Origin of the sequence: Microbacterium deferens, assembly GCF_045517775.1 — a bacterium.
Lineage (GTDB): Bacteria > Actinomycetota > Actinomycetes > Actinomycetales > Microbacteriaceae > Microbacterium.
This window is the reverse complement of record NZ_JBEUWT010000001.1, coordinates 1272520-1384980: the sequence shown is the minus strand read 5'-3', so window position 1 is coordinate 1384980 and position 112461 is coordinate 1272520. Positions and strand designations below refer to the sequence as shown.

Sequence of the window (112461 nt, the reverse complement as noted above, 5' to 3'; positions counted from 1 at the left end):
CGGTGATCGCGGCGGGCCGTGAGTGCATCCGGACCATCCATCACCTCGACGCGTTCACCACACCGAGACTCGTCGAGTGTCACGAACTCGCCATCCATCGACCGGCGGCCCGCATCTGCGTCTCGCGTGCCGTCGCCGCCGAAGTCGAGGCCGAGTACGGGTACGCGCCCACCGTGATCTCGAACGGCGTCGACGCCGAACGTTTCGCGGATGCTGCGGGGCCGGCCGGAGAAGCGCTGCGCGCGCGCTGGCGCGCCGATCTGGGGGACTACGTGCTCGCTCTGGGCGGGATCGAGCCGCGCAAGGGTTCGCTCGATCTGCTCGAGGCTTTCGCGATGCTGCGGAGCAGGAGGCCGGAACTGCGTCTCGTCTTCGGGGGTGGGGAGACTCTCTTCGACTACCGCTCCTACCGCCGGGAATTCGAGCGGCGCGCGGTCGAGCTCGGGATCGAGCCGACCATCCTCGGCACGCTTGCCGATGGCGACGTGCCGTCTCTCGTGGCGGGGGCCACCGTGCTGGGCTTCGTCTCGACGAAAGAGGGCTTCGGCCTCGCCGCGATGGAGGCGCTCGCCGCGGGCGTGCCGGTCGTTGCTCGCGATCTGCCGGTGACGCGCGAGGTCTTCGGCGACGCGGTCACCTACGCGACCGATGTGAGGCAGATCTCCGACGCACTGGAGCGGGTCCTCGGCGGCGGCGCGGTCGACCCGGCCGCAGGAAGGCGGCTCGCTCGCTCTTTCACCTGGTCTGCGGCAGCTCGCGCCCACGAGGACTTCTACCGCGCCGTGCTGCGTGAGGAAGGCGGCGACGATGCTCAGGTCCCTGTCGTCGATCATCGCTGACCGCGCGCGGTCGCAGCCCGACGAGGTCGTCGTCGTCGACCAGCGGGGCGAACTCACCGCTGCGGAACTCGACGACGCGGCGACGCGATTGGCCCACGTGCTGATCTCGCGAGGGGTGGTCCAGAACGACCTGGTGACGGTGTCCCTTCCGAACGGGCGGGACATCGTCATCGCCTGCGTCGCTGTCTGGAGGGCAGGAGCGACACCGCAGCCGGTCGCCCTCGCTCTCACCGATGAGGAGCGGGCAGCCGTCGAAGATGTGGCGCGTCCGAGCGCGTCGATCGGTGCGCGCCCGCGGTCGGCGCGGATCGCGTGGATCGTTTCTGTCGATGCGCCACCCGCCACCGGCGCCCTCCCCGATCTGATCGCGGCCTCATGGAAAGCACCGACGACGTCGGGGTCGACCGGGCGACCGAAGGTCGTGAAGGCCCATGCGCCGGCCTCGATGGATCCGTCGGAGCCCGTCGCGCCGTTCCTGCCGCTCCGCGGCGTTCACCTGGTCGCGGGTCCGCTGACGCACTCTGCGACGTTCACGTACGCGTTTCGAGGGCTGCTGACCGGACACAGGCTGATCATCCTTCCCCGCTTCGACGAGCGCGCCTGGCTCGCGGCCGTAGAGATGCACGCCGTCACCTGGGCGCTGCTGGTGCCGACGATGATGCACCGGCTGCTGCGGCTCCCCGAGGAGGAGCGGGATCCGGCGCGGATCCGGTCGATCGAGACCCTGCTGCACATGGGCGCGCCCTGCGGCGTCGAGCTCAAGGGCGCGTTCCTGAACTGGGCGGGGGCCGAGCGTGTGGTCGAGGTCTACGCGGGTTCGGAGTCCAACGGGCTCACGATGATCCGAGGCGATGAATGGCTCCGTCACGTCGGCAGCGTCGGAAGGGCCATCGGGGGGACGGAGGTTCAGATCCGCTCCGCCGACGGTGCTGAGCTCGCCACGGGCGAGGCGGGAGTGGTGTGGATGCGCCGGGGCGAGCGCCCCGCCTATGAATACCTCGGTGCGTCGTCCCGGCGAGACCCGCTCGGGTGGGACACGCTCGGCGACGTCGGCCGGGTCGACGAGGAGGGATTCCTCTACCTTCTGGACAGGCAGGACGACGTCATCAATCGCGGTGGCGAGAAGGTGTATCCCGTCGAGATCGAGCGGGTGCTCGAGCAGCATCCCGCGGTTCGCAGCGCGGTCGCGTTCGGTGTGCCCGACGATGCCCTGGGACACGGCATCCACGCTGTCGCCGACGTCGCAGGGGCGGGCGTGGGCGAGCCCGAATTGCTGGCGTGGGCTCGGGAGCGACTCGGATCGCGCACACCTGCATCGATCCGGATCGTCCACGAACCGGTGCGCAACGACGCCGGGAAGACGTCTCGTCGGCGGTGGGCGCAAGCCCGTCATTCCGAGTGAACCGCGCTGCTCGTCGCGGCGCTACCACGTCCAGTCTGCGACGACCGGGATGTCCACGCCGAACTCGCGCGTATGGGCGCGAGCCAGGATGCGGGCATCCTGCATCTCCTGGCGAAGAGTCCCCTGTCGGGCATCGAGTCCGGGGACCCGGTCGAGCACGTCGATCACCAGCCGGTACCGGTCGAGGTCGTTGAGCATCACCATGTCGAAGGGCGTCGTGGTCGTTCCCTCTTCGATGAAGCCCCTCACGTGCAGGTTCGCGTGGCCTCGACGGCGGTACGTCAGCCGGTGGATCAGCCAGGGGTAGCCGTGGTAAGCGAAGATCACCGGTTTGTCGGTGGTGAAGATCGCGTCGTACTCGGCGTCGCTCAACCCGTGGGGATGCTGATCCTCGCTTTGCAGGCGCATGAGGTCGACGACATTCACCACGCGCACCTTGAGAGTCGGCACGGACGCGCGAAGCAGGCTCGCCGCCGCGAGCACCTCGAGCGTCGGCACATCTCCGGCGCAGGCGAGCACGACGTCGGGTTCTTCGCCGCGCCGCTCCGTTCCCGCCCACTCGAAGATCCCGAGCCCGCGCGTGCAGTGGAGCACCGCGTCGGGCATCGACAGCCAGTTCGCCTGGGGCTGTTTGCCCGCGACGACCACGTTCACGTAGTCGACCGACCGCAGGCAGTGGTCGTAGGTCGACAGGAGCGTATTGGCGTCGAACGGCAGATAGACGCGGACGACGTCGGCCTTCTTGTTCACCACATGGTCGATGAACCCGGGGTCCTGATGCGATGCGCCGTTGTGATCCTGACGCCAGACGTGCGAGCTCAACAGATAGTTCAGCGACGAGATGGGTCGCCTCCAGGCGATCGCCCGCGATGTCTTCAGCCATTTGGCGTGCTGGTTGAACATCGAGTCGACGATGTGGATGAAGGCCTCGTAGGAGGTGATCAGACCGTGCCTGCCCGTGAGCAGGTATCCCTCGAGCCAGCCTTCGCACTGGTGCTCGGACAGCATCTCCATCACCCGGCCGGATCGGGCGAGATGATTGTCGAGGTCCGCGTCGATGACCTCGGCGTCCCACTGCTTATCGGTCGCCTCGAAGACGGATTGCAGCCGGTTCGAGGCGGTCTCGTCGGGTCCGAAGATGCGGAAGTTGTCGGGGTTGGCGACGATGACGTCTCGGAGCCAGGTGCCGAGCACCGCGGTGGCCGAGCTGGTGGTCTCACCGGGGGTCGGCACCTCGACGGCGTAGTCCCGGAAGTTCGGCAGCCGCAAGGGGACGCGCAGCAGCCCGCCGTTGGCGACGGGGTTGGCGCTCATCCGGCGATCCCCGTCGGGGGCGAGAGCCGTTGCCAGCGGGACGACGGCACCGGCGTCGTCGAAGAGCTCCTCCGGACGGTAGGAGCGAAGCCAGTCCTCCAGGACGGTGACGTGGGCGGGCGTGTCGCGAGCGTCGGGGAGCGGCACCTGGTGGGAGCGCCAGCTGTTCTCGGCCGGTTTCCCGTCGATGAAGGCCGGACAGGTCCATCCCTTCGGGGTGCGCAGGATGATCATGGGCCAGGAGGGCCGGGCGTCGAGGCGTCCGGCTCGCGCATCGGCTTTGATCTGCGCGATCTGATCCATCGCTTCGTCGAGGACGGCGGCGAAACGGCGGTGCACCTCGCGAGGATCTTCGTGGTCGAAGCCGCCAGAAACGAGATACGGGGTATGGCCATAGCCGCGCATCAACTGGTCGAGCTCGAGGTCGGGTATGCGGGCGAGGAGCGTCGGGTTGGCGATCTTGTAGCCGTTGAGATGCAGGATCGGCAGAACGACCCCGTCGTGAAGCGGATCGATGAACTTGTTCGAGTGCCAACTCGTCGCCAGCGGCCCGGTCTCCGCTTCGCCGTCGCCCACGACGGCGGCGACGAGAAGATCGGGATTGTCGAAGACGGCGCCGTACGCGTGGGAGAGCGAGTAACCGAGCTCGCCGCCCTCGTGGATCGAGCCGGGGGTTTCCGGGGCGACGTGGCTGGGGATCCCGCCGGGGAAGGAGAACTGCCGGAAGAGCTTCCTGACCCCGTCGGTCGTGTGGTCGATGTCGTCGTAGATCTCGCTATAGGTCCCGTCGAGATAGGTGTTCGCGACCATCCCGGGCCCGCCGTGGCCGGGTCCGGCGATGAAGATCGTGTTGAGGTCCCGGTCGCGGATGACCCTGTTGAGGTGGGCGTAGACGAAGTTCAGCCCCGGCGTGGTGCCCCAGTGCCCGAGCAGTCTCGACTTGATGTGCGCGGGGGCGAGCGGCTCGCGCAGCAGCGGATTGTCGAGCAGATAGATCTGTCCGATGGAGAGGTAGTTCGCCGCTCGCCACCATGCGTCCAGTTCGTCGAGCGTCCGGTCGGTGACGCTGTCGGTGCGGAACGCGAACCCCGTGGATCCGCCTCCTCCTGCTACGGTTTCCGCTGTCATGGCGTGATCCCTTCTCGACGGTGCGTGCGCCGGCTTCGGCGGTCTCCCCGGGGGATGTCCTCGGCGCCTGACCCCACCCCAGCACACGGGCCGCTCCGCCGGTAGGGGCCTAGGTCCCCCGAGGCGGCGGCGCGGCGGTGCGGCGCCGGTGCCTCCGGACGGCGGCGCGGTTCGCGCAGCGGACGGAGCAGTAGCGCTGGCGGCCGTTGCGGGTCACGTCGACGACGACGTTGACGCACGCGTCGCCGGGTTCGGCGCCGGCCTCGCACCGACGAAGACGGCTCATGCCTCGGGTCGTCAGGTGCATCGCCGTGCCCACCGAGATCACGGCGTCGAGCACGGGGGCGAGCGACTGCTCCTCATCGCGGTAGTGGAGGTGCCATCCCTCGCCGTCATGGTCGGTCAGGCGCGGGTAGGCGGCGATCGCCGCCATCCGGGCGTTGAGCAGAGCCGCTCTCGCGGTCGGTGTGGGAGCGTCGACCACGGTGAGCCACGCGTCGATCACCGCTCGGGTCCGGGCATGATCGTCGGCGGCGACGCGGAAGGCCATCGTCATGCCGTGGTCGCGGGTGCGCTCCTCGATCTCCGACCGGTTGTGGGGCCAGTCGTTGGCGAGGGATGCGGCGAGCAACACCGCGTACTCCCCGTAAGGGTTGAGATGCATAAGACCATGACATCACAGTGGAGGCATGGATGCCCCGCCGCTCGATTCTGACCGTCAGCCGCCCTCACCCGCACCCTCGCCCGTCGCCGCGCACGAGCACGGCTGGGCGACGGAGTCCGCGCACCGCACCAGCGAGGGGCGGCTGCTCTACGTGCGCTGCCTCGGCTGCGGCGCGAGACGTGTCGACCTGCAGTCGAGCCCGTGCGTCCCGCCCGGAGCGGTCAGCGTGCCGACCGCTCCCGCCTCAGCCCGCGAGCTCCTGCAGGTGCCGGTATCCGCCCTTGAAGTAGAGCAGGGGTGACCCGGTGTGCCACTCGGGTGCGCTCATCTCGACCACGCGGCCGATGATCACGAGGTGGTCGCCCGCCTCGTACTCCGCCCAGGCCTCGCAGTCGACCCACATGAGCGTGGCGTCGATGACCGGGTTGCCCGACCGGGCCGGGTGCCATGCGATGCCCGCCCACTTATCGGTGCCCTTTCGTGCGAACTGGGTGGAGATGTGGTGCTGGTCGTGCGCGAGCACGTTGACCGTGAAACGGCCGCCGGCGGCGATGCGCGGGTACGTCGTCGAGGTGCGCATCACGCTGAACGAGACCAGTGGCGGGTCGACCGAGACGCTGTAGAACGACTGGCACGTGAAGCCGACGGGTTCGCCGTCGGCGATCGCGCTGACCACGGTGATCCCGGATGCGTAGTGCCCGAGGGTGTCGCGGAAGACGCGGGCGTCGATGGCGGGGGGAGCGATGAGCGAATCGGACATGGTGTTTCCTCCTATCGATGAGCGCAATCGACGCCGGCGAGAGGGGGCGCGGCTCGTGCGCGCCGGTCTCGTCCGGTCCGAGTGCCAGGAATAACGGAGACGGGATGCGGCGCGGTCGCTGCCGAGCGCTTGTCCAGGTCTCCCACACCACCGAGATCTTTTGGCCCGGCGGCCCGCAACGGCTTACGTTGCGAGATCGAGTCTGCACGGGCGGTGTTACGCGCGCGTTGCGCGGTCGAAGCTGGCGGGTTTCCGGGTGTCGGGCCGTGGCTCCGCGGTGTCGCCTTTCCGTGTGCCGGAAGGACGCGGGCGGGCCGCCGTGACGCGGCGCCATGATTCTTCCCCCGGGTCGCCCGTGTGGCTTCGGTCGAAGTTCCGCGATTCGCAACCAGAGCCGGCCGCTCTTTTGTCTGCTCTTTGCGCAAAACTCCCCGAAGAAGGTGCGCCCTGTTCCGCTCAGCGGAAGTCCGGGCGTTCCAGAGCGAGAGTTTCTCTCTTCCAGGGGCTGGTTCGTCGTGCGGGTCCGGCATAAGAGCACTCACGCGTGGCATCCGATTCATTGACGGTCCACAGAAACCCGGATAGCCTCACCTCGATATGTCGGGACGGACAACATTTATGCCCGGCCGTTCCAGCCACGCACTCAAGGGAGATTGCACATGAAGCAACCCGTCTACCGGTGGGGGGCCGTGGCAGCCGCCGCCGGCGTCGCCATCAGCCTCGGCGTCACGCCGACCGCCGCCTTCGCGGAACCGGAGGAAGAGGACTACAAGGTTCTCGTCGTCGGGAAGACCCTCGGGTTCCGGCACTCGCACATCGACGACACGACCAATGCGCTCATCCTGCTCGGGGAGCAGAACGGCTTCACGGTCGATGTGTGGGATCCGGCGATCGGGAACTCGCCCGGCCAGCCGGCACTGACCATGGCGTCGACGCCGTTCACCAGCACCGCCGACCTCGACCAGTACGCCACGATCGTCTTCGCGTCGCCCGTCGACGGCACCAACCGCCAGGACCCCGCGACCCCGCGCCTGCTCGACGACACCGAGCTGGCCGCCTTCCAGGGTTACATCCGCGGCGGCGGCGGCTACGTCGGCCTGCACGCCGCGACCGACGCGATGCACACCGTGCCCTGGTACAGCGAGCTGACCGGCGGTGGGGCGCGCTTCCGCAACCACCCCGCGCAGCAGCAGGCCACGATGCGGGTCGAGAACCCGGGCCACCCGTCGACGACGATGCTTCCCGAGGCGTGGTCGCGCTACGACGAGTGGTACAACTTCACCACCAACCCGCGTGAAGACGTGCACGTGCTCATCACGCTCGATGAGACGACGTACAACCCGGGCAACGGCCGCATGGGCGAAGACCACCCGCTCGCGTGGTGCCAGAACTTCGAGGGCGGACGCTCCTGGTACGAGGGTGCCGGCCACACGGATGCTTCGTGGACCGACCCCGTCTTCCTCGAGCACATCCTGCGCGGGCTGGAATGGACCGCGGGGCTCGTCTCGGGCGGCGGCGACTGCGTCACCTTCCCCGAGGTCGCCGGAGTGCTGGCGGCCGCGACCGGTGACGAGGCGGTCAAGGCCACGGTGCAGGGACACCTCGCCGGGGCCAAGACGGCAGACGCCGCCGACGCTCACGCCGACGCGATCGCGTCGCTGCTGCAGGCGCAGCGCGCCGCGGGCGCTCTCGACGACGACGTGCTCGACGCGAAGATCGCCGACCTCCTCGAGTGGCAGCGCGGTCTGACCGCCGACGGCCCGACCGACGCCGACGGCGTTCCGATCGACGTGTCGATCGTCGACGCACCGGGCGCTCTCGCGCTCACCGTCGCCGATTTCGGCGAGTCGGTGCGCCTCAACCAGGAGTCGGGCTTCACCGACCGCTGGCGCTTCACCGCGGGGCTCCCGACGGTCAAGGTCTCTGATTCGCGCAACGCGACGCAGGCCGGCACCAGCGGGTGGGCGGCCTCCGGCCAGTCGTCGGCGTTCGTCTCCGGCGACTCCACGATCGGCGCCGAGAACCTCGGGTGGGCCCCGAACCTCGTCACCCCGCGCGACGGGGTGTCGGCGGGGCCGCAGGTCGCGACCGCCGTCGACGGCGGCACGGGTCTCGCGGTCGCTTCGGTGCTCGCCTCGGCGACGCCCGACGGACGCCGCGGGGTGACCGACGTGAACGCGTGGTTGTACCTCGACGCGCCGCTCGGAACCCCCGAGGGCGACTACTCGGCGCGACTGACGCTGTCGCTGTTCCCGACCGACTGATCGACCGACGCGGGGGTGGGGCTTCGGCCTCACCCCCGCACAGACAGGAGAACCGCGGATGCTGCGGACCCGCCCGATGATCGTCGCGTCGCTCGCTCTCGCGACCCTGCTCGGGGGCGCGCCGGCGGCGGTCGCGCTCGATGCACCCGCGAGTGCGACCGCCGAGACCAGCACGACCTGGGCGGTGGCCCCGGCGTCGGCGGAGGGCCCGGACGGGCGGGTGTCGTTCCGGCACACGATCGACCCCGGCGGATCGGTGGAGGAGTTCATCGCGGTGACCAACTTCAGCGCCGCCGCCGCCCCGTTCGCGATCTACGCGAGCGACGGTGTGGTCACCGAGGCCGGGAACTTCGACCTGCTGCCGTCGGGCGAGACCCCTGTCGACAGCGGCACGTGGGTGAGCATCGGGGAGGTGGAGGGGGCGACCCCTCGCGATGGTGGCGGAATCGTCATCGACGTGCCGGCCGGTGCGACCACGCTCGTTCCTCTTCGCGTCGACGTCCCCGACGAGGCGACGCCCGGCGACCATCCGGCCGGTGTCGTGGCCGAACTCGCCCGCGGCGACGACGAGTCGGTGCAGGTCGCCTCGCGCGTCGGGGTGCGCCTGCACCTGCGCGTGGCGGGCGACGTCGTCGCATCCGTCGTTCCCGGTTCGATCACGACCTCGTATTCGCCGTCGTGGAACCCCTTCGCCCCCGGCACGCTGACGGTCGACTACGTCATCTCCAACGAGGGCAACGTGCGCCTGGGTGCGACCACGACGACGCAGGCCGCGGGCCTGTTCGGCATCGGCGGCGCGAGCGCGGCGGGTGAGCAGCGCGAGATCCTGCCTCGCCAGCAGACGGCCGCCTCGGCGACGGTCGCGGTGTGGCCGGTCTTCTTCGCCTGGGGCGAGGTGGCCGCCGTGCCGACGATCGTGGGTGAGGACGCCGTGCAGGCCTCCCTCGCGGCGGCGGCGACGCCGTTCACGGTGTGGACGATCCCGTGGTCGCAGCTCGCCCTGCTGGCGGTGGCCGCCGTCATCATCGTGCTGATCGTGCGCGCTCGTGCACGGTCGGAGGCGCGCGTGCAGGCCCGCATCGCCGCCGCCGTCTCCGCTGCCGCTGCGCAGCCGAACGATGCGGGGCTGGTGGACGAGCCCGCGAGCGCACGGGCTGTGCCCGAACGCACGGTCTGAGTCCGCGCGCAGCCCGTGCGTTCGGGCGCACCCCGTGTGCTCGGCGTCAGAGCGGGATCGAGCGCGCGGCCCCGCTTCGCTCGAAGACGTGCACCGCGTTGTCGGCGAGGAGTTGCCAGCCGGTGGTGTCGACGCCGGATGTCGCCACCACCCTGGCGCCGGTGGGGAGCACCGTCGTCGCGAGAGCGTTGTAGTCGTCGCCGTGTCCGGGCGGCAGGTCGTCCGCGGCGACCCCGCGCCGCGCGAAGGCGGCGAGCGGCGGCTCGACGGTGCCCCGGGAGTGCACCACGACGAGCGCCCCGTCGACGATGAGCATCGCGTTCAGGCACGCGGAGGGGTAGAGCGCCCGCACGTCGGCCGCCGCGGCCGCGACACCCGCCTCGATCGGCGAGGGTGAGCGCAGCGCTCACCGCACGAGAGCGAAGTACACCTCGCTGTCGGTCGTGCCCCGCAGCCCCGCTCGTTCGCGGTCGGTGAGGGCGTCGAGCGCGAGCGTGCGGGGTGTGAGTGCTCCGTTGTGCGCGAACACGATGCCGTCCGCGACGAAGGGCTGCAGGTTCTCCGGGGCGACAGCGGCGCCGGCGCTGGCGAAGCGCAGATAGAGCAGTGAGACCGCGGAGGGTTCGGCCAGCGGAGCGTCGCGAGCGGGGGTGAGACCGGTGAGCAGGTGGGGAGGGTGATCGGATGCGTCGGCCCGGGCGTACCCCCACCCGTCGGAGTGCAGTGTCGCGAGGTCGAGGAAGGCGCTGAGAAGCGTCGCGCCGAGGGCGTCGTGGGGCGTCATCGCCCGCGGAGCGATCGTCCCCAGCATCCTCGACATCCGCCCGCCTCACATTGGATCCAGTTATGTTACGTTTGGATCCTACTGCTCCCCTGGGAAGGTCCATGAACTCGATGCCCGTGGCGAATTCGCCGTCGACGACCTCCGCCGAGCCCCCTGCCCCGCAGCCGATCGATGTGGCGCGGGAGCGGGCTCGAACGGCCGGCTCGTGGAACGCACGGCACTTCAACGCCGCGGGCGCCGCCCTCCCGTCGCTGCAGGTCGTGACGACCACGGTCGAACACCTGCGGCTCGAGGAGGCGATCGGCGGCTATGAGGCGGCGATCGAGGTCAAGCCCCGCATCGAGGCGGTCTACGACTCCGCGGCGCGCCTCGTCGGCGCCGAACGCCACGAGATCGCCCTCCTCGACAGCGCGTCGACGGGTCTGCGGGTCGTGCTCGACGCCCTCCGCCCCCGCGCGGGATCCCGCATCATCGCCTCGCGCAGCACCTACGTCAGCCACGCCCTGCACCTCATGACCCTCGCCCGCGAAGACGGCGTCGACCTCGAGATCGTGCCGGCCGGAGCCGACCGCCTCCTCGACCTCGATGCGCTCGAGAGGATGCTGGCCGAGGGGCCGCCGGCGATCGTCACGGCAGCGCACGTGCCCACCTCGTCGGGGCTGGTCGAGCCCGTCGCCGCGATCGGCGCGCTCGTGCGCTCGTACGGCGGCTTCTTCCTGCTCGACGCCACCCAGTCGGTCGGCCACCTCGACTCCGATGTGCGGGAGATCGGGTGCGACGTGCTCGTGACGACCGGTCGCAAGTTCCTGCGGGCGCCCCGGGGGACGGGGTTCGCCTACGTCGGGGCGAGCGCCTTCGAACGCCTCCTCCCCACGGCACCCGACGTGCGCGGTGCGCAATGGACGTCGGCGTCCGACTGGCACGTCGACGAGTCCGCCCGGCGCTTCGAGACCTGGGAGGCGTCGATCGCCGGTCGTCTGGGGCTCGGCGTCGCCATCGACGAAGCGTTGGAACGCGGCATCCCGCAGACCCAGGAGTGGCTCACCGCGACCGGGCGCACCGTCCGTGCGGCGCTCGCCGAGATCGACGGCGTCGCGCTCGGCGAGGCGATCGACACCTCGTCGGCGATCGTGACCTTCGTCGTCGAGGGTGTGCCCTCTGCGACCGTCGTGACCGAGCTCGCCCGCGACCGCGTCCGCGTGGTGTCGGTACCGGCGACCCACGGCCAGTGGGATCTCGGCGACCGCGGCCTCTCGGCGGTCGTGCGTGCGTCGGTCCACGTCTACAACGACGAGAATGACCTCGCGGCCCTGATCGACCGGGTCGCGCACATCGCTCGAACGCATCGGTCGGGAGGGGCATGAGCGTGGTGGAGGCCGACGTCGTCGTGCTCGGACTCGGGGTGCACGGCTCCGCGGCGGTCGCGAGCCTCGCGCGGCGGGGGCACCGGGTCGTCGGACTGGAGCGGTTCGCGGCGGGCCACGCGCGCGGGTCGTCGCACGGCCGCACCCGCATGATCCGACGCGCGTACCCGAACCCCGTCTGGAACGGCTTCGTGGCCGAGGCCTACGAGGCGTGGGCGGCGCTCGAGCGCGAGAGCGGTCGCACACTGATCCACCGCACCGGCGGGGTGTACGCCCACGAGGGCGCCTCGCAGCTTCAGGGCCCCGACTGCGTCGCCCTGGCCGACGCGGCGGCTGTCGCCGGGGTCTTCCCGGGCCTGCGGATCCCCGAGGGCTACGGCGCCGTCTACGACCCGAACGCCGGGGTGCTGGAGGCCGAGGCCGCGCTCGACGCGCTCCGGGCGAGCGCCACACGCAACGGCGCCGACCTGCGCTTCGGCGCGCGCGTCGACGGCTGGGACACGACGTCGTCCGGGATCGTCGTGCGCGCGGGCGACGATGAGATCCGCGCCGGACGCCTGGTCGTCGCGCCGGGCTCGTGGGCGGCACGGATGCTGCCGGCCCTCGCGCCGATCGTTGAGGTCTGGCGCATCCTCACCCTCACCGTCGCCGCGGGTCAGCCCGTCGCGATGCCGCCGCAGCTCGGCGCCTTCTCGATCGACCGCCCGGAGGGGCTCGTCTTCGGCATCCCCGACGCGGCCGGGAACGGATTGAAGATCGGCGTCGACGCCGGAGCGGTGTGGGACCCCGAAGAGCCCGTCGCTCCCGCGACCCCCACCGAGGTCGACGAACTGCGCGCGCTGATGTCGGACTACGTGCCGGGCATCGACACCACTGTCGTCGAGGCCGCCGCGTGCCTGTACACGATGACCGAAGACAAGAGGTTCGTGCTCGGGCCGCTCGCCGACGGTCCCGAGGTCATCGCCGTCTCCGCGTGCTCGGGACACGGGTTCAAGTTCGGTGCCGCCGTGGGCGACGCCGTCGCCGACCTCCACGAAGGACGCTCGCGCGATGACCTCTCCTTCATCTCGACCGCGAGACGAGGACTCTGAGATGGCCGTCGCCCTCGCCGCCCCCCATCGCGCCGCCGTCACCGCCGGTGAGCGCGCGGTCGCCGCTGGCGGCAACGCGCTCGACGCGGCGCTCGCCGCCGCCGCGATGCTGACGGTGGTCTATCCGCACCAGTGCGCGATCGGCGGCGACCTCATCGCGCTCGTCCGAGACCCCGCGGGCGCCACGACCGCCGTGATCGCGGCGGGCACCGCACCCGCCGCCATCGAGACCGTGTCGGGGGAGTGGGCGGCGGTGCCGCGTCAGGGAGCGCACTCCGTGACGGTGCCCGGGATGGTCGCGGGCTGGGAGGCCATCGCCGCGCTCGGCGGTGCGCTCGGTCTCGCGCCGGCCCTCCGCGGCGCCGCAGACGTGGCGCGGGGCGGCGTCACGGTCAGCGCGGGGCTCGCGCGCGCCATCGCGTCGAGGGCGGAGGGGATTCTCGCCGACCCCGGGCTGTCGGCCGTGTTCGCGCCGAGGGGCGACCTGCTGGCGGAGGGCGACACGTACCTGCAGCCGGCTCTCGCCGACACGTTCGGCCGCCTCGCCGACGACCCGACCGACTTCTATTCCGGTGCGACCGCCGACCTGCTCGTCGCCGCCCTCCGCGGCGCGGGCGGCGTGCACACCCTCGACGACTTCGCCGGCTACGCCCCCGAGATGACCCCCGCGCTGTCGACCGACCTCGGCGGTCGCACCTGGTCGGTCGCGCCTCCGCCGTCGGCGGGCGCCCTCGTGCCGGGTGTGGTGGCGGGCGGTCTCGACGCGGAAGGCAACGCGGATGCTGCGGCCCTCGTGGCCGCGAGCGTGCGCGGCGTCGCTGCCCGCGGGGCACACCTCGGCGATCCGCGAATGGGTCCGATCGACGTGGATTCCCTGCTCGATCTCGCCGCGGGTGCCGGTTCGACGATCGGCGAGTCTCGGGCGAGCGGCGACACGGCCTCGGTGGTCGCGATCGACGACGACGGGTGGGCGATCACGATCGTGCAGAGCGTCTACTTCACCTTCGGCGCGGGGTTCCTCGACCCCGCGACGGGCGTGCTGTTCCACAACCGCGGGAGTGCGTTCAGCACCGACCCGGCATCGCCGGCCCTTCTGCGCGCCGGTGCCCGCCCGCCCCACACCCTGTGCCCCCTGATCGTGGAAGACGCCGCGAACCTCGTGATCGCCGGCTGCCAGGGCGGTCGCGCGCAGCCCTGGATTCTCGCGCAGCTCTTCGCCGCCCGATCATCGATGCGGGAGCCGCTCGACGCGATCCTCGCGCGGCCTCGCTGGATCGTCGGAGACGTCGACCTCGGATTCGATCGGCTCACCCTGGCCGCCGAGCCCGGTGTCGCGCCCGAGGCGCTCGCCGGCGCGAGAGCCGCGGGCGTTCCCGTGGCCGACCTTCCCGCTCGCGCGGACGTCGCCGGACACGTGCAGCTCGTGCGGCGACGCGACGACCACCTACTCGACGCCGCGAGCGATCCCCGAGCCGACGGTGTCGGCGTCGTCACCCTTTGACACTGGAGGAGAACCCCATGACCTCACGCATCTGGAGCGACCCGCTCACGCCCACCGAGATCGACGAGATCACCGCCCTGGTGCGCGCCGACGCGCGTATCGGCGAGCGACCGCGGTTCTGGGGCATCGCCGTGGAGGAAGGACTCGCCCGCGCTCTCGCGCCGGGTCAGGGCCGCCCGGTGCGACTGGTGGTCATGAACCCCGACGCCCACGCCGCGTGGGAGGTCACCGGCTGGACGTCGGGTACCGACCGCGACGCGGTGCTCTCGGGCTGGGCCGACGTCGACGCCAAGCGTCCGGGCGTCTCCTCCGACGAGGCGCGGGCGATCGCCCAGGCGGCGCGCAACCACCCGCTCATCGTCGAAGCACTCGCCAAACGCGGCATCCATGACACCTCGCTGGTGTGGGTCGACCCCGAGTCGATCACCGGCTTCGAGCCCGAGGACCTCGCAGACTGCCGACTGTCGTGGGGAACGGTCTGGTACCGCGAGAGCGTGGACGACAACGGCTACGCGCGGCCCGTGGCGGGCCTCGTGCCGATTCTCGATCTCGAGACCCTCGACGTCATCCGCATCGAAGATCACGGCGTGATCCCGATGGCCAGCGAGTCGGGCAACTACCGCTCGGGCACCTGGGGCCCCGACCGCGAGGTCGCGCCGCTGGAGATCACCCAACCGCAGGGGCCCGGATTCGACGTCGACGGGCACCGCGTCACCTGGCAGAACTGGTCGTTCAACATCGGTTTCACCCACCGCGAGGGGCTCGTGCTGCACGACATCTCGTACCGGGACGGCGACGTCGACCGTTCGGTCATGCGCCGGGCGTCGATCAACGAGATGTACGTGCCCTACCTCGACTCCGACCCGACCGCGTACCGCAAGAACTTCTTCGACTGGGGCGAGTACGGCGCGGGGCCGCTCACCGCCTCCCTCGAACTCGGGTGCGACTGCCTCGGCGAGATCCGCTACTTCGACGCGCACGTGCTCGACGGCAACGGCGAGGCGATGACGATCTCCAACGGCATCTGTCTGCACGAGGAGGACCACTCGATCCTCTGGAAGCACGTGAACACCCGCACCGGCGAGGCCGACGTGCGTCGCTCGCGCCGGCTGGTGATCTCGTTCTTCGCGACGGTGGCGAACTACGACTACGGCTTCTACTGGTCGCTCTACCAGGACGGCAACATCGAGCTGGAGATCAAGCTCACCGGCATCCTGTCGGTCTCGGGCATCGACGACGGCAAGATGCCCCCGTTCGGACGCATGGTGAGTCCGAACGTGCAGGCTCCGACCCACCAGCATTACTTCGCCATCCGTCTCGACACCGCCGTCGACGGTCCGCTGAACCGCCTCGTCGAGGTGCACGCCGAGGTCGAGGAGGACGACGAGCTGAACCCGTGGGGGAACGCGGTGAAGATGGTGTCGGAGACCATCTCGTCGGAGAAGGATGCGGCGCGCCTGGCGGATGCGTCGCGCGCCCTGCACTGGCGGATCGAGAACACGGAGAACATCAACCGCTTCGGCGAGTCGACGGCGTACCGCCTGTCGGTGCTCAACACCACGCGCCTGTTCGCCAAGCCCGGGAGCGTCGTGGCGCGCAAGGCGCCGTTCGTCGGCAAGCACCTGTGGGCCACCGCGTACGACGCCTCGGAGCGGTTCATCGCGGGGGAGTACCCGAACCAGGCCCCGCTCGAGGCCGAGGGCATCACGGCCTGGCAGCAGGCCGACCGCCCGCTCGACGGGGCTGAGCTCGTGGTGTGGCCGATCGTCGGTGTGCACCACTACCCGAAGCCCGAGGAGTGGCCGATCATGCCGGCTCACAAGATCGGCCTGCGCCTGGAGCCCGACGGCTTCTTCGTGCGCAACCCGTCGCTCGACGTTCCGCCGTCCGAGGAGGCCGCCTGTCACGCGCCCTCGGGTGGGCACGGTCACGATGGGCACGGTCACGACCATGACGGTCACGCCCACGTGCATCACGGCAGCGACGACCCGCACGCAGACCACCACGATCACCACTGATGCCGGCGGAACTGCTGCACGCGGGAGCGTTGGGGGCCGCCGGCCTCGGAACCTGCTGCGTCGCCCTCGACCGCCCGCGACCGCGGCTGCGAGAGCTGTCGCTGTCGATCGTGATGTTCCTCGCGATGCTCGACGTCGTCACCGCCGCGCACCTCGTGCCGGTGGTCGGGTGGAGTGCGCTGACGGTCGCCCTGGCGATGGCGCTCGGGGCGAGGCGGCGACGTTCGGCCGAGCCCTCGGCGGTCGTGGGGATGCGCGTGCACTCCGCGATCGGTGCCATCCTCATGGCGGGGCTCATGCTCGCGATGTCGGGTGGGCCGGTCGCGACCAGCGGGTCGCACCACGGCGGTTCGGCGGTCTCGCTCGTGCTGCCGCTGGTCGCCGCGACCGCCGTGTACGCGGCGTGGTCGGCGACGCGTCTGCATCACGCCCATCTGCTCGAGCGGGTGCAGTACGTCAGCATGGCGATCTCGCTCCTCCTCCTCGCGGGCGCGGCCGTCGGCTGAGCCGGGAGTTCGCGCGTTTCGCTGCGCGATGCGCCGGGCGAGGGCGCATGCCCGGCGTCGGCCTTGGGCCGTCGCCCCGCCCGCTCGACGCATCGCCCCGCTCGACGCATCGCTCCGCTCGCGCTCGAGGCGCGGTCCGCCCCGGGGTTGTCGAAGGGTCGCGGGGGCGCGGGTCAGGAGGGCGCGGGTCAGAAGGGTGCGGTGTCTTCGGGTGAGCGGTCGTCGTCGGGTGCGGGTCTGAAGACCGGGACTTTCCGTTCGGGTCGCACCACGAATCGTCTCCCGCCGGGGGATTTCCATTCGAGTGCTCCGCCGCTGTCGGGGATCTGTCTCACGCACCACCCGCCGTGATGCTTGATCGTGTGATGCCCGACGCAGAGGGGGCCGAGGTTCGTGAGTTCGGTGGTGCCGCCGTGTTCCCAGGCGAGTTGGTGGTCGATCTGACACCTTCGGGCAGGGGTTCCGCATCCGGGGGCCATACAGGTCGCCGCCCGCCATTCCACGAGTCGTCGTAACGCCGCCGGGGTGCGGTACTGGTCACGCCCGACGGAGAGCACCATCCCCGTCTCGGGGTGGGTGAGCACCCGCATCCACCCATCCGCGCCACCGCAGAGTTCCCGGGCCTGCTCGATGGGGATCGGCCCCACCCCCTCCACCACCGCCGGGGCCGTGTTCGCGTGCTCGTCATCGAGCAGCGACAACACCGGCACGGTCACCGCAACCGTCGCGCGGATCCCTCGCGCCGCATCGGGGTGGGCGGGCACGTCCCCATCGACAAGAAGATCGACCATGACGTCCGCACGCAACTCGTCGAGAGAACGCTCCTCGCCCTCCTGGGCGCCGAGGGCGTGTGCGATCGCCGTTGCGCGGTGCTGAATTGCGTGGGCCTTCACGGCGGAGGTGTAGAGCATCACCCAACTCATCCCGTCCTCCGCCGGCTGCACCACCACCCGCCGCTCCCGCACCGCTTCCGCGTGCCGCTCGCTGAGCGTCGCGGCCCGCACCGTGTCGACGAGCTTCCGCAGCAACCGGCGGAACGACCCCAACGCGTGCGACGTGGCGAGGTCGACGGCCAGCGGCACCACCTGATCCCGCAACTCCGGCTCGACAGTGTCGACCAGCTCGACGAACACATCCGCGTGCCGCTCCGTCGTCCGCGCATGCGAAAGCGCGTCGAGCATCGCCGGGTATCGGTTGACGAGACCATCCGCGGTAGCCAGCATCCGTTCCGCGATGTGCTCGGTCACCTGCAGCACCGTCGCAAGCTCGAGCCGCAGGGACCGCATCACGATCTCCGTCGTCTTCCCCCGGAACACCGCCGCCTCGGCCACCGCCTCCCGCCGCAACCCCTCGACCCGCTCGAACCGTTGCGCGGCGAACACCGACATCAACGTCGACACATCCGCCACCGCATCCAACCCATCACGACCCGCCGCGACCGGATCACCGTCCGCATCGAACCATTCCAGCTCCTCGAACCACTCGCGCTCGTCGGGCCACTCCGAGCCCGCAACGTCCGCCGGAAAAGCAACGGCATCACGCCGCGCCTCACCGCCAGTCGGGGTGCCGTCGTTCTCGAGCATGCCTACATGTTAGAACAAACGTACGACACTGGACGGAAGTCGTGCCGCACTGTGGAAAACTCCCGCGCGCCCGCCGTCGTTGGCCCCACACGCGCGGAGCGGCAGGCGGTGTCAGCCGGTGAAGACGGTCGAGCTGCGGCGCTCGTACCAGCGCGCGAGCTGCTCTCCGGCGCCGTGCACGTGGGCGCGCATCTGTGCGCCGGCGGCCTCGGCGTCGCCGCGCTCGATGGCCTCGATGATGCGCAGGTGCTCCTGGTAGTTCTCCTCGCGATGGCGCTCGTCGTTGACGAGCAGCTGTGCGGAGACGTTGCGGGGGAAGGTCTCGTTGATCTCGGCGATCGCGCGTCCGAGCCGCGCGTTGGCCGACGCGAGCACGATCGTGTTGTGGAAGACGTCGTTCTCCTGCCGACTGTCCAGGGCGCGCGCCGGGGCGCCGCCCTCGACCGAGCGGTCGTACATCTCCTGGTTCGCGACGCGGAGTCTGTCGAGGTCGGCGTGCGAGATGCGGCTGACGGCGCGCGCGGCGGCGAGGGCTTCGAGCTCGGCGCGCACCTCGTAGGCCTCGCGCACCTCCCACGGGGCGGGGACCCGAACGACAGCGCCGCGGTTGGGGACCACATCGATCAGTCCGCCGGTCTGCAGCTGGCGGAGCGCCTCGCGCACCGGGGTGCGGCTGACGCCGAAATCGCTCGCGAGCTCGGCCTGCCGCAGCTGCGCTCCGATGGGGATGTCGCCGTTCATGATGCGCGCTCGGATCTTCGCCGCGATCTCGTCGACGAGAGCGTGAGCGGAAGACGCTTCGATCGTCTCATCAGCCATTCAGGTGTGTCTCCTCACCGACGCAGATGGTGCTGCGGCACCCCGGAACGATAACAGAACTCCTCTATATGGACCCCGATCCGAACGGAACGTCGCCCAGGCAAGTAATATTGGATCCATACTCATGATGTTAGGATCCACGTATGTCAGGGCTGGAAGTGATGACGGACATCCGCGTCCGGGTGCGCGGGCTCGCCCGTGAGGCCGAGGGTGTGCTGTCGGTGGAGCTCGAACCCCTCGGCGAAGCGCTCCCTTCCTGGACCCCCGGCGCACACATCGACCTCGTCGTACCCGGCGCGCCCGTGCGGCAGTACTCGCTCTGCGGCGACCCGTCCGCGCCGCGCTACCGCATCGCCGTGTTGCGTGAGAGCGATAGTCGCGGCGGATCCCGAGCCGTCCACGAACGACTGCGGCCGGGGGATGAGATCGTCGTCCGCGAGCCGCGCAACCATTTCGTGCTGGAGCCCGCCGCGCAGTACCTCTTCATCGCCGGCGGCATCGGCATCACGCCCCTGCTGCCCATGGTGCGTCAGGCCCAGGCGGCGGGAGCCCGCTGGCGGCTGCTCTACCTCGGCGGTTCGCGCGAGCGCATGCCGTTCCTCGACGAGCTCTCGGGCCTCGGCGGAGACGTCACCGTCGTCGCCCGCGACGAGGGGACCCGGGCCGACCTGATCGCCGAGGTCGCCGCATCCCCCGACGCGCTCGTGTACGCCTGCGGTCCGGAACGGATGCTGACGGCCCTGGCCGATGCGGTGCCGGACGCCGACGCCCGGCTCCGGCTCGAGTACTTCTCAGCTCCCGAGATCGCGTACGAGCCTGGTGGGCCGTTCCGCATCCGCCTCGATCGCAGCGGTCTCGAGCTCGAGGTGACCCCGGAGGAGTCCATCCTCGAGGTCATGCGCGGCGCCGGCGTGGAGGTGCTGTCCGACTGCGAGGAGGGCATCTGCGGCAGCTGCGAGACCCGCGTCGTCGAGGGGGAGCCCGAGCACCGCGACTTCGTCCTCACCGCGCAGGAGAAGGCGAACGGCGACTGCCTGATGGTCTGCGTCTCCCGCGCCTCGTGTCCACTGCTCGTCCTCGACGCCTGATACTCACCGACCGAAACGCACTGAAGGAGCGCACCGCATGCTCAAGCAGGAAGACAACGAGAAGATCACTCGATCGGGGCCCGGCACTCCGCTCGGCAACCTGCTGCGTTCGTACTGGCAGCCGGCCGCCCTGGTGTCGGAGATGCCGGGCGAACGTCCGGTGAAGCAGGTGCGCATCATGAGCGAAGACCTCGTGCTGTTCAAGAAGCGGGAGGGGTGGGGGCTGATCAGCCGCTATTGCGCCCATCGGGGGGTCGACCTGTCGTACGGGCGCCTCGAGGAGGACGGCATTCGCTGCCTCTACCACGGGTGGCTCTACAACGGCGAGGGGCGGTGCGTCGAGCAGCCCGCCGAGCCCGACCACAGTCAGTTCCTCGGCAAGGTGCGCATCGCCAACTACCCGTGCGTCGAGCGCAACGGCATCATCTTCACGTACATGGGCGCGGGTGACCCGCCGCCGTTCCCGCACTACGACTGCTTCGTCGCCCCGGAGGAGTACACGTTCGCTTTCAAGGGGCTGTGGGAGTGCAACTGGCTCCAGGGCCTCGAGGGCGGCATCGACCCCAGCCACGTGTCGTTCCTTCACCGCTTCATCGAAGAGGACCCGCGCGAGATGTACGGCCAGCAGTTCGCCGAGGAGGTCGAGGGTACGGGCAAGAAACTGTCGATGCTCGTCGGTGAGAGCTACCGCCCCGACATCGAGGTCGAGAACGCCGAGCACGGCCTGCGCGTCTACGCCCTGCGTCAGCTGACCGAGGACATCAAGCACGTGCGTGTGACGAACCTCATGTTCCCCAACGCGTTCGTCGTCCCCTTCGGCAACTCGAAGGTGTTCACGCAGTGGCACGTACCGATCGACGACGAGACCTCGTACTGGTACATGATCTTCTACGACTTCGCCGAGCCCACCGACAAGGAGACCCTCCTGCAGCAGCGGCTCGAGGGCGTGAGCCTCCCCGAGTACCGGCCCCTGCGAAACCGCAGCAACAACTGGGGCTTCGACCCCGTCGAGCAGAAGGAGCTCACCTACACCGGCATGGGTCTCGACATCAACGTCCACGACCAGTGGGCGGTGGAGAGCATGGGAGCCATCCAAGACCGCACCGTCGAGCGCCTGGGCGTCTCGGATCGCGCCGTGAGCGCGAACCGTCGCCTGCTCCTGCGCGCGATCGAGGCCTTCGCCGCCGGGGCGCGCACCCCGTCGCATCCGCTCAGCGAGACCGAGGCGACCGAGCTGACAGGACCCATCGCCATGGACACGATCGCCGCGAACGACGCCTGGCAGACCCGCTGGGTCGAGCGCGAGCAGGAGCGCCGCGACGCCTCGCCGTGGGCGGGCCCGCTCGCCACCGCGGAAGCCACCGTCGATGCGTGAGCGCAACGTCGACGAGCGTCCCGTCTCCGAGAACGGCGGGGGCGTCTCGGCGCGGCCCATGCTCGCCGCCGAGCGCGACGGCTTCATCTCTCGCCACGACCTCTGGAGCGAGGCGCAGTACGCGGCTGCGGGCCAGATGCGCCGGGTCATGGATGAGATCGGCATCGAGATGGTGCGGTTCTCGTTCGTCGACCAGCACGGCATCCTGCGCGGGAAGACCATCACCCGGGCCGGCGTCGCCGCTGCGATGCGCTCGGGCCTGACGGTGCCGAGTTCGCTCCTGCTGAAAGACACCTCGGGCCAGTCGGTCTTCTCGGTCTTCTCCGCCGACACCGGGGTGGGCGTCGACGGCTTCAGCGGAGCGGGCGACATCGTGCTCGTGCCCGACCCCGAGACCTTCCGCGTGCTGCCGTGGACCGAGAACACCGCCTGGATCCTCTGCGATCTCCGCTTCCCCGACGGCGCGCCCGTGCCGTTCTGCACGCGGTCGATCCTGCGCACCGAGCTCGCCACGCTCGCCTCGCGCGGGTACGGCATGACGGTGGGCGCCGAGCTGGAGTTCCACGTCTTCCGGCTCTCCGACGAAGAGCTCGCCACCGCGCACGTCGCCGCCCCCGGGCGTCCGGGGGACGCGATGGTCTGCGCACCCACGACGCGCGGGGCGCAGCTGCTGCACGAGGAGTCGCTCGACGCGATGCAGCCCCTGGTCGACGCGCTCTACCGCACCCTGACCCTTCTTGACCTCCCGCTGCGCTCGATCGAGCTGGAGTTCGGGCACAGCCAGTTCGAGATCACGATGGAGGCGGGGGATGCTGCGCGGATCGCCGATGCGATCGTGCTGTGCCGCATGGCGGTGCGCCGCGTCGCCCGCGGCCTCGGCTACCACGCGACGTTCATGTCGCGCCCCCAGGGTGTCGAGGGCGCCTCGACAGGCTGGCATCTGCACCAGTCGCTCTACGAGCTGTCGACGGGGGCTGCAGCCTTCGTCCCCGAGACGGAAGGGACGACCCTGAGTCTCGTGGGGTCGGCGTACCTCGCCGGGCTCCTCGCCCACGCGCCCGCCGCGGCGGCCTTCACCACACCGACCGTCAACGGGTACAAGCGGTACCAGCCGTTCTCGCTCGCACCCGACCGCGTGGCCTGGGGCATCGACAACAAGGGCGCGATGATCCGCGCGGTCGGCGGGGTGGGAGATCCCGCGACCCGGCTCGAGAACCGCTCCGGCGAGCCCGCGGCGAACCCGTACCTCTACATCGCGTCGCAGCTGATCAGCGGGATGGACGGCATGGAGCGCGGACTCGTGCCGCCCGCCCCCACCCTCGATCCGTACCGCACCGAGGCGCCGGCGCTGCCCGCGTCGCTCGGCGACGCCGTCGCCGCGCTCGTCGACGACCCCGCGTTCCGGTCGGCTCTGGGCGAGACGGTGGTGCACTGGTACGCGACGATCAAACGCGCCGAGTTCGACCGGTACCTCCGACACGTCTCCGACTGGGAGCAGCGCGAATACTTCGGGATCCTGTGATCCCGCGCCGAGGAAGAGAGCACGCATGAGCATCAGATCCCGTGTCGGCACCCTGCCGGCCCACGAACCGTTCCTGCTCGCGGGGGAGTGGATCCCGGCCGGCGACCGCGCCCGCCGCGAGGTCATCGATCCCGCGACGCAGGAGGTGCTGACCACCGTCGCCGACGCGACGGCCGCCGACGTGGATGCGGCGGTGGCCGCCGCCGTCGCGGCGCACGCCGATCGGCGCTGGCGGGGGATGGCGCCGCTGGATCGTGCCCGCATCCTGAACCGGGTCGCCGACCTCATCGAGGCCGACCTGGAGGAGCTCGCGATCCTCGAGACCCGCGACAACGGCAAGCCGATCGAGCGCTCGCGCGCCGACACGGCCAGCGCGGCACGCACCTTCCGACACTTCGCCGGTGCGCCGTCGCGCCTGGGCGGATCGGTCATCCCGATCGACGGCGGCGCGCACCACGTCTACACGGTGCTCGAGCCGATCGGTCCGGTGGCGATCATCCTGCCGTGGAACTTCCCGATCATGACGGCGGCCTTCAAGCTCGCCCCGGCGCTCGCCGCGGGCTGCCCCGTGATCGCGAAGCCCGCGGAGGACACACCCCTGACGCTCCTGCGCCTGGCGAGGATCCTGCAGGAGGCGGGCGTGCCCGACGGCGTCGTGAGCGTGCTCACCGGCGACGGCGAGGTGGGCGCCGCCCTCTCGGCCCACCCGGGGATCGCGAAGATCAGCTTCACGGGCTCGACGGAGGTCGGTCGCCTCGTCGCCCACGCCGCCGCCGACGACTTCACCCGCGTGACCCTCGAGCTCGGCGGCAAGAGCCCGAACATCGTCTTCGAAGACGCCGATCTGGATGCTGCGGTGCTGACCGCCATGCGTGCGTCCTTCGGGCACTCCGGGCAGATGTGCACCGCGGGAAGCCGCCTCCTCGTGCAGCGCTCCATCCTGGAGGAGATGACCGAGCGCCTTGCCGCGGCCGTCCGACGGGTGCCCGTCGGCGACGGGCTCGACGGCGGGATCACCGTCGGCCCGCTCGTCTCGGAGGAGCAGCGCCAGCGCGTGCTCGGCTACATCGAGAAGGGCATCGGCGAGGGCGCGACCCTCGTCGCCGGCGGGGGAACCCGCGAGCCGGGCTTCTACGTCGAGCCGACACTGTTCTCCGGTGTCACCAACGACATGACCATCGCGCGCGAGGAGATCTTCGGCCCGGTGGTCGGGATCATCGCGTTCGACGACGAGGCCGACGCCGTGCGCATCGCCAACGACACCCGGTACGGGCTCGCCGCCGGGGTGTGGACCCGCGACCTGTCGCGCGCGCACCGGATGGCGGCCGCGATCGACGCCGGCACGGTGTGGATCAACACCTACAACGTCTTCGACCCCGCGTTGTCGTTCGGCGGCGTCGGGGAGTCGGGGCTCGGCCGCGACCTGGGCGACGAGGGTCTTCTGGGCTTCTGCGAGCCGAAGAGCGTCGTCATCGCGATCTAGTACGCCGCACGGCGAGAAAGGGGCATCCGTGATCGACACGGTGCACACGGTCACCGGGCCCATCGGTCCCGCCGACCTCGGGATCACGCTCCCGCACGAGCACGTCTACATCAACATGACCCGCACGACGCCGCAGGACGGGTACCTCAACGTAGCCGCCGAGGCCGATGCCGAGCTCGCGCTCTTCGCGGCGGCGGGCGGCGCCACCCTCATCGATCTGACCAACGGCGAGCTCAGCGACTATGCGGCACCGGTCGGGTGGAGCGACGACCTCCGGGTGATGCAGCAGAATGCGATCACCGGCTCGAGATCGGTCGCGAACGTCCTCGCGACCAAGGAGGCGTCCGAGCGCACCGGGGTGCAGGTGATCCTCGGCACGGGGCACTACTACGAGACCTACCTCGACCGGCTCTGGTTCGATCGCACGCCGACGAACCTGATCGCCGACTACCTGATCGCCGATCTGCTCGACGAGATCCCCGGCACGGGGGTGCGGGCGGGGGTCATCGGAGAGATCGCGTCCGACCTCTCGCACATCTCCGCGATCGAGGAGCGGTCGTTCCGCGCGGCCGCGAGGGCGGGTCGGGAGACGGGGATGCTGATCTCCACCCACGCACCGACGTTCCCGACCGGTCTCGCGCAGCTCGACATCCTCCGCGAGGAGGGGGTCGACCTCTCGCGCGTCGCGATCGGGCACGCCGACACGGTCAAGAGCGTCGACTACTCGCTCGAGATCGCGCGGCGCGGAGCCTTCGTGCAGTTCGACTGCCTGATGACCTGCCGGGTCGGGGGCGTGCTCGTCCGCCCGCAGATCGACCGGCGGCTGTCGTATCTGCGGCAGCTCATCGATGCGGGCTACGCCGACAGCATCCTGCTCTCCCACGATGTCTGCCAGCGCTCGCACCTGCGCGCGGCGGGCGGTCCGGGGTACACGTTCCTCTTCGAGGAGTTCCGCGCCCTCGCGATCGATTCGGGCATCGCCGCCGAGACGCTCGACGCCATCCACCGCGACAACCCGCGTCGCGCCGTCTTCGGGGAGTGACCCATGCCCATCCATACCGTCCTCGGGCCGATCGCCGCCGCCGACCTCGGGCCCACCTCGATGCACGAGCACCTGCTCAGCGATCTGCGCATCTGGGCGAAGCCCCCGAAGGAGCTCCCTCCCGAGGGAGTGCCGATGGGACCGGAGCTGATGGCCTACCTCCGGTGGAACTTCCTGTCGGTGCCGGAGAACATCGTTCTCCACGACGCCGACGTCGCCGCGCAGGAACTCTCTCACGTGCGCAGCGCCGGAGGGTCGGGTGTGCTCGAGCTGACCCTCGACGGCATGGGACGCCGCCTGTCGGAGCTGCCCGAGATCTCACGACGCTCGGGGGTGCACGTCATGGTCGGCGCGGGCTTCTACGTCGAGGACACCATGGCCGCCGACGTCAAGACCGCGTCGATCGACGCGCTCACCGAGCGCCTCCTCGGCGAACTCACCGACGGCATCGGCGACACCGGCATCCGCCCCGCGCTGCTCGGTGAGATCGGAACCAGCTGGCCCGTGACCGATGCCGAGTGGCGATCCGTCCGCGCCGCCGCCCGTGCCGGAGCCGAGACCGGCGCCGCGGTGTACACCCACCAGTCGTTTCGCGGCAAAGGCGGCACGAGCGTCCTCGACGCGATCCTCGAGGAGGGCATGAGCGCCGACCGCGTGATCATCGGTCATCTCGACGAGTTCTGGGACCCCGGCTACCATCGCGAGATCGCGCGAGCCGGCGCCGTGCTGGCGTACGACACGTTCGGATCGGACTTCTCCTACGGCAGTCCGAAGCTGCGCAACCCCACCGACGCGGAACGGCTCGACATGGTCGAGTGGCTGCTCTCGGAGGGCTACGCCTCGCAGCTCGTCATCGCCCAGGACGTCTGGGCACAGGCCAACCTCCGCCGCAACGGCGGCAACGGCTACGATCACCTCTTCCGGCGGATCGGCCCCTCGATCGCCGAGATCGCCGGCGATCCGGCGACCGTCGACCAGATCCTCATCCACACTCCGAGACGACTCCTGGAGCGGCCATGACCACCCCCCTCGCATCCTCTGCGCCGCACGACGCCCACATCGTCGGCCGGCCCGTGCTCGTCGTCGTCGACATCCAGGGCGGTTCGGGTCAGTCCGCGCCCGGCGAGGGCGGCATCCCGATCATGGGCGGCCGAGCCGAAAGGGGGCCGCGCCAGCGCGCCCTCGTCGACGCCGCGCGCGCCGCGGGCGTACCCGTCGTGTTCATCCAGGAGGTGCACAAGCCCTCCCTCATCGACATCGGTCGTGAGCTCGACGGCGTCGAGGGTCCGCACTGCATCGAGGGCGACGACGGCACGGAACTGGCTGCGTGGCTGGAGCCGCGCCCCGAGGAGTTCGTGGTGCGCAAGCGCCGCTATTCCGCGTTCTTCGGCACGGAGCTCGAGATCGTACTCAAGGCGTACAGGGCCGAGACCCTGATCCTCATCGGGGGCCTGACCGACGTCTGCATCCACTACACCTTCGTCGACGCGCACCAGCACGACTACCGCGTGCGGGTGATCCAGGATGCGGTCGGCGGTTCGAGCGAACGCGCGCACGCGGCGTCGCTGGAGGCGATCTCGTACCTGCAGCGCGACGCCCTCGTCGACACCGCCGACGTGCTCGCGTTCTTCGCGGCCGAGGCCGCGGCGACGAGCGCTGACCCGGTGCTGGTGCGATGACCGATCCACGTCGGGCCGGTCTCCTCCCCGAGGCCGCGGAGTACGTCGTGGTCGGAGGAGGGACGGCGGGGAGCGCGGTCGCCGCGCGTCTGGCAGAAGCCGGGCACGACGTGCTCGTGCTCGAAGCCGGCCCCGACTTCGGACCGCAGGGCGCCGCGTCGTGGCCCGCGGACTTCGTCGACGCGACGCGGCTCGGCCGCTCGCACGACTGGGGCTACGACTCGGGCGACACCTATCCGTGGACGGTCGGCTTCGAGCGCGCGCGGGCGATCGGGGGCAGCTCCGACGTCAACGGGTGCACGAAGACGTGGGGTCATCGCCGCGACTACGACGCGTGGGCCGAGGCGGGCCTGGTGGGCTGGGCGGCCGATGATCTCGCGCCGCTGTTCGCCGGCGGAATGGAACGGATGCGGGTGCGACAGTTCGCCGCCGACGAGCTCACCCCCTGGCAGCACGCCTGGTACGACGCCGCGCCCGCGGTCGGCATGCCGCGCCTGACGAGCCTGAACGACCTCGACGAGGCGGCCGGGTTCGCTCCCGAAGCGATGAACATCCAGGACGGCGTGCGCATCAATGCCTCCTTCGCGTACCTCGACCCGGTGCGCGGGCTGGCGCACCTGCGCATCGTGGGAGATGCGCTCGTCGACCGCGTCGTCATCGAGCGCGGGGTGGCGACCGGTGTCGTGGTGCACCACCGCGGCGAGGTGTCGACCGTTCGGGCGGGCACCGTCGTGCTCGCCGGCGGCGCCTACAACTCCCCGACGATCCTCCTGCGCTCGGGCATCGGCCCCTTCGCGCAGCTCGCGCCCCTGGGCATCCCGCTCGTCCACCACCTGCCGGGTGTCGGCGAGAACCTCCACGACCAGCCGTTCCTCCTGATGAGCTTCGCCGGTTCCGATCGGATGGCGGTCGAGATGGACGCCGCGCGCGCGACCGGCTGGACCCCCGACGAACAGGCGATGGGGAAGGCCGCGTCGAGCCTCGAGACCGAGGCGTTCGACCTGCACTTCCTCCCGTACAGCCCGACGCACCGCGGCGACGGCAAGCGCTGGAGCATCGGCACCTCGGCACTTCTGCCGCGGTCGCGCGGATTCGTGCGCCTGCGCAGCGCAGACCCCGAGGCCAAGCCTTGGATCGACCACCGTTTCCTCTCCGACGCGGAGGGCGCCGACGTCGCGATGCTGATCGAGGGAGCGAGTATGCTGCGGGAGCTCGCCGCGACCGCCGCCCTGTCGCCGCTCGTCGGTGCCGAGATCCACCCCGGTCCCGAGACCTTCGCGCGTGACGCGCTGGCCGCCCACCTCTACCGACACCCCGACAACTACTGGCACCCCGTGGGCACGTGTCGCATGGGGGTCGCCGGGGATCCGGGGGCCGTCGTCGACGAGCGCGCCCGGGTGCACGGCATCGAGGGGCTCCGCGTCGCCGATGCGTCGATCATGCCGCGCATCCCCCGCGCGACGACCGCGATGCCGTCGGTCGTGATGGGCGAGAAGGTCGCGGCCATGCTGCTCGAGGAGGCCTCCGCATGACCGACCAGATCACCGCCCTCAGTGCCCGCGCGCTCGCCGAGGCGATCCGCACCCGGCGGCTCTCCTCGGAGGAGGTCGTCGCCGCCCACCTCGCCCGGATCGACGAGCTCAATCCCTCCATCACCGCGATCGTCAGCTCTCAGCCCGACGTCGCCCTCGAGACCGCCCGCGAACGCGATCGCGAGCTCGCCCGGGGCCTGATCCGCGGGCCGATGCACGGCCTGCCGATCGCGGTGAAAGACCTCATGGATGTGGCGGGGCTCCCCACGAGCCACGGGTCGCGCATCTATGCGGGCCGGGTCGCCGCCGACGACAGCGTCATCGCCGCGAGGTTGCGCGAGGCCGGCGTCGTGTTCGTCGGCAAGACGAACACCCCCGAGTTCGGGGCGGGGTCGCACACTTTCAACGAGGTGTTCGGCCCGACCCGCAACCCTTACGACACCACCCGGAGCGCCGGGGGCAGCAGCGGAGGAGCCGCCGCGGCGGTCACGACCGGAATGCTGCCGTTCGCCGACGGCTCCGACCTCGGCGGCAGCATCCGAAATCCCGCTTCCTTCGGCAACCTCGTGGGGCTCCGGCCGACCGCCGGGCGCGTGGCGTCCGCCCGCCCGGGCAACGCCTGGGACCCGGGGTCGGTACTCGGGGCGCTCACGCGCGACGTCGCCGACACCGCCCTGTTCCTCTCGGTGATCGCCGGGCCCGAGCGACGCGCGCCCCTGTCGATCGACGAAGACCCCCAGCTCTTCCTCTCGCTCGCGCCCCGGTCGTTCCGGGGGGCGCGGATCGCCTACTCGCCCGACCTCGGTGGTCTTCCGCTCGACCCCGAAGTGCGCGAGGCGACGGCCGCGGCCGCGCGACTCGCGAGCGACCTCGGTGCCGAGGTGGTCGAGGTCGACCTCGACCTCACGGAGGCCGACCTCGTCTTCGAGACGTTCCGTTCGCTGGAATTCCTCGACGCGCACGGCGAGGATGCGGCGCTCCACCCCGAGCTCGTCAAACAGACCGTTCGCGACGACGTGTCGTGGGCCGATGCCATCGATGCGCGCCTCCTCAATCGCGCGGCGGGAGCTCGCACGCGGCTCTTCCGGCGCTTCCAATCGCTCCTCGCCGAGTACGACATGCTGCTGGCGCCGACCACGCAGGTGCTGCCGTTCCCGATCGAGTGGGAGTACCCGACCGAGATCGAGGGCGTGGCGATGGAGCGCTACTACACGTGGCAGCGCTCGTGCAGCCGCATCACGGCGACGGCGATGCCCGCGCTGTCGATGCCCATGACCTTCTCGCGCGGGGGCCTCCCGATCGGTGTGCAGTTCGTCGGTCCGTACCGCGGCGAGCGTCTGCTTCTCGAGTTCGCCCTGACCTGGGAGAGCGCCGTCGGCGATGTGATGGCGCGTCGGCCGGATCTGGGGGGAACCCCGTGATCCAGACCGTCGTCTACCTCGCTCCGATCGTCACGATGGACCCCGACCGGCCCCGCGCCGAGGCGTTCGCCGTGCAGGGGGAGCGGATCGTGGCCGTCGGGACGGTGGCGGAGGTGCGCGCCGCGGTGCCCGACGGCACCAGGGAGGAGCGCCTCGACGGCGTGGTGCTCCCGGGGCTCATCGACGCGCACCTGCATATGGAGCGCGCGGGGCTGAAGGCTCTCGACTACCTGTCCGAGACAGACGGCGTCGACCGCTACATCGAGGCGATGCGCGACAGCTTCGACGACGACGGCCCCGTGGCCCCGCCGTTCGAGGATCGCGTGCGCGCCCTCGAGCGGGTCCAGCCCCTCTTCCACGCGCTGGGCGTCACCGGGATCGTGGATCCCGCCGTCACCATCGACGAGATGCGCGGATACCAGGAGGCGCATCGCCGTGGCACGCTCACGATGCGCACGGTCGCCATGCCGTACCTGGAGATCGGTTCCGCGGCGATCCCCGACGTCGACGCCGCGATCGCACACCTCGACGGCACGGGTGTCTCGACCGGGTTCGGCGACGAATGCCTGCGCATCGGGCCGATCAAGGTCTACCTCGACGGCGAGGCGTTGAAGGGTCAGGCGCTTCTCGAAGAGCCCTGGGATGCGGCGGGGTACCGCGGCGAGCAGCGCCTCTCGACCGCCGACTTCGGCCGGCTCGTCGGCTGGTGCGCGGAGCACGGTTGGGGGGTCGGGACCCATGCCGTCGGCTCGGCGGCTGTCGCGATCGTCGCCGCGGCGTACGCCGCGGCGGGGCCGGCCGTGCGGGAGCGGCGCTTCCAGTTCATCCACGCCTACCTCGAGCCGAGCGCCGAGAGCATCGCGTCGGGCGCCCGGTCGGGAACGATCGCCTCGCTCCAGCCGTCGATCATCTGGCACAACGGCGCCGGGCTGCGTCGTTCCCTGGGCGAGCGCGCCGAGCGCGCCAACCCGGTGCGCAGCTGGCTCGACGCCGGCGCGACCGTGGCCTTCGGCTCGGACGGTCCGTTCTTCGCCTTCGACCCCCGCTTCCTCATGTGGCAGGCCGTCACGCGACGCGTGGCCGGTGAGGACCAACCGCTCGCCGCAAGCGAGGCCATCACCGTCGCCGAGGCGCTCGCCGCCTACACGACCGGTGCGGCCGTCGCCGCCCTCGCCGACCACCACCGGGGCATGATCCGCCCGGGGTATCTCGCCGACTGGGCGCTGTGGGCCGAAGACCCGCTCGCCGTGCCTGTCGACGACCTCCTCCGCATCCCCGTCCGCCGAACCGACGTCGGCGGACGCACCGTCTACGTCCAGGAGACCCGATGACCGATACCGCCCTGTACGCCTGGTCCGCCCGCGATCTCGCTGCCGCCGTCGCCGCGCGCGACGTCTCCGCCGTCGAGGTCATGCGCGCCCACCTCGCCCGGATCGAGGAGTTCGAGGGGAGGATCGCGGCGTTCGTGTCGCTCCTTCCCGAGTCGGAGTCGCTCGCGATGGCCGAGCAGGCCGACCGGGCGGTCGCGCGCGGCGACCGGCTCGGCGTGCTCCACGGACTCCCGACGGGCGTGAAAGACCTCATGGACGTCGCCGGCCTGCCGACCTCGCAGGGGTCCGCTGCCTACGCGTCCGAGCCACCGGCCACCCGCGACAGCGTGCTGGCCGAACATCTCCGCCGTGCCGGGGCGCTCATCATCGGCAAGACGAACACGCCCGAGATCGGGCTCGGAACCCTCACGTTCAACCCCGTCCGCGGTGTCTGCCGCAATCCGTGGGATCTCGACCGGCACGCGGGCGGATCGAGCGGGGGAGCCGCGGCGGCCGTGGCGGCCGGAATGCTGCCCATCGCCGACGGATCCGACAGCGGCGGCAGCATCCGTTACCCCTCGTCGTTCTGCAACACGGTGGGTCTGCGGCCCACTCCGGGAATGGTGCCGAGCGGGCGCACCGGCAACGGGTGGGATCCTCACGGGGTCGCGGGGCCGATGGCGCGCGACTCGCGCGACGCCGCGCTGATGCTCGCGGGTATCGCCGGGCACGATCGGCGCTGGCCCATCTCGTGGGTCGACGAGCCGCGCGCGCTCGCCGATCTGGACGAGATCGACCTCTCGGGGCTCCGGCTCGGCTGGAGCCCCGATGTCTGGGGACTGCCGATCGACCGCGAGGTGCGCCGCGTGCTCGCCGACGCGCGGCATCGGTTGGAGAGGGCGGGGGTCGTGGTCGTCGACGTGGAGCCCGACCTCGACGGGGCCGATGAGGCGTGGCAGGCGATCGAGATGTTCGGCTTCGCCGGCGATGCGCGGCCTCGCTTCGCCGAAGGGCGCACCGGTTTCCGAGACGACTACCTGCGCAACGTCCAGGAGGGATTCGACCTATCGGCGGCGCAGCTGATGGATGCCCTCGCCCACCGCACCGAGCTGTTCCGCCGCACCGCGGCCGTGCTGCAGGAGGTCGATGCCATCGTCTATCCCGCGACCCCGGTGGCCGCCCCGCCGGCCGATGTCGAGTGGGTCGCGGAGGTGGACGGCGTCGCCTTCGACCGCTACTTCCTGTGGCAGCGCGCGGCCTGCCGCCTCACCGTGACCGGTCACCCCGTGCTCGCCACCCCGGCGGGTTTCACGGGGGCCGGTCTTCCTGTGGGCATGCAGCTCGTCGGGGCGTCGCGGCGCGACGCGCGGCTTCTCGCGATCGGCGCCGCCATCGAAGCGGCGCTCGGCCTCGTCGGGGCCGAGCCCACGGCGATCCGGGCCTGACCCGTGTCGAGCCGCGAGATCGTCGTCCCCTACGTCCGGGTCGATCGTCCTCCCGCGCTCGGCGAGGCGGGATTCAGCGTCACCGTCGGGATCCGCCCCGACCGCCCCGTCGGCCAGGGGCCGCAGGGTGCGCTCGCGCATGCGCTCGACGCGGCGGGGTGGTGGATCGGCGTCGGCGACGACGGCCGCGCGACGGTCGGGATGGGAACGACGGCGGGGCCGGTGAGCGTCTCCGCGGGCGACCCGCTCGCGGCGGGGGAGTGGGCGCAGATCGCGGTCCGCATCCCCGGGCGGGTCGGTGATCGGCTCGAGATCGCCGTCCGAGCATCTTCGGGCCCCGACGCACCGGCACGCTCGGTCGTGGTCGGCGCGCGGCTCGTCGCGGCCCCGGGCCCGCTCGTGTGGGGGTGCCGGGCGCTGCGCGATCGCCGGGTGCCCCAGCATCCGTTCCTCGGCGCGATCGGACCGGTGCTCCTCGACGACGGCTCGTCCGCGGTGGCCTGGAGCGGGGTGTTCGGCATCGACCCCGGTCTGTGGGGAACGATTCCCGTCGCAGTTCTCTGACTCTGTTACACACACGAAACAGTCGAGACACACGAGAGGGATCCATGTGATGCACAATTGGATCCATTACCCCACCCCGGGCGCCCTACCCGACGGAGCCCGCCCCGCACCATCTCGCACTGCACGTCTTCGAGAGGAAACCCATCGCATGTCTTCCCTGAACCGATTCCGCCGGGGCGCGACCGTCGCCCTCGCCATCGGCGCGGTCGCCGCCGTCGCCACCGGCTGTGCCGGCACCGCCTCGGCCGGCGACGCAAGCTCCGGCTCCGATGAGGCCGCCATCAGCGGCCAGATCGTCTGGGCCGATTTCGGCGGCCCCACCAACGAGAGCCGCCAGGTCGCGTACTTCGACGGATTCGGCGACGACACCGGCGTGGACGTCGTCTCGTCGTCGATCGAAGACGCCATCTACTACCCGATGCTGGAGGGGGAGGGCGGCGACTACGACGTCTTCCAGGTCAGCACCGCCGACATCCTCGCCTACCCCGACCACATCCAGGAGATCCCCGAGGAGGCGCGCGGCGACCTGATCGACGACACGCTCTCGCCCTACGTGGTCGGCGGCTTCTACATCGGCATCGGTCAGGGCTGGCTCACCGACACCTTCGCCGACGGCGGCCCGCAGGACTGGGTCGACTTCTTCGACACCGAGAAGTACCCCGGCAAGCGCGCGTGGCCCGGCTCCCCGGGCTTCTTCGACGGCTCGTACGAGATCGCCCTCCTCGCCGACGGCGTCGCGCCGGAAGACCTGTACCCGCTCGACCTCGACCGCGCGACGGCGAAGCTGAACACCATCCGCGACGACCTGGTGTTCTACCAGTCCTACCCCGAGGTGCAGCAGCTGCTCTCCAGCGGCAGCGCATCGATCGCGGTCTCGGTCACCGGTCAGTTCAAGGCGCTGCAGAACTCGGGTCTGGACGTGACCGTGCAGTGGAACCAGGCCTTCCAGGCGCTCAACGGCTTCGTCATCCCCGAGAAGTCGAGCAACCCCGACGCGGTGAAGGCGCTCGCCGCCTGGATCAACGACCCGGAGAACCAGGCCGTCTTCACGGAGCGCACCGGCTACGGCCCCGTCAACTCGGCGGTCTTCGACGTCATCTCCGAGGAGGTCGCCGCCAACGTCGTCAACTCCCCGGAGCACGCCGACGGACTCCTGCAGTGGAACGAGCAGTGGCGGGCCGACAACAAGGATCTGCTCATCGACTCGTACACGGCGTGGCTCGCGGGCTGACCCCCCATCCCCGCGCGGGAAGGCCCCCGATCTTCGGATCGGGGGCCTTTCCCATGTTCTCGTAACGCGATGGAAACAGGGGAGCAATGCGTTCGGATCCACTAGGGGATAGATTGGATCCACGTCCGATACCGAGCCGTCCGAAACACCCGTGCAACCTCGATCCTGGAGCATGACGCAGTGAGCACTTCTTCCGCCGTCCTCGACGCCCGGCCGGCGCCGACGCCGAGGCGCACCGCGCTCGGCGTCTCGCGAGCCGAGTTCCGCTGGCTGATGTGGCCCCCGCTCATCTTCTTCGTCGTGGCGCTCGGTCTGCCGATGTTCACGCTGGTCACGCAGTCGCTCGAGGGTGGCGGCGGCGCCTACGAGGGCATGTTCGCGGTGCCCGCGTTCGTGGGTTCGCTCTGGCGCACGCTGCTGATGGCGGTCGTCACGATGATCCTGACGATGGTGCTCGGCGCCGCATACGGACTCGCCATCGCCGCCTCGCCGACCTGGCTGCGACTCACGCTCCTCGCCGCGCTGATGCTGTCGCTGTGGACCTCGGTCATGGTCCGTTCGTTCGGATGGATGCTGTTGGAACTGCCCAAGGGCGGCATCTACTGGTTCCTCGGCCTGTTCGGCCTGGCCGACGAGCCGCTCGAGATCTACCAGACGGCCTTCGGCATGTATCCCGCGATGGTCGCGGTCATGCTGCCCTTCGCGGTGCTCCCGGTGATGAGCGCGCTGCAGTCGATCGACCGCGAACAGCTCAACGCCGCATCCGTCTTCGGCGCCGGTCCTCTGCTGACCTTCCGCATCGTCACGTGGCCGCAGATGCTCCCCTCGGTCATCAGCGGCGGCGTGCTCGTCTTCGTCATGTCGCTCGGGTTCTACGTCACGCCGCTGCTGCTGGGCGGGCCCTCGAACATGACCGTGTCGGGCGTCATCAACCAGCAGCTCAACACCGCCAACCGGCCCGACCTGGGGGCTGCGATGAGCATCCTCCTCGTCGGGGGAACCATGCTGATCTACCTCGTAGCCGACCGGCTGTTCAAGGTCAGCGAGAAGTGGGGCTGATCTCGTGAGCACAACCGTCGGACGCAGCCTCGGAGCCTTCCGCCTCCCCATCATCGTCATCGCCCTGCTGGCGAGCCTGCTGTTGATCGTCCCCTTCCTGATCCTCGTCTCGACGTCGTGGACCGCGGGAAGCTTCATCCTCTTCCCGCCCGAGGGTTTCTCCCTGCAGTGGTACGCCGAGGTGCTCGGCGACCGTCGCTGGATGGGGTCGTTCTGGCTGTCCATCTGGGAGAGCCTCATCGCCACCGTGATCGCCACGGTGCTCGGCGTCGCCGGGGCGATCGGACTCACCCGCGTGCGCTCGCGCCAGGCGCAGCGGTGGGTGCGGACACTCTTCATCGTGCCGATCGCCCTGCCCCCCATCGCCTACGCGGTCGGGCTCTACGGCGTGAACATGGACTTCGGCTTCCTGCGCGGGACCCTCGTCACCCTCGTCGTCGGGCACGCACTCATCGCGATGCCGTACGTGTTCGTCATCGTGTCGGGCGGTATCGCCCGGATCGACCCCGCCCTGCGGCCGGCCGCCTGGACCCTCGGTGCCCGGTGGCCGCTCATCCTGTGGAAGATCGAGCTGCCGGCCCTCCTGCCGTACGTGCTCTCGGGCGCGCTCTTCGCCTTCATCGTCGTGTTCGACGAGGTCGTGCTCGCCGTCTTCCTGCTGCCGCCCGGCGTCCAGACGCTCCCGCTGAAGATGCTGAGCGCTGCTTCGGAGGCGTTCTCGCCGGAGCTCACCGCAGCATCCACTCTCGTCTCGGTGCTCGCCATCGTGCTTCTCGCGTTCGTCCCCCTCATCACGTCGCGTCTCTCGCGGCGCAACCGCCCCAGCCGGCGCCGGACCCCCGCGGTCCGCGCCGTCGCGGAAGGAGTCCCCGAATGACCGTCGCCCTCTCGATCTCCGACGTCCACGTCACCCTCGGTGCCAACCACGTGCTCAAGGGCGTCTCGCTCGACGTCGCCCCCGGCGAGTTCGTCACCCTCCTCGGCGCCAGCGGCAGCGGCAAATCGACGCTCTTGAACGTCATCGCCGGCCTGCAGTCGGTCGACAGCGGCCACGTCGCCTTCGACGGCACGAACGTCGAGAAGCGCTCGCCGCAGAAGCGCAACGTCGGTGTGGTGTTCCAGTCGTACGCCCTCTTCCCGCACCTCACGATCGGCGAGAACGTGGCGTTCCCCCTCCTGGCCGCGCGGCGCCCGGCGAAGGAGCGTCGCGCGGTCGCCGACGAGATGCTCGCCCTCGTGCAGCTGCCGGGCATGGCCGACCGCGAGCCGTCGTCGCTCTCGGGTGGTCAGCGGCAGCGCGTCGCGCTCGCCCGCGCCCTCGCGGCCAACCCGGGGATCCTGTTGCTCGACGAGCCCATGGCCGCCCTCGACAAGCAGCTGCGCGAGCACATGCAGGTCGAGATCACGCGCATCCAGCGGAAGGTGGGCATCACCACGGTCTCGGTCACGCACGACCAGACCGAGGCGCTCACGATGTCGGACCGCGTGGCGATCATGCACGAGGGGCAGCTCGTGCAGGTCTCGAGCCCCGAGGAGCTCTACCGCCGCCCGGTCAACGCCTACGTCGCCAGCTTCCTGGGCGAGGCGAACCTCCTGCCGACCGTCGACGACGCGCTCGTCGACGACGCCACGGGCCTCCTGGTCGACGGCACGGCGGTGCTGCGCCCGGAGGACATGAGCATCGTCGCCGCCCACGAGTCGACACCCGCCTGGTCGATCGAGGGGGTCGTGCGACTGGTGAGCTTCCAGGGCTCGCGGTACCGCCTCGAGATCGCCACCGACTACGGCCGCAAGGTCGTCGCCTCGCTCTCGCCGTCGTCGGACGTCTCGGCGCTCGGGGTGGGGGAGCGTGTGCGCCTGGCGTGCCGCAACTCCGATCGCGTGCACGTGATCGAGGCGGTCGCCACGGCCGCCATCCCCGTCCCGGCCTGAGGCGCGGGCTCGCGGCCGTGCGGGGTGGCCGAGATGCGGGGGATCGGCCGGGGCGCGGGCTTCGGCGGCGTGGATGCCCGCGTGCGGGCCGGACGCCCGCGTGCGGGGCGAACGGGGGGCTCGGCGCGGTCGAGCTAGGCCCGGTCGAGCTAGGCCCGGTCGAGCAGTCGGGCCGGCGCGTGCACGAGCATGTCGTCGAGGCGCGCGTCCGAGACGCCCGCTCGACGCAGCGCGGGAACGATGCGACGCACGACGTGCGCGTAGCCCATCCCGCCGTGGCGTGAGAGCTGCCCCTTCGTCCACACCGAGCACGACAGGGTGACGGCCGCGTCGGGGTGCTCGTCGAGGAGCCGCGCCAGGAAGGCGAGCCGCTCGGTGTCGGTGGCGTCCCTCGCCCCGTCGGCGAAGTGGTGCTCGCTGCCGAAGGCGAACTCGACCACCGCTCCCGAATCGGCGACGTCGCCGACGTACGCCGCGTCGAGCACCTTGTCCATGTTGCAGAACAGGATGCGGCGGGCAGCGAGTCCCTGACCGGTGAGGATGTCGACGACCTCGGGCGCCCGCCGCGCGGCGCCGTCCAAGCGGATGCTGACCGCAGCATCCGCCGCCTCGGCCGCGCGCGCAGCGGCCCGGAGTCCGCGCCGCTCGGCCGCGGTGATCTCGGCGCTCGTTCCCAGGAGGCCCAGGAGCCCCGCGCGGAAGCCGGTTCCGGGGATCGCCTCGGTGAGGGCGGTCGTGTACGCCGCCTCGACCTCGGCCTCGCTCTGGTCGCGCCACCACTCGGGGAGCGTCTTGTCGATGTATCCGCCGTAGGCCGCGACGATCCGGATGCCGCTGCCGCGTGCGATGCCGGGGAGCTCCGCGTGCCGCGGCCCCATGCCCCACGACGTCGCCTCCACGATCGTGTCGAGGCCGGCGTCTCTGGCCCACGTCAGCTCGTCGACCGCCGTGGTCGGGTCGTCGAGGGTGAGGTTGTCGGCGAGCGACATATAGCTCCAACGGAGATCGCCGAGGATCTCGGGCCGGATCGGTCCGTCGAGGGTCTCGCCCTCGCGGGTGGGGCGCAGGAGGTGGCGCGAATCGGTGAGGACGTGCTCGTTCGTCGAGACCCGCCCGAGCGACTCCGCGGGAACGCGCCCCAGGACGGTCTCGATCATGAGGCGACTCCCGATCCGTGAATGTATCCGATATATCTTAGAATGGATCCTAACCGACGCATCTCGAAGGAGCCCCCGGATGATCATCGATGCCTACAACACGACGCAAGACGTGCGCGGCCGCTCCGACTACCTGACGGGGGCGCGGCCCGGAGAGGAGCCTCCGGCCTACACGCCGTTCGACCCGAACCGCATCCTCACCCGCATGGATGCCGCCGGGGTCGACATGGCGATGGTGTGCTCGCTCGCCCAGCGCATCGAGAACGACTTCATCATCGGGCTGCAAGACAGCCACCCCGACCGTCTCATCGGATTCGGGCAGGTGCGCCCGCAAGACGACGACGCGCTCGACGAGATCCGTCGGATGGCCGAAGCGGGCATCCGGGGTCTGAAGCTCCACCCGAGCATGCACGGCTACCACGTCGCCGATCACGGCCTGCTCGACCCGGTCTTCCGCGAGTGCGCGCGTCACGGCATGGCGGTGATCATCAACGCGCTCGACGACGCGTTCTGCGCTCCGTTCTCCATCGAGGAGATCGTGAAGGATCACCCCGACGTGCCGACGATCATCGCCCACATGGGCGCGGTCTGGAACGTGCCCGAGGCGATCATCGTCGCCGAGCGGCGCGAGAACGTCTACCTCGAGACGTCCGCGACCCTCATGGCCGACGTCAAGCGCGCCTACGCCCGGGTCGGTGCCGAGAAGATCCTCATGGGCTCGGAATGGCCGGGGTCGGACTTCGACCTCGAGCGCATGAAGATCGCGAAGGCGATCCCGGATGCTGCCGACCGCGCGCTCGTCGAGGGTGGCAACTACGCGCGGCTGCTGCGCCTGGACGTCGAGTGAGCGACCGGCCGGTGCTCGCGCGTCCCGCGGGTATGGGCGACGGTGACGCCGAGCTGCTGGCGGCCGCCGCCCACCTCCTGCGCGCGGTCTACCGGGAGGGGCGGCACGAGGTGGTGGCCGCGCTGCGGATGGATGACGGGTCTATCGTGACCGGCGTGCACGTCGACGGCTCGGCCCGCCGCAGCGCCGTCTGCGCCGAGGGGGTGGCGGCCGGGAACGCGATCGCCCACGGCTCGTCGGTCACGGCCGCCGTGAGCGTGCTGCGGCGCCCGTCGGGCACGGAGCACGTGATCGAGCCGTGCGGGGTGTGTGCCGAGATGCTCTCGGACTACTGGCCCGACGCGCGGGTCTGGGTCTCCGATGGCGCCGAGATCGTGCCGACGACCTTCGCCGCGCTGCTGCCCGCCAAGCGCCGCCGCCTCTGGTAGGCCGGCGATCGCCCTCAGGCGCGGTCGTGGAGGGTGATGAGGTAGCCGTCGGGGTCGACGAAGGTGAAGGTCCAGCCGAACGGACCGTCGACGGGCTCGACGGCGATCGCCACGCCGTCGGCCACCAGGGCGTCGTGCACTGCTTTCGCCTCGGCGGCGTGCATCCACACGCCGACACCGCGTCCGAGCGGGCCGGCATCGAGGTCGACGCCGGGAAGCGGCGGGCGCACGGCGAACGCGGCCGGCGTCGTGTCGAACACGACCGCGGTCGGCGGGCCGGCCTGTCGGGCGAAGCCGAGGTAGCGCTCGTAGAACGCGGCCGAGCGGGGCACGTCGCGCACCTGCAGGGAGATGAAGCCGGGGCCGGAAACGGTCATGATCGGTGTCCTTTCGATGTCAGTTGTCTGACATTGCCCAGCGTATGTCAGAATACTGACATGGGTCAAGCGAAACCGACGATCGACCTCGCCACGTCGCCGGGGTATCTGCTGAAGGTGGCGGCGACCGCCCTCCGCTCGGCGATGGAAGACGTGCTGCGGCCGTTGGGCATGACGGTCACCCACTACTCCTGCCTCGAGGTGCTCGCTCAGCGGCCGGGGGCGTCGAACTCCGACCTCGCGCGGGCGACGTTCGTCACGCGGCAATCGATGAACGTGCTGCTCCAGACGCTCCAGCGCGACGGGCTCGTCACGCGCGCCGACCAGCCCGAGGCTGGCCGGGTGCTTCCGACGCGCCTGACCGATGCGGGGCGCGCCCAGCTCGCCCAGGCCAGCGCCGCGGTGAAGCAGGTCGAGGACCGGATGCTGGGTGGCCTTCCCGCCGCCGATGCCGCCGCCCTCACGCGCCTGCTGCAGCACTGCATCGCGTCGCTGCGCTGAGGCGGCACCGCGAGCGCACGGCATGCGCCCGAGCGCACGCCTTCGGGACGTGCTCGCGGCGTGCGCTCGGGCCTAAAGCGTGCGCTCGCGCTCCGGTTCGGGCGGCGGGGTCAGGCGGCGGGGTCGCGGGGCTCCGCCAGGCGGTCGGGCGACCGGGGCGACTCGTCGCGGGTGAACGCGGTGAGCACGGCGAGGGCGACGAACTGCAGGCCCGCGACGATGAGGAAGGCGAGCGTGGACGACGCGATCGAGATGACGAACCCGCCCAGCAGCGCACCGCCGCCGTAGCCGATGCTGGTGAAGCTGGAGAAGAGACCGAGCCCGAGCGCGCGGTTGCGCGAGGTGAGCCCTCGCGTGGCGAGCATCGTGAGCGAGGGGTAGAGGGGCGCGAAGCCGATGCCGATGAACGCGGCGCCGAGGCTCGCCAGCCAGAAGTCCTGCGCGAACGCGATGACGGTCAAGCCGACGGCGAGGCTGGACAGGGCGATCGCGGTGGCACGCAGCGGCCCGATGCGGTCGGGGAGCGAGGCGAGGGCCAGCCGCGCACCGATGACGCTCACCGCGAAGACCGTGTAGACCGACGCGCCGCCCATGAAGCCGCCCGCGGGAACGCCCGCCCCCGCCAGGTGCACGATGAGGAACGCGATCATGATGCCCTCGCCGCACCACGCCGCGGCGGCGGCGACGCCGGGGGCCCACACCGCCCGGAAGGCGTGCCAGACCCCGGCGACCGCGCCGCGCGGCAGGGTGATGGGGCCGGTCGTGGTGCCGATGGCGGCGGCTCGGGGCCGGGGGAGGGCGATGACCGTGGCGACCGTGGCGAGCTCGAGCCCCGCGCAGACGAGGAAGACGACCGGTGCCCCGCCGATCTGCTCGACGGCGGTGCCGAGCTGCGGACCGAGGGCGACCCCCAACCAGACGCTGAGCCCGAAGTAGCTCAGCGCCCGGCCGCGCTGGTTGGCGGGGGTGAGGGCGATGAGCCACGCCATGATGACGGTCATCGCAGCGGCGTTGCCGAGTCCGAACAGCACGCGACTCACGCCGGCGCCCGCGAGCGACGGAAGGACGGCGAGCAGCAGCATCCCGACCACCGCGATCCCGCCCCCGACCACCGTGATCAGGCGGTAGCCGCGCCGATCTGCGAGCGCACCCGCGATGGGCATCGCGATGACGGAGGCGAGCGCGGCGAGGGCGACGATCGCGCCGGCGAGCGAACTGTCGCCGCCGAGCGTGTCTTGCACGTAGACCGGGATGATCGGCGTGCTCGCCGAGTTGGTGATGCCGCCCAGGGTCGAGGCGACGAAGATCAGCCAGAACGGCAGGGTGCGGACCATGTCACGCGGTGCGGCTTCCGCCGCTTCGGTCACGGGGCGGGCTCCGGGTGGCACTCCAGGCTCAGCCACAGCTCGAAGCAGTTGTTGCGCGACAGCGTGGTGGCACCGATCGACGCGCGTCCGATGCTCCCGGCCTCCTCCCCGAAGACCTCGAGGAACAGGTCGGTCGCTCCGTTGGAGACCAGGTGGAGGTCTTCGAAGCCGGGAGGGCACACGACGAAGCAGAGTCCGCGCGAGAGGCTCTTGACGTTGTCGAGCGAGCCGAGCGCGTAGCGGATGATGCCGAGGGTGTGCACCGCGGTCAGGCGCGCGGCGGCGTAGCCCTCTTCGATCGTGACGTCGACGCCCACGACTCCGGGGTTCAGCCGGTCGCCGACGCGGTTCTCGGGTGTGAGTCCGCTCAGTTCGAGCAGGTCGCCGATGCGGTGGAACGGCTTCATGCGGCCGTAGCGGCGTCCGTAGGGCGGATCGGCGTAATCGGGGATCTCGAGGCCCAGTTCCCGAACCCTCTGCTCTGGTGTCGTCATCCCGATCCTCTTCTTTCTGTATCCGAAACCGCTTAGAATGGATCCATTCTAGAGGCCGAAGGAGAAGCCATGGTGTGGAGCGCGGAACGGCGGGTCGAAGAGTTGGGGTTGGTCATCCCCGACTACGCCAACCCTCCCTACGGGGAGCGGTACGCCACGATGAAGGCGTTCCACCACCTCGGCCGGTGCCTGACGATCAGCGGCATCACGCCCGAGGATCGGCAAGGCACCAAGGTGCATCCGGGCCGTGTCGGCGACAACGTCACGCTGGAGGAGGGCTACGCGGCAGCGCGATACGCCGCGATCAACGTGCTGGGCCTCATCCGTTTCGCCGTCGGCTCGCTCGACGAGGTGACGGGGTTCATCCGCACCCTCACCTTCGTCGTCGTCACGCCCGAGTTCACCGACGTGAACCTCGTCACCAACGGCGCCGCCGACCTGTTCGTCGAGGTCTTCGGCGACCGGATCGGCCGATCCACGTCGGCCGGCATCGGCGTCTCGAGCCTCTCGGGCGGCAACGTCTTCGAGATGATCGCCGAGGTCGAGACCCGCACCCCCGCGAAGGAGATCGACGGATGAGGATCGACACCCACCTGCACATCTACGCCGACCCGGCGCGCGGGCTGTACGAGATCGAGAACTTCCCGATCGTCGAGTACGGCGAGAAGGCCGACATCCCGCTCGCGGGCGTCGGCGGATCGGTCGACGATGCCCTCGCCGCTCTCGACGCCGCGGGGTTCGACTACGCCACCGTTCTCGGCAGCTACGAGGTGCCGGGCTACCCCGATCTGCCCGACGGCCTCACGCACTGGCCTGCGCAGCCCCACTACGGTCAGTATCGCGAAGACCTCGTCGCCTACAACCGGTGGGTGTGCGAGATGGCGGCCCCGCACGACAAGCTCATCCCGTTCGTCAGCGCGAACCCGGCCGTGATGACCTCCGACGAGTCGCGGGAGCACCTCGCCGAGGCCTTCGGCGACTGGGGCGCGCGGGGCCTCAAGCTCCACCCGATCGGCATCAGGGCCTACCCCGATGATCCGGGCTTTGACGGCGTCTACGACGCCTGCATCGGCGCCGGCGTGCCGATCGTGTTCCACAGCGGACCCGACACGCGCGGCCGCGGATTCTCGGAGCCGCGCGTCTTCGCCGCGCTCGCCGCATCCCGCCCCGAACTGAAGCTCGTGCTCGCGCATCTCGGCGGCGGCTCGTGGCGCGACACGGCGGCGGTCGCGGAGGCTCACCCGCAGGTGATGTTCGACCTGTCGGAGATCGTCATCTGGATCGGTGCGACCGCGGGGCCGTCTGCCGACGACGTCGCCGGGCTCGTCCGTTCGATCGGGGTCGACCGCGTCGTGATGGGTTCGGACTTCCCCTGGTACACCCCGGGCGTCACCGCCGAGATCGTCGAGAGCCTGCCGGGCTTCTCACGCGCCGAGTGCGACGCGATCCTCGGCGAGAACGCCGCCCGTCTCCTCGCGCTCGGCTGACCCGGCCGACGCAGACCGCGAGACTTCATCCCCGACGCGAGACTGCAGCTGCAGACCGCAGTCTCGTCGCCCGGATGAAGTCTCGCGGTCATTGGGTGCGGCCAGGGCGCGGGACGAGGCCGCGGTCAGGGCGCGGTGCGCAGGCCGCGGGAGTGGAGGAGAGGCAGGATGCTGTCCGCGAAGCGCGCCATGCCGTCCTCCCACAGCGGCCAGCCGAGCAGGCAGCCGTCGATGCCGACGTCCGAGAGCCACTCGAGTCCGTCGGCGACCTGCGAGGCGGTGCCGACGAGCGGCACGCCGCCGTCGCCGGCGACCCAGCTGAAGCGGCGCGCGGCCGTGGAGTTGTCGCCCGCCACTTCGGCCTCGACGCCCATGATCGTGAGGGCGTTGATCGCGGCGTCGTGCATGCCGTTCTCCTGCGCGTAGTAGTGCAGGAAGTCGCGGGCGGCCTGTTCCGTCTCGCCGTCGACCACGTAGCCGAAGGTCCACACCTCGATGTCGCGCCCGTACTTCTCCCGGGCCTGGCGCTTGACGTCGGCCACGTGCGCGGTCGCCTTCTCGCGATCGTCGCTGAGCTTCACGAAGAGCTTGTCGGCGTGCTGCAGGGCGAACTCCAGCCCGCGGCCCGACATCGCGGCGTTCATGATCTGCGGACGCGCGCCGAGGGGCTTGGGTGCCGAGTACGCGCCCGAGAGGTGGAAGAACTCGCCGTCGTGGTCGAACTCTCCGGTCTCGCTCCAGAGGCGCTCGACGATACCGATCCACTCGTCGGCGAGGTCGTAGCGGCGGTCGTGCGCCAGGAGGTCGGCGCCGAACATCTCCATCTCGGGCCGGTACCACCCGGCGAGCACGTTGATGCCGGCCCGACCGCCGGTCACGTGGTCGATCGTGGCCATCTGCTTGGCCGCCATCACCGGGTGCACGACGGGCATCGACACGGTGGCGAAGATGCGCGCGCTCTCGGTGACCGCGCCGACGGCCGCCGCCCAGGTGAGGGTGTCATAGGCGTCGGAGTGGGGGTTGTGCTCGCCGCCGTACCCCTTCCATCGCGAGATGGGCACGATGGCCTCGAAATCCATCGCCTCGGCGCGGCGGGCGAGATCCTTCACCCGCGACCAGTCGGTGGTGAGGGCGCCGGGGATCGTGGTGAACGTGATGCCGGGGGCGAGGTTCGTGCCGAACGTGCCCAGTTTCAGACGGTTCATCGCGGGCTACTTGTAGACCACGTAGAACTTGCGGACGGGCTCGACGACCGACCACTCGCCGGTCCACCCGATCGGGAAGAACGCCGCGCTCCCGGCGGTCAGCTCGACGGGTTCTCCGCCGTCCTCGTGCACGATCATGCGGCCGCTGAGGATGTGGACGATCTCGCCGCGGGTGAGGAACTCCCACCGCGACCGCCCGGGGTCGCTCTCCCAGATCCCCGACACGACGGTGCGGTCGTCGGTGACGAACTCGACCTTGCCGCGGACGGTGATCTCGCCCGAGAGCGGCTGGGCGCTGGGCGGTGCGAGGGGCTTCGCCTCGAGGGCTTCGGCATCGACCTCGGCGGGTCGAATCACATGAGTCATAATTGGATCCTAAGTAAGACTGAATGGATCCGCAATCGGAGGGACCCCATGATCGAGACGGTGACGGGCGGTCTGGATGCTGCGCTCCTCGGCGCGACCTGCATGCACGACCACGTGCTCAGCGACGCGTCGCGGCTGCGCCGGGACGGAGCCGCGCCCGCACCGGTGGGGAAGGCCGTATCGATCGACACCCTCGGCTACCTCCGCTGGAATACGCTCGCCCTCGCCGACAACCTCGTCCTCGACGATCCCGCGCTCGCCGCCCGCGAGCTGGGTCGGGCGGTCGGCGCCGGTCAGCGCGCGGTCGTCGAGTGCTCGTCGTGGGGGCTCGGTCCTCGCCACGCGGGCCTTCCGGCCGTCTCGGTCGCCTCGGGGATGACGATCGTCAGTTCGTACGGGGCGTACGTGCCGCGCATCGTGCCGGGGTGGATCGCGCAGATGTCGGAGATCGAGCTCGAGCAGCACTTCGTCGAGGCCCTCACCGTCGGCATCCCCGGGGCGGGGTTCCGCGCGGGGATGCTCGGGATCATGGGCACCACGGGTGAGCTCGAGCGTCGCGAGCGCGAGCAGCTCCGCGCCGCGGCGCGCGCGGCTGTGCGAACCGGGGCGAGCGTGTCGGTGCGGCTGGATCCGGACGCGTTCCGGGGCCCGGAGGTGCTGCGCCTGATGGGCGCGGAAGGCCTCGCCGCCGACCGGGTCGTCTTCGCCAACGTCGACGAATACCTGGATGCGGCGTACTGGGCCGCGTTGTCCGATGCCGGCGCCGTGCTGGAGATGTGTTTCGGCACCGAGGCCGTGCACGTCGGCCGGGTCGACAACCCCTCGGACCGCGAGCGCCTGGCGTTCTTCCCCGAGTTCGTCGCCGCGCACCCCGAGGCGCGCGTCGTACTCGGCGAGTCGGTCTGGACGAAGGCGCAGCTGCGGGCCTACGGCGGATTCGGATACGCCTACCTCGCGGAGCGCGTCGTGCCCGAGCTGCGCCGTCGGGGCATCCCCGACGGTCGACTGCACGCGATGCTGGTCACCGAGCCGCGGCGTCTGCTCGACCTCTCGGAGGACGCGTGAGGGCGGTCGTGATCGCGTGCGAGGCGCAGCATCCGGTCGATTCTCGATCGCACGATGATGCGCCCCGCACGAACCTGTCACGCGACGGCCGGCACCGCCGCCTCCGACGACTCGCGCTCCGCGTCGAGATCGGCACGGATGCGCGCCTCGGCCGCCACCTCGGACTCGCGTCGCCCCGCGACGGCCGCGACCAGCGCGAACGTTCCGAACCCGACCGCGGCGGCCACCAGCGTCGCCCAGCCGTCGAACTCCGGCCCGACGAGGGTGTTCGGCACGTAGAAGATGTCGTTCGGCACCCCGTAGAGGGTGGGCGTGAGCGCGAGGAACGCGATGCGCACCACGAATCCGACGGCCATCGCGGTGAGCGCTGCGGTCGACCCGGGGCGCTTCCAGAAGACGCCGAACAGGAACGGTGCGGCGAGGCACGCGAGCATGAGGTCGAACGCGAGGGTCAGGAGGATCCCGGTCTGGCTCACCTGAATGGCGAGGAACGCACCGCCGATCACGAAGGGGACCATGGCCACGCGAGTCCAGCGCAGGAGCGGGTCGGGGCCGGTGCCGGTGTGGCGGCGGACGGTGAAGATGTTGCGCACCGCGATCGCGGAGGTCGCGAGCATCGCACCCGACGCGGTCGAGAACGACGCGGCCACGATTCCGGAGAGCACCAGGATCGCCACGAGCGGCGGGGCGAAGTCGCCCAGGAGCGTGAAGAGCACGGGGCCGTCCTCGACCGAGATGCCCAGCGTCGCCGACACGCTGAGCGCGACGATCGCGAAGACGGTGCCGATCGCGGCGGTGAGGCCGGCCGCGATGAAGCACGACCGCTGCGCGACGGAGGGGCTCTTGGCGCCGAAGATCCGCTGCATGAAGTCGATCGCGACGATGTCACCGATGGCCAACGAGACCAGGGTCGCCCAGTTGATCGGGGCGCCGGCCGCGGGGTCGCTCAGCTGTTCCAGGTCGAACGGGCCCATTCCCTCGGGGATCACGATGCCGTACGACATCGCCACCCAGGCGAGCAGCACGATGGCCGCGACGACCGTGATCGCGGTCTGGATCGCGGCGGTGTACGCATCGGAGAACAGACCCCCCGCGATCGTGTAGGCGAGCACCAGCACCACGGCCAGGATGACGCCCCACGCGTAGGGGATGTTCGCGAAGTGCTCGAGGAGGAACCCGCAGGCCACGAGGTTGCCCGCGAGCAGGATCGTGAACGACACGACCATCAGTGCCGATGCCGCCAATTCGGTGGGGCGGTTGTAGCGCAGCCGGAAGAAGTCGCCGAGGGTGAACAGCTTCATCGCGTTCATCCGCTTCGCGAGGAACAGGCCGGTCAGCAGCAGGCACAGGGCGAGTCCGATCGCAAGCGACGCCCCCGACCAGAATCCGAACTGCGAGGTCAGGTCGGTGTTGCCGACGGTCGCGTTGGCATCGACGGCGGCGGCGGTGAGCGAGACGGCGACGAGCGGCACGCCGAGCCGTCGTCCGGCGACGAGGTAGTTGGCGCTGTCGCCGTCGACCTTGCGGGCGACGACGATGCCGACGACGAGGATGACGACGACGCTGAGCGCGACTCCGAAGATGATCATGGGCACTCCCGGGCGGGGAAAGACGGTCGGATGGGCTTTCTGTTGCTTGACAGAAAGAATCTCCATCCGCAGCACCGTCAGCGATGTCGGCCGTGTAACAGTCCTGTGAAATCCGCCCGGGCAGGGGTGGGGCGACGACGCGGTCGCTCGTCGGCCGACGAACGGCGGTCAGGCGATCCGGTCGAGAACGCCCTTGCCGAGGTCGACGGCGCGGGAGATCACCGCAGCATCCAGGTCGAGCACCCGCAGGGCCGCGGACGCGATCGCCTCCGCCGTGCGGTCGGTGATCACGACGCCGCGCTTGCGCTGCAGGATCACGCTCTCGACCAGGCCGAGCACGAGGCTCGTGGTGACGTCCACGCGGTCGGCGGGAAGGCCGCTCGCGGCGACCAGCGTCTTGTAGGTCGTCTCGAGCTCGCTGCGCCGTTCACGGAAAGGGCGGAAGGCGTCTTCCGACACCTCGGGCAGCAGGTAGAGCGCGCCGACGTTGTGGGGTCCGGCCGAGAGCAGGCGCACGTCGGCGACGCACAGCGCCCACAGGCGTGCCGCGGGGTCGTCGCCCTCGGCGAGGAGCCGCGCGGCGACCTCGAGCGACGGCTGCACGGTGTCGAGCAGGAGGGCGAGGAGGATGTCGTGCTTGCGCTCGAAGTGGTGGTACATCGAGGCCTGGCGGATGCCGGCGGCCTCCGCGATCGCGTGCGTGCTCGACGAGGTGTACCCGCGGGTGCAGAACAGGGCCGCCGCCGCGGTGAGGACATCGGCCCGGGTGCCCTGCCCGGTGGGGGACGGGCCCGCCGCGCGGGGTCGTCCCGTTCGTGCCGGCGCCATCCTCCCACCGTAACGGTGCTGTCGTAACACGGGCGAAACGCCGACGTGGTGTCATAACTGTCAACCGATAGAAAGGATCCGGGAATGGACGGTCGAAAGCTCGCCCTCGGCGATGTCGGACGTGCCCGCGAGGACGCCCGTGCCCGCGCCGCCTCGTCGGAGTGGATGCCCTACCTCCCGCCCGCCTCCGCTCCCTTCGCCCCGGCCGACGTCGCACCGGCAGCGCTGCGGTGGGCGGAGACCGTGGCCCCGGGCGGGTACACGCATCTGCGGGTCGCGCGGGGTACCCGCATCCGCCTCGACGACCCCACCGGCAACGCGTGCGCGAGCGTCGTGGTGCTCAACGCCGTCGAACCCTGGGAGCGCCTCAACGTCGCCGACACGCAGAAGATCCCGTGGCAGGCGTATCTCGGTGACGGGCACCCGCTGCTCTCCGGCGACGGGCGCGTGCTGGCGACGATCGTCGCCGACACGTCCGGTCGGCACGATGCGTTCTGCGGCACGACCAGCGACGCCTGGAACGAGCAGAAGTACGGCGACGCCCTCCCCGAGGGGCCCTCTCCCTCCGGCCACGGGCTGCTCCGGCTCGCGGCCGCCAAGCACGGTCTCACCTCGCGCGACCTGCCCCCGGCGATCTCGTTCTTCCAGGGGGTGCGCGCCGAGGCCGACGGCTCGCTCGCCTGGCAGGGTTCGGCCGGTCCGGGTGCGCACGTGGATCTGCGCGCGGAGCTGCCGCTGATCGTGCTCATCGCGAACGTGCCCCACGCGCTGGATCCGCGCGACGACTACGTCGTCGGGCCGCTGCGGGTGGTCGCCTGGGCGGAGCGGCCGACGGGCGAGGACGACGACGTCTTCCACGCCAGCCCGGAACGCGAACGCGCCTACCGCAACACCGTCGCCTACGCCGAGCTCGCCGGTCTCTGAGAGGACGCCAGAATGATCACCACCGTTCCCGACCGCCCCGTTCACGCCCCCGACGCGCCGCTGGACTGGTCGACGCCGCTCGTCGACGGCACCGTCGTGCTCGACCAGCGCGTCGCGCCGCGAGCTGCCTGGTCGGCCGTGGTCGCCGCCGGCGACGTGCTGACGATCGTCGACGTCGGGGGGAACCAGTCGGCCGACTTCCTCGTCTACGCCGCCTCCGACACCGACGAGCGCTACAGCGCCGCCGACACGATCGCCTGGCAGCAGAACGTCTACGTGCGCACCGGCTCGGTGCTGCGCAGCAATCTCGGGCGCCCCCTGATGACGGTCGTGGGCAACGAGGTCGACCGCCAGGACACGATCGGCGGAGCGTGCAGCAAGGAGTCGAACACGTTGCGGTACGGGCACCACACCCTGTACCAGCACGGGTGCCGAGAGAACTTCCTCGCCGAGGCGGCCCGTCACGGGCTCGGTGCGCGCGACCTCGTCTCGAACCTCAACTGGTTCATGAACGTTCCCGTCGAGGCGGACGGGTCGCTCGGGATCGTCGACGGGATGTCGGCGCCGGGCAAGCGCGTGGCACTGCGTGCGGAGCGCGACGTGCTCGTTGTCGTGTCGAACTGCCCGCAGATGAACAATCCCTGCAACGACTTCAGCTGCACGCCGCTGCGCATGATCGTGATGCGCCCGTGAGCGGCTTCGACACCCTGCTCGTCGCCAATCGCGGCGAGATCGCCCGGCGCATCATCCGCTCGGCCCGCGAGAGGGGGTTGCGCACCGTCGCGGTCTACTCCGACGCCGACCGCGCGGCCCCCCACGTGCGGGAGGCCGACACCGCCGTGCGGCTGGGGCCGGCGCCCGCCGCCGAGTCGTACCTGCGTCTCGACGCCGTCCTCGAGGCGGCGGCCCGCACGGGCGCCGGTGCCATCCACCCCGGCTACGGGTTCCTCGCCGAGAACGCCGGCGCCGCCCGTGCCGTGGAGGCCGCGGGGCTCGCGTGGGTCGGTCCGACCCCCGACCAGCTCGACGCCTTCGGGTTGAAGCACACCGCGCGCGAGCTCGCCGCCGCGGCCGGGGTGCCGTTGCTCCCGGGAAGCGGCGTGCTGGAGTCGCGCGACGCCGCCGTGGCGGCCGCCGAGTCGATCGGGTTCCCCGTCATGCTCAAGGCGACGGGCGGCGGCGGCGGGATCGGCATGCGCGTCTGCGGCGACGCCGGTGCGGTCGCGGAGGCCTTCGACGCGGTCACCCGTCAGGCACAGGCGAGCTTCGGGTCGTCCGGGCTCTTCGTGGAGAAGTTCGTGCGCCCCGCGCGCCACGTCGAGGTGCAGCTGTTCGGTGACGGGGCAGGGCGCGTCGCCGTGCTCGGCGACCGCGACTGCTCGCTGCAGCGACGCAACCAGAAGGTCATCGAAGAAGCCCCGGCCCCGCGTCTTCCCGCCGCCGTGCGCGCACAGCTCCATGCCACGGCCGCCGCCCTCGCCGCGAGCGTCGACTATCGCTCCGCCGGCACGGCGGAGTTCGTCTACGACCCCGTCGCCGAGGCCGCCTACTTCCTCGAGGTCAACGCGCGACTGCAGGTCGAGCACCCGGTCACCGAGGCCGTCTTCGGTCTCGATCTGGTCGGGCTCATGCTCGACCTCGCGGCCGGCGGGCCCGAGGCCGTCGACCCCACGCTCTTCGATGCCCCGCGACGGCCGAACGGGCACGCTGTGGAGGCGCGCATCTACGCCGAGGACCCCGACCGCGGCAACGCCCCGTCGACCGGACTCGTCACCGGTGTCCGTCTCCCGGAGGGCGACGGCGTGCGCGTGGACTCCTGGATCGAGGCGGGAATGGACGTCACGTCGTACTACGACCCGCTCCTGGCGAAGGTCATCGCGCACGCGGCCACCCGCGACGACGCCCTCGACCTGCTGCACACCTCGCTCGCCGACACCCGCATCGACGGGATCGTCACCGGCACCGGGATGCTGCGTGAGATCGCGCAGCATCCGCGAGTCCGCGACGCGACCCACGACACCGGTACCCTCGACGGCATCGGCGACCCCGACCCCCGGATCGAGGTGCTCGAGCCGGGGATGATGACCACCGTGCAAGATCTCCCCGGCCGTCTCGGCTACTGGCAGGTCGGTGTCCCGCCGTCGGGTCCGATGGACGCGGTGTCGTTCCGGGAGGCCAACCTCGCGGTCGGCAACCCGCCCGAGGCGCCCGGACTCGAGGTCACGCTCACGGGACCGACCCTGCGGCTCACGGCGGCGACGACGGTGTGCGTCACCGGCGCACCGGTCGACGTGACGGTCGACGGCGCGGCGGTCGCGCTCTGGGAGCCGGTCGAGGTGCCCGCCGGCGGCACGCTGCGCATCGGCGCATCGGCCGGCCCCGGCATCCGCACCTACGTCGCGATCCGCGGCGGGATCGACGTGCCCGCCTACCTCGGAAGCGCGGCGACCTTCACACTCGGCGGGTTCGGCGGCCACGGCGGGCGGGCGCTCGTCGCCGGCGACGTGCTGCGGCCCGTCGCCGCCGGTCCGGGCGCGCCCGGCGGTGCGACCCCGTCCGAGAGGCGACCGCACATCGGGCGGGAGTGGCGCATCGGCGTCACCGAAGGACCCCACGCCGCGCCCGAGTTCTTCACCCGTTCCGACATCGACGAGCTCTACGCCGCGGAATACACCGTGCAGGTCAACTCGGCCCGTACGGGCGTGCGCCTCAGCGGCCCGCAACCCGAGTGGGCGCGCACCGACGGCGGAGAGGCGGGCCTGCACCCCTCGAACATCCACGACACCCCCTACGCCGTGGGAGCCCTCGACTTCACCGGAGACACCCCGATCATCCTCGGACCCGACGGCCCGAGCCTGGGCGGATTCGTCTGCCCGGCGGTCGTCGCCAGCGGCGAGCTGTGGAAGATCGGGCAGCTCCGCCCGGGCGACTCGCTGCGTTTCGTGCCGGTGCGCGAGGCCGATGCCGCCGGGCTCGACTCCGCGCGCTCGCTGGGTGCCCCGCCGCTCATCGGCGGCGGCGACGGTGACGACGGGGTCGTCTCGGTGCGCGAGGCCGACGTCGACGCCACCGGGGTGCATCGACCGCGCGTCACCTACCGGCGCGACGGCGACGACAACCTCCTCGTGGAGTTCGGCGCGCAGGAGCTCGATCTGGGTCTGCGCATGCGCGTCCACGCGCTGCAGACCCGCCTCGCCGAGCACGCCCCCCGCGGCATCCTCGACGTCACCCCCGGCATCCGATCGCTGCAGGTGCACACCGACGCATCCGTGCTTCGCGCCTCGCAGCTCGTCGGGCTCCTGCGCGAGCTGGACGACGACCTCCCGCCCACGAGCGAGCTCGTCGTGCCCTCGCGCGAGGTGCGACTGCCGCTGTCGTGGGACGACCCGGCGACGAGACTGGCGATCGAGCGGTACATGGCGGGCGTCCGCGACGACGCCCCCTGGACGCCGTGGAACATCGAGTTCATCCGCCGCATCAACGGGCTCGACAGCGTCGACGACGTGTACCGCACGGTCTTCGACGCGCAGTACCTCGTGATGGGTCTCGGCGACGTCTACCTCGGCGCCCCGGTCGCGACACCGCTCGATCCGCGTCACCGGCTCGTCACCACCAAGTACAACCCGGCCCGCACCTGGACCGCCGAGAACTCCGTCGGCATCGGCGGCGCGTACCTCTGCATCTATGGAATGGAGGGCCCGGGCGGATACCAGTTCGTCGGCCGCACCGTGCAGGTGTGGAACAGGTTCCGACGGGGCGGTCTGTTCGCCGACAACCCGTGGGCGCTGCGGTTCTTCGACCGCATCCGCTGGTATCCGGTGTCGGCCGAGGAGCTCCTCGAGCTGCGCGCCGAGACCGACGCCGGCCGGGGGGAGTTCGAGACCTCCGAGGGCGAGTTCCGCCTCGCGGAGTACGAGACGTTCCTCGCCGACAACGCGGCGGGCATCTCGTCGTTCCGCGACCGTCAGCAGCGCGCATTCGCCGAGGAGCGCGACCGCTGGCGCGAGGCCGGCGAGTTCGATCGACCGGTGGAATCGGATGCCGTCGCCACCGCACCCATCGAAGACCCCCTGCCGCCGGGCTGCATCGCGGTGCGCGCGCCCTTCTCGGCGGCGGTGTGGAAGGTCGAGACGGAACCGGGGCGGAGCGCTGCCGAAGGAGAACGGATGCTGGTGCTGGAAGCAATGAAGATGGAGACCACCGTGAGTGCGACACAGGCGGGGATCGTGCGCGATGTGCTCGTGCGACCGGGGGAGCGCGTGGAGGCCGGGCAGCTGCTGGCCGTCGTGGAGGTCGCCCGATGAGCGCGGTCGAGCGGATCGCCGCCGCATACGCCCGAAACGCCGAGATCGACCGTGCCGAGGCGTGGATCGCCCTGCGGGCCGAGCCGGAGGCGCTCGCGGAGGCCGCCGAGATCGACCGACGCGTCGCCGCGGGAGAACGGCTGCCCCTGGCGGGAACCGTGCTCGCCGTGAAAGACAACATCGACGTCGCGGGCCTGCCCACCACCGCGGGGAGCCCCGCATACGCGTACGCGCCGGAGGCGGATGCCCCGGCGGTGGCGCGGCTGCGAGCGGCCGGAACGGTCGTGCTCGGCAAGACCAACCTCGACCAGTTCGCCACCGGCCTCGTCGGAACGCGCAGCCCGTACGGCGCCGTGCGCGGGGCCTGGGACCCGTCGCGCATCTCCGGCGGATCGAGCTCGGGATCGGCCGTCGTCACCGCGCTCGGGGTGGTCGACCTCGCCCTGGGCACCGACACGGCGGGGTCGGGACGAGTGCCGGCGGCCCTCAACGGCATCGTCGGGGTCAAGCCCACGGTCGGTCTCGTGCCGACGACCGGTGTCGTCCCCGCCTGCCGGAGCATCGACTGCGTGACCGTCTTCGCGCGCGAGCTCTCGCTCGCCCGCGAGGCCGCCGAGCTCATGGCGGGGCCCGACGGCGTCGACCCGCGGGCCCGCGTCGACGTGCCCGCGCCGCCGCTGGATGCCCGACCCGTCGTCGCGATCCCCACGGCCGAGCACCTGGAGGGCCTCGCCGAGGGATGGGTCGAGGCGTTCCGGGGCGTCGTCGGCAGGCTCGCCGCATCCGGTGTCGACATCGTCGAGGTCGACATCGCGCCGCTTCTGGAGGCCGCATCGCTCCTGTACGGCGGGGCGTTCGTCGCCGAGCGCACGGCGGCCGTCGGTGCGTTCATCGAGGCGAACCGCGAGCTCATCGGCACCGACATCGACCCGACCGTGGCCGGCATCGTGCTCGCGGGTGCCGAGGCCCGGGCCGCGGACTACTTCCGCGACCTCGAGCGGCTCGACCGGCTCGGGCTGGAGGGTCTGGGCCGGCTCGCGGGGACGGTGGCCCTTCTCACTCCCACGACCACGTGGCATCCGACCCTCGACGAGGTCGCCGCAGATCCCGTGGGGGCGAACTCCCGCATGGGGCGCTTCACGAACTTCGCCAACCTCCTCGACCGCAGCGCGCTCGCCGTGCCGGCGGGGGTCGTCGACGGCAAGCCCTTCGGCGTCATGCTCACCGGCGCCCCCTTCGCCGACCGTACGCTCGCGCAGCTCGCCGAGCGGGTGTCGGCCCCTCCGGTCGACGTGCTCGTGGTCGGCGCGCACCTGCGCGGTCAACCGCTGAACCACCAGCTCGTCGCCGCCGGCGGATCGTTCGTCGCGTCGGTCTCGACGGCGCCCGACTATCGACTGTTCGCGCTGGCGACCACGCCCGCCAAGCCCGGCCTCGTGCGCGTCGCTGACGGTGGGGCGCCGATCGAGGGGGAGGTCTGGCGGCTGCCGGCCGCCGGGTTCGGCCGTTTCGTCGCAGCGCTCCCCGAACCGATGGGCATCGGCACCGCGCGACTGGCCGACGGCTCGACCGTCTCGGGCTTCCTCTGCGAGACGGTCGCCCTGGAGGGCGCCGCCGACATCACCGGTTTCGGCGGATGGCGGGCCTACCTGGCGTCGGCGGCGCGATCGTGACGGCGACGCCGTGGGCGGATGCGGCGCCCCTCCGCCTCGGCGGACGCCCGCGGCGGCTCGTTCCCTTCGTGGTCGGCTACGAGCCGATCCCTGAGGGCGTCTCGGTCGCCGGCGGCAGCTTCTTCCGGTTCCTCCTCGAACCGGTCACCGCCGCCGCCGTCGTCTTCGACGAGGGATGGGTGCTCGTCGACGGCGGGTTCGACCCGGCTCGCATCCGCGATCGCGATCGGCGCGTGGCGAGCTTCGACTACGAGAACTACACGCCGCTGGTGCCCGCCGGCGACCCGCTCGTCGAGCAGGTCGCGGCGGCCGGACTGGAGTGGGGCGACCTCGCCGCGGCGGCGATCACCCACGTGCACTTCGACCACACCGGGGCGGCTCGCCTGCTCGCCCCCGACCAGCCCCTCCTCCTGCAGGCGCGGGAGTGGGAGCACGTGCGGACGGTGGACGACGCGCGCGCGGGGTTCCTGTTCGTCGACGACGTCGTCCGCGAGGGGCTCTCGGTCGTCACGCTGTCGGGCGACACCGACCTGGCGCCCGGTCTGCGCGCCATCGACACGTCGGGACACACCCCCGGCCACCAGTCGTTCGTGGTCGAGCTCGGGGAGCGCACCGTCGTGCTCGCCGGTGATGCGGCCGACCTCCGCCGCAACGTCACCGACTGCGTGCGGTGCGGGTCGACGGTCGGCGACGACGGCGATGATCGCGCGGATGCGGCGATCCGGCGCCTCCACGACCTCGACGCGCTCGACGGTGTCGAGGTGTGGCCCGCGCACGACCCCGACTGGGGCCCCTGGCGAGAGGTCATCGCCGAGCGCGCCTGAGCGCCGGATCCGGTCCCTGAGCTTGTCGAAGGGCCCGGCGGCCGTGCTCGCGGGATGCGGGCAATCGGCCGAGGCGCGGGCTTTCGGCACCGGAATGCCCGCGCCTCGACCGAAAGCCCGCGTCTCGGGCCGGGGTCGACGCGACGCCTCGATCAGCCGCCCCGGGTGGAGCCGCGGGGGATGAGCTCCGTCGGCAGCTCCACGATCTCGTCGCCGGCGGGCGCTCCGGCCGCGAGCATCCGCACCGCGGTGGCCGCCATCTCGCGGATCGGCTGGCGCACGGTGGTCAGCGACGGCTGCAGCCACCGCGCGCCGCGCAGGTCGTCGAACCCGACGACCAGCACGTCGACGCCGACCCGCAGGCCCTCGTCGGCGGCGGCGCGGTAGGCCCCCGCGGCCATCTCGTCCGAACAGGCGAACACCCCCACGGGTCCGTCGCCGGCGAGGTTGCCGAGGGCGCGCCGGCACGCCTCCCGTGCCTCGGTCGCACCCCAGTTCGCACTCTCGTGCACGCGCGCCGCGCGGGGGAGCGCCGCATCCAGCGTCTCGAAGAAGCCCTCGGCGCGCGCCCGGCCCCAGCGATACGGCGGGCTGCCACCGATCACGACGAACCGGCGCGCGCCCCGGGCGATGAGGTGCTCCGCCGCGGCCGAACCGCCGGCGCGATCGGTCGAGCGCACGCTCGGCAGCCCTCGCGACGAACCGCTGGGCGGCTCGAGCAGCACGACGGGGATGCCCGCTTCGCGCATCACCGCGGTCTGCGTCGCCGTCGGAAGGATGAGGCCGAGCACCACCCCCGCACTCCCGCGGGAACGGATGCGGACGGGCCAGTCGTCGTCGGGATCGTCGCGCTCGGTCGTCAGCACGAGGTCGTAGCGCAAGTGCGCCGCCGCGGTGCGCGCGCCCGCGGTGACCTCTTCGGTGTACGGGTTGTGGAAATGCGAGAGCACGAGGTCGATCAGCCGGGCCGTGCCTCCGCGCGGGCGACCGCGCCGCTCCCCGTCGAGCGTGTACCCGAGGGTCGTCGCCGCGGTCACGATCCGGGCGCGCGTGGCCGCGGCCATCTCTCCCCGGCCGCGCAGAGCGCGCGAGGCGGTGGTCACGCTGACGCCCGCCGCCGCCGCGACGTCGGCGAGTGTGGAACGGGCGGATGCGGGCACCTCCCTATTTTGCGCAATATCTGCGCGATCGGTCCAGGGGGTATGGCATGGTGATGCCGTCCCCACCCGGGAGAGCGCTCCGTCGCCTCCCGTTCCGACCACCTCTGCGCCGAGGAGTTCGTCATGACCGCACGTCACGCCCTGATCGTCCGAGGCGGGTGGGAAGGACACCATCCGGTCGAGGCCACCGATCTCTTCGTGCCGTTCCTGCGCGACAACGGCTTCGATGTGCGCATCGAGTCCGACCCGGAGGTCTACGCCGACCGTGACGCGATGGATGCCGTCGACCTCGTCGTGCAGTCGGTGACGATGTCGCAGGCCTCGCGGGAGGCGGTCGCGGGGCTGCGCGCCGCGGTCGAGCAGGGCACCGGGCTCGCGGGGTGGCACGGCGGCATCGCCGACTCCTACCGCGACAGCTCCGACTATCTGCAGCTCGTCGGCGGACAGTTCGCCACCCACCCCTCGCGGCACCCCGACGAGCGCCCGGGCGACGAGCGCGACAACTTCGTCGATCACACGATCGAGGTCACCGACGCCGGGCGCGCGTCGTCGATCATGGCCGGTATCGACGGCTTCGCCCTGCGCACCGAGCAGTACTGGGTGCTCACCGACGACCTCAACGACGTGCTCGCCACGACCACCCACCCGGTGCAGCCCTACCACCCGTGGCACCGTCCGATCACCTCGCCGGCGGTCTGGACGCGGGCGTGGGGGCGGGGGCGCGTCTTCGTCGCGACGCCCGGGCACGACGTCGAGGTGCTGAAGGACGACAACGTCCGCACCATCATCGAGAGGGGGATGCTGTGGGCCAGCCGCACGGAATCGGAATAGTCGGGCTCGGGGTCATCTCGGCCCAATACCTCGACACGCTCGTCGGCCTCGACGGGGTGCGGATCGTCGCCGTCGCCGACCTCGACCCCGCACGCGCCCGAGCGGTCGCCGAGCGCGTGCCGGGGTGCCGAGCCCTCTCCGTCGACGAGCTCATGGCCGACCCCGAGGTGCAGACGGTGCTGAACCTCACGATCCCCGCCGCGCACGCGTCGGTGGCCCTCGCCGCCCTCGCCGCCGGCAAGAACGTCTACGGCGAGAAGCCGCTCGCCGCCACGCTCGCCGAGGCGCTCGAGGTCGTCGCGGCCGCCGGCGGCGCGTGGGTGGGAGGCGCCCCCGACACCGTCCTCGGCACCGGCGTGCAGACCGCACGAGCGGTCGTCGACGCCGGCGAGATCGGCCGACCGGTGTCGGCGACGGCGACCTGGGTCGCCCCGGGCCACGAGGCCTGGCACCCGAACCCCGATTTCTACTACCTCGCCGGGGGCGGGCCGCTGTTCGACATGGGGCCGTACTACCTGACCACGCTCTTCCACCTCCTCGGCCCCGTCGTGCGGGTGTCGGGGGTGTCGTCGCGACCGCGTGACGAGCGCGTCATCGCGACCGGCCCTCGTGCCGGTGAGCGCATCCCCGTCGAGATCGACACGCACGTGACCGGCGTTCTCGAGCACGCCGGCGGCGCGGTGTCGACGGTGACGTTCAGCTTCGACGCCGTGGCGACCACCGCCGCCCCCCTCGAGGTGCACGGCGAGCGGGGATCGCTGACCGTGCCCGATCCGAACATGTTCGACGGAGAGGTGAGGCTGCGACGCTCCCCGTCCGACGAGGGCGCGGTGATCGAGCCCCGCGCCGGCTACGAGGGCGCGGGGCGCGGTATCGGCCTGATCGACGTCGTCGCCGGTCACGGGCGGGCCGGCGGCGACGTCGCACTGCACGTGCTCGAGATCATGACCGCCCTGACGGCGTCGGCGCGGGAGGGGCGACGCATCGACCTCACCACGACCGCGCAACGCCCGTCGCTTGCCCCCCTCACACCCCGAACCGCATGGAGAGCATCATGACCTCGACGGCACGCGCCGTGATCGACCTCGACGTCACCGGTGATCGCATCAGCCGTCACCTCTACGGTCATTTCGCCGAGCACCTCGGCCGATGCATCTACGACGGGTTCTGGGTGGGGGAGGACTCCGCGATCCCGAACGTGCGCGGCATCCGTCTCGACATCGTCGAGGCGCTCCGCGCGCTCGACATCCCGAACCTGCGGTGGCCGGGCGGATGCTTCGCCGACACCTACCACTGGCGTGACGGCATCGGACCCCGCGAGCAGCGTCCGAAGATCGCCAACACCAACTGGGGCGACGTCGTGGAGAACAACCACTTCGGCACGCACGAGTTCATGGACCTGTGCGACCTCCTCGGTGCCGACGCCTACGTCAACGGCAACGTCGGCAGCGGCACGGTGCAGGAGATGTCGGAGTGGGTGGAGTACCTGACCCGGGCCGACGACAGCCCGATGGCGAGACTGCGACGCGACAACGGTCGAGACGAGCCGTGGCGCGTGCCGTTCTGGGGGCTGGGCAACGAGGCGTGGGGATGCGGCGGCAACATGTCGGCGTCGTTCTACGCGGAGGAGGCGCGCCGCTACGCGACCTTCTGTCACGAGCACGGCGGCAACTCGCTGACGAGGATCGCGGCGGGCGCCAACGAGGACGACCTCGAGTGGACCCGCACGCTCATGAAGTCCCTGACGGAGTGCCACGGCTGCACGATGGGCGGGAATCTTCCGTATCAGGCCATCTCTTTCCACTACTACACGCACTCCGGATCGGGCATCAACACCGAGGAGGCGACCGAGTTCACCACCGCGCAGTACTACGAGACGGTGGCCTACGCGGCGGGGATCGAGCGCATCGTGCGCGGTCACGTCGCCGTGATGGACTCCTACGACCCGCAGAACCGTGTCGGGCTAGTGTGCGATGAGTGGGGCACGTGGTGGAACGCCGCGGAGGGCACCAACCCGGGCTTCCTCTTCCAGCAGAACACCGTGCGCGACGCCCTGGTCGCGGGCCTGCACTTCGACGTCTTCCACCGTCACGCGCGTCGCCTGACGATGGCGAACATCGCGCAGACCGTCAACGTGCTGCAGGCGATGGTGCTCACCGACGGCGAGAACCTCGTGCTCACCCCGACCTATCACGTGTTCGAGATGAACAAGGGGCACCAGGATGCGGCGGGCCTCCCGGTGCACGTGCTCGAGACGCCGACGACCACCGTGCGCGGCGACGATCTCGACCTCGTATCGATCTCGGCGTCTACCCGCGACGACACGGCGCTGGTGTCGATGACCCACCTGTCGGCCGACGCCCCGTGCACGGTGAGGCTCGACCTCCGCGGGCGGGCGGCGAGCGTCGTGCGCGCGCGCGTGCTCACGGGCGACACGGCATCGTCGTTCAACGACGTCGAGGGCCCCGAACGCGTCGCACCGCGCCCGATCGAGGCGAGCCTCGGCGAGGACGGGGTGCTGACGGTGGAGCTGCCGCCGCATTCCTTCACCACGGTCGAGCTCGCCCTGGGCTGAGCGCGACCCCGACCGACGGTGCGCGCGTGCTCGCCGATCGCGACAGGTGACCGGTGCACGAGTACGGTGCAAGGTCTTGCATCGTGGCGCCGTTCTGCTACGAATAGCTCTACGACGACCGGCTTCCGGTCCGGCCGCCGGGTGACGCACTGTCGCGTGCTTCGACGAAGGGTCGTGGATCGTGTCCAAGAAACCAACTCGCACGGATGTCTTCGAGTACGACGCGCTGGGTAACGCCGACGTGCTGCAGCTGAGGACGCACGATCTCCCGTCGCCGGGCCCGGGCGAGGTGACCGTCGAGGTGATCAGCGCCGGCATCAGCCACATCGACGGATTCCTGCGGACGGGCCGCGAGTCGGCATGGGAAGAGGACTGGCCGCGACGGTCGGGCAGCGAGTTCGCCGGCGTGGTCGTCGCGCGCGGGGAGGGCGTCTCGACCTTCTCCGTGGGGCAGGACGTCATCGGGCACGTCTCAAGCGGTGCGCACGCGACGTACCTGAACGTGCCGATCGCCGCCCTCGTCCGAAAGCCCCGAGAGGTGACGTGGGAGGTCGCGGGCGGCCTCTATCTCGCGGGAGCCACCGCGCTCACGGTGCTCGACGAACTGCGCATCGGCGCCGACGACACCGTGGTCATCTCGGCTGCCGCCGGTGGGGTGGGCAGCATCGAGGCGCAGGTCGCGAAGCACCTCGGGGCGAAGGTGATCGGAACGTGCGGGGAGCGCAACTTCGACTATCTCCGTCAGCTCGGCATCAAGCCGGTGAAATACGGCGACGGCCTCGCCGACCGCATCCGCCGCGCGGCGGACGGGCGACCCATCACGGCCATGATCGACAACTTCGGCAAGGATGGCCACGAACTGCTCCCTGAGCTCGGCATCCCCGCGGGGCGCTACCGCTCGAGCGCCGACAGGCGAGACATCGAGCTACGCCTCCTCGACAGCGACCCCGAGGCGGTCGCGAGCGGCACGGACCTGCTGCGCCGTGTCGCCGAACTCGCCCGCGTCCGTGCCTTCACCCTTCTCGTCTCGGGTTTCTACCCCCTCGCCGAGATCGCCGACGCCTACAACGATCTCGACAAGCTGCACTCGCGCGGCAAGGTCATCCTCGCAACGCACCCGGTCACAACGGCCCGCACCCCGAACGCCCGCCAGATCCACGAGGCCGCCCTGTAACGCCCGTGCGGTGCGGAGGGGATGTGCAGATCGGAGGAGGTATGCGCGGGGGTTCTCCTCCGCTGTGCGCATCTCCTCCCGTGTGACCGCGGCGAAACCGGATGCGGCGTCAGACGCGCGAACTGCGTCGGGTCGGGGCGTTCACGGGCGCACCGTGGGCGGCCAGCACGAGGTCGCGCACGTCGGTCGCGGCCACCGAGGTCACGCTGTCGTCGAGCAGCGCCGCATCCGAGCACAGCAGCAGGGGGGTGTCGGCCGCCGACTCCGGCAGGCGGCCGTGCGTGCCGCGCACCCACGAGGGGTCGAGTGGCACGGTGCTCATCGCGTAGCGCAGGCCGAGCTTCTTCTTGACCAGGTTGAGACCGGCTTTGGCCTTCGCGAGGCGGTCGGCGGGGTCGAAGAACAGCTCGGCGGGGTCATACCCGGGCTTGCGGTGGATGTCGACACCGCGCGCGTACTCGGGGGCGAGGTCGTCGTCGAGCCAGAAGTAGTAGGTGAACCACGCGCCGGGTTCGGCGACCACGACGAGTTCGCCCGACCGCTCGTGGTCGAGTCCGTACGCGGCCTGCGCCTCGCGGTCGAGCACCTCGTCGACCCCGGGCAGCGCGCGCAGCAGGGAGGCGACCCGCGCAATGTCGCTCTGGTCGTCGACGTAGACGTGCGCGACCTGGTGGTCGGCGACGGCGAAGGCGCGCGAGGTCCACGGGTCGAGCTGCTCGCGGCCGTCCTGCACGTACACCTCGAGCAGCCCCTCGCGCCGCAGCGCGCGGTTGATGTCGACGGGTCGGTTCGCGTCGGCGATGCCGTACTCCGCCAGCGCGACGACGGTATAGCCGCGGGCCTCCGCGTCGTCGAGCAGCGGCGCCAGCGCGGTGTCGAGCTCGCGCGCGGCGCGGTCGGCCTCGGGCGAGTTCGGACCGAAGCGCTGCAGGTCGTAGTCGAGGTGCGGGAGGTACGACATGACCAGCTCGGGAGCGGCAGAGCCCCAGCGTTCGCTCAGCATGCCGCGGGTCGCGTCGATGAGCCACTGCGACGAGGCGATCGTCGCCGTCGGCCCCCAGTACTGGAAGAGCGGGAAGTCGCCGAGGTCGCGCACGAGCGGGTCGTGCAGCGACGCCGGGCGCACGTACGCGTCGGGGCTCTTGCGCCCGTCGGCGTGGTAGATCGGGCGCGGGGTCACGGTCACGTCGGTCGTCGCGCCCATCGCGTACCACCAGCCCAGGTTCGCCGCGCGGTAGCTCGAGTCACGGCGTCGCGCCGTCTCCCACAGCTTCTCGCCGGCGACGAGCTTGTTGTGCTGACGCCACAGCATCGGGTCGCCGAGTCCGCGGAAATACCATCCGTTGCCGACGATGCCGTGCTCGCGCGGCATGGTTCCGGTGAGGATCGTCGACTGCACGCTGCAGGTGACGGCCGGAAGGACCGTCTCGAGCTGCACGGTGCGGCCGCGGTCGCCGAGGGCGCGCAGCCGCGGCATGGCGGCGAGGGCGCGCGGGGTCAGGCCGACGATGTCGAGGAGAAGGACGTTCTTCATGGTGTGGTGACCTCTGCGGGGAGTGTGAGGGCGGGGGCGAGCTGGGTCATCGCCCAGCGGAGTTCGGCGGCGATGCCCTCGACGAGCGAGTCGGGCTGCAGGTGGTCGGGAAGAACCGTCCACGTGTAGGTCTCGACGTCGAAGTGCGCCTCGCGGCCGTGCGCGGTCTGCAGCACGGCGTCGACGGCCGTGCGCAGCACCTCCGTGGTGGCGCGCAGGGGCCGGGCGGGAGTCGCGTGCAGGGGGATGTGCACGTGCACCCGCCAGGGCCGATCGGTCGGCCAGGCGGGGTCGGCCGCGAGCACGTCGGGCAGGTCGTCGGCGGCGAACTCGGAGACGGATGCGGTCGGCCGCGCGCGCACCTGGTGCACGTAGCGCGCTTCGGCGAACGGGGCGAGCGCCTCCCGCGCCCCGTCGGCGGAGGGGTCGGTCAGTTCGAGCGCGACCGACGCCTGCACCTTCACGATGCGCACGCCCGCCCGTTCGGCCGCAGCGACCGCGGCGGCGGGATCGGCGAACGACACGGCGAGGTGGCAGGTGTCCAGGCACAGGCCGAGGAGTCCGTCGGCCGAGAGGTGCGGGCGCGCGCCCAACCAGGCCACCACGTCGGCGACGTCGTCGAGGATGCAGCCGGGCTCCGGCTCGATGCCGACGCGCACGGTGCGTCCGGTGCGCCGTTCGATCTCGCGCAGACCGTCGACCAGGGCGCCCAGCGCGGCCTCCGCGGCGGCGTCGGCCGCCGCATCCCATCCCTCCCGCCACCCGAGCGGCAGGGTGGAGATGCTGCCCCACGCCCCCTCGGGCAGCATCTCGGCGAGAAGGGTCGCGCAGTCCAGCGTGTAACGCAGGCGCTCGGCGGTCGTCCAGTCGGGCCGGTAGACCGCGAGCTTCACCACGTCGTCGTGGAACCCGCGGTAGGGGAACGCGTTGATCGTTCGCAGCGCGAGGGCATTGCGATCCAGCGCAGACGACAGCCGCGCGCGCGCCGAGGCGTCGACGGCGAGGACGGCGGCGGTCTCGGCCGGGATCCACAGCCCCACCCCGAGAGTGTCGAGACCCGCGGCGACGCGCACCGGGCCCGCGTGCACGTCGAGTTGCTCGATGATGCCGTCGAGGTCTTCGGCCGGGTGCACGTTGGTGCAGTACGACAGCTCCACGCTCAGGCCTCGCGCCGCGACGCGACGCCGCGCAGCACCGAGTTGCCCTCGAAGGTGTCGGGTCCCTGGCGCTCGGGCTCGAAGCCGGGCACCGGGTCGAGGATGAGTCGGCCGCTCTGGCCGTAGAAGTCGACCGGGTTCTGCCACAGCACGCGGTCGACGTCGGCGGCGGTGAACCCCGCGTCGAGCATGGCCCGGCCGGTCTTGGCGGTCTTGAGGGGGTCGGAGCGCCCCCAGTCGGCGGCGGAGTTCACGATGACCCGGTCGAGACCGATGCGCTGCATGATCGCCACGACGCGCTGCTCGTCCATCTTGGTGTCGGGGTAGATCGAGAAGCCCATCCATGCCCCGCTGTCGGCGACCATGTCGACGCAGGTCTCGTTGAGGTGGTCGACCAGCAGGTGCTCGACGGGCAGCCCCGACTCGATCGCCACGTCGAGCGTGCGGCGCGTGCCGGTGACCTTGTCGCGATGGGGGGTGTGCACGAGCGCGGGCAGTTCGTACTCGATCGCGAGGGCGAGGTGCTGCGAGAGGATGTCGTCCTCCTCGGGCGTCATGGAGTCGTACCCCGTCTCGCCGACCGCCACGACGCCGTCCTTCACCAGGTAGCGCGGCAGGTGCTCCATCACCTCACGGCAGCGGGGGTCGTTCGCCTCCTTCGGATTGAGCGCGATCGTGCAGTGGTGCCGGATGCCGAACTGCGCGGCACGGAACCTCTCCCAGCCGATCAGCGCGTCGAAGTAGTCGATGAACGACCCGACGGTGGTGCGTGGTTGTCCGAGCCAGAAGGCGGGCTCGACGAGGGCGCGGACGCCGGCGTCGTACATGGCCTCGTAGTCGTCGGTCGTGCGGGAGGTCATGTGGATGTGCGGGTCGAAGATGCGCATCGGTTCGCCTTTCGGGGAGCGGGGCGGGTCAGGCGAGGACGAGGAGGGAGATGTCGTCGGGGATGCTGCGACCGGCCGCACGACGCTCTTCGGCGTAACGGGCGGCCATCTCCGACAGTTCGGTGTCGCGTCGGCGTTCGAGTCCGCTGACCACCGAGAGGGGGACGCCCATGAACACGAGCTTGAGCACGCCGTGCCGCCAGGCGTGGTCGTCGAGGTGCGCGTCGGCGAAGCCGCCCATGGCGGCCGCGACCAGGCGCGGATCGTTCGTGCGCAGCGCGTCTGCGACGAGCTCTGCGCCGACGCGCCGCCACTCGGGATCGAGCTCGGCGTCGCGATCGACGAGCAGGTTGAGCCCCCGCAGCACGCCGCGGCGTTCGGCGTCGTCGCCCTCCCGGTAGAGGGTTGCGACGAGATCGGCCCCCGCGGCGTCGGACGAGGCGAGGGCGGCGACGAGCGCGGCGCGGGCGACGTCGTCGACCGTTCCACCGACGCCCTGGGTGTCGGCGGGGTCGACCGGTTCGCGTCCCACGGCGCGACCTGCCTCCGCGAACAGGCGCCGTGCACGACCGGGGTCTGCGGCGACGGTGTCGACGGCGGCTGCGGTCCAGGGGTGGGGCTCGGGGGATGCGGCGCTCACAATGGCCTCCATGCTCGTGCGGGCGAGCCGCGGGGCGTCGAAAGAATGACGGGGCAGTTCGACGGCCGCGACCCCGCGGTAGCCGATCTTCGAAAGCGTCGCGAAGGCCGCGGCGAGGTCGAGCTGCCCCGTACCGAGCTCGAGATGCTCGTGTACGCCGGGCATCATGTCGTCGACCTGCACGTTGAGGAGCAGATCTCCGGCGGCCCGGAGCGCCCCGACGACGCCGTGAGGCTCGACGGCGACGCAGTGCCCCAGGTCGACGGTGATCCCCACGTTCACCGGGTCGCCCAGGGCGGTTCGCAGCCGCAGCGCGTCGTCGACCGTCTCGACGAGCATGCCCGGCTCCGGTTCGATCGCGAGGCGGACGCCGGCGGCCGCGGCGAAGGGGACCAGGCCGGCGAGACGCTCCACGAGCAGCGTCCACCCGCGTTCGGCGGTGACGTCGCCCGGGAGCACACCGCTCCACAGCGACACGCAGTCGGCGCCGAGGACCGCGGCGATCTCGACGGCGCGGCGGAGGAACAGCATCCGTTTCTCGGCCTCGATGTCGACCAGGGTCGGGCGGTGCTTGTGCCACGGGTCGAGAAGGTAGCGCGCGCCGGTTTCGACCACTACGCGCATTCCGCGACGGCGCAGGTCGTCGCGCAGCGCCATGGCCGCCTCGCGCCAGTCGTCGGCGAACGGGTCGAGGTGCGGGTGCCCGAGGGTGAGCGCCACCGCCCGGTACCCCGAGCCCTCGAGGACGTCGAGGGCATCGGGCAGGGTGTGGTCGGCGAAGCCGTTCGTGCCGTACCCGATCACCCACCCGGGCGCGGTCATGTCACGTCGCCCTTCGAGCGGAGTCTGGCCAGCAGGCGTCCGGCTGCCTGCACCGCGATGAGCGCAGCCGTCGGAACGACAGCGCCGGTGCGCGCGACGAGCGCGGTCTGCAACGGCACCATGGCGTGGATGCTGGCGCGCGCCGCCGATCGTGCGTGCTCGGCGTCGGGCTGCCGCGCGGCCGCCACCTGCGACGGCAGAGCCGCGGCGAGATAACCGGCGCCGCCGAGGAGGGCGGCGCTGGTGTGCGCTCCGGCCCCGACGGCGGAGGCAGCGGCGGCGCCCACGCTCGCGACGGCGGTGGCGCCGGCGGTGGCGGAGGTCGTACCGTTCACCTCTCCGCGCGCGATGACGGTGAGCGAGGCGGTGTGCACGGCGACGATGATCGCGGGCACGATCGCGCGTCGCCACCCGGGTCCGGCCGCGCCCATCATCACGTCGAGTCCGCGGCAGACCGCCATGACGACGGGGCCGAAGCGGGTCGGCTTCGCCACGAGGTCGTAGGTCCAGATCGACGCCGCCAGCGCCAGCGAGATCCACCCCGACGAGCGGCGGGTGGCGAAGGCCAGGCCGATGCCCGCGGCGGTCAGCCCCGCGCCGACCTTCAGGGCGGTGTCGCGGCTGACGCGCCCCGACGGGATCGGACGCTCGGGGCGCTCGACGGCGTCGAGCTCGGCGTCGGCGTAGTCGTTGAGCGCCATGCCCGCCGCATACAGGCAGGCCGACGAGGTCGACAGGGGCAGCGCCGAGACGCCCGCGCGGCCACGCGCGTTCGTCGCGCCGACGACGGTGTCGCCGATGACGGTCAGGGCCGCGGGGGCCCGCACGAGGTCGAGCAGATCGGTCAGGCGGCCGGTCATCCGGCGCTGACCTCCTCCGCCAGACGAACGAGGACACCGGTGCGCTGCACCCACGCGACGTACGCGGCGGTCTGGTCGGCGAAGGCGTGCGTGTCGCTTCCCCACGGGTCTTTGAAGAAGCATCCGAGTTCGGCGATCGCGCCCGACTGGCCGGCCGCCGACGCCAGCGCGAGCACGCGGACGAGGTCGAGCACGAGAGGCGCGGCGAGCGTCGAGTCGTACGCGCTCCACGTCGTCTGCAGGGTCACGCGGCTGCCGAGGAAGCCGACGGCGCTGATGTGGTCCCACGCGGTCTTGACGTCACCCAGGTCGGGCACGTTGTCGATGTGGAGGGGAGCGACGACGTCGTCGCCGACGAGCGAGTGCAGTCCGCGGTTCTTGGAGACGAGCTTCGAGCGCACGGCCTCGGGATCGGCCAGGGTCGCGCCGTCGCCGCCGCCGAGGAGGTTCGTACCCGCCCACGAGCGCACCTTCAGGTTGCGCGCGGTGAACATGGGCGCGAGCACGGTGCGCAGCAGAGTCTCGCCGGTCTTGCCGTCCTGACCGGCGAAGGCGATGCCGGCCGCCTCGGCCCTCGCGCGCAGCACGGGCAGGTTGAGGCTCGTCGAGGGGGTGAACGCGGCGAGGGCGGCGCCGGCCTGGATCGCGGCGGCGGCAGCGACCGCGCTCGCCGGCAGCACCCGCTGCCCCGGGTCGGCGAGGGCGTCGCGCAGTGCCTCCTCGGAGTGGAACGCCGGGTGGTCGGCGGGGAGCGGCTCGGTCGACGACACGTCGACGACCACCACCGTGGCGAGGCCGTGCCGGTCGCGGAAGTCGGCGATGTCGGCCGCCATGCGGTCGATGTGATGCTGCTGGGTCGGGCCGGAGAGGTCGATGAGGCGCAGGTCGTCGTCGGTGCGGTCGAGGTCGGCTCGCACCGCTTCGACGAGCGCGTCGGAGAACATGCCGCCGGCGGCGAGCGAGGCGGCCTTCGCCGCGAGCGGCACCTCGTAGATGTCATGGCCGCCGATGACGATGTCGTCGAGGGCGACCAGCGGCACGTCGGCGAACTCGTCGTTCTCGGTCGTCAGGCCGGTCGGAGCGGCCGCTCCGCGGGCGAGGGCGAACAGGCCCACGGTCGCGGTGGTCGCGAGCGACCCGCGGGCTCCGATGAACCAGGCGCCGACGCGGGGCGCGGTGAAATCGGAAGAAGAAGCACTGTCGGTCATCATTGTCCTTGCTCTGTGCGCGGCGGTGCGCGGGGCGCTTCGCGGGGGACTGAGGCGCTAGACGACCGTATGTCGACCTAATGCCTTCGGTCAAGCAGAAGTCGCGGTGAGGTTTGATAAAAGATGAACTGTCCCCCGCGCGCTTTCGCGCGCTTCGCCCGCCGAACGCACGGGATAGCGCGCCCGCTGGCGATTCCGCACCGGCTACACCGTCCCGTCCGTACCTACCCTCGGTCCCGCCGCCCTTCGCGCCGGCCGTGCTGCCCGTACTCAGGATGGTTGGTCGCCCGACCGGCGACACGCCGGGGGTCGGGGCTGCGGCACGTGTTTCATCCTGAGTTCGGTCGACGGGCCGGCCATCACGGGCCTGGCCGCCGGGGTTCGGGGCGGGGCGAGCGCAACGGGAACCCCGCCGGCTGCACCGCGCCGCTCCGGCCGCCCCGCATCCCGCGCCTGCCTCGCTTCCGCTGCGGTCTCCGCGCCCGCTGCTGCCCGTACTCAGGATGGATGGCTGTCCGACCGGCAACACGCCGGGGTTTGCGGCTGCGGCGCCTGTTTCATCCTGAGTTCGGGCTTAGGGGGCCGCGCTTAGTTCGGGCGTAGGGCAGTCGTGCTCAGTTCGGGCGTAGGGCAGCGGTCCGAAGTTCGGTCGACGGGCAGCCGTGCTGAGTTCGGTCGTAAAGCCGCCGCCGCGGGCCTGGTCGCCGAGGGCGGGGATCAGGGTCGTGGGTGCGGCGCAAGCCCCACCGGCGGCGGGGCTGCGGGAGGGAGGATCAGGCATGCCCGAGGAGCCGTCGTCCGCGCAGAGCGCAGCACCCGACCGTGATCTCGAGGCCGCGATCCTCGGCCTGCTCGCGCACCGCGCCGCGACCTCGACGATCTGTCCCTCCGAGGCCGCGCGGGTCGTGGGCGGTGAGCAATGGCGCGAGCAGATGGATGCTGCGCGCGCCGCCGCCGCGCGGCTGGAAGCTGCAGGCGTCGTCGACATCACCCAGCGCGGGGAGATCGTCGACCCGGCGACCGCGCGCGGGCCGATCCGCATCCGTCGGCGACCCGCCGCCACGGGGCGGGAGCCCGACGCCTAGGAGCGCTCCGGCGGGGCGTTCGGGTTCTCGATCTCCGACTCGGCGAGGTTCCGGCTCGCCCGACGCAGGAAGCTCGCGAAGAGGGCGACCTCGTCGTCGTCGAAGTCGCCGAGCATGGCGTCCTCGATCGTGCGGACGGACTCGGCCATCGCGTCGATCTTCTCGATACCGGCCGGGGTGATCGACAGGAGGATCTGCCGGCCGTGGTCGGGGTTGCGATCCCGCCGGGCCAGGCCCGCGTCGAGGAGAGGGGTCAGGGTCTCGGCCATCGACTGCGGCCTCACGAACGACCGGCGCGCCAGGTCGGAAGACGTGAGACCCGGCAGGCGCGTGAGCACCGTCAGGGCGGTGTACTGGGCGTAGTTCAGCCCGTGCGAGGCCACCGCGTCGATGAACGGACGTCTCACGGCCATCTCGGCCCGCTTGAGCAGGTAGATGAGGCCTCTGTCGCCGGGCATATTCTCGCGGGCGTCCCTTCCGCGGGGTGCGCCCGCGGAATTCATCATGTCACCCGCAAAAGTTGCAGGTAGCCTGAGATCAATCGCGTTCGAAGGAGAGGGAGATGGTCTCACCGGATGCTGCGCGCCTGGGCGTGCCGCTGGATGACCTCCCCACCCTCGCCGGGCGGACCTTCGGGCCGTCGTCGTGGCGGGAGGTCCCGCCGTCAGGGGTGATCTCCCGCGTCGTGGCTGACCGGGCAGGCTGCAAGAAGCCCCCGCGGCTTCTCGTCGTGGCGGGTCTCGAGCGCACCGGAAGCGGGAAGGCCGACCCGGTCACGCTCCGGGCCCGACTTCTTCAGGAGGAAGCGTGACCGCTCTGTACCCCGTCTCCGACCTCTACGGATTCGCCGACCTGCTCACCGATGCCGAGACCGCCAAGCTGAGGTCGCTGCGCGAGCTGCTCGAGACGCAGCTCGCGCCGATCCTCCCCGACTTCTGGGAGCGCGCTGCCTCGCCGGTGCACCTGCGCGAACCGCTGCGCGACCTGCGGCTCGTCGACGACCCCGCCTTGCTCGGCTCCGACGGGCGCACGCGAGAGCTGTACAACGGCTTCCGGGCGTTCGAGTTCTCGCGCACCGACATCAGCACGGGCATGCTGTTCCACGGGCAGACGGCAATGTTCCGCGAGCTCGTGCGCCAGGGCGGCAGCGACGAGCAGGTGGCCGCGTGGGACGACGCGATCGTGTCGTTCGAGATGACCGGATGCTTCGCGCTCACCGAGCCCGACCACGGCTCCGACGTGGCGGGCGGACTCGCAACGACGGCGCGGCGCGAGGGCGAGGAGTGGATCCTCGACGGAGCCAAGCGGTGGATCGGCAACGCCGCCTTCTCGGAGTTCGTCGGGGTCTTCGCCCGTGACGTCGCCGACGGTCAGGTCAAGGTCTTCCTCGCCCGCACCGACGACCCCGGAATGACCCTGACCACCATCGAGCGCAAGGCCGCGCTGCGGCTGATCACCAACTCCGACATCTCCCTCGAGGGTGTCCGCGTGCCGGAGTCGCACCGGCTCCAGCGTGTGTCGTCGTTCGCCGACGTGTCGGCGCTCTTCCGCACGCTCCGCCCCGATATCGCCTGGATCGCCGCGGGCGCCCAGGCGGGGGCGTATGAAGCGGCGCTGCGCTACACGCTGTCGCGCGAGCAGTTCGGGCGCCCGATCGCGGGGTTCCAGCTCGTGCAGGACAAGCTCGTGCGGATGCTGGGGAACGTCACGGCGTCGCTCGGCATGGTCGTTCGCCTCGCCGAGCGGCGACAGGCGGGGGTCTCGCGCGACGAGGACTCCGCCCTGGCCAAGGTGTGGCTCTCCGACCGGCTGCGCGAGACCGTGGCGTGGGCTCGCGAGGTCGTCGGCGGCAACGGGATCGTCATCGACAACGACGTCGCGCGATTCTTCACCGACGCGGAGGCCGTCTACACCTACGAGGGCACCCGCGAGATCAACACCCTCATCGTGGGGCGGGCGGTGACGGGGCTGAGCGCGTTCACGCGCTGAGCGTCAACCGAGGGCGCCGGCGAGGTCTTCGAGCGCGGCAGAGCGGTCGGCACCGATCGGGGTGAGCACGACGCTCGTCGCGCCGGCCGCGTGCCGCTCGGCGATCCCGGCGCGCACCCGGTCGGCCGTGCCCGCCAGGGCGAGCGCGTCGATCCACTCGTCGGGGAGCGCCGCGGCGAACGCGTCGGGGCTGCCGGTCCGTTCGCGCAGCGCCGCGGCATCGTCGGCGAAGGGCAGGGGCGCGATGTGCGGGTACCAGTCGGGTTCGCCGACGATGCCCAGAGCCGGCCGCACGAGCTCGCGGGCCGCAGCATCGGTCGCGGCGACAGCGGCGATGTCGTACGCGACGACCAGCGGCGCCGCAGCATCCGTCCGTCGGGTGTCGAACGCCGAGGTCTCGATCGACGCGCTGATGTACGCGGGCGCCGACGGCTCGGCGAGCACGACGCCCTGGGCGACCCGCCCGGCGGCAGCGAGAGAACGAGGACCCCGCACGCCCCAGACGATGGGCGGGGGCGTCGACGGCACGAGGTCGAGACGCAGGCCCGCCACGTCGACGTAGCGACCGGCCTCGGGGGTCGGCTCGCCGCGGAGGAGAGCGGTCAGCGCGGCCGTGTATTCGCTCAGCAGCGTGAGCGGGCTCTTCGGCCACACACCGAGCGAGCGCATCCACTGCGGCATGCCGTGGCCGACGCCCACGATCACGCGGCCGGGGAAGAGCTCGCCGAGCGTGGCGATCTCCATCGCGGTGAAGGCGACGTTTCGTGCACCGGCGGGGAGGATGCCCACGCCGACCGTGATGCGACGCGTCGAGGCGAGTACGGCCGAGGCCTGCGCGATACCGCCGCGGAAGCCCAGGTCTTCGACGACCCACAGCTCGTCGAATCCGAGTTCTTCGGCCCTGCGGGCGAAGGAGACGACCTCGCCGGCGGGCAGATCGCGGGGCAGTATCACTCCCACATGGTCGGGACTCATCGTTGTCGGCCTTTCGTGGAACGGGGCACCTCATTATGGCAACGCCGCCGCCTCTCGCCGCGTAGATTCGAGGGACGCGGCACCTGACCGTCACAGGAGAATCCATGAGCACCGCCCCCATCCTCGACGTCGTCGTCATCGGCGAAGCGCTCATCGACATCGTCGAGTCTCGCGACGGCACGACCGAGCACGTCGGCGGGAGCCCCGCGAACGTCGCGCTCGGTCTCGGCCGCCGCGGGGTCGGCGTCGCACTCGTCACCCAGCTCGGGAGAGACGACCGGGGAGCGCGGATCGCCGCCCATCTCGAGGAGTCGGGCGTGGTCGTGCCGCGGGAGTCGTTCGCCGCGGATGCGACGTCGACGGCGCGTGCGCGGATCGCCTCCGACGGCCAGGCGTCGTACGTCTTCGATCTCGCCTGGGACCCGTTCGAAGTGCCCGCCGATCTGCGCCCGCGCGTGCTGCACACCGGGTCGGTCGCGGCGTTCTTCGAGCCCGGCGCCACGTCGGTGCGTGAGGCGCTCGGCGACACGTCGGCGAGCGAGGTCACGTTCGACCCGAACATCCGGCCGGCGCTCGTCGGCGAGCACGCCGCGGCGTTCGCCGCGTTCGAGGCCACCTCCCGTCTCTCGACGGTGGTGAAGCTCAGCGACGAGGATGCAGCGTGGCTCTACCCCGGAGCAGCTCCCGACGCCGTGGTCGACGCGATCCTCGCGCTCGGCCCGCGACTGGTCGCCGTGACGCTCGGCGGCGAGGGCGCGATCATCGCGACGAGCACCCAACGGCTCACGATCCCGGCCGAGAAGGTCGCGGTGGTCGACACGATCGGCGCCGGCGACACGTTCATGGCGTCGCTCGTCGCGTCGGTCGCCGCATCCGGGAGCGCCGACCTCGACCGGGACGCCCTCGAGCGGATCGGCGGCGACGCGATCCGCGCCGCCGCGCTGACCGTCTCACGCGCCGGTGCCGACCTCCCCTGGGCCCGCGAACTCTGAGCGGGCTGTCGGCCCCGGCGGGGTACGTTTACCCGATGACGCGACCGCCCGCCTTCCCCACGATCGAGCGCAGGGTCGATCTCGACGGCGCCGTGTTCCGCGTCCTCACCACGGAGTCGTCCGCCGCCGATCCGGGCACCCCGTTCGTGCTGATCCACGGGATCGGCATGTCGCACCGATACCTGACGAGGCTCCACACACAGCTGGCCGAAGAGGCCGACGTGCACTCGATCGATCTGCCCGGGTTCGGGGGGCTGCCCCAGCCGGGGCGGGACCTCGGCATCCCGGCGATGGCGGAGGTGCTCGGCACGGTGCTCGACGGGATCGACAGCGGGCCGGTGGTGCTCGTCGGGCACTCCATGGGAGCGCAGTGGGCGGTCGAGCTCGCCGCGCAACGCCCCGATCTCGTCCGGGGCGTCGTCGCGATGGGGCCGGTCGCCGATGAGAAGCACCGCTCGCTTCCCGCGCAGGCGCTCGCCCTGACGATCGAGTCGTTCGGGGAGCCGCCGGCGGTCAACTACCAGGTGTTCAGCGACTACGTGCGGTGCGGGCCACGGTGGTACCTCACGCAGGTGCGGCACATGCTGTCGTATCCGATCGAGGAGCGCGTGGCGGCGTTGACCATGCCGATCCTCGTGCTGCGCGGCGGGAGCGATCCGGTCGCCGGACTCGACTGGTGCCGTCGTCTGCGCGACGCCGCGGTCGACGGGTCACTCGCGATCGTGCCGCGGCACAATCACGTGGTGCAGCAGACCGCGCCGCGGTCGGTCGCATCCGCCATCGACGTCTTCGTCGCGGAGCGTGTCGAGGGCCGAGGGTGAACCCGCTGCGGGTTCCGATCTGGTGGACGCGGGATTACGCCTACGCCGTCTTCTGGCAGGTGCGCGCGTTCTTCAACCGCACCGACCCGGCGACGTTCCTCACGGGTGACCGAACGCCGATCGTCGTGCTGCCGGGAATCTACGAGACGTGGAAATTCATGCAGCCGTTGATCGAGGAGCTGCACGGGCGCGGGCACCCGGTGCACGTGGTCGATCTGCTGCGGCGCAACGAGCGTCCGGTGGTCGAGATGGCCGAGCGCGTGACCGAGTACCTCGAGCAGCACGACCTCTCGGACGTGGTGCTCATGGCGCACAGCAAGGGTGGTCTGGTCGGCAAGCAGGCGATGGCGTTCGGCCCCGCCGCCGGCCGGGTGCGGGGGATGCTGGCGGTCGCGACGCCGTTCGGCGGTTCGAGCTATGCCCGGCTCATGGTGCTCGCGCCGACGCTGCGGATCTTCTCCCCGCGTGACGCGACGATCCTCGCGCTCACACGGGAGACCGCCGTGAACGCGAAGATCGTGTCGGTCTACGGGCGGTTCGATCCGCACATCCCCGAGGGCAGCGAGCTGGCCGGGGCGAAGAACGTGCGGCTCGAGACGGGCGGCCACTTCCGCATCCTCGCCCACCCCCGGGTGCTGGCCGAGCTCGCCGTGCTCGCCGACTGACGGCTGCGGCGCAGCATCCGTCCGATCCGTCGGATTCGGGGCGGGTTCCTCCCCTCGGGGCGCGGGATTTCGCGCCCCGACCGCAGAAACGCGCCCCGAACCGGGTGGGGGTAGCGTCGAGGCATGGCGACACGGATGCTGCTCATCTCCGACACGCACATCCCGGGCCGGGCGCGGGTGCTGCCCGAAGCGGTGGTGAGGGCCGCCGACGAGGCCGACCTCATCGTCCACGCCGGCGACTGGGTGAGCGAGGGCGTGCTCGACGAACTGCGGCGGCACGGCGAGGTGCTCGGCGTGTGGGGCAACAACGACGGTGCCGACCTCCGCGCGCGCCTCCCCGAGATCGCCCGGCGCGAGATCGAGGGGGTGCGGTTCGCCGTGATCCACGAGACGGGCGACGCCAAGACGCGGGAGCGCAGGATGCCCGTCGCCTTCCCCGGCACGGACGTGCTCGTCTTCGGTCACAGCCACATCCCCTGGGACACCTCGGGCGAGGGGCTGCGCCTTCTCAACCCCGGCTCGCCCACCGACCGACGTCGGCAACCGCACCACACGTACATGACCCTCGTCGTCGATGACGGGGCCCTCGCAGACGTGCGGCTCGTCACCCTCTGAGGCCCCTAGCCGCCCGCGGGCACCGTGGCAAGACGGGGGGTCGCGGCATCCGGGCTGCGTAGCCTCGGCAGAATGAGCGACACGAACGCACGAGGTACCGCCGTCATCACTGGTGGATCCGCAGGACTCGGCCGGGCCACCGTCCGTGAGCTGGCAGGCCGAGGGTGGGACGTGGTCGTTCTGGCTCGCGGCGAAGACGGCCTCGCGGCGACCGTGGCCGAGATCGAGGCCGCCGGGCGCCGGGGGCTCGGCATCTCGGTCGACGTCGCCGATGCCAAGGCGGTGGATGCTGCAGCAGCCCGCGTCGAGGAAGAGTTCGGCGGCATCGACCTCTGGATCAACAACGCGATGACCGGCACGATCTCGCCGTTCCTCGATACCTCGGAGGAGGACTTCGAGCGCGCCACCGACGTCACCTACCTCGGAGTGGTCAACGGGACGCGCTCGGCGCTGCGCCGAATGGTTCCGCGCGGTCGCGGCCACGTCATCCAGATCGGGTCTGCTCTGGCCCACCGGGGGATCCCGCTGCAGGCGGCGTACTGCGGGGCGAAGCATGCGATCCACGGTTTCACCGACGCGGTCATCGCCGAGCTGTCGCACGACGGCATTCCGGTGGCGATCTCGATCGTCGACATGCCGGCGCTCAACACGGTGCAGTTCAACTGGGTGAAGTCCGACTTCGCCGAGCACCCGCAGCCCGTGCCGCCGATCTTCCAGCCCGAGGTGGGCGCGCGCGCGGTCGCCGACGTCGCGGACACCCCGCGCCGGCGCACCTGGGTGGGGCTTCCCACGGTGGGCCTCGTCCTCGGGACGCGCTTCGCGGGTCGTTTCATGGACTGGTACCTCGCGAAGACGGCGTGGAGCGGTCAGCTCTCGCCCGACCACACCGATCCGCAGCTTCCGGCGAACCTGTACGAGCCGGTCGCGGGAGACCACGGCGCGCGCGGCATCTTCGATGACAAGGCCAAGTCGGGCAGTATTCAGACGTGGGCGATCCACCACCGGCGTCTGCTCGCGGGGGCCGGCGTCGCCGGATCCGCCGTCGCGGCCATCGGGGGAGCACTCGCACTTCGACGGCGCTGATCACCGGATCGCCACTCCGTCAGCCGAAACGGGAGGAAATCGGATGTCTTCGAACGTACGCGTGCTCCACTGCACGCCCGATGACGTGTTCGCCGTGATCGCGAACGGCTGGCTGTTCCCCTCCTGGGTGGTGGGCGCGTCGCGCATGCGCGAGGTCGACGACGCCTGGCCCGAGGTGGGGTCTCACCTTCACCACTCGTTCGGAGTCTGGCCCGTCCTGATCGACGACACGACGGTCTCGCTCTACTGGGATCCGCCGCGTCGCGCGGTGCTTCGTGCGCGGGGGTGGCCGGTGGGGGAGGCCCTGGTCACGATCGACGTCAAACCCCGCCGAGACGGGTGCGTCGTGCGTATTCAAGAGGAAGCCGTCGCCGGGCCCGGCAGGCTGGTGCCCGACGCGCTCATGGACGTCGGGCTGTACGTGCGAAACGCCGAGACGCTGCACCGTCTCGCCTATCTCGCCGAGGGGCGGGCGCTCCATGCTCGGTCGTCGACCGCGGAGCGCGAGATCGCCGAGGACGGCGAGTGACCGACGCGTTCGACGCGATCGTCGTCGGATCGGGTCCCAACGGCCTCGCGGGGGCTGTGACGCTGGCTCGAGCGGGGCTGCACGTGCGCGTGTACGAGCGCGCGTCGTTGGTCGGCGGCGGAGCATCGACGACCGAGCTGACGCTCCCCGGCTTCCTGCACGACGTCTGCTCGGCGGTGCACCCGATGGCCTTCGAGTCGCGGTTCTTCCGCGAGTTCCAGCTCGGTGCGCGCGTCGACTTCGTCGTGCCCGAGGTCTCGTACGCGCACCCCCTCGACGACGGGCGCGCGGGTCTGGCGTACCTGGACCTCGCCCGCACGGTCGAGAGCCTCGGTCGTGACGGCGCTGCATACGACCTCCTCATGCGTCCTCTGGCCGAGCGTGCGTCCCGTGTGGCGGAGTTCACGGGGTCGACGCTGCTGCGCGTGCCGCGGCATCCGGTCACCGTCGTGAACTTCGGTCTGCGCGCGATCGCCCAGGGCGGCCCGTGGTGGAACGCCCCGTTCCGCGAAGAGACCGCCCCCGCGATGATCACGGGCGTGGCCGCGCACACGATCCTCCACCAGCCCAGCCTCGCGGCGGCCGGCGCGGGCCTCGCGCTCGCCGCCTACGGGCACGCGCGCGGGTGGCCGATCCCGCGCGGCGGCAGCCAGGCCATCGTCGACGCGATGGTCGCAGACCTCGTCGCCCACGGGGGCGAGATCGTGACCGATCACGAGGTGACGTCGCTCGATGAGCTCCCGTCGTCGCGGGTGGTGCTGCTGGATGTCACCCCCGACGCGTTCGTGCGGCTCGCCGGTGATCGGATGCCGCGGTCCTACCGCGCGAAGATGGAACGCTTCCGCTACGGCGGCGGCGTGGCGAAGGTCGATTTCGCCCTCTCCGAGCCGGTGCCCTGGACCCATCCGGACGTGCGACGGGCCGGAACGGTGCACGTCGGCGGCACGCGCGCGGAGGTCGCCGAGGCGGAGAACGACGTCTCCCGCGGCAGACTGCACGAGCGGCCCTACGTGCTGGCTGCGCAGCCGTCCCTGTTCGACTCGGGACGCGCCCCCGAGGGCGCTCACACGCTCTGGACCTACACGCACGTGCCCGCGGGCAGCGACGCCGACCGCGCTGAGGCCGTGATCGGGCAGATCGAGCGATTCGCGCCGGGCTTCCGCGACACCATTCTCGCGACGAGTTCGCGGTCGGCGGTCGACGTCGCGAGCTACAACCCGAACTACCCCGGCGGCGACATCTCGGCCGGTGCCCCGACCTTCGACCAACTCGTGCGACGGCCCGTGCTGAGCGCGGATCCGTGGCACACGCCGGTGCCCGGGGTCTACCTCTGCTCGGCGTCCGTCAGCCCCGGCCCGGGCGTCACCGGCCTGGTCGGATGGCGCGCCGCCCTGAGCGCGCTCCGCCACGATTTCGGCACGCGCGCCGAGCCGTCGCTGGCGCCGTTCTGAGATCGTCTCGACGGCCGGGAATCGTGGTTCCCACGTCGTCCCGCGACCCCCATAATGGACCCATAACGGCGGTCTCGGCCGGGGGAGATGAGGGTCTGCGATGCCGTTCCGAAGCCAGGACACGCTGCAGGAGTGGCTCGACGAGTTCCACGACCTCGGCTACCCGGTGACGGGTACGTTGAGGGTGCTTCCGCAGGACGGCGAAGACGGCTCGAACACCGGGCTGGTCGCGGTGAGCCTGCGCAACGCGTCGACCGTGACCTACATCCAGCCCGAGTCGCACGGTTCGCATCGCTGGGTCGTCACCCTCGAGCCGCGCGAGAACGCCGTGATTCTCGACGCGGCGGGTCTGCACGGCCTCGCGTCGGAACTCTCGATCGCCTCCGTGCTGTGCGCGTTCCTCCAGGGGAAGTCGCAGAGCGTCTCGGACTGAGCGAGCGGCCGGGCGTCAGGACGCGCGGGCCATCGAAGCGACGGCGGCGGTGAAGTCGTCGAGCGTTCGCGCGAAGTGCGCGGTGTGCTCGCGGTCACCGGCGGCGACGGCCCGGTCGAAGTCGTTGTCGAACCGCTGCAGGGCCGACCACGGCAGCTCGCCGAGATCGACGGTGACGGTGAGGCGGTTCACGCGGCGGTCGTCGGGGTCGACGTCTCGCCTCACGGCCTCGCGCTCGACGAGCCGATCGATGAGCGTGGTCACGCCGGCGGAGGTGATGCCGAGGTACTGCCGCAGCTGCGTCGGACGCGCGCCCGGGTTGTCGGCGATGAACAGCAGCGCTCGGGCGTCGAGTTCGCCGATCTTGAGCTCGCGTCGTGCCTCGATCATCGCGGCGTGACGAGCGTCGACGTACTTCTGCAGAGCGCGACGGAGGGGAGACGGTGTCAGTGACTTGCTCACGCGTCCTCCTCCTGTCGGTTCGGGGCGACCGCGCCCACGCTATCAGCATAGGTAGCGTCCCGAAGATGTAAAGAGATTAGCTAATCTACTGAGATAACGGTATCGTTCTTTCCCAGAGTCCCACCCCGTAACGGTGACAACCTCGGTGGTCGCACACGACGCAGGGACCCCTCGACCGCGCAGACTCGCGCGCTGAACGAAGGAGCATCGATGGGCAAACTGTTCTACGGCAGCACGGACCAGCCGATCGAGATGCCCGACCGTGCTCTCGCCCATGTCAAGGTCGTCGTGGCGACCAAGCTGCGTCGAGGAGAGAGTTTCACGCTCTCGTGGCGGCACGACGCCGGCACCCCCCGCGGCCGTTCGACGATCTGGATCCAGCCGTCGATCCCCCTGCGTTTCGTCTTCTCCTCGTCCGAACCGGAACTGCTCGATCCCGAGCACCTCAAGAGCCTGGCGAACGACGCCAGTTCGACGGCGGGCCTGGTCGTCGATTTCGACGCGTTCGCGGATGAGGTCATCGAGACCCCCGCGTCGCGCACCCGCCGCTCCACGAAGGTCTGATCGCCTCCGAATCCGTGCTGCCGCGCGGGGTGCGGGGTGTGTACTGTGGGTGTGTGCTGAACTGTCGCTGTTGTCGCTGAGCTCTCTGCTCTCACCGACCCCGACAGATTTCCGCGCCTTCCGCGCGGCTCACCCCAGGAGCACTCCGTGCGATACGCCCGCACCGTCACCGACCTCGTCGGCAATACCCCCCTCGTAAAGCTCAACCGGGTCACCGAAGGCATCCGTGCCACGGTGCTCGCGAAGGTCGAGTACTTCAACCCCGGTGGCTCGTCGAAAGACCGCATCGCCGCCAATATCATCGACGCCGCCGAGCGCGACGGGCTCCTGCGCCCGGGCGGCACCATCGTCGAGCCGACCAGCGGCAACACCGGCGTGGGGCTCGCCCTCGTCGCGCAGCAGCGGGGGTACCGCTGCGTCTTCGTCGTGCCCGACAAGGTCGCCGAAGACAAGCGTGCGGTGATGCGGGCCTACGGCGCCGAGGTCGTGGTGACCCCGACCAACGTCGCGCCGGAAGACCCGCAGTCGTACTACAACGTCTCCGACCGCCTGGTCTCCGAGATCCCCGGGGCGTTCAAGCCCAACCAGTACGCCAATCCGAACGGGCCCCGCAGCCACTACGAGTCGACCGGGCCGGAGATCTGGCGCGACACCGACGGGCGGGTGACGCACTTCGTCGCCGGTGTCGGCACGGGCGGCACCATCACCGGCACCGGCCGGTTCCTGCGTGAAGCATCCGGCGGAAGCGTGCGCATCGTCGGCGTCGATCCTGTCGGCTCCATCTACACCGGCGGTCCGGTGCACGGCTACGACGTCGAAGGTGTCGGCGAGGACTTCTGGCCGCCCGCCTACGACCCGGGCGTCGTGGACGAGCTGCACCGGATCTCCGACGCCGAGTCGTTCGCGATGACGCGACGGCTGGCACGCGAAGAGGGGCTGCTCGTGGGCGGTTCCAGCGGCATGGCCGTCGTCGGCGCCCTCCGTGCCGCGCGCGACCTGCCCGAGGATGCCGTCGTGGTCGTCCTCCTGCCCGACCACGGTCGCGGTTACCTCAGCAAAGTCTTCGACGACGACTGGATGACGGCGCGCGGGTACGCGATCGACGCGCCATCGTCCGCCCCCGCAGCATCCGCACCCGAATCGGAGAACCGCTCATGACCACCGACAACATCCGCGGATTCGACAGCCTGGCCGTGCACGCCGGCCAGGAGTTCGACCCGGCGACCGGCGCGGTCATCCCGCCGGTGCACTTCTCCACGACGTACGCGCAGGACGGCGTCGGGGGCCTGCGTCAGGGCTACGAGTACGGCCGCAGCGGCAACCCGACGCGCACCTCGCTGCAGACGCAGCTGGCGGCGATCGAGGGCGGGCGCCACGCGCTCTCGTTCGCCTCGGGTCTCGCCGCCGAAGACGCTCTGCTTCGGGCGGTGCTGCAGCCGGGCGACGAGGTACTGCTCGGCAACGACGTCTACGGCGGCACCTACCGCCTCATCGCCCGCATCCTCGGTCCGTGGGGAGTGAAGCTGCGCGTCGTCGACATGAGCGACGCGGATGCTGTCGCCGCGGCCATCGGCGAGCGTGCGCCGAAGATCGTGTGGGTGGAGACCCCGAGCAACCCTCTGCTGCGGATCACCGACATCGCCGAGCTCGCTCGTGTCTCGCACGCCGCCGGAGCACTGGTCGTCGTCGACAACACGTTCGCCTCTCCCGCGCTGCAGCAGCCGCTCGCGCTCGGCGCCGACGTCGTGGTGCACTCCACGACGAAGTACCTCGGCGGTCACTCCGACGTCGTCGGCGGGGCGCTCGTGCTCAACGACGACGAGCTCGCCGAGAAGGCGAAGTTCCTGCAGTTCGCGGCCGGGGCGGTATCCGGTCCCCTCGACGCGTGGCTGACGACGCGCGGCATCAAGACGCTCGGCATCCGCATGCAGCGGCACAGCGAGAACGGTCAGGCCGTGGCCGACTTCCTTGCCGGGCACGGCGCCGTCGCCCGGGTGTACTACCCGGGTCTCGCCTCGCACCCGGGCCACGAGATCGCGGCGCGCCAGATGTCGGCGTTCGGCGGCATCGTCTCACTCGCTCTGGCGGATGCGGCGGCCGCCCGCCGCTTCGCGGAGTCGACGCGGGTCTTCACCCTCGCCGAGTCGCTCGGCGGCGTCGAGAGCCTGCTGAACTACCCCGACGAGATGACGCACGCGTCGGTGCGCGGCACCGAGCTCGCCGTTCCCGAAGAGGTCATCCGTCTTTCCGTCGGCATCGAGTCGGTGGAGGATCTGCTCGCCGACCTCGAGCAGGCGCTCGCGGGTCTCTGACGCCGCATCCACACGAGAACGCCCCGATCCACACCCCGCTGCGGCGGGGGAGAGTGGATCGGGGCGTTTCGGTGTGCAGTCGGCTCAGGCGTCGAGCGCCGCGGCGGCCTGCGCGGTCGACGACGACACCGGCACGAGTCGTGCGAGCTGCGTCACGTGGCGCGGCTCGAGCTCGTCGAGGCTCGAGACGCCGAGGAGCGCCATCGTGCGCTCGATCTCGGTGCGCAGGATCGCGATGGTGCGGTCGACGCCCGCACGTCCGCCGGCCATGAGGCCGTAGAGGTAGGCGCGGCCGATCAGCGTGAACTTCGCGCCGAGGGCGACGGAGGCGACGATGTCGGCGCCGTTCATGATTCCGGTGTCGACCATGACCGTGGCGTCCGCGCCCACCTCGCGCACGACGTGCGGGAGGAGATGGAACGGAATGGGCGCGCGGTCGAGCTGGCGTCCGCCGTGGTTGGACAGGATGATGCCGTCGACCCCGGCGTCGATGAGCCGCTTCGAGTCCTCGACGTTCTGTACGCCCTTCACGACGAGCTTCCCGGGCCACATCGAGCGGATCACGTCGAGGTCGTCGTAGCTGATCGTCGGATCCATCGCCGCGTTCAGCAGCTCGCCGACGGTGCCGCCGGTGGTCGAGAGCGATGCGAACTCGAGCTTCGGCGTGGTGAGGAAGTCGATCCACCACCAGGGGCGGGGGATCGCGTTCACGATCGTGCCCACGGTGAGCTGCGGCGGGATGGAGAAGCCGTTGCGCTTGTCGCGCAGACGTGCGCCGGCGATCGGTGTGTCGACGGTGAATTGCAGCGTGTCGAAGCCGGCCTTCGCTGCGCGCTCGACGAGCCCATAGGAGATGTCGCGGTCGCGCATGACGTAGAGCTGGAACCAGTTGCGGCCGGGAACCGGTCCGTGAGGCTCTCGAAGGGTGGCCGCCTTGACGTCCTCGATGGAGGTCGTGCCGAGCGTGGAGAGCGTGAACGGGATGCCGGCGGCGGCCGCGGCGCCCGCTCCCGCGCTCTCGCCCTCGGTCTGCATGAGGCGGGTGAACCCGGTCGGCGCGATGCCGAAGGGCAGGGCGCTGGGGCCTCCGAGGATCGTCGTGGAGGTGTCGACGTTCGCGGCGGGGCGCAGCACGTCGGGGTGGAACTCGATGTCGCGGAACGCCTGCCGCGCGCGTTCGAGCGACAGCTCGCCCTCCGCGGCGCCGTCGGTGTAGTCGAAAGCGGCCTTCGGCGTGCGGCGCTTCGCGATGAGGCGCAGGTCGTCGATCGTCAGCGCCGACTCGAGGCGGCGACGCTTCAGGTTCAGGTCGGGCTTTTTGAACTGCATCAGTTCGAGGAGCTCGCCGACCTGGGGGAGTTGACGCGTGACCATGGGAGTGTCCTTCGGTTGCGTGTGGTCTGACCACACTCTACGTGCAGAGAATGCGGGAGGGGTCAGTTTCTCGGATCGAATCGGCGAGGGGTGAACGATGCCGCCACCGTCGCGCGCAGGGTCTCCAGCGAAGCATCCGCTCCGAACCACCCGTGCGAGCGGGCCTGCACGAGCACATTGCCCAGGGCCGTGGCCTCGACGGGGCCCGCGAGCACCGGGACGCCTGAGCGGTCGGCGGTGGCCTGGCAGAGCACGGAGTTGAGCGCGCCGCCTCCCACGATGTGGATCACGTCGATGCGGCGGTCGGTGAGATCCCCCGCGGTGCGCACCGCCTCGGCGAACGCCGCCGCGATGCTCTCGACGATGAGCCGGGCGAACGCCGGGCGCGTGTCGGGTACCGCGTCGCCGGCGTCGCGCAGCAGGGCTGAGATGCGCGCGGGCATGTCTCCCGGAGCCGCGAGCGACGGGTCGTTCGCGGCGAAGAGCGCCCGAGGCGGATCGACCCGGGAGGCGGCGTCGAGGAGGGTGGGGAGGTCGACGGCTGCGGCGTCGTCGATCTCCCACGCGCGGATGGTCTCGCTCAGCAACCACAGGCCGGTGACGTTGTGCAGGAACCGGATGCGGCCGTCGACCCCGCCTTCGTTCGTGAAGTTCGCCTCGCGGGCAGCGTCGGAGACGACGGGGCCGTCGAGCTCGACGCCGACCAGGCCCCAGGTGCCGCAGGAGATGTAGGCCGCGTTCGGCGACGACAGGGGTGCGGCGACCACCGCCGACGCCGTGTCGTGTGATCCGACGGCCACCACGGGAACTGAGGCGCCCACGCGGTCGGCGACCGCGGTGCGCAACGTGCCGATGGTGTCGCCGGCGTCGACGAGCCGCGGCATCGCCGTGGCGGGGATGCCCAGCCGGGCGGCGAGCCCGCGGTCCCACTCGCCGCTGCGCACGTCGAGCAGACCGGTGGTCGACGCGTTCGTGCGTTCGGCGACGGCGACACCGGTGAGCAGGTACGCGACGAGGTCGGGGATGAGCAGGCTGGCGTCGGCCTCGTGGAGGCGCTCCTCGACCACGTACTGATACAGCGTGTTGAACGGCAGGTGCTGCAGGCCGTTGCGGCGGTAGAGCTCGGCGAACGGCACGCTGCGGTGCACCGACGCGACCCCGCGCGCGGTGCGCTCGTCGCGGTAGTGGAAGGGCTCGGCGACCAGCGATCCCGACCGTACGAGCCCGTAGTCGACCGCCCACGCGTCGATGCCGACGCTCGCGACGTCGGGGTGGGCGCGCACCGCGGCCGCGAGGCCGTCCTCGACGTTCTCCAGGAGCCTCGAGAAACCCCACCGCCACCCGCCGGGTGTGGAGACGGGTCCGTTCGGGAAGCGCGCGACGGATTCGAGCGCCAGAACGCCAGGGCCGACGTGCCCGACCATGACGCGGCCGCTCGTCGCGCCGAGGTCGACCGCCGCGACGAGGCCGCCCGTCATCGCGGGTCTCCCGAGCGCACGACCTGCGCCCGAGCGCGCGACCTAGGCGCGTACCGGAGCCGTGCGCTCGACGCGAACCCGTGTGCTCGCGCGCTCATCGCAGGAACGCGGCCGCGACGCCCGAGTCGACCGGGATGTGCAGGCCCGTCGTGCGGCTGAGCTCGGGCCCCGTGAGCACGTAGACCGCGTCGGCGACGTTCTCGGGAACGACCTCGCGCTTGAGGATCGTGCGGTTGGCGTAGAACTGCCCGAGGTCTTTCTCGTCGACCCCGTAGGTGGCGGCGCGGTTCGCACCCCACCCCGAGGCGAAGATGCCCGAGCCGCGCACGACGCCGTCGGGGTTGATGCCGTTGACGCGGATGCCGTGCTCGCCCAGCTCGACGGCCAGCAGTCGCACCTGGTGGGCCTGATCGGCCTTGGTCGCCGAGTAGGCGATGTTGTTCGGGCCGGCGAAGACGGAGTTCTTCGACGAGATGTAGATGACGTCGCCGCCCATCTTCTGCTCGATGAGCGCCTTCGCCGCCGCCTTGGCGACGAGGAACGACCCCTTGGCCATCACGTCGTGCTGGAGGTCCCAGTCCTTCTCGGTCGTCTCGAGCAGCGGCTTCGACAGCGACAGGCCCGCGTTGTTGACCACGAGGTCGATGCCGCCGAAGGCCAGCAGCGTCGCATCGATCGCGGCCTGCACCCCCGCAGCATCCGCCACGTTCGCCGCGACCCCGATCGCGACGTCGGTGCCGCCGAGCTCGGCGGCAGCGGCCCGCGCCTTGTCGAGGTCGAGATCGGCGACGACGACGCAGGCCCCTTCGGCGGCGAGTCGCGTCGCGATGGCCTTGCCGATGCCGGATGCGGCGCCCGTGACGAAGGCGATGCGACCCTGGTGCGTCTTCGGCTGAGGAAGGCGCTGGAGCTTCGCCTCTTCGAGCGCCCAGTACTCGATGCGGAACTTCTCGGCGTCGGAGATCGGCGCGTAGGTCGACAGCGCCTCCGCGCCGCGCATCACGTTGATCGCGTTGACGTAGAACTCGCCGGCGACGCGAGCGGTCTGCTTGTTGGCGCCGTAGGAGAACATGCCGACACCCGGCACGAGCACGATGAGCGGGTCGGCGCCGCGGATCGCGGGACTCTCGGCCGACGCGTGCGCGTCGTAGTACGCCTGGTAGTCGGCGCGGTAGGCCTCGTGCAGCTCACCGAGGCGGGCGATCTGCTCCTCCAGCGAAGCGGTGGCCGGCAGATCGAGCAGCAGGGGCTTCACCTTCGTGCGCAGGAAGTGGTCGGGGCAGCTCGTACCGAGGGCGGCCAGCGCCGGCGCCTTCTCCGACGCGAGGAAGTCGAGCACCTCGGGGGCGTCGGTGAAGTGGCCGACCATGGGCTTGTCGGTCGAGGCGATGCCGCGGATCGTGGCGGCGAGCGCCGCCGCGCGTTCGCGACGCTCGTTCTCGGGGAGGGCGTCGAAGCCGTCGCGCACGGGGCCGAACGGGTCGGCCTTCCCGTGCTCGGCGATGTAGGCGGCGGCGGTGTCGATGATCCAGAGGGAGTTGGCCTCGGCCTCCTCCGACGTGTCGCCCCAGGCGGTGATGCCGTGGCCGCCGAGGATCGTGCCCACCGCCTGCGGGTTCTGCTCCTTGATCGCCGCGATATCGAGGCCGAGCTGGAAGCCCGGGCGCCGCCACGGCACCCAGACGACCTTGTCGCCGAAGATCTTCGCCGTGAGCTCCTCGCCATCGGCCGCCGTGGCGATCGCGATGCCCGAATCGGGGTGCAGGTGGTCGACGTGCGCGGCATCGACCAGTCCGTGCATCGCGGTGTCGATCGACGGCGCGGCGCCGCCCTTGCCGTGCAGGATGTAGTCGAACGCGGCGACCATCTCGTCCTCGCGATCGACGCCGGGGTAGACCCCGACGAGAGCGCGCATCCGGTCCAGACGCAGCACGGCCAGACCCTTCTCGGTGAGGGTGCCGAGGTCGCCGCCCGAGCCCTTCACCCACATCAGTTCGACGGGCTCGCCGGTGACGGGGTCGGTGTCGGTGCCCTTGGCCGAGGTGTTGCCCCCGGCGTAGTTGGTGTTCTTCGGGTCGGCGCCCAGGCGGTTGGAGCGCGCGATGAGCGCGGCAGCGGTCGGGTTGGTCATGTCGTCGTGGTCCCTCATCGTGTCGTGTCGTGCGTGTCGTCGCGAGTTGCGTCTGAGAGTCCAGAACACCCGGACGCTCTTCCGCGCGACTCCGGGTGTCTTGGACTCTCAGAGTTCGGGGCCTACGCGCCCCAGCCGGCCTGGACGCCGCCGACGCGGTCCGCGGCGATCTTCTCCTGGTATCCGGATGCTGCGTATGCGGCCATCGGGTCGGCCGCGAGCCCGCGCGACTCGCGCCACTCGGCGAGGGTCGGGCGCACGTCGGTGTAGAAGGCGTCCATCAGCACGGCGTTGGCGCCGAGAACGTCATTCGCGGCCTGGGCGGAGGCCAGCGCATCGCCGTCGACGGAAAGAGCGCGCGCGGTCATCTCCTGCACGTTGAGCACGGATCGGATCTGGCCGGGGATCTTCTCCTCGACGTTGTGGCACTGGTCGAGCATGAAGACCACATCGGGGTTCTGCAGCCCGCCACCTCGGTTCACCTCGAACAGGATGCGGAAGAGCTGGAACGGGTCGGCCGCGCCCACGATGAGGTCGTCGTCGGCGTAGAAGCGCGAGTTGAAGTCGAACGAGCCGAGCTTTCCCAGACGCTGCAGCTGCATGACGATGAACTCGATGTTGGTGCCGGGCGCGTGGTGCCCCGTGTCGAGGCACACCATCGCGCGCTCGCCGAGGGCGGCCACCTGCACGTACGAGGTTCCCCAGTCGGGAACGTCGGTGTGGTAGAACGCCGGCTCGAAGAACTTGTATTCGAGCACGAGTCGCTGCTCGCCGGTCAAGCGCGCGTAGATCTCCTGCAGCGACTCCTGCAGGCGGTCCTGACGGGCGCGGAGGTCGGCCTGCCCGGGGTAGTTGGAACCCTCGGCGAGCCAGATCTTCAGATCGCGCGACCCCGTCGCATCCATGATGTCGATGCACTCGAGGTGGTGGTCGATGGCCTTGCGGCGGATGCGGTCGTCGTGGTGGGTGAGGGCACCGAACTTGTAGTCGTCGTCCTGGAAGGTGTTCGAGTTGATCGTGCCGAGGGTCACGCCGAGGTCTTCGGCGTGACGGCGGAGGGCGGCGTAGTCGTCGACCTTGTCCCACGGGATGTGGAGGGCGACGCTCGGTGCGAGCGCGGTGAAGCGGTTCACCTGGGCGGCGTCGGCGATCTTCTCGAACGGGTCGCGGGGTGTGCCCGCCGTGGCGAACACCTTGAATCGGGTGCCGGAGTTGCCGAACGCCCAGGACGGCAGCTCGATGCTCTGCGCTTCGAGGGTGGAGAGGGTCTCGGGAGTGAGGGGCATCGTCGCTTCCTTGGTCGTGCATCGCGGTCGAGCCGCAGAGGAATGAATCGTTTCATCGGAAGGGTACAACGAGCGACGACCTCGACGCAACAGGTCGAGCTCAGTCGGTCGCCGTCGACGCGCGTTCGACCAGCTCGGGCTGGAAGCGCACGTGCGATCGATCGGCGTCGGCGTCACCGGCGAGAAGCACGTCGACCGCGGTGTATCCGAGGGCCGCGGCCGGTTGGCGTACCGAGCTGAGGGGAACGGCCGCGGCGGCGGCGAAGTCGATGTCGTCGTAACCGATCAGGGCGAGGTCGCCGGGAACCCGCAGCCCCGACGACGACAGGGCCTGCAGCATCCCGACCGCGAGGAGGTCGTTGGCGGCGAACACCGCGTCGGGCCGCCCGTCGGCAGCGCGCGCGCGGAGCCCTTCGCCCGCCGCGCGGCCGTGCTGCACGGTCATCCCCGCCTGCTCCACCACCTCGAGGACGGCATCGTCGCGGGCCGCGATCGCCTCGCGAGCACCCTCGAGACGGTCGGCGACCTGGCGCGCGGAGAGCGGCCCGCCGAGGAACACGATGCGCCGGCGGCCGATGGCGAGCAGATGCTCGACCGCGAGCCGGCCGCCTGCCACGTCGTCGACGGCGACGGAGGGGAGGGGCGTGCCCGCCGCATGACGATCGACGAGCACGACCGCCGTACCCGCGTCGGCCAGGCGCTGCATCGCCCCGAGGTCGTCGGATGCGGGGCTGATGAGCACCCCGCGCACCCTCTGCTCGAGGAGGAGTTCGAGCAGGCGGGTCTCGCGGCCGGCGTCGCCGTCGCTCGTCACGATCAGCACCGCCATGTCGTCTTCGGCCGCGCGCCTCTCGGCGCCGCGGGCGACCTCGGCGAAGAACGGGTTGCCGATGTCGGGCAGCACGAGGCCGATCGACCGGCTCTTCCCGGCGCGCAGCTGGCGGGCGGCATCGTTGCGCACGTAGCCCAGCTCGGCGATCGCATCGTGCACGCGCTGCGACACCTCCGCAGACACCCCGACCCGGCGGTTGAGCACGTTCGAGACGGTGCCCACCGATACGGCCGCGCGCGCCGCGACGTCTTTGATGCTCGCCGCCATCGGGTGCTCCTTCCGGTCTCATGTGACTCTAGACATCGTCGGCGATGCCCGCGGCGACGACGGGTGGCCGGATGCCGCGAGACCCCCGTATTTCGAGGGCCTGTGCGTCTGCTGGACATACGCGGAGACATGCCCGGGCGGGTATGGGCGTGCGCGTAGTGTCGGCTACAGCGATGGCGTCCTGCTGTCAGCCTCACGTTCCAGCGATGCCCCCGCGTCGCTGCCGATCGACAGGAGCCCCGCGTGGCATCACCCGTCGTCGCAACGACTTCCCCCACCTCGACACTCGGCCCCGTGCGCCAGACCTACGCCACGACCAAGGACTTCCCTCCCGTCGCGAAGGCCTACACCCAGGTTTCGCAGGTGGTGAAGGAGACGGGTCTCCTCCGCCGCGCACCGCTGTTCTACGCGCTCGTGGGCACGGCGATCGTGCTCGGTTTCGGTGGCGCGATCACCGGTTTCATCCTCCTGGGCGACTCCTGGTTCCAGCTGCTCATCGCCGCGGCCCTCGGCATCCTCTTCACCCAGGCGGCGTTCATCTCCCACGAGGCCGCGCACAAGCAGATCTTCGCATCGGGCAAGGCCAACGATCGCCTCGCGCGCTTCATCGGCCCCGGCATCGTCGGGATGAGCTACACCTGGTGGGACTCGAAGCACTCGCGTCACCACGCCAACCCCAACCGCGTCGGCAAGGACCCCGACATCGAGATCGACACGATCTCGTTCATCGAAGAAGATGCGGCCAAGGCGCGGGGCATCGTGAAGCTCATCACCCGCAAGCAGGGCTACCTGTTCTTCCCGCTGCTGACGCTCGAGGGCATCAACCTGCACTTCCTCGGCATCAAGCACAACCTCGCTCGCGGCCCGGTTCCCCGTCGCTGGGAGGAGCTCACGCTCATCCTCCTGCGCCTGGCCGTCGTGATCGTTCCGGTCTTCCTGTTCCTGCCCCTCGGTATGGCGTTCGCCTTCATGGGCGTGCAGCTCGCGGTCTTCGGCATCTACATGGGCGCCGCTTTCGCGCCGAACCACAAGGGCATGCCGATCATTGACCCGAACGCGCGTCTCGACTTCTTCAGCAAGCAGGTGCGCACCTCCCGCAACGTCGCCGGCGGCTGGTGGGCCACCGCGCTCATGGGTGGCCTGAACTACCAGGTCGAGCACCACCTCTTCCCGAGCATGGCTCGCCCCCACCTCGCCAAGGCTCGCGAGATCGTCATCGAGTACTGCCGCACCTTCGACGTGCCCTACACCGAGACGAGCCTCATCAAGTCGTACGCGATCGTCATCGAGTACCTCAACCGCGTCGGCCTCGCCGCCGGCGGCGATCCCTTCGACTGCCCCGCGGCCGTCCAGATGGGCGCCTACCGCAAGGTCTGAGCTCCAACACAGAACCCGAGAACGGATGCTGCGCGCTTGCGCAGCATCCGTTCTTCTTTGCGTCGGCGGGGCCATCGTCGTGCGCGCGGGGTGGAGCGGTGCGGCGTGGAGGGGCGGAGCGGTGTGGGGTGCGGTGCCGCTGGCATCGGGACTGGCGGGCGTCGGCCGCAGGCCGACGCGGGCATGCGGTACCGCACCCCACACCGCGCAGCGTCCGGGGCACGCAGCATCCGGGGTACGAACCCTCCGGCGTACGCAGCGTCCGGGGCACGAACCCTCCGGCGTACGCAGCCTCCGGCCCGCCGCCGGGCCAACTCAGGCGTTCTTGTAGGACTTCAGCCGGCTGAGCAGCGACGGCGCCGTGCGGTCGAAGACGCGGCCGCCGACGATGATGCCGACGATGCACAGTACGGCTCCGAGCACGATGCCCACGATGACGGCGAGCCACGACCACAGGGGGTCGCCGAGCGCGATGGCGAGCACGGCGAACACGATCTCGGGTGCGGCGAGGAGCCCGGCCACCAGCCAGAGTCCGATGCCGACGAGGCCCATCGTGAACGTCGCTCCGGGCACGCGCTTGAACGGGCTGTCGCCGGCCGCGGCGACCGGGATCACCAGCAGCGCCGAGCTGACGGCGCAGACACCGTAAGCGGTGAGCAGCACGCCGAACGAGGCTCCGAGCACCGCGGGCAGCACCTCCCAGCGGCCCGAGATCCCGACGGTGACGACCGCGACCAGGAGCACGAGCGGCACCGCGACGGATGCTGCGGCGAGCGTGCGCCCGACGCGGTCGGCCCTCCCGCGGATGCCCGTCTGCAGGATGCCCGCGAACGCGGTGCCGTCGTACGAGATGATCGTGTACGGCGCGACGCCGACGAAGAACGCCGAACCGATCGCGGACCCCGCGAAGAACGGGCTCGTCAGATCGCCGCCGCTGTAGAACAGCACGAAGACCGGCACCAGCGGGGCGAGGAGCAGCTGCTGCAGGTAGCGGGAGTCGCGCACCCAATAGGTGAGCGAGCGGGCCCAGGTCGCGCCGACGGGTCCGGTCGGAAGCCGGCCGAACCAGCCGAGGGAGCCCGACTGCACGCGGCGAGCGGATGTCTGCGGCGGCGATGCGAGACCGGCCGTCAGGCTGCGGTTCCACAGCAGCCAGAGCCCGGCGAGGGTGGCGGCGGCGATGAGCAGCTTGAACAGCGCGGTCACCGGCGAGCCGGCGGCGAGGTCGCCCGGCACCGCCCATGCCGCGGCGAGCGGCGTCCACGAGAGGCCGTCGAGGATCGCGAGGAATTGCACGCCCGATTCGACCCCGGTTCGCAAGAGCTGCGTCGCCCCGAGGAAGATCGGACCGGCGAACAGGATCACCACGAAGGCGATGAGGCCGACGGTCTCCTGGGTGCGCCGGCGACCGCCCAAGCCCGACGCGAGCGAGGCGACCGTGCGCGACGCGACGACGCAGATGGCTACGCCGAGCGGCACGCACACGATCGCGGCGAGGGCGGCGAGGGGCCAGCGCCACCACGCGGTGAAGGTCGCGAGGCCGCCGATCAGCGAGGCGAGGCCGGGGATGCCGGTGAGTCCCGCGATCGCGATCGCGATCATCATCCGCCCGGTGGTGAGGGGGAATGTCGCGAGCTTGGCCGGATCGAGGGTCGTGTCGATGCCGGCGACGAACACGGGGCCGATGATCCAGCCGAGAGTGAGGATGGCGCCACCGGCGACGACGGCGTAGCGCGTCACATCCGCCCCCGCCGCTCCGGCGAAGAAGAGACCGACGGCAGCCATGAACAGCACGCCGAGCGCCCAGAAGGCGGTGATGATGAAACCGACGAGCTGCCAGGGGCTGCGCGAGAGAGTGTTGCCGAGGACGCGGAAGCGGATCCTCAGGAGCGTCGCAACCACTCGGGGCCCTCCGTGTGGTGACGGCCGCCGACGAGCTCGACGAAGCGGTCTTGCAGGCTCTCGCCGCCGCGCACCTCGTCGACGGTGCCCGCGGCGAGGAGGCGCCCGGCGCCGATGACGGCGACGTGGTCGCACATGCGCTGCACGAGGTCCATGGAGTGGCTCGAGACGATGACCGTGCCACCGCCCTGCGTGTACCCGCGCAGGATGTCTTCGATGTTCGCGGCCGAGACCGGGTCGACCGACTCGAACGGTTCGTCGAGCACGAGCAGGCGCGGGGCGTGCACGAGCGCGCACGCCAGGGCGATCTTCTTCGTCATGCCGGCCGAGTAGTCGACGACGGGCGTTCCGGCGGCCTCGCCGAGGTCCATGATGCGCAGGAGGTCGGCGGTGCGCTGGCCGATCTCGTCGCGCGAGAGGCCGAACATCATGCCCGTGTAGGTGACCAGCTGCTCACCGGTGAGCCGGTCGAAGAGCTTCACGCCGTCGGCGAGGTTGCCGATCATCGCCTTCGCCTCGACGGGGTGGGCCCAGACGTCCACGCCGTGGATCGTGGCGGTGCCGGCATCGGGGCGCAGCAGTCCGGTCGCCATCGAGAGCGTCGTCGTCTTACCGGCTCCGTTGGGTCCGACGAGCCCGTAGAACGAGCCCGTCGGAACGACGAGGTCGAGCCGGTCGACGGCGACCTTCTCGCCGAAGCGTTTGACGAGTCCGGACAGCGCCATCGCCGGCACCCCCGGTTCGGCTGGCGGGGGAGCGGTCACGGGGATCGGAAGATCACGAGGGTCGGCCACCCTTCGAACCTAGCGGGGCCGTACGCGCCGCCACCAGCGTTGCGGCCGCGGGTCGTCGTTCGCGGGGAGCACGGATGCGGCGCTCTCCCGTGCTGTGCGACGGTCCTGCCACGCGGTCACCTCCGCGTCGACGTCGTGCGTGGGGGTGACGACGGGCGGTCCGCCGAGCAGCTGCCGCCGCGCCTCGATGACGCGGCGGTTGAAGTCCTCGACGGCATCGCGAACCTCGTCTTCGCGGTGGAGGAGGTCGAGGCGCTCGGCCATCTCGGCGTGCTCGACCCGCAGCGTCAGTGCGGGTGGGCCGAGCCCGGTGATCTGCTCGGACGCGATCTTCCGGCGGATCCACCAATCGGGATCGTGGGTGTCCCCGAGCCCCACCAGCGGTTTGCCCGCGCCGGGGAGCCCGTCGAAGTCGCCGCGACGGATCGCCTGCTGGATCGCCGTCTCGACGTAGGCGGCGCGTTCGGCCGCGGTCGATCCCCGGGCGACATCGGCGTCGGGCTCCGCAGCATCCGGTGTCTCTCCGGCCGCGGCGGCGTCGCGCGCCTGTCGATACTCCTGCGCGGCCTGCCGTGGATCGTCTCGCATGTGCTCTCCGGCTCCTCCCCGGGCTCCATCGAACAGAAGGTGTCGCCCTCCTGCAAGCGACCCCACCGATTGCTGGGGGCGGATGCTGAGAAGTGTCGCCGTCGTGGCGGATCGCCCCTCGCGGCGTTCGAACGGATGGCGGTGCTCGGGATTCGGCGTCGCCCCTCGCGGCACCGTCGACGGGTCACTCGCGGCGCCGTCGACGGGTCAGGCGTCGCGGCGCTCGTGCTCCAGGCGGCGCAACCGTCGTCGCGCGAAGTCCTGCGCGCGAGGGCCCGAGCCCAGGGTTCGCGCCGAGATCGCCAGAACGATGCGCGTCAGCGTCACCACCGGCAGCGGCGAGCGTCGCACGCCCAGCATCCTGCGCCACTCGCGCGGCAGCGAGGCCACGGCCGCCTCGAAGAGCACGCGATACGCCAGCCCCATGGCCCCGGTGAACGGCGGCTTGCGCAAGAAGCGCACGACCTCGTCGACCCGCTCGTCGCGGCGCAGCTCGCCGCGGGAGCGGAAGCCCTCGAGCGCGGCTCGCAGCTGCGCCTCGCTGGTCGGAGGATCGGGAACCCGCATGAGTCTTCCGGCGGCCGCCCATTCGGCGACGTAGGCGTCGGCGCCCCCGGGTATCGGGACCCCCCACATCTCGTGGCTGCGCAGGAAGGCGTCGGCGAATGCGAGGTGCACCCAGGTCACGAGGTCGGAGGCGTCGGCGGTGTAGCCGCGGACCGCGCCGTCGCCGGCCGTGTAGTCGCCCTTCACGCGGGTGTGCAGGCGAGCGACCCGCGCGGTCTCGGCCTCCGCCTGCGTGCGCGAGCCGTAGGTGACGCAGATGACCCAGCGCACGGTGCCGCTCAGCCGACCGATGGGGTCTTCCCGGTACCGCGACCAGTCGTGGACGCCCGCGAGTGCCCCCGGGTGGAGCGCCTGCACGAGCAGCGCGCGGATGCCCGCGACGAGCGTTCCCATACCGCCGTGCACGACCCACGTCGCGCCGTCCTCGGGAAAGTACCCCGCGTCGTCGCCGTCCTCGATCGCGAGCACCCACGGCGGGGTGCCGTTCGGGTCGCCGGCGAGGGCCGTCAGCATCCGCGATCGCAGACGTGTCGTATGCGCGGACGGGCCGGATGCGGTCATCCTCCCAGCGTGCCACCGCCGCACCGCGCGGGGGTCGGGTTCTCACGCCGTCGAACGACCCGTGCCGCGACGCAGCATCCGCCCTTCCCTTCGCCGAGCCCGCACGGTCTCGCCGAACACGCACGCTCTGCGTGCCGGGGGCGTGCGCGTTCGGTGATCGTGTGCGGGCTCGACGGGGGACGAGGAGGGGGATGAGGCTGGCGAGGTGGGGGTGGTAGCGGTAACATCGGGGAGCGGTCGACGGGACCGCGCACGACGACGATGGAGCTTCCGTGAGCAGTACCGCCCTCACCCCCGAGATCCAGGACGCGGTCGAGGCGGTGCGAGCCGACGTGGCCCGGCTGCACGGCGAACTCGTCCGCTACGGCCTGGTCGTCTGGACCGGCGGCAACGTCTCCGGACGCGTGCCGGGTGCCGATCTCTTCGTGATCAAGCCCTCCGGTGTGTCGTACGACGACCTGGCCCCCGAGAACATGATCCTGTGCGACCTCGACGGCACCGTCATCCCCGGTACCCCGGGAAGCGAGCGGAGCCCGTCGAGCGACACCGCCGCCCACGCCTACGTCTACCGCAACATGCCCGACGTCGGCGGGGTCGTGCACACCCACTCGACCTACGCCGTGGCGTGGGCCGCGCGGGGCGAGGAGATCCCCTGCGTGATCACGGGCATGGCCGACGAGTTCGGCGGCCCCATCCCGATCGGCCCGTTCGCCGTCATCGGCGACGACTCGATCGGTCGCGGCATCGTCGAGACCCTGCGCGGTCACCGCAGTCGTGCCGTGCTCATGCAGAACCACGGACCGTTCACGATCGGCGTCTCGGCCAAGGATGCGGTGAAGGCCGCCGTCATGTGCGAGGACGCGGCGCGTTCGGTGCACATCGCGCGCGAAGCGGGGCCCCTCATCCCGATCCCGCAGGACCGGATCGACGCCCTCTACAACCGCTACCAGAACGTGTACGGCCAGAACTCGGACGCCCGCCGGTGACCGCCGCGATCGTCGACGGCCGCGCCGTCCTCGGGATCGAGCTCGGCTCGACCCGCATCAAGGCATGCCTGATCGACCCCGACGACCCGACCGCCGTGCTCGCGGTCGGCAGCTCGGACTGGGAGAACCGCTTCGAGAACCGCACGTGGACCTATTCGCTCGACGACGTCTGGTCGGGCCTGCAGGCGGCCTACGTCGACCTCGTCGCCGACGTCCAGCGCCGCTACGGTCTCGCTCTCGGCGCGGTCGGGGCGATCGGCGTCTCGGCGATGATGCACGGCTACCTCGCCTTCGACGGCGAGGGCGAGCTGCTCGTGCCGTTCCGCACGTGGCGCAACACGTCGACCGGCCCTGCCGCGGCCGAGCTGACCGACCTGTTCGGCACGAACATCCCGCTGCGGTGGTCGATCGCGCACCTCTACCAGGCGGTGCTCGACGACGAGCCCCATGTCGCCGACGTGCGGTTCGTCACGACCCTCGCCGGCTACGTGCACTGGCGCCTCACCGGTCGCCGCGTACTGGGTGTCGGCGACGCCTCGGGCATGTTCCCGATCGACGCCACGACGAAGACCTACGACGAGCGGATGCTGCGCCAGTTCGGCGATCTGGTGGGCGAGCGAGGAATCGACCTCGCAGCGCTCCTCCCCGAGGTGCTCCCCGCGGGGGTGCCGGCCGGTGAACTCACCACCGAGGGCGCCGCCCTGCTCGACCCGACCGGAGCGCTCCGCCCGGGCGTCATCCTCTGCCCGCCCGAGGGCGACGCGGGTACGGGCATGGTCGCGACCAACTCGGTCGCGCCGCGCACCGGAAACGTGAGCGCCGGCACGAGCATCTTCGCGATGGTCGTGCTCGAACGACCGCTCGAGAGTCTGCACCACGAGATCGACCTCGTCACCACCCCTGCGGGCGACCCGGTCGCGATGGTGCACTGCAACAACGGCGCGAGCGAGCTCGCCGCGTGGGTCGGGCTGTTCACGCGCTTCTCGGAGGCCGCGGGTACGCCCGTCGGGGCCGACGTCGCGTTCGAGGCACTCTTCCGCGAGGCCCTCGTCGGAGCGGCGGATGCGGGCGGGCTCCTCGCCTACAACCACCTCGCCGGTGAGCCGATCGCGGGTCTCGACGAAGGTCGGCCGCTGTTCGTCCGCACCCCCGACAGCGTGCTGAACCTCGCGAACTTCATGCGGGCGCAGCTCTACGGGGTGTTCGGCACCCTCGCCCTCGGCATGCGCGTGCTCGACGGCGAGGGGGTGGCGCTCGACCGCATGTTCGCCCACGGGGGGATGTTCCGCACGGCCGGGGTCGCCCAGCGGTTCCTCGCCGGTGCGCTCGCCGCCCCGGTCTCGGTTGCTGAGACGGCCTCCGAAGGAGGGGCGTGGGGCATCGCCGTGCTCGCGGCCTACGCCGCCACAGCTCCCGGTCTTGCGCTCGACGAGTACCTCACCGACCGCGTCTTCGCGACGTCCGCGTTCGAGACCGCCGACCCCGACCCCGCCGACGTCGCGGGTTTCGCCGTCTATCTCGACCGTTACGCCGCCGGACTCGCCGTCGAGCGAGCCGCCGTCGCCTCCCTCTGATCTCGCGGGAGGGGTCGTCCGTCCCTCCTCCGTGCCAGATCGGCGCCGACCGGTAAAGTTGCTCCTCGCACGAGGAGTCTCCGAAGACAACGTCGAACACGCTCCGTTCCGCGGCTACGCGGCGTGGATCCGAGGCAGGGTGGTAGGGGCATGCGAAGGCGCATCTTCGGGTGGGGACGGGTCGTGTCGGTGGCGAGCGCGGCACTGGTGGCGGCCCTGGCGGCAGCGCCCGCCGTCGCCGCGGCGGACGCGGCGGGCGATGTCACGTGGTCGGTGACGCCGGCGGCCGCGAGCGGCCCCGACGGTCGCAGCGTCGTCGAGCAGGAACTCGACGCCGGATCTTCGACAGAGGACTACTTCGCCGTCCGCAATCTGAGTCCGTCGGAAGTCACCTTCCGGCTGACCGCAGCGGATGGCTACTACACGGATGCCGGGCGGTTCAACATGCTGCCCGCCGGCGAAGAGTCCATCGACGCCGGCACGTGGATCGACATGCCGGAGACGGTCACGGTCGGAGCCGACGCCACCGCTGTCGTGCCGTTCACGACGACCGTGCCTGACGATGCGACCCCCGGTGATCACGCGGCCGGGATCGCCGCATCCGTTCTCTCGTCTTCCACGGACGACAGCGGAGCACAGGTCGGTGTCGAGAGCCGGGTCGGATTCCGCGTGCTCACCCGGGTCACCGGTGAGATCACACCGTCGATCGAGGTCGCGGCGGTGACGACCGCGTACGACATGTCGTGGAACCCCTTCCGACCCGGCGTCGCGACGGTGTCGTTCGACGTCCGCAACACGGGGAACGCCAGCGTCTCCGTCGTCGGCCGCGTGGGAGCCGGCGCGGGATCGGTGTCTTTCCCCGCATCCGACGAACCGCAGCAGCTGCTCCTTCCCGGGGACAGTCGCAGCTTCACCGTCGCGGTGGGCGACGTCTGGCCGACGCTGTTCGTGCCCGCATCGATCTCATTGACTCCCTCGGCGACGGACTTCGGGGGTGCACGCATCGACATGGCGCCCCTCACGGCCGACGTGACGATCTGGGCCGTCCCGATCCCGCAGCTGCTGCTGCTGCTCGGTGTCACGCTCGTTCTGGTCGCTCTTCTCTGGGGGCGCCGGCGTTCCCGACGCCGGTTCGTGGCGGCGATCGCGGCGGCGCGCGAGGAGGGGATGGCCTCGGCCGGTGCGCGTGCGAACGCCGGCGAATCCGTGCCGTTGACGAGGTCTGCGCTGCGGAGCGCCGAACGCCGAGACCGCGACGGATGATCCACCGCCAGCGTCCGAGCATCTACGACGTCGCACGCCAGGCCGGCGTGTCGCACATGACGGTCTCGCGCGTCTTGAACGGTCACGCGAACATTCGCGACGCGACGCGCGCGCGGGTGCTGCAGGTCATCGACGAGATGAACTACACCCCCAGCCCCATCGCGAGGGCGCTCGCTACGCGTCGTGCTCATCGAATCGGTGTGCTGGTCGACGCCCCCGACCAGTACGGTCCGAACAGCACGCTGCAGGCGTTCGAAAGCGCTGCTCGCGTGGCGGGGTACGCGATCAGCACGTACTCCGTCGCCGACGACGAGGGATCGCCGATCGATTCCGGCGCGTCGGAACTCGCCAACCAGGGTGTCGAGGCGCTGTGTGTCATCGCGCCACGGGCAAAGTCCCTCGACCTGCTCCGACGGCAGGCCACCGGTCTGCCGACCGTCGTGATCAAATCAGAACGCGACGAGCAGTGGCACACGATCGGCGTCGATCAGCGTGCCGGCGCGGTGAAAGCGGTCACCCATCTGATCGAGCGGGGACACACGTCGATCGCGCACCTTGCGGGGCCGCTCGATTGGTTCGATTCCCGCGAACGTGCCGAGGGATGGCGCCAGGCGCTGAAAGACCACGGGATCCGCCCCGGTGCGATGGTCAGCGGTGACTGGACATCGGATTTCGGCTACGAGTTCGGCCGCCGGTTCGACATCGGCGAGACGACGGCGGTGTTCGCGTCCAACGATCAGATGGCACTCGGCCTGATCCACGGGCTGAGCGAGCGCGGTCTGCGCGTGCCGCACGACCTCAGCATCGTGGGCTTCGACGACCTCCCCGACACGCGCCACTTTCTTCCGCCGTTGACAACCGTGCGTCAGGATTTCGCTGCCCTGGGCGACCTCGCGCTGCAGCGAATCGTCTCGGCCATCGAGCACGACGGTGCGCCGCAGCACCACACGATCGAGCCGCTCGTGGTGGTGCGGATGTCGTCGTCCTCGCCGCCGACCGTTCGCGGCGGACGCTGAGGTCGCGAGGAGCTCCGGGCGGTCGGTGGACACTCGCGCAGAGCGTCAGGACGACTTCGGGTGAACTGCGGCAATCACTCGCGGATTTATAGTGTTAGCGCGCACAATGGTAGTTCCAGCCGCACTCCTCAAAGACGAAAGAGCCCCGTCATGTCTCGTACGCCCCTGTCCACGTCGCTCGATGCCTTCGAGGTGTGGTTCGTCACCGGTAGTCAGAATCTCTACGGGGAGGAGACGCTTCGTCAGGTGGCGGAGCAGTCTCAGGCTGTGGCGGACGGGTTGAGCGGGTTGCCGGTGAAGGTCGTGTGGAAGCCGGTGCTGAAGGACTCCGACAGCATCCGTCGTCTCGCGCTGGAGGTCAACGGCCGCGATGACGTGATCGGTGTGGTCGCGTGGATGCATACGTTCAGTCCGGCGAAGATGTGGATCGCGGGTCTGGATGCGCTGCAGAAGCCGCTCCTGCACCTGCACACGCAGGCGAACGTCGAGCTGCCGTGGGCCGACATCGATTTCGATTTCATGAATCTGAACCAGGCCGCTCATGGTGATCGGGAGTTCGGGTACATCCAGACCCGCCTCGGTGTCGCCCGCAAGACCGTCGTCGGCCACGTGTCGAACCCGGTGGTGCGCCAGCAGGTCGAGGATTGGCAGCGTGCGGCGGCGGGGTGGGCGGCGTCGAGGACGCTGAAGCTGGCGCGTTTCGGTGACAACATGCGGTTCGTCGCGGTCACCGAGGGCGACAAGACCGAGGCTGAGCTGCGGTTCGGTGTGCAGGTGAACACGTGGGGCGTGAACGAACTCGCGGATGCTGTGGCCGCAGCATCCGACGCGGATGTCGACGCGCTCGTGGCCGAGTACATCGCCTCGTACGACGTTGCTGAGGAGTTGCTTCCCGGCGGTGACCGTCACCAGTCCCTCCGTGACGGTGCGGCGATCGAGATCGGGCTGCGTTCGTTCCTGGAGGAGGGCGGGTTCGGCGCGTTCACGACGTCGTTCGAAGACCTCGGCGCTCTGAAGCAGCTGCCGGGGCTGGCGGTGCAGCGTCTGATGGCCGAGGGCTACGGTTTCGGTGCGGAGGGCGACTGGAAGACCGCGATCCTCGTGCGCGTCGCGAACGTCATGGGCGCGGGTCTTCCCGGTGGTGCGTCGCTGATGGAGGACTACACGTACGACCTCGTGCCCGGTGCGGAGCGCATCCTCGGTGCCCACATGCTCGAAGTCTCGCCGTCGCTGACGACCGCGAAGCCGCGTCTGGAGGTGCACGCCCTCGGTATCGGGGGGAAGGAAGATCCGGTGCGTCTGGTCTTCACCGCCGACCCGGGACCTGCGCTCGTGGTGGCGATGAGCGACATGCGCGACCGGTTCCGTCTGGTCGCGAACGTGGTCGAGAACGTCGACGCCCCCGATCTGCCGAACCTCCCGGTGGGCCGGGCGGTATGGAAGCCGCAGCCCGATTTCGCCACCAGCGCGGCGTGCTGGCTCGCCGCCGGTGCCGCGCACCACACCGTGATGACCACCGCGGTCGGTATCGAGGTGTTCCGTGATTTCGCGGAGATCGCGAAGACCGAGCTCGTCGTCATCGACGACGACACCACGGTGCGCGACTTCCAGCGTGAGCTGCGCTGGAACCAGGCCTACTACCGCCTCGCCCAGGGACTCTGACATGGCACGCGTTCCCGTCTCCGGTGAGCAGCACGTTCTGCGCGCCGGCGAGTACGACGCGATCGTCGCGAGCGTCGGGGCATCGCTTCGCTCGCTGACTCACCGCGGTCGCGACCTCGTCGTGCCGTTCGGCGCCGACGAGCTCCGCCCCGGCTTCCGCGGGGCGACGCTCGCTCCCTGGCCCAACCGCATCGTCGACGGTCGCTACACGTTCGACGGCGAGGAGTATCAGGTCGCTCTGAGCGAGCCCGACCGGGGCCACGCGCTGCACGGCCTGCTCGGGTGGAGCGACTTCAGCGTCACCGACAAGGGCCCGAGCCACGTCACGCTCGCCGCCACGGTCGAACCGCAGTCGGGCTACCCGTGGCGCGTCGAGGTCGAGACGACCTTCGCCCTCTCGTCGGAGGGGCTCACCCAGTCGGTCACGGCGCGCAACGACTCCGCGACGGCCGCTCCGTGGGGCACCGGACCGCACCCGTACCTGGTCGCCGGCGACGGGCTCGTCGATGCGTGGACCCTGACGCTGCCCGCCGCCGAGGTGCTCGAGGTCACGCCCGACAGGCTGTCGCCCACCGAGCTGTCACCGGTGGATGTCGACGCCGACCGGTTCGACTTCCGCGTCGCCCGCGCTCTGGGCGCGGTCGAGATCGACCACGCGTTCACCTCGCTCGAGCGCGACGACGACGGACTCGCGACCGTCACGGTGACGGATGCCGCGGGCAACGGTGTCGCGATGGATTGGGACTCGACGTGCCCCTGGGTGCAGATCCACACCGCCGACGTCGACGGCGACCCCGCGACCCCCGGCTACCGCGTCGGACTCGCGGTGGAACCGATGACCTGTGCTCCCGATGCGTTCAACGACGCGGCGTACCCGTTCGACGCCGGGCTCATCGTTCTCGAGCCCGGCGTCCAGCATCCGGGTGCCCGGTGGCGCATCCGCGCGATCGGCTGACCCGCAGGGTGTCGCGTATCAGTGCCCGTCGTGCGTCACGACGGGCACTGTGCCGTCGTCGGTGAGGAGCACGGCGTCCTGCGCCGCGCCGAGCGCGGGGGTGACGATGACGGCGATGATGGCCGCGGCCACCAGCATGCCGAGGATTCCGCGGAGGGTGCCGACGTCACGGGCCTTGTCGGCGCCGCGACGGACCACGACGGCGCAGGCGCCGCCGACGACCAGCAGGAGGAAGGTGCCCGCGGCGATCGCGTAGACGCCCGTGTGAGAGGGCGCGACGGCGAGCAGCCCGAACATCGCCAGCACGCCCGCGACGGCCCCGGCGAGGGCGAGCGGGGGAGCGACGAGACGGGAGGCGACGAGGTTGGCGCCGCCCCAGAAGAGTGAGAGGACGCCGAGGCTGACCAGCAGCACGCCGACGGCACGCTCGGTGAAGCCCGACGTCGCTCCGACGATCGCCCCGGCGCCGAGGGCGGCTTGGATGAGCCCGGCCCCCCAGGCCGCGACCGAGGGCCACGACCCGGTGAAGCCGGACGACCCCGCGGCCGGACGGGCTCGATGAGCCGTCACGACCGCGGGGGTGTTCGCATGAACAGTCACGGTGAAGAGTCGTTCGATCAGATCGCCGCGGTGCGGGGGACGTTCTTGTCGGCGGCGAGGCCGACACCGAGCAGCACGACCGCGCTGGCGAGGTGGAGGAAGTGGTCGGCCACGTTCAGCGCGAGGATGTTCGCGGCGGTTCCGACGAGGAAGAAGCCGACGACGCCCAGGAGCAGGTAGACCGCGCCCACGGTGGTGTTGACGCCCTTCGCGGCGCGGACGTTGGCGAGGCCGGCGATGAGGAGCGCTGCACCGATGAGGAGGTGGGCGATGTTGTGCAGCGGGTTCACCTCGAAGATGCCGAGGAGGAGGCCTCCGTCGGTGGCGATGAAGCCCACGCCGCCGGTCACGGCGAAGCCGAGCAGGCCGACGAGCAGGTAGACGGCGCCGAAGATGGTGGCGACGATGCGGTTCGGTGACGAGCCCATGAGGGACCTCCTAGTTCAGGATGCGACCGGCGCCGCATCTGAGAATGATTCGTACTGAGTGGGAGATCGGATTGGGCGTTCTCCCAGGTTCGAAGCTATGGCCTGGTCTGGCCTCGAATCGCGGGGGTTGCGCGCGCCGGTCCGACGCGGTATCTGCGTGCTGTCACACTTCACGCATGACGTTCGAGACGACTCTTTCCCAGAGCGGCAACAACACCGGCATCGAGGTGCCCCCGGAACTGATCGCGGAGTTGGGCGGGGGCAAGCGCCCCGCCGTGATCGTGACGGTGAACGGCTTCACCTATCGGAGCACGGTCGGAGTGATGGGAGGGCGCCACCTCATCCCGTTCTCATCCGACAAGCGCGCCGAGACCGGACTTCGCGGGGGAGACGCGATCACGGTCGAGCTGGCACTCGACACCGCTCCGCGAACGGTCGAGCTGCCCGATGACCTCGTGTCGGCCCTCGCCGAGGCGGGTTCGCGAGAACTCTTCGACGCCCTGGCGCCGAGTCAGCGCAAGGCGCACGTCACGAACGTCGAGGGCGCGAAGACCGCCGAGACGCGGGAACGCCGCATCCGGTCCATCGTGGCGAAGCTCTCCGTCTGAGCCCGGCCGCGGTCGCGCTAGCCTCGTGTAGAGGAGGTGCGCCGTGGGGAAGACGTCGGATGCTGTCGCCGAGGGCGTCTCGATCGCCGCAGCGGCCGCACGGCTGATCGTGCGCAACCGCATCCTCGTCGACACGATCGCCGATGGCGGGCAGTTCGATGCCGACGCGTTCGGCGAGATCACCCGCGAGACGCTGCTCGGACTCGCTGCCGAGCAGGAGCGCGCCGCCGACCGGGCGCGGCGCTTGCGGCGCGGTGCCTGGGGCAAGTTCTCGACGTCGTCGGGTACGCACGACTACCGCGACCGCGACACCGCCAACCTCCGTCGCCGTCGCAAGCAGTACCTGGGCGTGGCGTCGGAGCTGCGTGCCTGGGCGGGCGATGAGGCCCGCGTCAGCGCGTTGCTCGAGAGCGCGCGCGACGCCGCGTGGGGCGACGTGGAGTCGAACCTCGCCCGTCGGCTGAACGTCGAAGCGATGACGGCAGACTCCGACCCCGAGTACGAGACGATGCGCAAAGCGCGCATGGATTCGCTGCGCATGATCGACCTGGCCCGACTCGCCTCCCAGGCCAAGAAGAAGGCCCAGCAGGCCCGCGCCGGCGACGCCTGACCGCCCGCGGCAGCGCCACCCCGCCGGGTACCGGGTCAGCGCCGCAACGCCGCCGGACGCGCGATGTCGAGTGCCTCGAGCAGGTCGCCGAGTCGCCGATCGAGCTCGACACCCGCCTGAGTGAGCTTGTTGAGGCCGAAGCTCGCCAGATGCGGGCCGGGCTGCTCGAGAGTCAGCGCGACCTCGTCGCCGCGCGCGACCAGCAGCATCCGCACCGGCAGGTACAGCAGCGCGGTCGGTTCGATGCGGTGGATGCGGGCGGCGGCCGCCCAGTCCATGAGCAGGTAGCCCACGGCCGCAGCATCCCTTCCCGCCACGCTCAGCACGCCCCCGAGGTCATCGCTCGACAGGCGTACGAATCCGTTCGGCGCCTCCCACGAGAGGCCGCGCACGAAGTCGTCCCACGGAGTGCGTCCTCCCGTGACCGCATCGAGGTCGTCGCGGTCGAGCTCGGGCACCTCGGCCTCGATGCGGGCACGCATCTCGTCGAAGGGCGCCGCGACACGGAGGGTGATGCGGCGCGCACCGTGGTCGGCGGCCTCGTCGGCGGTGCGATAGCTCATCGCACCCATGCTCCCAGAGCTCGGGCGACCGAGGGCGCGCGTGAAAGCCCAGAACACCCGGACGCACGCTCGGCGCGCTCCGGGTGTTCTGGACTCTCGAAGCGAGCGAGGGCAGAGAAAAAGGCTCCGGCCCCCGCTTTCGCGAGGGCCGGAGCCTGTCACTGTCTCAACACAGTGTGCGCCCGAAGGGACTCGAACCCCTAACCTTCTGATCCGTAGTCAGATGCTCTATCCATTGAGCTACGGGCGCGCGACCCCCAACACGAAACGGTGCGGGGGCCTCGAGCGAGCTTACCCTACGCAGAACGCGCTCGCGAATCGAGACGGATGCTGCGGTTCACTCGTGCTGCGGGAAGCCCAGGTTCAGGCCTCCGTGCGAGGGGTCGAGCCAGCGCGAGGTCACCGCCTTCTCCTGCGTGAAGAAGTCGAACCCGTGCGTGCCGTAGGCCTTCGCGTCGCCGAACAGCGACGCCTTCCACCCGCCGAACGAGTGGTACGCCACCGGCACGGGGATCGGCACGTTCACGCCGATCATGCCGACCTGCACCTCGTGCTGGAAGCGGCGCGCGGCCCCGCCGTCGTTCGTGAAGATCGCCGTGCCGTTTCCGAAGGCGCCCGAGTTGATCATCTCGAGACCCTCCTCGTACCCGGCGACGCGGATCACGGACAGCACCGGTCCGAAGATCTCCTCGCGATAGGCGGCCGAGGCCGTCGGCACGCGGTCGAGCAGGGTCGGGCCGAGCCAGAATCCGTCGGCGTCACCGTCGACGGCGGCAACGCGCCCGTCGACGACGACGTCCGCCCCGTCGCCGGAGGCCACATCGATGTACGACGCGACCTTGTCGCGGTGGGCGGCGGTGATCAGCGGCCCCATGTCGGTGCCGCGGGTACCGTCGCCGATCGTGAGTCGTCCCATGCGCTCGCGCACCTTCTCGATGAGCGCGTCGGCGACCGTGTCGACGGCGAGCACGACCGACACGGCCATGCAGCGCTCGCCCGCCGAGCCGAAGCCGGCGTTCACCGCCGCGTCGGCGGTCAGGTCGAGGTCGGCGTCGGGGAGGACGAGCATGTGGTTCTTCGCGCCGCCGAGCGCCTGCACGCGCTTGCCGAGCCGGGTGCCGGTCTCGTACACGTACCGCGCGATCGGGGTCGAGCCGACGAACGAGATCGCGCGCACGTCGGGGTGCTCGAGCAGGGCGTCGACCGCCGTCTTGTCTCCGTGGACGACCGAGAAGACGCCGTCGGGCAGCCCCGCCTCCTTCAGCCGGGCCGCCATCCAGTTCGCCGCCGACGGGTCTTTCTCGCTGGGCTTGAGCACGACCGCGTTGCCGGCCGCGAGAGCGAGCGGGAAGAACCACATCGGCACCATCGCCGGGAAGTTGAACGGGCTGATGATCCCGACGACGCCGAGCGGCTGCCGCAGGGTGTACACGTCGACGCCCGTCGAGACGTTCTCGGAGTAGGCGCCCTTGTTGAGCGTGCCGACGCCGCAGGCGAACTCGATCACCTCGAGGCCGCGCGCGATCTCGCCGAGGGCGTCGGAGGTGACCTTGCCGTGCTCGGAGGTGAGGATCGCGGCGAGTTCGTCCTTCCTCGCGTTCACCAGCTCGCGGAACGCGAACAGCACCTGCGTGCGCTTCGAGATGCTCGTATCGCCCCACACGGCGGCCGCGCGCGAGGCCGAGGCGACGGCATCAGCGACGTCCTGCGTCGAGGCGAACCGCACCTCCTTCTGCACGACACCGCGCGCCGGGTCGAACACCGGACCCGTGCGGTCGGACGAGCCGGGCCACGGTGCGCCGTCGACCCAGTGGTCCAGCACGACGGTGTCGGATGCTGCGGCGGGGGGAGCCGTGAGTGCGGTATCGGCCATGGGCGGTCCTTTCTGAGGTCGCTCGTCAGCGAGCGCGGGCGAGGTCGGTGAAGGCCTCGTCGTAGATGGCGGCGGCCTGATCGACCTCATCGGCCGTGACCACGCAGGGCGGTACGACGTGGATGCGGTTCTCGGACACGAAGGGGAGGAGCCCCCGGGCGACGAGGCCGCTCTTGAGCGCGCCCATGGCCGCGCCCGACAGCGGCTCGCGGGTGGTGCGGTCGGCGACGAGCTCGAGCGCCCAGAAGACGCCCTCGCCGCGCACCTCTCCGATGACGTCGTGCCGGTCGGCGAGAACCCGCAGCGCCGGGCCGATCGAGTCGGCTCCGATGCGTGCGGCGTGCTCGACGATGCCTTCGCCCGCCATCGCGTCGAGGGCACCGATGATCGAGGCCGCGGCGAGCGGGTGCCCGCTGTAGGTGAGTCCGCCGGGGAAGACCTGCTGGTCGAACTGCGCGGCGATGGGGTCGGAGATGATGACGCCGCCGACGGGCACGTAGCCGGAGTTCACGCCCTTGGCGAAGGTGATGAGGTCGGGCACGACGTCGTAGCCGTCGAAGGCGAACCAGCGTCCGGTGCGGCCGAACCCTGCCATCACCTCGTCGAGGATCAGCACGATGCCGTACCGGTCGGCCAGAGCCCGGACGCCGGCGAGGTATCCCGGCGGCGGCACGAGCACCCCGGCGGTGCCGGGGATCGTCTCGAGCAGGATCGCGGCGATCGTGGTGGGGCCCTCGGCCTGGATCACGCGCTCGAGGTGGCGGAGCGCGCGCTCGCACTCCTCCTCGGGGCTGTTCGCCCAGAACTCGGTGCGGTAGAGGTACGGGCCGAAGAAGTGCACGTGCCCTCGGGCGTACTGGTTCGGGATGCGCCGCCAATCGCCGGTGGAGACGATCGCGGCTCCGGTGTTGCCGTGGTACGAGCGGTAGGTCGACAGCACCGTGTCGCGGCCGGTGTGCAATCGCGCGAGTCGGATGGCGTTCTCGTTCGCGTCAGCGCCGCCGTTGGTGAAGAAGACCTTCTCGAAGCCGTCGGGCGCCCGCTCGACGATGCGTCGCGCTGCTTCTCCCCGCGCGAGGTTCGCCGTCGCGGGTCCGATGGTCGCGAGGGTCGCCGCCTGCTCCTGGATGGCGCGGACGACGGCCGGATGCTGGTGGCCGATGTTCACGTTCACGAGCTGGCTGGAGAAGTCCAGGTAGCGGGTGCCGGCGTGATCCCACACGGTGGTGCCGGACCCCCCGGCGATCACCATCGGATCGAGCGCCCCCTGCGCCGACCACGAGTGGAAGACGTGCGCGCGGTCGAGGTCCTTCGTGCGGGCGTCGAGGTCTGTCGTGTCGTGGTCCATCGGCATCCTCATCGTCGAGTCGCGTCGTCCGGCCGGAATCCCGACCTGTCATCGACCATACGGCGTGATCCGCGCGCCGCGCAGGTCACGCTTTCGCCGTCACGTGCTGCTGGAGCGCGGGGATGACGGTCTCGCCGTACACCCGGAGGGTCTCCTCCTTGTTGTCGTGCTGCAGGTAGCCCGCGAACTGGGTGACGCCGAGTGCGCGCAACCGCTCGAGCTTCGCGATGTGCTCCTCGGCGGTGCCGAGGATGCAGAAGCGCTCGACGATCTCGTCGGGCACGAAGTCGACGTGGTCGTTGCCGGCCTTGCCGTGGGAGTTGTAGTCGTAACCGGTGCGCCCGGCGATGTAGTCGGTGAGCGCCTCGGGCACAGCGCTGCCGGTCCCTGAGCCTGTCGAAGGGCCGTACTTCGCCACGATGTCGGCGACGTGATTGCCGACCATCCCGCCGAACCACCGTGTCTGGTCGATCATGTGGGCCCGGTCGGTGCCGATGTACATCGGGGCTGCGACGCAGAACGCGATCGCGTCGGGGTCGCGCCCGGCGGCGGCCGCAGCATCCCGCACCGTCGTGATCATCCATGCCGCGATGTCGACGTCGGCGAGCTGCAGGATGAATCCGTCCGCCACCTCGCCCGTGAGCTTCAGCGCCATCGGCCCGTAGGCGGCGACCCAGACGTCGAGCTCGGAGCCGCGGCTCCACGGGAACTGCAGGGTGGCGCCCTTGTACTCGACGGGCCGCGAGTTCGCGAGCTCGCGGATGACGTGGATCGACTCGCGCAGCTCGGCCATCGTCGACGGGCGTCCGTTGGTGACCCGCACCGCGGAGTCGCCGCGTCCGATGCCGCACACCGTGCGATTGCCGTACATCTCGTTGAGCGTCGCGAAGATCGAGGCCGTCACCGTCCAGTCGCGCGTGGCGGGATTGGTCACGAGCGGACCGACCGTCACCCGGCGGGTGGTCGCGAGGATGGCCGAGTAGATGACGTAGGGCTCCTCCCACAGCAGGTGCGAGTCGAACGTCCACACGTGCGAGAACCCGTGCGCCTCGGCCAGTTGGGCGAGGTGGATCACCCGCGAGGCGGGCGGATTGGTCTGCAGAACGACGCCGAAGTCCATGATCTCCTTTGGTCCCTGAGCTTGTCGAAGGGTAGTCCTTGAGCTGTTCCGAAGGGTCAGTTCAGGTACTGGCTGAGCCCGCGCTTGACGAACCGGCCGTCGCCCTTGGTACCGCGGTAGGCGCCGTCGTCGACGATGACCCGCCCGCGCGAGAGCACGGTGTCGACGTGTCCGTCGATCTGGAACCCCTCCCACGCCGAGTGGTCCATGTTCATGTGGTGGGATGCTGCGCTGATGGTCGTGCGACCGTTCGGGTCGTAGACGACGATGTCGGCGTCGGCCCCCGGCTGGATGACGCCTTTCCTGCCGTACATGCCGAACATGCGCGCCGGGGTCGTGCTGGTCAGCTCCACCCAGCGCTCGAGGGTCAGTTCGCCGGTGACAACGCCCTGGTACATGAGATCCATCCGGTGCTCGACCGAGCCGATGCCGTTGGGGATGGCGCGGAAGTCGTTCCTGCCGAGCTCCTTCTGCCCCTTCATGCAGAACGGGCAGTGATCGGTCGAGACCATCTGCACGTCGTTCGTGCGCAGCGCCTGCC

Annotated in this window: 104 protein-coding genes and 1 tRNA gene (2 of these 105 cut by a window edge); 63 read left to right on the top strand and 42 right to left on the bottom strand. The window is 70.9% G+C overall.

Going from position 1 to position 112461, the window contains the following annotated elements:
- On the top strand, positions 1-839 hold the 3' portion of the coding sequence (locus ABTU82_RS06595; protein ID WP_407172480.1) for an MSMEG_0565 family glycosyltransferase. The gene continues 301 nt to the left of window position 1, outside the view; the window shows 839 of its 1140 coding nt (coding positions 302-1140); its start codon lies off the left edge, out of view; the stop codon is at positions 837-839.
- A complete protein-coding gene (locus tag ABTU82_RS06590) occupies positions 808-2241 on the top strand; it encodes an AMP-binding protein (RefSeq protein ID WP_407172478.1) in 1434 nt (477 codons plus the stop codon). The genes ABTU82_RS06595 and ABTU82_RS06590 overlap by 32 nt, the downstream gene beginning before the upstream one ends.
- 21 nt (positions 2242-2262) lie before the next feature.
- On the opposite strand, the gene ABTU82_RS06585 is transcribed toward ABTU82_RS06590, so the two are convergent.
- The 3 genes from ABTU82_RS06585 to ABTU82_RS06575 all read right to left on the bottom strand — a co-directional run bounded on the left by ABTU82_RS06585 (position 2263) and on the right by ABTU82_RS06575 (position 6107).
- The gene (locus ABTU82_RS06585; protein ID WP_407172477.1) at positions 2263-4683 is read right to left on the bottom strand and encodes a phosphoketolase family protein; all 2421 of its coding nucleotides are present in this window, start codon (positions 4681-4683) and stop codon (positions 2263-2265) included.
- Between the two features lie 109 nt (positions 4684-4792).
- Positions 4793-5347, bottom strand: a complete 555-nt coding sequence (locus ABTU82_RS06580; RefSeq protein WP_407172475.1) for a CGNR zinc finger domain-containing protein — start codon at positions 5345-5347, stop codon at positions 4793-4795.
- A 244-nt stretch (positions 5348-5591) separates the two neighbouring features.
- A complete protein-coding gene (locus ABTU82_RS06575; RefSeq protein WP_116647969.1) occupies positions 5592-6107 on the bottom strand; it encodes a flavin reductase family protein in 516 nt (171 codons plus the stop codon).
- A 659-nt stretch (positions 6108-6766) separates the two neighbouring features.
- On the opposite strand from ABTU82_RS06575, the gene ABTU82_RS06570 reads away from it, so the two are divergent.
- Together ABTU82_RS06570 and ABTU82_RS06565 are read left to right on the top strand one after the other, a co-directional pair.
- A complete protein-coding gene (locus ABTU82_RS06570) occupies positions 6767-8371 on the top strand; it encodes a ThuA domain-containing protein (RefSeq protein WP_116647968.1) in 1605 nt (534 codons plus the stop codon).
- Positions 8372-8429: 58 nt separating this feature from the next.
- On the top strand, positions 8430-9548 hold the full coding sequence (locus ABTU82_RS06565; protein WP_407172473.1) for a hypothetical protein: 1119 nt from the start codon (positions 8430-8432) through the stop codon (positions 9546-9548).
- A 46-nt stretch (positions 9549-9594) separates the two neighbouring features.
- On the opposite strand, the gene ABTU82_RS06560 is transcribed toward ABTU82_RS06565, so the two are convergent.
- Both ABTU82_RS06560 and ABTU82_RS06555 read right to left on the bottom strand, forming a co-directional pair.
- A complete protein-coding gene (locus ABTU82_RS06560) occupies positions 9595-9864 on the bottom strand; it encodes a hypothetical protein (protein WP_407172471.1) in 270 nt (89 codons plus the stop codon).
- 90 nt (positions 9865-9954) lie between these two features.
- Entirely contained in the window at positions 9955-10359 is a 405-nt protein-coding gene (locus ABTU82_RS06555) for a class II glutamine amidotransferase (RefSeq protein WP_407172470.1), read from the bottom strand.
- A gap of 74 nt (positions 10360-10433) precedes the next feature.
- Here ABTU82_RS06555 and ABTU82_RS06550 point away from each other — a divergent pair, with 74 nt between their 5' ends.
- Genes ABTU82_RS06550 through ABTU82_RS06530 form a run of 5 tightly spaced genes read left to right on the top strand, consistent with a single transcriptional unit; the run spans position 10434 to position 16812 of the window.
- Entirely contained in the window at positions 10434-11696 is a 1263-nt protein-coding gene (locus tag ABTU82_RS06550; protein WP_407172469.1) for an aminotransferase class V-fold PLP-dependent enzyme, read from the top strand.
- On the top strand, positions 11693-12787 hold the full coding sequence (gene solA, locus ABTU82_RS06545) for an N-methyl-L-tryptophan oxidase (RefSeq protein WP_407172467.1): 1095 nt from the start codon (positions 11693-11695) through the stop codon (positions 12785-12787). The genes ABTU82_RS06550 and solA overlap by 4 nt, the downstream gene beginning before the upstream one ends.
- A 1-nt stretch (position 12788) precedes the next feature.
- Positions 12789-14288: a gamma-glutamyltransferase gene (locus tag ABTU82_RS06540; RefSeq protein ID WP_407172465.1), complete on the top strand. Its 1500-nt coding sequence runs from the start codon at positions 12789-12791 to the stop codon at positions 14286-14288.
- A gap of 17 nt (positions 14289-14305) precedes the next feature.
- On the top strand, positions 14306-16306 hold the full coding sequence (locus ABTU82_RS06535) for a primary-amine oxidase (RefSeq protein ID WP_407172464.1): 2001 nt from the start codon (positions 14306-14308) through the stop codon (positions 16304-16306).
- A complete protein-coding gene (locus tag ABTU82_RS06530; RefSeq protein ID WP_407172463.1) occupies positions 16306-16812 on the top strand; it encodes a hypothetical protein in 507 nt (168 codons plus the stop codon). Before ABTU82_RS06535 ends, ABTU82_RS06530 begins: the two co-directional genes overlap by 1 nt.
- A gap of 188 nt (positions 16813-17000) precedes the next feature.
- Here ABTU82_RS06530 and ABTU82_RS06525 read toward each other — a convergent pair whose 3' ends face one another.
- Together ABTU82_RS06525 and ABTU82_RS06520 are read right to left on the bottom strand one after the other, a co-directional pair.
- Positions 17001-18395, bottom strand: coding sequence for an HNH endonuclease signature motif containing protein (locus ABTU82_RS06525; RefSeq protein ID WP_407172461.1), 1395 nt, complete (start codon positions 18393-18395; stop codon positions 17001-17003).
- Between the two features lie 111 nt (positions 18396-18506).
- Positions 18507-19214, bottom strand: coding sequence for a GntR family transcriptional regulator (locus ABTU82_RS06520; RefSeq protein WP_116648852.1), 708 nt, complete (start codon positions 19212-19214; stop codon positions 18507-18509).
- Positions 19215-19357: 143 nt separating this feature from the next.
- Here ABTU82_RS06520 and ABTU82_RS06515 point away from each other — a divergent pair, with 143 nt between their 5' ends.
- From ABTU82_RS06515 to ABTU82_RS06440, 16 genes are all read left to right on the top strand, one after another.
- Positions 19358-20302 (top strand): PDR/VanB family oxidoreductase, encoded by a 945-nt coding sequence (locus ABTU82_RS06515; RefSeq protein WP_407172458.1) that lies wholly within the window; start codon positions 19358-19360, stop codon positions 20300-20302.
- A gap of 37 nt (positions 20303-20339) precedes the next feature.
- On the top strand, positions 20340-21677 hold the full coding sequence (locus ABTU82_RS06510; protein WP_407172457.1) for a Rieske 2Fe-2S domain-containing protein: 1338 nt from the start codon (positions 20340-20342) through the stop codon (positions 21675-21677).
- Positions 21670-23199: a glutamine synthetase family protein gene (locus tag ABTU82_RS06505; protein WP_407172456.1), complete on the top strand. Its 1530-nt coding sequence runs from the start codon at positions 21670-21672 to the stop codon at positions 23197-23199. Before ABTU82_RS06510 ends, ABTU82_RS06505 begins: the two co-directional genes overlap by 8 nt.
- Positions 23200-23224: 25 nt before the next feature.
- The gene (locus tag ABTU82_RS06500) at positions 23225-24682 is read left to right on the top strand and encodes an aldehyde dehydrogenase family protein (protein ID WP_407172454.1); all 1458 of its coding nucleotides are present in this window, start codon (positions 23225-23227) and stop codon (positions 24680-24682) included.
- A 28-nt stretch (positions 24683-24710) separates the two neighbouring features.
- The gene (locus ABTU82_RS06495) at positions 24711-25724 is read left to right on the top strand and encodes a phosphotriesterase family protein (protein ID WP_407172453.1); all 1014 of its coding nucleotides are present in this window, start codon (positions 24711-24713) and stop codon (positions 25722-25724) included.
- Positions 25725-25727: 3 nt separating this feature from the next.
- Positions 25728-26744 carry a phosphotriesterase family protein gene (locus ABTU82_RS06490; protein WP_407172451.1) on the top strand — a complete coding sequence of 339 codons (1017 nt, stop codon included), beginning with the start codon at positions 25728-25730 and terminating at the stop codon, positions 26742-26744.
- Positions 26741-27403, top strand: coding sequence for a cysteine hydrolase family protein (locus tag ABTU82_RS06485; RefSeq protein WP_407172450.1), 663 nt, complete (start codon positions 26741-26743; stop codon positions 27401-27403). Before ABTU82_RS06490 ends, ABTU82_RS06485 begins: the two co-directional genes overlap by 4 nt.
- Positions 27400-28935 (top strand): GMC family oxidoreductase, encoded by a 1536-nt coding sequence (locus tag ABTU82_RS06480; RefSeq protein WP_407172448.1) that lies wholly within the window; start codon positions 27400-27402, stop codon positions 28933-28935. The genes ABTU82_RS06485 and ABTU82_RS06480 overlap by 4 nt, the downstream gene beginning before the upstream one ends.
- Entirely contained in the window at positions 28932-30356 is a 1425-nt protein-coding gene (locus ABTU82_RS06475; RefSeq protein ID WP_407172446.1) for an amidase, read from the top strand. Before ABTU82_RS06480 ends, ABTU82_RS06475 begins: the two co-directional genes overlap by 4 nt.
- Entirely contained in the window at positions 30353-31687 is a 1335-nt protein-coding gene (locus ABTU82_RS06470) for an amidohydrolase (RefSeq protein WP_407172444.1), read from the top strand. The genes ABTU82_RS06475 and ABTU82_RS06470 overlap by 4 nt, the downstream gene beginning before the upstream one ends.
- Complete coding sequence (locus ABTU82_RS06465) at positions 31684-33111, top strand: amidase (protein ID WP_116648839.1); 1428 nt, start codon at positions 31684-31686, stop codon at positions 33109-33111. Before ABTU82_RS06470 ends, ABTU82_RS06465 begins: the two co-directional genes overlap by 4 nt.
- Before the next feature lie 3 nt (positions 33112-33114).
- The gene (locus tag ABTU82_RS06460) at positions 33115-33675 is read left to right on the top strand and encodes a hypothetical protein (RefSeq protein WP_407172442.1); all 561 of its coding nucleotides are present in this window, start codon (positions 33115-33117) and stop codon (positions 33673-33675) included.
- A gap of 148 nt (positions 33676-33823) precedes the next feature.
- Positions 33824-34906 carry an extracellular solute-binding protein gene (locus ABTU82_RS06455; protein ID WP_116648837.1) on the top strand — a complete coding sequence of 361 codons (1083 nt, stop codon included), beginning with the start codon at positions 33824-33826 and terminating at the stop codon, positions 34904-34906.
- A 180-nt stretch (positions 34907-35086) separates the two neighbouring features.
- Positions 35087-35965 carry an ABC transporter permease gene (locus tag ABTU82_RS06450; RefSeq protein ID WP_407172440.1) on the top strand — a complete coding sequence of 293 codons (879 nt, stop codon included), beginning with the start codon at positions 35087-35089 and terminating at the stop codon, positions 35963-35965.
- Positions 35966-35969: 4 nt separating this feature from the next.
- Positions 35970-36842 (top strand): ABC transporter permease, encoded by an 873-nt coding sequence (locus ABTU82_RS06445; RefSeq protein WP_407172439.1) that lies wholly within the window; start codon positions 35970-35972, stop codon positions 36840-36842.
- A complete protein-coding gene (locus ABTU82_RS06440; protein WP_116648834.1) occupies positions 36839-37897 on the top strand; it encodes an ABC transporter ATP-binding protein in 1059 nt (352 codons plus the stop codon). The genes ABTU82_RS06445 and ABTU82_RS06440 overlap by 4 nt, the downstream gene beginning before the upstream one ends.
- Before the next feature lie 149 nt (positions 37898-38046).
- Here ABTU82_RS06440 and ABTU82_RS06435 read toward each other — a convergent pair whose 3' ends face one another.
- Positions 38047-39054 carry a phosphotriesterase family protein gene (locus ABTU82_RS06435; protein WP_407172437.1) on the bottom strand — a complete coding sequence of 336 codons (1008 nt, stop codon included), beginning with the start codon at positions 39052-39054 and terminating at the stop codon, positions 38047-38049.
- 79 nt (positions 39055-39133) lie between these two features.
- On the opposite strand from ABTU82_RS06435, the gene ABTU82_RS06430 reads away from it, so the two are divergent.
- Together ABTU82_RS06430 and ABTU82_RS06425 are read left to right on the top strand one after the other, a co-directional pair.
- Entirely contained in the window at positions 39134-39901 is a 768-nt protein-coding gene (locus ABTU82_RS06430; RefSeq protein ID WP_116648833.1) for an amidohydrolase family protein, read from the top strand.
- Complete coding sequence (locus tag ABTU82_RS06425; RefSeq protein ID WP_407172435.1) at positions 39898-40329, top strand: cytidine/deoxycytidylate deaminase family protein; 432 nt, start codon at positions 39898-39900, stop codon at positions 40327-40329. Before ABTU82_RS06430 ends, ABTU82_RS06425 begins: the two co-directional genes overlap by 4 nt.
- A 14-nt stretch (positions 40330-40343) precedes the next feature.
- On the opposite strand, the gene ABTU82_RS06420 is transcribed toward ABTU82_RS06425, so the two are convergent.
- On the bottom strand, positions 40344-40706 hold the full coding sequence (locus tag ABTU82_RS06420) for a VOC family protein (RefSeq protein ID WP_116648832.1): 363 nt from the start codon (positions 40704-40706) through the stop codon (positions 40344-40346).
- Between the two features lie 60 nt (positions 40707-40766).
- On the opposite strand from ABTU82_RS06420, the gene ABTU82_RS06415 reads away from it, so the two are divergent.
- On the top strand, positions 40767-41207 hold the full coding sequence (locus tag ABTU82_RS06415; RefSeq protein ID WP_116648831.1) for a MarR family winged helix-turn-helix transcriptional regulator: 441 nt from the start codon (positions 40767-40769) through the stop codon (positions 41205-41207).
- A gap of 110 nt (positions 41208-41317) precedes the next feature.
- Here ABTU82_RS06415 and ABTU82_RS06410 read toward each other — a convergent pair whose 3' ends face one another.
- The gene (locus ABTU82_RS06410) at positions 41318-42574 is read right to left on the bottom strand and encodes an MFS transporter (RefSeq protein ID WP_407172433.1); all 1257 of its coding nucleotides are present in this window, start codon (positions 42572-42574) and stop codon (positions 41318-41320) included.
- Complete coding sequence (locus ABTU82_RS06405; protein ID WP_116648829.1) at positions 42571-43068, bottom strand: RidA family protein; 498 nt, start codon at positions 43066-43068, stop codon at positions 42571-42573. The genes ABTU82_RS06410 and ABTU82_RS06405 overlap by 4 nt, the downstream gene beginning before the upstream one ends.
- Positions 43069-43137: 69 nt before the next feature.
- Between ABTU82_RS06405 and ABTU82_RS06400 the strand changes: the two genes are divergently transcribed.
- Both ABTU82_RS06400 and ABTU82_RS06395 read left to right on the top strand, forming a co-directional pair.
- Positions 43138-43647, top strand: coding sequence for a RidA family protein (locus tag ABTU82_RS06400; RefSeq protein ID WP_116648828.1), 510 nt, complete (start codon positions 43138-43140; stop codon positions 43645-43647).
- A complete protein-coding gene (locus ABTU82_RS06395) occupies positions 43644-44555 on the top strand; it encodes an amidohydrolase family protein (RefSeq protein ID WP_407172431.1) in 912 nt (303 codons plus the stop codon). The genes ABTU82_RS06400 and ABTU82_RS06395 overlap by 4 nt, the downstream gene beginning before the upstream one ends.
- A gap of 125 nt (positions 44556-44680) precedes the next feature.
- On the opposite strand, the gene ABTU82_RS06390 is transcribed toward ABTU82_RS06395, so the two are convergent.
- Both ABTU82_RS06390 and ABTU82_RS06385 read right to left on the bottom strand, forming a co-directional pair.
- Positions 44681-45760 (bottom strand): LLM class flavin-dependent oxidoreductase, encoded by a 1080-nt coding sequence (locus ABTU82_RS06390; protein ID WP_116648826.1) that lies wholly within the window; start codon positions 45758-45760, stop codon positions 44681-44683.
- 6 nt (positions 45761-45766) lie between these two features.
- Entirely contained in the window at positions 45767-46126 is a 360-nt protein-coding gene (locus tag ABTU82_RS06385; RefSeq protein ID WP_116648825.1) for a cupin domain-containing protein, read from the bottom strand.
- Positions 46127-46174: 48 nt separating this feature from the next.
- Here ABTU82_RS06385 and ABTU82_RS06380 point away from each other — a divergent pair, with 48 nt between their 5' ends.
- On the top strand, positions 46175-47191 hold the full coding sequence (locus ABTU82_RS06380) for a phosphotriesterase family protein (RefSeq protein WP_407172429.1): 1017 nt from the start codon (positions 46175-46177) through the stop codon (positions 47189-47191).
- A 77-nt stretch (positions 47192-47268) separates the two neighbouring features.
- On the opposite strand, the gene ABTU82_RS06375 is transcribed toward ABTU82_RS06380, so the two are convergent.
- Together ABTU82_RS06375 and ABTU82_RS06370 are read right to left on the bottom strand one after the other, a co-directional pair.
- Positions 47269-48780 carry a sodium:solute symporter family transporter gene (locus ABTU82_RS06375; RefSeq protein ID WP_407172427.1) on the bottom strand — a complete coding sequence of 504 codons (1512 nt, stop codon included), beginning with the start codon at positions 48778-48780 and terminating at the stop codon, positions 47269-47271.
- Positions 48781-48948: 168 nt separating this feature from the next.
- On the bottom strand, positions 48949-49608 hold the full coding sequence (locus tag ABTU82_RS06370) for a TetR/AcrR family transcriptional regulator (RefSeq protein ID WP_407172425.1): 660 nt from the start codon (positions 49606-49608) through the stop codon (positions 48949-48951).
- An 84-nt stretch (positions 49609-49692) separates the two neighbouring features.
- Here ABTU82_RS06370 and ABTU82_RS06365 point away from each other — a divergent pair, with 84 nt between their 5' ends.
- Genes ABTU82_RS06365 through ABTU82_RS06345 form a run of 5 tightly spaced genes read left to right on the top strand, consistent with a single transcriptional unit; the run spans position 49693 to position 57333 of the window.
- Positions 49693-50532: an urea amidolyase associated protein UAAP1 gene (locus tag ABTU82_RS06365; RefSeq protein WP_407172423.1), complete on the top strand. Its 840-nt coding sequence runs from the start codon at positions 49693-49695 to the stop codon at positions 50530-50532.
- Between the two features lie 12 nt (positions 50533-50544).
- Complete coding sequence (locus ABTU82_RS06360) at positions 50545-51225, top strand: urea amidolyase associated protein UAAP2 (RefSeq protein WP_407172422.1); 681 nt, start codon at positions 50545-50547, stop codon at positions 51223-51225.
- On the top strand, positions 51222-54836 hold the full coding sequence (gene uca, locus ABTU82_RS06355) for an urea carboxylase (protein WP_407172420.1): 3615 nt from the start codon (positions 51222-51224) through the stop codon (positions 54834-54836). Before ABTU82_RS06360 ends, uca begins: the two co-directional genes overlap by 4 nt.
- A complete protein-coding gene (gene atzF, locus ABTU82_RS06350) occupies positions 54833-56509 on the top strand; it encodes an allophanate hydrolase (protein WP_407172418.1) in 1677 nt (558 codons plus the stop codon). Before uca ends, atzF begins: the two co-directional genes overlap by 4 nt.
- Positions 56473-57333, top strand: a complete 861-nt coding sequence (locus ABTU82_RS06345) for an MBL fold metallo-hydrolase (protein WP_116648817.1) — start codon at positions 56473-56475, stop codon at positions 57331-57333. Before atzF ends, ABTU82_RS06345 begins: the two co-directional genes overlap by 37 nt.
- Before the next feature lie 152 nt (positions 57334-57485).
- Here ABTU82_RS06345 and ABTU82_RS06340 read toward each other — a convergent pair whose 3' ends face one another.
- Positions 57486-58493 carry a LacI family DNA-binding transcriptional regulator gene (locus ABTU82_RS06340; protein WP_407172416.1) on the bottom strand — a complete coding sequence of 336 codons (1008 nt, stop codon included), beginning with the start codon at positions 58491-58493 and terminating at the stop codon, positions 57486-57488.
- Between the two features lie 123 nt (positions 58494-58616).
- Here ABTU82_RS06340 and ABTU82_RS06335 point away from each other — a divergent pair, with 123 nt between their 5' ends.
- The 4 genes from ABTU82_RS06335 to ABTU82_RS06320 all read left to right on the top strand — a co-directional run bounded on the left by ABTU82_RS06335 (position 58617) and on the right by ABTU82_RS06320 (position 63073).
- Entirely contained in the window at positions 58617-59324 is a 708-nt protein-coding gene (locus ABTU82_RS06335; protein WP_407172414.1) for a ThuA domain-containing protein, read from the top strand.
- Complete coding sequence (locus ABTU82_RS06330; protein WP_116648815.1) at positions 59297-60382, top strand: Gfo/Idh/MocA family protein; 1086 nt, start codon at positions 59297-59299, stop codon at positions 60380-60382. Before ABTU82_RS06335 ends, ABTU82_RS06330 begins: the two co-directional genes overlap by 28 nt.
- Complete coding sequence (locus ABTU82_RS06325) at positions 60379-61899, top strand: alpha-N-arabinofuranosidase (RefSeq protein ID WP_407172413.1); 1521 nt, start codon at positions 60379-60381, stop codon at positions 61897-61899. Before ABTU82_RS06330 ends, ABTU82_RS06325 begins: the two co-directional genes overlap by 4 nt.
- 181 nt (positions 61900-62080) lie before the next feature.
- A complete protein-coding gene (locus ABTU82_RS06320; protein ID WP_116648813.1) occupies positions 62081-63073 on the top strand; it encodes an NADP-dependent oxidoreductase in 993 nt (330 codons plus the stop codon).
- 109 nt (positions 63074-63182) lie between these two features.
- On the opposite strand, the gene ABTU82_RS06315 is transcribed toward ABTU82_RS06320, so the two are convergent.
- From ABTU82_RS06315 to ABTU82_RS06290, 6 genes are read right to left on the bottom strand one after another with little or no spacing between them, the layout of a single operon-like run.
- Positions 63183-64607: an alkaline phosphatase family protein gene (locus ABTU82_RS06315; RefSeq protein ID WP_407172410.1), complete on the bottom strand. Its 1425-nt coding sequence runs from the start codon at positions 64605-64607 to the stop codon at positions 63183-63185.
- Positions 64604-65764 carry a metabolite traffic protein EboE gene (gene eboE, locus ABTU82_RS06310; RefSeq protein WP_407172408.1) on the bottom strand — a complete coding sequence of 387 codons (1161 nt, stop codon included), beginning with the start codon at positions 65762-65764 and terminating at the stop codon, positions 64604-64606. Before eboE ends, ABTU82_RS06315 begins: the two co-directional genes overlap by 4 nt.
- A gap of 2 nt (positions 65765-65766) precedes the next feature.
- The gene (locus ABTU82_RS06305; RefSeq protein ID WP_116648810.1) at positions 65767-66651 is read right to left on the bottom strand and encodes a TatD family hydrolase; all 885 of its coding nucleotides are present in this window, start codon (positions 66649-66651) and stop codon (positions 65767-65769) included.
- A gap of 28 nt (positions 66652-66679) precedes the next feature.
- The gene (locus ABTU82_RS06300) at positions 66680-68113 is read right to left on the bottom strand and encodes an EboA domain-containing protein (RefSeq protein WP_407172406.1); all 1434 of its coding nucleotides are present in this window, start codon (positions 68111-68113) and stop codon (positions 66680-66682) included.
- Positions 68110-68973 (bottom strand): SCO3242 family prenyltransferase, encoded by an 864-nt coding sequence (locus ABTU82_RS06295; RefSeq protein WP_407172404.1) that lies wholly within the window; start codon positions 68971-68973, stop codon positions 68110-68112. The genes ABTU82_RS06300 and ABTU82_RS06295 overlap by 4 nt, the downstream gene beginning before the upstream one ends.
- Positions 68970-70181, bottom strand: coding sequence for an inositol-3-phosphate synthase (locus ABTU82_RS06290; RefSeq protein WP_116648856.1), 1212 nt, complete (start codon positions 70179-70181; stop codon positions 68970-68972). Before ABTU82_RS06290 ends, ABTU82_RS06295 begins: the two co-directional genes overlap by 4 nt.
- A 779-nt stretch (positions 70182-70960) precedes the next feature.
- On the opposite strand from ABTU82_RS06290, the gene ABTU82_RS06285 reads away from it, so the two are divergent.
- A complete protein-coding gene (locus ABTU82_RS06285; protein WP_407172402.1) occupies positions 70961-71266 on the top strand; it encodes a DUF3253 domain-containing protein in 306 nt (101 codons plus the stop codon).
- Here the strand turns inward: ABTU82_RS06285 and ABTU82_RS06280 are convergent.
- On the bottom strand, positions 71263-71724 hold the full coding sequence (locus tag ABTU82_RS06280) for a MarR family winged helix-turn-helix transcriptional regulator (RefSeq protein WP_407172401.1): 462 nt from the start codon (positions 71722-71724) through the stop codon (positions 71263-71265). The genes ABTU82_RS06285 and ABTU82_RS06280 overlap by 4 nt on opposite strands.
- A 104-nt stretch (positions 71725-71828) precedes the next feature.
- On the opposite strand from ABTU82_RS06280, the gene ABTU82_RS06275 reads away from it, so the two are divergent.
- Both ABTU82_RS06275 and ABTU82_RS06270 read left to right on the top strand, forming a co-directional pair.
- Entirely contained in the window at positions 71829-72077 is a 249-nt protein-coding gene (locus tag ABTU82_RS06275) for a hypothetical protein (protein ID WP_407172399.1), read from the top strand.
- Entirely contained in the window at positions 72074-73255 is a 1182-nt protein-coding gene (locus tag ABTU82_RS06270) for an acyl-CoA dehydrogenase family protein (protein ID WP_407172397.1), read from the top strand. Before ABTU82_RS06275 ends, ABTU82_RS06270 begins: the two co-directional genes overlap by 4 nt.
- 3 nt (positions 73256-73258) lie before the next feature.
- On the opposite strand, the gene ABTU82_RS06265 is transcribed toward ABTU82_RS06270, so the two are convergent.
- Positions 73259-74209 carry an LLM class flavin-dependent oxidoreductase gene (locus ABTU82_RS06265; RefSeq protein WP_407172395.1) on the bottom strand — a complete coding sequence of 317 codons (951 nt, stop codon included), beginning with the start codon at positions 74207-74209 and terminating at the stop codon, positions 73259-73261.
- A 125-nt stretch (positions 74210-74334) separates the two neighbouring features.
- On the opposite strand from ABTU82_RS06265, the gene ABTU82_RS06260 reads away from it, so the two are divergent.
- The 8 genes from ABTU82_RS06260 to ABTU82_RS06225 all read left to right on the top strand — a co-directional run bounded on the left by ABTU82_RS06260 (position 74335) and on the right by ABTU82_RS06225 (position 80819).
- A complete protein-coding gene (locus ABTU82_RS06260; protein ID WP_407172393.1) occupies positions 74335-75222 on the top strand; it encodes a carbohydrate kinase family protein in 888 nt (295 codons plus the stop codon).
- 35 nt (positions 75223-75257) lie between these two features.
- Positions 75258-76043, top strand: coding sequence for an alpha/beta fold hydrolase (locus ABTU82_RS06255; RefSeq protein WP_407172391.1), 786 nt, complete (start codon positions 75258-75260; stop codon positions 76041-76043).
- Complete coding sequence (locus tag ABTU82_RS06250; protein WP_407172389.1) at positions 76040-76708, top strand: esterase/lipase family protein; 669 nt, start codon at positions 76040-76042, stop codon at positions 76706-76708. The genes ABTU82_RS06255 and ABTU82_RS06250 overlap by 4 nt, the downstream gene beginning before the upstream one ends.
- A 123-nt stretch (positions 76709-76831) precedes the next feature.
- Entirely contained in the window at positions 76832-77323 is a 492-nt protein-coding gene (locus ABTU82_RS06245) for a metallophosphoesterase family protein (RefSeq protein WP_407172388.1), read from the top strand.
- Between the two features lie 72 nt (positions 77324-77395).
- Positions 77396-78406 carry an SDR family oxidoreductase gene (locus tag ABTU82_RS06240; protein WP_407172386.1) on the top strand — a complete coding sequence of 337 codons (1011 nt, stop codon included), beginning with the start codon at positions 77396-77398 and terminating at the stop codon, positions 78404-78406.
- Between the two features lie 43 nt (positions 78407-78449).
- Positions 78450-78935 (top strand): SRPBCC family protein, encoded by a 486-nt coding sequence (locus ABTU82_RS06235; protein WP_407172385.1) that lies wholly within the window; start codon positions 78450-78452, stop codon positions 78933-78935.
- Positions 78932-80386, top strand: coding sequence for a phytoene desaturase family protein (locus ABTU82_RS06230; protein WP_407172383.1), 1455 nt, complete (start codon positions 78932-78934; stop codon positions 80384-80386). Before ABTU82_RS06235 ends, ABTU82_RS06230 begins: the two co-directional genes overlap by 4 nt.
- A 100-nt stretch (positions 80387-80486) precedes the next feature.
- A complete protein-coding gene (locus tag ABTU82_RS06225; RefSeq protein ID WP_116648794.1) occupies positions 80487-80819 on the top strand; it encodes a hypothetical protein in 333 nt (110 codons plus the stop codon).
- Between the two features lie 15 nt (positions 80820-80834).
- On the opposite strand, the gene ABTU82_RS06220 is transcribed toward ABTU82_RS06225, so the two are convergent.
- Entirely contained in the window at positions 80835-81281 is a 447-nt protein-coding gene (locus ABTU82_RS06220) for a MarR family transcriptional regulator (protein WP_407172381.1), read from the bottom strand.
- A 210-nt stretch (positions 81282-81491) separates the two neighbouring features.
- Between ABTU82_RS06220 and ABTU82_RS06215 the strand changes: the two genes are divergently transcribed.
- The 3 genes from ABTU82_RS06215 to ABTU82_RS06205 all read left to right on the top strand — a co-directional run bounded on the left by ABTU82_RS06215 (position 81492) and on the right by ABTU82_RS06205 (position 84157).
- Positions 81492-81845 (top strand): DUF7882 family protein, encoded by a 354-nt coding sequence (locus ABTU82_RS06215; RefSeq protein ID WP_116648793.1) that lies wholly within the window; start codon positions 81492-81494, stop codon positions 81843-81845.
- Positions 81846-81992: 147 nt separating this feature from the next.
- Complete coding sequence (locus ABTU82_RS06210) at positions 81993-83003, top strand: pyridoxal-phosphate dependent enzyme (protein WP_116648792.1); 1011 nt, start codon at positions 81993-81995, stop codon at positions 83001-83003.
- Entirely contained in the window at positions 83000-84157 is a 1158-nt protein-coding gene (locus tag ABTU82_RS06205; protein WP_116648791.1) for a cystathionine gamma-synthase, read from the top strand. The genes ABTU82_RS06210 and ABTU82_RS06205 overlap by 4 nt, the downstream gene beginning before the upstream one ends.
- Before the next feature lie 84 nt (positions 84158-84241).
- Here the strand turns inward: ABTU82_RS06205 and ABTU82_RS06200 are convergent, their stop codons facing one another.
- The 5 genes from ABTU82_RS06200 to ABTU82_RS06180 all read right to left on the bottom strand — a co-directional run bounded on the left by ABTU82_RS06200 (position 84242) and on the right by ABTU82_RS06180 (position 91525).
- Positions 84242-85531, bottom strand: coding sequence for an alpha-hydroxy acid oxidase (locus ABTU82_RS06200; protein ID WP_116648790.1), 1290 nt, complete (start codon positions 85529-85531; stop codon positions 84242-84244).
- Positions 85532-85593: 62 nt separating this feature from the next.
- Positions 85594-87009: a rhamnulokinase gene (locus tag ABTU82_RS06195; protein WP_407172378.1), complete on the bottom strand. Its 1416-nt coding sequence runs from the start codon at positions 87007-87009 to the stop codon at positions 85594-85596.
- Positions 87010-87103: 94 nt separating this feature from the next.
- A complete protein-coding gene (locus tag ABTU82_RS06190; protein WP_407172377.1) occupies positions 87104-89140 on the bottom strand; it encodes a bifunctional aldolase/short-chain dehydrogenase in 2037 nt (678 codons plus the stop codon).
- Between the two features lie 122 nt (positions 89141-89262).
- Positions 89263-90426: an L-rhamnose isomerase gene (rhaI, locus tag ABTU82_RS06185; protein WP_407172375.1), complete on the bottom strand. Its 1164-nt coding sequence runs from the start codon at positions 90424-90426 to the stop codon at positions 89263-89265.
- 100 nt (positions 90427-90526) lie between these two features.
- On the bottom strand, positions 90527-91525 hold the full coding sequence (locus tag ABTU82_RS06180; RefSeq protein WP_116648786.1) for a LacI family DNA-binding transcriptional regulator: 999 nt from the start codon (positions 91523-91525) through the stop codon (positions 90527-90529).
- A 243-nt stretch (positions 91526-91768) separates the two neighbouring features.
- On the opposite strand from ABTU82_RS06180, the gene ABTU82_RS06175 reads away from it, so the two are divergent.
- On the top strand, positions 91769-92902 hold the full coding sequence (locus ABTU82_RS06175) for a fatty acid desaturase family protein (protein ID WP_240606976.1): 1134 nt from the start codon (positions 91769-91771) through the stop codon (positions 92900-92902).
- A 315-nt stretch (positions 92903-93217) separates the two neighbouring features.
- Here the strand turns inward: ABTU82_RS06175 and ABTU82_RS06170 are convergent, their stop codons facing one another.
- The 4 genes from ABTU82_RS06170 to ABTU82_RS06155 all read right to left on the bottom strand — a co-directional run bounded on the left by ABTU82_RS06170 (position 93218) and on the right by ABTU82_RS06155 (position 97314).
- On the bottom strand, positions 93218-94804 hold the full coding sequence (locus tag ABTU82_RS06170; protein WP_407172372.1) for a hypothetical protein: 1587 nt from the start codon (positions 94802-94804) through the stop codon (positions 93218-93220).
- Positions 94786-95529, bottom strand: coding sequence for an ABC transporter ATP-binding protein (locus tag ABTU82_RS06165; protein WP_116648377.1), 744 nt, complete (start codon positions 95527-95529; stop codon positions 94786-94788). The genes ABTU82_RS06170 and ABTU82_RS06165 overlap by 19 nt, the downstream gene beginning before the upstream one ends.
- 78 nt (positions 95530-95607) lie before the next feature.
- Positions 95608-96186 carry a DnaJ family domain-containing protein gene (locus ABTU82_RS06160; RefSeq protein ID WP_116648237.1) on the bottom strand — a complete coding sequence of 193 codons (579 nt, stop codon included), beginning with the start codon at positions 96184-96186 and terminating at the stop codon, positions 95608-95610.
- Positions 96187-96393: 207 nt separating this feature from the next.
- Complete coding sequence (locus tag ABTU82_RS06155; RefSeq protein WP_407172368.1) at positions 96394-97314, bottom strand: oxygenase MpaB family protein; 921 nt, start codon at positions 97312-97314, stop codon at positions 96394-96396.
- Positions 97315-97586: 272 nt separating this feature from the next.
- Here ABTU82_RS06155 and ABTU82_RS06150 point away from each other — a divergent pair, with 272 nt between their 5' ends.
- From ABTU82_RS06150 to ABTU82_RS06125, 6 genes are all read left to right on the top strand, one after another.
- Complete coding sequence (locus tag ABTU82_RS06150; protein ID WP_116648239.1) at positions 97587-98300, top strand: L-ribulose-5-phosphate 4-epimerase; 714 nt, start codon at positions 97587-97589, stop codon at positions 98298-98300.
- Positions 98297-99874 (top strand): xylulokinase, encoded by a 1578-nt coding sequence (locus ABTU82_RS06145; protein WP_407172367.1) that lies wholly within the window; start codon positions 98297-98299, stop codon positions 99872-99874. Before ABTU82_RS06150 ends, ABTU82_RS06145 begins: the two co-directional genes overlap by 4 nt.
- A gap of 150 nt (positions 99875-100024) precedes the next feature.
- Positions 100025-101137 (top strand): hypothetical protein, encoded by a 1113-nt coding sequence (locus tag ABTU82_RS06140; protein ID WP_407172365.1) that lies wholly within the window; start codon positions 100025-100027, stop codon positions 101135-101137.
- Positions 101134-102153 carry a LacI family DNA-binding transcriptional regulator gene (locus ABTU82_RS06135; protein WP_407172364.1) on the top strand — a complete coding sequence of 340 codons (1020 nt, stop codon included), beginning with the start codon at positions 101134-101136 and terminating at the stop codon, positions 102151-102153. The genes ABTU82_RS06140 and ABTU82_RS06135 overlap by 4 nt, the downstream gene beginning before the upstream one ends.
- Before the next feature lie 150 nt (positions 102154-102303).
- Positions 102304-103815: an L-arabinose isomerase gene (gene araA / locus ABTU82_RS06130; RefSeq protein ID WP_116648243.1), complete on the top strand. Its 1512-nt coding sequence runs from the start codon at positions 102304-102306 to the stop codon at positions 103813-103815.
- Position 103816: 1 nt separating this feature from the next.
- Positions 103817-104770 (top strand): aldose 1-epimerase family protein, encoded by a 954-nt coding sequence (locus ABTU82_RS06125; protein ID WP_116648244.1) that lies wholly within the window; start codon positions 103817-103819, stop codon positions 104768-104770.
- 18 nt (positions 104771-104788) lie between these two features.
- Here the strand turns inward: ABTU82_RS06125 and ABTU82_RS06120 are convergent, their stop codons facing one another.
- Together ABTU82_RS06120 and ABTU82_RS06115 are read right to left on the bottom strand one after the other, a co-directional pair.
- Positions 104789-105370 (bottom strand): hypothetical protein, encoded by a 582-nt coding sequence (locus tag ABTU82_RS06120; RefSeq protein WP_116648245.1) that lies wholly within the window; start codon positions 105368-105370, stop codon positions 104789-104791.
- Positions 105371-105387: 17 nt separating this feature from the next.
- A complete protein-coding gene (locus ABTU82_RS06115; protein WP_116648246.1) occupies positions 105388-105798 on the bottom strand; it encodes a DUF4383 domain-containing protein in 411 nt (136 codons plus the stop codon).
- A 176-nt stretch (positions 105799-105974) separates the two neighbouring features.
- On the opposite strand from ABTU82_RS06115, the gene ABTU82_RS06110 reads away from it, so the two are divergent.
- Positions 105975-106406 carry a YdeI/OmpD-associated family protein gene (locus tag ABTU82_RS06110; RefSeq protein ID WP_407172362.1) on the top strand — a complete coding sequence of 144 codons (432 nt, stop codon included), beginning with the start codon at positions 105975-105977 and terminating at the stop codon, positions 106404-106406.
- Between the two features lie 43 nt (positions 106407-106449).
- Positions 106450-107016, top strand: coding sequence for an asparagine synthase (locus ABTU82_RS06105; protein ID WP_116648248.1), 567 nt, complete (start codon positions 106450-106452; stop codon positions 107014-107016).
- Positions 107017-107051: 35 nt separating this feature from the next.
- Here ABTU82_RS06105 and ABTU82_RS06100 read toward each other — a convergent pair whose 3' ends face one another.
- The 6 genes from ABTU82_RS06100 to hydA all read right to left on the bottom strand — a co-directional run.
- Entirely contained in the window at positions 107052-107579 is a 528-nt protein-coding gene (locus ABTU82_RS06100; protein WP_407172359.1) for a hypothetical protein, read from the bottom strand.
- Between the two features lie 177 nt (positions 107580-107756).
- Positions 107757-107829: transfer RNA gene (locus tag ABTU82_RS06095), tRNA-Arg, on the bottom strand.
- 87 nt (positions 107830-107916) lie between these two features.
- Entirely contained in the window at positions 107917-109452 is a 1536-nt protein-coding gene (locus ABTU82_RS06090) for a CoA-acylating methylmalonate-semialdehyde dehydrogenase (RefSeq protein ID WP_407172357.1), read from the bottom strand.
- A gap of 25 nt (positions 109453-109477) precedes the next feature.
- Positions 109478-110800, bottom strand: a complete 1323-nt coding sequence (locus tag ABTU82_RS06085; protein WP_407172356.1) for an aspartate aminotransferase family protein — start codon at positions 110798-110800, stop codon at positions 109478-109480.
- Positions 110801-110885: 85 nt separating this feature from the next.
- Positions 110886-111920, bottom strand: coding sequence for a TIGR03842 family LLM class F420-dependent oxidoreductase (locus ABTU82_RS06080; RefSeq protein ID WP_407172354.1), 1035 nt, complete (start codon positions 111918-111920; stop codon positions 110886-110888).
- A 56-nt stretch (positions 111921-111976) separates the two neighbouring features.
- Positions 111977-112461: the 3' portion of a dihydropyrimidinase gene (hydA, locus tag ABTU82_RS06075; protein WP_407172352.1), read on the bottom strand. 946 nt of this gene lie beyond the right edge of the window; only the last 485 of its 1431 coding nucleotides appear in the window; its start codon lies off the right edge, out of view; it ends in the stop codon at positions 111977-111979.

Excerpts from the sequence above, each read along its gene's own strand:
- ABTU82_RS06590 (WP_407172478.1), top strand. The coding sequence starts at position 808 with ATGCTCAGGTCCCTGTCGTCGATCATCGCTGACCGCGCGCGGTCGCAG.
- ABTU82_RS06585 (WP_407172477.1), bottom strand. The coding sequence starts at position 4,683 with ATGACAGCGGAAACCGTAGCAGGAGGAGGCGGATCCACGGGGTTCGCG.
- ABTU82_RS06580 (WP_407172475.1), bottom strand. The coding sequence starts at position 5,347 with ATGCATCTCAACCCTTACGGGGAGTACGCGGTGTTGCTCGCCGCATCC.
- ABTU82_RS06575 (WP_116647969.1), bottom strand. The coding sequence starts at position 6,107 with ATGTCCGATTCGCTCATCGCTCCCCCCGCCATCGACGCCCGCGTCTTC.
- ABTU82_RS06570 (WP_116647968.1), top strand. The coding sequence starts at position 6,767 with ATGAAGCAACCCGTCTACCGGTGGGGGGCCGTGGCAGCCGCCGCCGGC.
- ABTU82_RS06565 (WP_407172473.1), top strand. The coding sequence starts at position 8,430 with ATGCTGCGGACCCGCCCGATGATCGTCGCGTCGCTCGCTCTCGCGACC.
- ABTU82_RS06560 (WP_407172471.1), bottom strand. The coding sequence starts at position 9,864 with ATGCTCATCGTCGACGGGGCGCTCGTCGTGGTGCACTCCCGGGGCACC.
- ABTU82_RS06555 (WP_407172470.1), bottom strand. The coding sequence starts at position 10,359 with ATGCTGGGGACGATCGCTCCGCGGGCGATGACGCCCCACGACGCCCTC.
- ABTU82_RS06550 (WP_407172469.1), top strand. The coding sequence starts at position 10,434 with ATGAACTCGATGCCCGTGGCGAATTCGCCGTCGACGACCTCCGCCGAG.
- solA (WP_407172467.1), top strand. The coding sequence starts at position 11,693 with ATGAGCGTGGTGGAGGCCGACGTCGTCGTGCTCGGACTCGGGGTGCAC.
- ABTU82_RS06540 (WP_407172465.1), top strand. The coding sequence starts at position 12,789 with ATGGCCGTCGCCCTCGCCGCCCCCCATCGCGCCGCCGTCACCGCCGGT.
- ABTU82_RS06535 (WP_407172464.1), top strand. The coding sequence starts at position 14,306 with ATGACCTCACGCATCTGGAGCGACCCGCTCACGCCCACCGAGATCGAC.
- ABTU82_RS06530 (WP_407172463.1), top strand. The coding sequence starts at position 16,306 with ATGCCGGCGGAACTGCTGCACGCGGGAGCGTTGGGGGCCGCCGGCCTC.
- ABTU82_RS06525 (WP_407172461.1), bottom strand. The coding sequence starts at position 18,395 with ATGCTCGAGAACGACGGCACCCCGACTGGCGGTGAGGCGCGGCGTGAT.
- ABTU82_RS06520 (WP_116648852.1), bottom strand. The coding sequence starts at position 19,214 with ATGGCTGATGAGACGATCGAAGCGTCTTCCGCTCACGCTCTCGTCGAC.
- ABTU82_RS06515 (WP_407172458.1), top strand. The coding sequence starts at position 19,358 with ATGTCAGGGCTGGAAGTGATGACGGACATCCGCGTCCGGGTGCGCGGG.
- ABTU82_RS06510 (WP_407172457.1), top strand. The coding sequence starts at position 20,340 with ATGCTCAAGCAGGAAGACAACGAGAAGATCACTCGATCGGGGCCCGGC.
- ABTU82_RS06505 (WP_407172456.1), top strand. The coding sequence starts at position 21,670 with ATGCGTGAGCGCAACGTCGACGAGCGTCCCGTCTCCGAGAACGGCGGG.
- ABTU82_RS06500 (WP_407172454.1), top strand. The coding sequence starts at position 23,225 with ATGAGCATCAGATCCCGTGTCGGCACCCTGCCGGCCCACGAACCGTTC.
- ABTU82_RS06490 (WP_407172451.1), top strand. The coding sequence starts at position 25,728 with ATGCCCATCCATACCGTCCTCGGGCCGATCGCCGCCGCCGACCTCGGG.
- ABTU82_RS06485 (WP_407172450.1), top strand. The coding sequence starts at position 26,741 with ATGACCACCCCCCTCGCATCCTCTGCGCCGCACGACGCCCACATCGTC.
- ABTU82_RS06480 (WP_407172448.1), top strand. The coding sequence starts at position 27,400 with ATGACCGATCCACGTCGGGCCGGTCTCCTCCCCGAGGCCGCGGAGTAC.
- ABTU82_RS06475 (WP_407172446.1), top strand. The coding sequence starts at position 28,932 with ATGACCGACCAGATCACCGCCCTCAGTGCCCGCGCGCTCGCCGAGGCG.
- ABTU82_RS06465 (WP_116648839.1), top strand. The coding sequence starts at position 31,684 with ATGACCGATACCGCCCTGTACGCCTGGTCCGCCCGCGATCTCGCTGCC.
- ABTU82_RS06455 (WP_116648837.1), top strand. The coding sequence starts at position 33,824 with ATGTCTTCCCTGAACCGATTCCGCCGGGGCGCGACCGTCGCCCTCGCC.
- ABTU82_RS06440 (WP_116648834.1), top strand. The coding sequence starts at position 36,839 with ATGACCGTCGCCCTCTCGATCTCCGACGTCCACGTCACCCTCGGTGCC.
- ABTU82_RS06435 (WP_407172437.1), bottom strand. The coding sequence starts at position 39,054 with ATGATCGAGACCGTCCTGGGGCGCGTTCCCGCGGAGTCGCTCGGGCGG.
- ABTU82_RS06430 (WP_116648833.1), top strand. The coding sequence starts at position 39,134 with ATGATCATCGATGCCTACAACACGACGCAAGACGTGCGCGGCCGCTCC.
- ABTU82_RS06420 (WP_116648832.1), bottom strand. The coding sequence starts at position 40,706 with ATGACCGTTTCCGGCCCCGGCTTCATCTCCCTGCAGGTGCGCGACGTG.
- ABTU82_RS06415 (WP_116648831.1), top strand. The coding sequence starts at position 40,767 with ATGGGTCAAGCGAAACCGACGATCGACCTCGCCACGTCGCCGGGGTAT.
- ABTU82_RS06405 (WP_116648829.1), bottom strand. The coding sequence starts at position 43,068 with ATGACGACACCAGAGCAGAGGGTTCGGGAACTGGGCCTCGAGATCCCC.
- ABTU82_RS06400 (WP_116648828.1), top strand. The coding sequence starts at position 43,138 with ATGGTGTGGAGCGCGGAACGGCGGGTCGAAGAGTTGGGGTTGGTCATC.
- ABTU82_RS06395 (WP_407172431.1), top strand. The coding sequence starts at position 43,644 with ATGAGGATCGACACCCACCTGCACATCTACGCCGACCCGGCGCGCGGG.
- ABTU82_RS06390 (WP_116648826.1), bottom strand. The coding sequence starts at position 45,760 with ATGAACCGTCTGAAACTGGGCACGTTCGGCACGAACCTCGCCCCCGGC.
- ABTU82_RS06385 (WP_116648825.1), bottom strand. The coding sequence starts at position 46,126 with ATGACTCATGTGATTCGACCCGCCGAGGTCGATGCCGAAGCCCTCGAG.
- ABTU82_RS06380 (WP_407172429.1), top strand. The coding sequence starts at position 46,175 with ATGATCGAGACGGTGACGGGCGGTCTGGATGCTGCGCTCCTCGGCGCG.
- ABTU82_RS06375 (WP_407172427.1), bottom strand. The coding sequence starts at position 48,780 with ATGATCATCTTCGGAGTCGCGCTCAGCGTCGTCGTCATCCTCGTCGTC.
- ABTU82_RS06370 (WP_407172425.1), bottom strand. The coding sequence starts at position 49,608 with ATGGCGCCGGCACGAACGGGACGACCCCGCGCGGCGGGCCCGTCCCCC.
- ABTU82_RS06365 (WP_407172423.1), top strand. The coding sequence starts at position 49,693 with ATGGACGGTCGAAAGCTCGCCCTCGGCGATGTCGGACGTGCCCGCGAG.
- ABTU82_RS06360 (WP_407172422.1), top strand. The coding sequence starts at position 50,545 with ATGATCACCACCGTTCCCGACCGCCCCGTTCACGCCCCCGACGCGCCG.
- atzF (WP_407172418.1), top strand. The coding sequence starts at position 54,833 with ATGAGCGCGGTCGAGCGGATCGCCGCCGCATACGCCCGAAACGCCGAG.
- ABTU82_RS06345 (WP_116648817.1), top strand. The coding sequence starts at position 56,473 with ATGGCGGGCCTACCTGGCGTCGGCGGCGCGATCGTGACGGCGACGCCG.
- ABTU82_RS06335 (WP_407172414.1), top strand. The coding sequence starts at position 58,617 with ATGACCGCACGTCACGCCCTGATCGTCCGAGGCGGGTGGGAAGGACAC.
- ABTU82_RS06325 (WP_407172413.1), top strand. The coding sequence starts at position 60,379 with ATGACCTCGACGGCACGCGCCGTGATCGACCTCGACGTCACCGGTGAT.
- ABTU82_RS06315 (WP_407172410.1), bottom strand. The coding sequence starts at position 64,607 with ATGAAGAACGTCCTTCTCCTCGACATCGTCGGCCTGACCCCGCGCGCC.
- ABTU82_RS06305 (WP_116648810.1), bottom strand. The coding sequence starts at position 66,651 with ATGCGCATCTTCGACCCGCACATCCACATGACCTCCCGCACGACCGAC.
- ABTU82_RS06300 (WP_407172406.1), bottom strand. The coding sequence starts at position 68,113 with ATGACCGCGCCCGGGTGGGTGATCGGGTACGGCACGAACGGCTTCGCC.
- ABTU82_RS06295 (WP_407172404.1), bottom strand. The coding sequence starts at position 68,973 with ATGACCGGCCGCCTGACCGATCTGCTCGACCTCGTGCGGGCCCCCGCG.
- ABTU82_RS06290 (WP_116648856.1), bottom strand. The coding sequence starts at position 70,181 with ATGACCGACAGTGCTTCTTCTTCCGATTTCACCGCGCCCCGCGTCGGC.
- ABTU82_RS06285 (WP_407172402.1), top strand. The coding sequence starts at position 70,961 with ATGCCCGAGGAGCCGTCGTCCGCGCAGAGCGCAGCACCCGACCGTGAT.
- ABTU82_RS06280 (WP_407172401.1), bottom strand. The coding sequence starts at position 71,724 with ATGCCCGGCGACAGAGGCCTCATCTACCTGCTCAAGCGGGCCGAGATG.
- ABTU82_RS06275 (WP_407172399.1), top strand. The coding sequence starts at position 71,829 with ATGGTCTCACCGGATGCTGCGCGCCTGGGCGTGCCGCTGGATGACCTC.
- ABTU82_RS06260 (WP_407172393.1), top strand. The coding sequence starts at position 74,335 with ATGAGCACCGCCCCCATCCTCGACGTCGTCGTCATCGGCGAAGCGCTC.
- ABTU82_RS06255 (WP_407172391.1), top strand. The coding sequence starts at position 75,258 with ATGACGCGACCGCCCGCCTTCCCCACGATCGAGCGCAGGGTCGATCTC.
- ABTU82_RS06245 (WP_407172388.1), top strand. The coding sequence starts at position 76,832 with ATGGCGACACGGATGCTGCTCATCTCCGACACGCACATCCCGGGCCGG.
- ABTU82_RS06240 (WP_407172386.1), top strand. The coding sequence starts at position 77,396 with ATGAGCGACACGAACGCACGAGGTACCGCCGTCATCACTGGTGGATCC.
- ABTU82_RS06235 (WP_407172385.1), top strand. The coding sequence starts at position 78,450 with ATGTCTTCGAACGTACGCGTGCTCCACTGCACGCCCGATGACGTGTTC.
- ABTU82_RS06225 (WP_116648794.1), top strand. The coding sequence starts at position 80,487 with ATGCCGTTCCGAAGCCAGGACACGCTGCAGGAGTGGCTCGACGAGTTC.
- ABTU82_RS06215 (WP_116648793.1), top strand. The coding sequence starts at position 81,492 with ATGGGCAAACTGTTCTACGGCAGCACGGACCAGCCGATCGAGATGCCC.
- ABTU82_RS06205 (WP_116648791.1), top strand. The coding sequence starts at position 83,000 with ATGACCACCGACAACATCCGCGGATTCGACAGCCTGGCCGTGCACGCC.
- ABTU82_RS06200 (WP_116648790.1), bottom strand. The coding sequence starts at position 85,531 with ATGGTCACGCGTCAACTCCCCCAGGTCGGCGAGCTCCTCGAACTGATG.
- ABTU82_RS06195 (WP_407172378.1), bottom strand. The coding sequence starts at position 87,009 with ATGACGGGCGGCCTCGTCGCGGCGGTCGACCTCGGCGCGACGAGCGGC.
- ABTU82_RS06190 (WP_407172377.1), bottom strand. The coding sequence starts at position 89,140 with ATGACCAACCCGACCGCTGCCGCGCTCATCGCGCGCTCCAACCGCCTG.
- rhaI (WP_407172375.1), bottom strand. The coding sequence starts at position 90,426 with ATGCCCCTCACTCCCGAGACCCTCTCCACCCTCGAAGCGCAGAGCATC.
- ABTU82_RS06180 (WP_116648786.1), bottom strand. The coding sequence starts at position 91,525 with ATGGCGGCGAGCATCAAAGACGTCGCGGCGCGCGCGGCCGTATCGGTG.
- ABTU82_RS06165 (WP_116648377.1), bottom strand. The coding sequence starts at position 95,529 with ATGGCGCTGTCCGGACTCGTCAAACGCTTCGGCGAGAAGGTCGCCGTC.
- ABTU82_RS06160 (WP_116648237.1), bottom strand. The coding sequence starts at position 96,186 with ATGCGAGACGATCCACGGCAGGCCGCGCAGGAGTATCGACAGGCGCGC.
- ABTU82_RS06155 (WP_407172368.1), bottom strand. The coding sequence starts at position 97,314 with ATGACCGCATCCGGCCCGTCCGCGCATACGACACGTCTGCGATCGCGG.
- ABTU82_RS06140 (WP_407172365.1), top strand. The coding sequence starts at position 100,025 with ATGCGAAGGCGCATCTTCGGGTGGGGACGGGTCGTGTCGGTGGCGAGC.
- ABTU82_RS06135 (WP_407172364.1), top strand. The coding sequence starts at position 101,134 with ATGATCCACCGCCAGCGTCCGAGCATCTACGACGTCGCACGCCAGGCC.
- araA (WP_116648243.1), top strand. The coding sequence starts at position 102,304 with ATGTCTCGTACGCCCCTGTCCACGTCGCTCGATGCCTTCGAGGTGTGG.
- ABTU82_RS06125 (WP_116648244.1), top strand. The coding sequence starts at position 103,817 with ATGGCACGCGTTCCCGTCTCCGGTGAGCAGCACGTTCTGCGCGCCGGC.
- ABTU82_RS06115 (WP_116648246.1), bottom strand. The coding sequence starts at position 105,798 with ATGGGCTCGTCACCGAACCGCATCGTCGCCACCATCTTCGGCGCCGTC.
- ABTU82_RS06110 (WP_407172362.1), top strand. The coding sequence starts at position 105,975 with ATGACGTTCGAGACGACTCTTTCCCAGAGCGGCAACAACACCGGCATC.
- ABTU82_RS06100 (WP_407172359.1), bottom strand. The coding sequence starts at position 107,579 with ATGAGCTATCGCACCGCCGACGAGGCCGCCGACCACGGTGCGCGCCGC.
- ABTU82_RS06090 (WP_407172357.1), bottom strand. The coding sequence starts at position 109,452 with ATGGCCGATACCGCACTCACGGCTCCCCCCGCCGCAGCATCCGACACC.
- ABTU82_RS06085 (WP_407172356.1), bottom strand. The coding sequence starts at position 110,800 with ATGGACCACGACACGACAGACCTCGACGCCCGCACGAAGGACCTCGAC.
- ABTU82_RS06080 (WP_407172354.1), bottom strand. The coding sequence starts at position 111,920 with ATGGACTTCGGCGTCGTTCTGCAGACCAATCCGCCCGCCTCGCGGGTG.